81 protein-coding genes, 3 rRNA genes and 6 pseudogenes (2 of these 90 running past the window's edge) are annotated in these 115,343 nt (G+C 31.7%); 81 read left to right on the top strand and 9 right to left on the bottom strand.

All coding sequences use genetic code 11. The annotated features are described in order from the left end of the window. From C1I91_RS19185 to C1I91_RS19090, 21 genes and pseudogenes are all read left to right on the top strand, one after another. Positions 1–96 carry the 3' portion of a hypothetical protein gene (locus tag C1I91_RS19185; protein WP_128214318.1) on the top strand. Its footprint begins 192 nt before the window's first position, so 96 of the gene's 288 nt are visible here — the last part of the coding sequence; its start codon lies beyond the left edge, outside the window; it ends in the stop codon at positions 94–96. 305 nt (positions 97–401) lie between these two features. Beyond that, the gene (locus C1I91_RS29455; protein WP_275051629.1) at positions 402–536 is read left to right on the top strand and encodes a hypothetical protein; all 135 of its coding nucleotides are present in this window, start codon (positions 402–404) and stop codon (positions 534–536) included. Further along, positions 529–1,425 carry an Rpn family recombination-promoting nuclease/putative transposase gene (locus tag C1I91_RS19180; RefSeq protein ID WP_128214317.1) on the top strand — a complete coding sequence of 299 codons (897 nt, stop codon included), beginning with the start codon at positions 529–531 and terminating at the stop codon, positions 1,423–1,425. Before C1I91_RS29455 ends, C1I91_RS19180 begins: the two co-directional genes overlap by 8 nt. A gap of 333 nt (positions 1,426–1,758) precedes the next feature. Further along, the gene (locus C1I91_RS19175; protein WP_164880591.1) at positions 1,759–3,135 is read left to right on the top strand and encodes a Wadjet anti-phage system protein JetA family protein; all 1,377 of its coding nucleotides are present in this window, start codon (positions 1,759–1,761) and stop codon (positions 3,133–3,135) included. 196 nt (positions 3,136–3,331) lie between these two features. Then, positions 3,332–3,946, top strand: coding sequence for a DUF4194 domain-containing protein (locus C1I91_RS19170; protein ID WP_338032562.1), 615 nt, complete (start codon positions 3,332–3,334; stop codon positions 3,944–3,946). After that, entirely contained in the window at positions 3,915–7,151 is a 3,237-nt protein-coding gene (locus C1I91_RS19165) for an ATP-binding protein (protein WP_128214314.1), read from the top strand. Before C1I91_RS19170 ends, C1I91_RS19165 begins: the two co-directional genes overlap by 32 nt. Beyond that, positions 7,138–8,355, top strand: coding sequence for a Wadjet anti-phage system protein JetD domain-containing protein (locus C1I91_RS19160; protein WP_128214313.1), 1,218 nt, complete (start codon positions 7,138–7,140; stop codon positions 8,353–8,355). The genes C1I91_RS19165 and C1I91_RS19160 overlap by 14 nt, the downstream gene beginning before the upstream one ends. A gap of 326 nt (positions 8,356–8,681) precedes the next feature. After that, a complete protein-coding gene (locus tag C1I91_RS19155) occupies positions 8,682–11,948 on the top strand; it encodes an SNF2 helicase associated domain-containing protein (protein WP_238475840.1) in 3,267 nt (1,088 codons plus the stop codon). Between the two features lie 321 nt (positions 11,949–12,269). Continuing rightward, complete coding sequence (locus tag C1I91_RS19150) at positions 12,270–12,833, top strand: hypothetical protein (protein ID WP_128214311.1); 564 nt, start codon at positions 12,270–12,272, stop codon at positions 12,831–12,833. 65 nt (positions 12,834–12,898) lie between these two features. Continuing rightward, a complete protein-coding gene (locus C1I91_RS19145) occupies positions 12,899–13,426 on the top strand; it encodes a metallophosphoesterase (protein ID WP_128214310.1) in 528 nt (175 codons plus the stop codon). 298 nt (positions 13,427–13,724) lie between these two features. Beyond that, positions 13,725–13,895: a hypothetical protein gene (locus C1I91_RS28325; RefSeq protein WP_164880590.1), complete on the top strand. Its 171-nt coding sequence runs from the start codon at positions 13,725–13,727 to the stop codon at positions 13,893–13,895. A 698-nt stretch (positions 13,896–14,593) separates the two neighbouring features. Continuing rightward, on the top strand, positions 14,594–15,484 hold the full coding sequence (locus C1I91_RS19140; RefSeq protein WP_128214309.1) for an HNH endonuclease: 891 nt from the start codon (positions 14,594–14,596) through the stop codon (positions 15,482–15,484). Between the two features lie 172 nt (positions 15,485–15,656). Beyond that, the gene (locus C1I91_RS19135; RefSeq protein WP_128214308.1) at positions 15,657–16,409 is read left to right on the top strand and encodes an NERD domain-containing protein; all 753 of its coding nucleotides are present in this window, start codon (positions 15,657–15,659) and stop codon (positions 16,407–16,409) included. A 471-nt stretch (positions 16,410–16,880) separates the two neighbouring features. Next, on the top strand, positions 16,881–17,594 hold the full coding sequence (locus C1I91_RS19130) for a PadR family transcriptional regulator (protein ID WP_128214307.1): 714 nt from the start codon (positions 16,881–16,883) through the stop codon (positions 17,592–17,594). Positions 17,595–17,699: 105 nt separating this feature from the next. Continuing rightward, positions 17,700–18,446 (top strand): ABC transporter ATP-binding protein, encoded by a 747-nt coding sequence (locus tag C1I91_RS19125; RefSeq protein ID WP_128214306.1) that lies wholly within the window; start codon positions 17,700–17,702, stop codon positions 18,444–18,446. 11 nt (positions 18,447–18,457) lie between these two features. Continuing rightward, on the top strand, positions 18,458–19,204 hold the full coding sequence (locus C1I91_RS19120; RefSeq protein WP_128214305.1) for an ABC transporter permease: 747 nt from the start codon (positions 18,458–18,460) through the stop codon (positions 19,202–19,204). Next, positions 19,204–20,223, top strand: a complete 1,020-nt coding sequence (locus tag C1I91_RS19115; protein WP_128214304.1) for an ABC transporter permease — start codon at positions 19,204–19,206, stop codon at positions 20,221–20,223. Before C1I91_RS19120 ends, C1I91_RS19115 begins: the two co-directional genes overlap by 1 nt. Before the next feature lie 703 nt (positions 20,224–20,926). After that, on the top strand, positions 20,927–21,808 hold the full coding sequence (locus C1I91_RS19110) for an Rpn family recombination-promoting nuclease/putative transposase (RefSeq protein ID WP_128214303.1): 882 nt from the start codon (positions 20,927–20,929) through the stop codon (positions 21,806–21,808). 545 nt (positions 21,809–22,353) lie between these two features. Continuing rightward, positions 22,354–23,764, top strand: a pseudogene (ltrA, locus tag C1I91_RS19100) (group II intron reverse transcriptase/maturase). Positions 23,765–23,938: 174 nt separating this feature from the next. After that, positions 23,939–24,361: a YhfM domain-containing protein gene (locus C1I91_RS19095; protein WP_128214302.1), complete on the top strand. Its 423-nt coding sequence runs from the start codon at positions 23,939–23,941 to the stop codon at positions 24,359–24,361. 225 nt (positions 24,362–24,586) lie between these two features. Beyond that, positions 24,587–25,156: a non-canonical purine NTP pyrophosphatase gene (locus C1I91_RS19090; RefSeq protein ID WP_128214301.1), complete on the top strand. Its 570-nt coding sequence runs from the start codon at positions 24,587–24,589 to the stop codon at positions 25,154–25,156. A 28-nt stretch (positions 25,157–25,184) separates the two neighbouring features. Here C1I91_RS19090 and C1I91_RS19085 read toward each other — a convergent pair. Further along, positions 25,185–26,233, bottom strand: a protein-coding gene (locus tag C1I91_RS19085) for an IS630 family transposase (RefSeq protein ID WP_128216045.1) whose coding sequence is annotated in 2 segments (ribosomal slippage) — positions 25,185–25,909 and positions 25,909–26,233 — 1,050 coding nt in all. Because the reading frame shifts where the segments join, the coding sequence is not laid out codon by codon here. Positions 26,234–26,618: 385 nt separating this feature from the next. Here C1I91_RS19085 and C1I91_RS19080 point away from each other — a divergent pair. From C1I91_RS19080 to C1I91_RS19020, 12 genes and pseudogenes are all read left to right on the top strand, one after another. Continuing rightward, a complete protein-coding gene (locus C1I91_RS19080) occupies positions 26,619–26,906 on the top strand; it encodes a hypothetical protein (RefSeq protein WP_128214300.1) in 288 nt (95 codons plus the stop codon). Between the two features lie 916 nt (positions 26,907–27,822). Continuing rightward, the gene (locus C1I91_RS19075) at positions 27,823–29,649 is read left to right on the top strand and encodes an SNF2 helicase associated domain-containing protein (RefSeq protein ID WP_128214299.1); all 1,827 of its coding nucleotides are present in this window, start codon (positions 27,823–27,825) and stop codon (positions 29,647–29,649) included. A gap of 115 nt (positions 29,650–29,764) precedes the next feature. Further along, positions 29,765–30,967: an IS701 family transposase gene (locus C1I91_RS19070; protein ID WP_128214298.1), complete on the top strand. Its 1,203-nt coding sequence runs from the start codon at positions 29,765–29,767 to the stop codon at positions 30,965–30,967. 57 nt (positions 30,968–31,024) lie between these two features. Then, positions 31,025–32,473 (top strand): annotated as a pseudogene (locus C1I91_RS19065) (DEAD/DEAH box helicase); the annotation flags it as partial. Positions 32,474–32,638: 165 nt separating this feature from the next. Continuing rightward, a complete protein-coding gene (gene fliB, locus C1I91_RS19060; RefSeq protein ID WP_128214296.1) occupies positions 32,639–33,796 on the top strand; it encodes a flagellin lysine-N-methylase in 1,158 nt (385 codons plus the stop codon). Positions 33,797–33,918: 122 nt separating this feature from the next. Beyond that, positions 33,919–34,767 (top strand): Rpn family recombination-promoting nuclease/putative transposase, encoded by an 849-nt coding sequence (locus C1I91_RS19055; protein WP_128214295.1) that lies wholly within the window; start codon positions 33,919–33,921, stop codon positions 34,765–34,767. Positions 34,768–35,232: 465 nt separating this feature from the next. After that, the gene (locus tag C1I91_RS19050) at positions 35,233–36,720 is read left to right on the top strand and encodes a TIGR02677 family protein (RefSeq protein ID WP_128214294.1); all 1,488 of its coding nucleotides are present in this window, start codon (positions 35,233–35,235) and stop codon (positions 36,718–36,720) included. Further along, complete coding sequence (locus tag C1I91_RS19045; protein WP_128214293.1) at positions 36,720–37,874, top strand: TIGR02678 family protein; 1,155 nt, start codon at positions 36,720–36,722, stop codon at positions 37,872–37,874. Before C1I91_RS19050 ends, C1I91_RS19045 begins: the two co-directional genes overlap by 1 nt. Further along, complete coding sequence (locus C1I91_RS19040; protein WP_128214292.1) at positions 37,874–41,959, top strand: TIGR02680 family protein; 4,086 nt, start codon at positions 37,874–37,876, stop codon at positions 41,957–41,959. The genes C1I91_RS19045 and C1I91_RS19040 overlap by 1 nt, the downstream gene beginning before the upstream one ends. Positions 41,960–41,964: 5 nt before the next feature. Continuing rightward, the gene (locus tag C1I91_RS19035; protein ID WP_164880589.1) at positions 41,965–43,257 is read left to right on the top strand and encodes a TIGR02679 family protein; all 1,293 of its coding nucleotides are present in this window, start codon (positions 41,965–41,967) and stop codon (positions 43,255–43,257) included. 195 nt (positions 43,258–43,452) lie between these two features. Beyond that, positions 43,453–44,400: a hypothetical protein gene (locus C1I91_RS19030; protein WP_128214290.1), complete on the top strand. Its 948-nt coding sequence runs from the start codon at positions 43,453–43,455 to the stop codon at positions 44,398–44,400. Between the two features lie 696 nt (positions 44,401–45,096). Continuing rightward, positions 45,097–46,029, top strand: coding sequence for an Rpn family recombination-promoting nuclease/putative transposase (locus tag C1I91_RS19020; RefSeq protein ID WP_128214288.1), 933 nt, complete (start codon positions 45,097–45,099; stop codon positions 46,027–46,029). A 284-nt stretch (positions 46,030–46,313) separates the two neighbouring features. Here C1I91_RS19020 and C1I91_RS29145 read toward each other — a convergent pair whose 3' ends face one another. The 4 genes and pseudogenes from C1I91_RS29145 to C1I91_RS29125 all read right to left on the bottom strand — a co-directional run bounded on the left by C1I91_RS29145 (position 46,314) and on the right by C1I91_RS29125 (position 48,910). Next, positions 46,314–46,472, bottom strand: a complete 159-nt coding sequence (locus C1I91_RS29145) for a hypothetical protein (RefSeq protein ID WP_238475839.1) — start codon at positions 46,470–46,472, stop codon at positions 46,314–46,316. Positions 46,473–46,579: 107 nt separating this feature from the next. Next, positions 46,580–48,195, bottom strand: a pseudogene (gene tnpC / locus C1I91_RS29840) (IS66 family transposase). A gap of 80 nt (positions 48,196–48,275) precedes the next feature. Beyond that, positions 48,276–48,647 (bottom strand): IS66 family insertion sequence element accessory protein TnpB, encoded by a 372-nt coding sequence (gene tnpB / locus C1I91_RS19005; protein ID WP_128212954.1) that lies wholly within the window; start codon positions 48,645–48,647, stop codon positions 48,276–48,278. Then, complete coding sequence (locus C1I91_RS29125; protein ID WP_420808469.1) at positions 48,644–48,910, bottom strand: hypothetical protein; 267 nt, start codon at positions 48,908–48,910, stop codon at positions 48,644–48,646. Before C1I91_RS29125 ends, tnpB begins: the two co-directional genes overlap by 4 nt. A 183-nt stretch (positions 48,911–49,093) precedes the next feature. On the opposite strand from C1I91_RS29125, the gene C1I91_RS18995 reads away from it, so the two are divergent. The 38 genes and pseudogenes from C1I91_RS18995 to C1I91_RS18825 all read left to right on the top strand — a co-directional run bounded on the left by C1I91_RS18995 (position 49,094) and on the right by C1I91_RS18825 (position 97,231). Continuing rightward, positions 49,094–49,246 carry a DUF1016 N-terminal domain-containing protein gene (locus C1I91_RS18995; protein ID WP_128214287.1) on the top strand — a complete coding sequence of 51 codons (153 nt, stop codon included), beginning with the start codon at positions 49,094–49,096 and terminating at the stop codon, positions 49,244–49,246. 425 nt (positions 49,247–49,671) lie between these two features. Beyond that, the gene (locus C1I91_RS18990; protein ID WP_128214286.1) at positions 49,672–50,727 is read left to right on the top strand and encodes an IS1096 element passenger TnpR family protein; all 1,056 of its coding nucleotides are present in this window, start codon (positions 49,672–49,674) and stop codon (positions 50,725–50,727) included. Between the two features lie 659 nt (positions 50,728–51,386). Continuing rightward, a pseudogene (locus tag C1I91_RS18980) lies at positions 51,387–52,688 on the top strand (IS110 family RNA-guided transposase). Between the two features lie 431 nt (positions 52,689–53,119). Next, positions 53,120–53,992: an Rpn family recombination-promoting nuclease/putative transposase gene (locus C1I91_RS18975; RefSeq protein ID WP_128214284.1), complete on the top strand. Its 873-nt coding sequence runs from the start codon at positions 53,120–53,122 to the stop codon at positions 53,990–53,992. A gap of 200 nt (positions 53,993–54,192) precedes the next feature. Beyond that, on the top strand, positions 54,193–54,318 hold the full coding sequence (locus tag C1I91_RS29440; RefSeq protein WP_275051627.1) for a hypothetical protein: 126 nt from the start codon (positions 54,193–54,195) through the stop codon (positions 54,316–54,318). 286 nt (positions 54,319–54,604) lie between these two features. Next, complete coding sequence (locus tag C1I91_RS18970; protein WP_128214283.1) at positions 54,605–55,657, top strand: IS1096 element passenger TnpR family protein; 1,053 nt, start codon at positions 54,605–54,607, stop codon at positions 55,655–55,657. Between the two features lie 283 nt (positions 55,658–55,940). Beyond that, positions 55,941–56,369 (top strand): type VII toxin-antitoxin system MntA family adenylyltransferase antitoxin, encoded by a 429-nt coding sequence (mntA, locus tag C1I91_RS18965; protein WP_128214282.1) that lies wholly within the window; start codon positions 55,941–55,943, stop codon positions 56,367–56,369. Beyond that, on the top strand, positions 56,359–56,553 hold the full coding sequence (locus C1I91_RS29120) for a hypothetical protein (RefSeq protein WP_238475837.1): 195 nt from the start codon (positions 56,359–56,361) through the stop codon (positions 56,551–56,553). The genes mntA and C1I91_RS29120 overlap by 11 nt, the downstream gene beginning before the upstream one ends. Continuing rightward, the gene (gene hepT / locus C1I91_RS29115) at positions 56,516–56,794 is read left to right on the top strand and encodes a type VII toxin-antitoxin system HepT family RNase toxin (protein ID WP_238475836.1); all 279 of its coding nucleotides are present in this window, start codon (positions 56,516–56,518) and stop codon (positions 56,792–56,794) included. Before C1I91_RS29120 ends, hepT begins: the two co-directional genes overlap by 38 nt. A gap of 511 nt (positions 56,795–57,305) precedes the next feature. Beyond that, complete coding sequence (locus C1I91_RS18955; RefSeq protein ID WP_205694236.1) at positions 57,306–57,449, top strand: hypothetical protein; 144 nt, start codon at positions 57,306–57,308, stop codon at positions 57,447–57,449. A 131-nt stretch (positions 57,450–57,580) separates the two neighbouring features. Beyond that, complete coding sequence (locus C1I91_RS18950) at positions 57,581–58,717, top strand: IS4 family transposase (RefSeq protein ID WP_128214281.1); 1,137 nt, start codon at positions 57,581–57,583, stop codon at positions 58,715–58,717. A 146-nt stretch (positions 58,718–58,863) separates the two neighbouring features. Beyond that, entirely contained in the window at positions 58,864–59,775 is a 912-nt protein-coding gene (locus C1I91_RS28320; RefSeq protein ID WP_164880588.1) for a DnaD domain protein, read from the top strand. A 91-nt stretch (positions 59,776–59,866) separates the two neighbouring features. Beyond that, positions 59,867–60,571: an N-acetylmuramoyl-L-alanine amidase gene (locus tag C1I91_RS18935; protein ID WP_128214278.1), complete on the top strand. Its 705-nt coding sequence runs from the start codon at positions 59,867–59,869 to the stop codon at positions 60,569–60,571. 270 nt (positions 60,572–60,841) lie between these two features. Beyond that, a complete protein-coding gene (gene tnpC, locus C1I91_RS18930; protein ID WP_128214277.1) occupies positions 60,842–62,314 on the top strand; it encodes an IS66 family transposase in 1,473 nt (490 codons plus the stop codon). Positions 62,315–62,822: 508 nt separating this feature from the next. After that, positions 62,823–65,069 (top strand): DEAD/DEAH box helicase, encoded by a 2,247-nt coding sequence (locus C1I91_RS18925; protein ID WP_238475835.1) that lies wholly within the window; start codon positions 62,823–62,825, stop codon positions 65,067–65,069. A 546-nt stretch (positions 65,070–65,615) separates the two neighbouring features. Then, positions 65,616–70,106 (top strand): AAA domain-containing protein, encoded by a 4,491-nt coding sequence (locus C1I91_RS18920; RefSeq protein ID WP_128214275.1) that lies wholly within the window; start codon positions 65,616–65,618, stop codon positions 70,104–70,106. A gap of 232 nt (positions 70,107–70,338) precedes the next feature. Continuing rightward, positions 70,339–70,722, top strand: a complete 384-nt coding sequence (locus C1I91_RS18915) for a helix-turn-helix domain-containing protein (protein ID WP_128214274.1) — start codon at positions 70,339–70,341, stop codon at positions 70,720–70,722. A gap of 5 nt (positions 70,723–70,727) precedes the next feature. Beyond that, the gene (locus C1I91_RS18910; protein ID WP_238475834.1) at positions 70,728–71,528 is read left to right on the top strand and encodes an ImmA/IrrE family metallo-endopeptidase; all 801 of its coding nucleotides are present in this window, start codon (positions 70,728–70,730) and stop codon (positions 71,526–71,528) included. Position 71,529: 1 nt separating this feature from the next. Continuing rightward, complete coding sequence (locus C1I91_RS18905; protein WP_128214273.1) at positions 71,530–72,102, top strand: PIN domain-containing protein; 573 nt, start codon at positions 71,530–71,532, stop codon at positions 72,100–72,102. 20 nt (positions 72,103–72,122) lie between these two features. Further along, positions 72,123–75,437 carry a type I restriction endonuclease subunit R gene (locus tag C1I91_RS18900; protein WP_128214272.1) on the top strand — a complete coding sequence of 1,105 codons (3,315 nt, stop codon included), beginning with the start codon at positions 72,123–72,125 and terminating at the stop codon, positions 75,435–75,437. 21 nt (positions 75,438–75,458) lie between these two features. Further along, entirely contained in the window at positions 75,459–76,970 is a 1,512-nt protein-coding gene (locus C1I91_RS18895; RefSeq protein ID WP_128214271.1) for a type I restriction-modification system subunit M, read from the top strand. Next, positions 76,963–78,117 carry a restriction endonuclease subunit S gene (locus tag C1I91_RS18890; protein ID WP_128214270.1) on the top strand — a complete coding sequence of 385 codons (1,155 nt, stop codon included), beginning with the start codon at positions 76,963–76,965 and terminating at the stop codon, positions 78,115–78,117. Before C1I91_RS18895 ends, C1I91_RS18890 begins: the two co-directional genes overlap by 8 nt. Positions 78,118–78,208: 91 nt before the next feature. Continuing rightward, positions 78,209–79,195, top strand: a complete 987-nt coding sequence (xerA, locus tag C1I91_RS18885) for a site-specific tyrosine recombinase/integron integrase (RefSeq protein ID WP_128214269.1) — start codon at positions 78,209–78,211, stop codon at positions 79,193–79,195. A gap of 42 nt (positions 79,196–79,237) precedes the next feature. Next, complete coding sequence (locus C1I91_RS18880; protein ID WP_128214268.1) at positions 79,238–79,813, top strand: restriction endonuclease subunit S; 576 nt, start codon at positions 79,238–79,240, stop codon at positions 79,811–79,813. 297 nt (positions 79,814–80,110) lie between these two features. Beyond that, positions 80,111–80,767: a hypothetical protein gene (locus tag C1I91_RS18875; protein WP_128214267.1), complete on the top strand. Its 657-nt coding sequence runs from the start codon at positions 80,111–80,113 to the stop codon at positions 80,765–80,767. 160 nt (positions 80,768–80,927) lie between these two features. After that, positions 80,928–81,941 carry a sigma-70 family RNA polymerase sigma factor gene (locus tag C1I91_RS18870; RefSeq protein ID WP_164880587.1) on the top strand — a complete coding sequence of 338 codons (1,014 nt, stop codon included), beginning with the start codon at positions 80,928–80,930 and terminating at the stop codon, positions 81,939–81,941. A gap of 6 nt (positions 81,942–81,947) precedes the next feature. Then, positions 81,948–85,169: a DEAD/DEAH box helicase gene (locus C1I91_RS18865; protein WP_128214265.1), complete on the top strand. Its 3,222-nt coding sequence runs from the start codon at positions 81,948–81,950 to the stop codon at positions 85,167–85,169. 212 nt (positions 85,170–85,381) lie between these two features. Then, a complete protein-coding gene (locus C1I91_RS18860) occupies positions 85,382–86,449 on the top strand; it encodes an HRDC domain-containing protein (protein ID WP_128214264.1) in 1,068 nt (355 codons plus the stop codon). Positions 86,450–86,464: 15 nt separating this feature from the next. Then, on the top strand, positions 86,465–88,900 hold the full coding sequence (gene lexA / locus C1I91_RS18855) for a transcriptional repressor LexA (protein ID WP_128214263.1): 2,436 nt from the start codon (positions 86,465–86,467) through the stop codon (positions 88,898–88,900). 125 nt (positions 88,901–89,025) lie between these two features. Beyond that, a complete protein-coding gene (locus tag C1I91_RS28610) occupies positions 89,026–89,202 on the top strand; it encodes a hypothetical protein (protein ID WP_205694235.1) in 177 nt (58 codons plus the stop codon). Positions 89,203–89,252: 50 nt separating this feature from the next. After that, positions 89,253–89,516: pseudogene (locus C1I91_RS29835) on the top strand (restriction endonuclease PLD domain-containing protein); the annotation flags it as partial. 21 nt (positions 89,517–89,537) lie between these two features. Further along, positions 89,538–90,152: a hypothetical protein gene (locus tag C1I91_RS18850; RefSeq protein WP_338032561.1), complete on the top strand. Its 615-nt coding sequence runs from the start codon at positions 89,538–89,540 to the stop codon at positions 90,150–90,152. A gap of 62 nt (positions 90,153–90,214) precedes the next feature. Continuing rightward, entirely contained in the window at positions 90,215–91,129 is a 915-nt protein-coding gene (locus tag C1I91_RS18845; RefSeq protein WP_128214262.1) for a hypothetical protein, read from the top strand. A gap of 66 nt (positions 91,130–91,195) precedes the next feature. Beyond that, positions 91,196–92,566: an SIR2 family NAD-dependent protein deacylase gene (locus C1I91_RS18840; protein ID WP_128214261.1), complete on the top strand. Its 1,371-nt coding sequence runs from the start codon at positions 91,196–91,198 to the stop codon at positions 92,564–92,566. A gap of 253 nt (positions 92,567–92,819) precedes the next feature. Next, entirely contained in the window at positions 92,820–93,014 is a 195-nt protein-coding gene (locus tag C1I91_RS18835) for a DUF4351 domain-containing protein (protein ID WP_128214260.1), read from the top strand. Between the two features lie 259 nt (positions 93,015–93,273). Beyond that, positions 93,274–95,988 carry an AAA domain-containing protein gene (locus tag C1I91_RS18830; RefSeq protein ID WP_128214259.1) on the top strand — a complete coding sequence of 905 codons (2,715 nt, stop codon included), beginning with the start codon at positions 93,274–93,276 and terminating at the stop codon, positions 95,986–95,988. A 45-nt stretch (positions 95,989–96,033) separates the two neighbouring features. Further along, positions 96,034–96,174: a hypothetical protein gene (locus C1I91_RS28315; protein ID WP_164880586.1), complete on the top strand. Its 141-nt coding sequence runs from the start codon at positions 96,034–96,036 to the stop codon at positions 96,172–96,174. A gap of 220 nt (positions 96,175–96,394) precedes the next feature. After that, a complete protein-coding gene (locus tag C1I91_RS18825; RefSeq protein WP_128214258.1) occupies positions 96,395–97,231 on the top strand; it encodes a DUF4351 domain-containing protein in 837 nt (278 codons plus the stop codon). An 888-nt stretch (positions 97,232–98,119) separates the two neighbouring features. On the opposite strand, the gene C1I91_RS29435 is transcribed toward C1I91_RS18825, so the two are convergent. Beyond that, entirely contained in the window at positions 98,120–98,251 is a 132-nt protein-coding gene (locus C1I91_RS29435) for a hypothetical protein (RefSeq protein ID WP_275051626.1), read from the bottom strand. A gap of 617 nt (positions 98,252–98,868) precedes the next feature. On the opposite strand from C1I91_RS29435, the gene C1I91_RS18820 reads away from it, so the two are divergent. Beyond that, the gene (locus C1I91_RS18820; protein WP_128214257.1) at positions 98,869–99,123 is read left to right on the top strand and encodes a DUF4351 domain-containing protein; all 255 of its coding nucleotides are present in this window, start codon (positions 98,869–98,871) and stop codon (positions 99,121–99,123) included. Between the two features lie 78 nt (positions 99,124–99,201). Here the strand turns inward: C1I91_RS18820 and C1I91_RS29110 are convergent, their stop codons facing one another. Both C1I91_RS29110 and C1I91_RS29105 read right to left on the bottom strand, forming a co-directional pair. Then, positions 99,202–99,813 carry an IS3 family transposase gene (locus C1I91_RS29110; RefSeq protein WP_338032624.1) on the bottom strand — a complete coding sequence of 204 codons (612 nt, stop codon included), beginning with the start codon at positions 99,811–99,813 and terminating at the stop codon, positions 99,202–99,204. 194 nt (positions 99,814–100,007) lie between these two features. Then, on the bottom strand, positions 100,008–100,346 hold the full coding sequence (locus C1I91_RS29105; RefSeq protein WP_238475822.1) for a transposase: 339 nt from the start codon (positions 100,344–100,346) through the stop codon (positions 100,008–100,010). 326 nt (positions 100,347–100,672) lie between these two features. Here C1I91_RS29105 and C1I91_RS18810 point away from each other — a divergent pair, with 326 nt between their 5' ends. The 5 genes from C1I91_RS18810 to C1I91_RS18795 all read left to right on the top strand — a co-directional run bounded on the left by C1I91_RS18810 (position 100,673) and on the right by C1I91_RS18795 (position 107,129). After that, entirely contained in the window at positions 100,673–102,103 is a 1,431-nt protein-coding gene (locus C1I91_RS18810) for a GH39 family glycosyl hydrolase (RefSeq protein WP_128214256.1), read from the top strand. 354 nt (positions 102,104–102,457) lie between these two features. Beyond that, positions 102,458–103,738 (top strand): tetratricopeptide repeat protein, encoded by a 1,281-nt coding sequence (locus C1I91_RS18805; RefSeq protein ID WP_128214255.1) that lies wholly within the window; start codon positions 102,458–102,460, stop codon positions 103,736–103,738. Positions 103,739–103,826: 88 nt separating this feature from the next. Continuing rightward, entirely contained in the window at positions 103,827–103,973 is a 147-nt protein-coding gene (locus C1I91_RS28310; RefSeq protein WP_164880585.1) for a hypothetical protein, read from the top strand. A gap of 521 nt (positions 103,974–104,494) precedes the next feature. Beyond that, positions 104,495–105,355 carry an SDR family oxidoreductase gene (locus tag C1I91_RS18800; protein ID WP_128214254.1) on the top strand — a complete coding sequence of 287 codons (861 nt, stop codon included), beginning with the start codon at positions 104,495–104,497 and terminating at the stop codon, positions 105,353–105,355. A 595-nt stretch (positions 105,356–105,950) separates the two neighbouring features. Then, positions 105,951–107,129, top strand: coding sequence for a 3'-5' exonuclease (locus tag C1I91_RS18795; protein ID WP_128214253.1), 1,179 nt, complete (start codon positions 105,951–105,953; stop codon positions 107,127–107,129). Between the two features lie 609 nt (positions 107,130–107,738). Here the strand turns inward: C1I91_RS18795 and C1I91_RS18790 are convergent. Further along, positions 107,739–108,800: an IS630 family transposase gene (locus tag C1I91_RS18790; RefSeq protein ID WP_128214252.1), complete on the bottom strand. Its 1,062-nt coding sequence runs from the start codon at positions 108,798–108,800 to the stop codon at positions 107,739–107,741. Positions 108,801–109,216: 416 nt separating this feature from the next. Between C1I91_RS18790 and C1I91_RS18785 the strand changes: the two genes are divergently transcribed. From C1I91_RS18785 to C1I91_RS29830, 4 genes and pseudogenes are all read left to right on the top strand, one after another. Then, positions 109,217–110,736, top strand: a 16S ribosomal RNA gene (locus tag C1I91_RS18785). A gap of 480 nt (positions 110,737–111,216) precedes the next feature. Then, a 23S ribosomal RNA gene (locus C1I91_RS18780) occupies positions 111,217–114,129 on the top strand. 55 nt (positions 114,130–114,184) lie between these two features. Beyond that, a 5S ribosomal RNA gene (gene rrf / locus C1I91_RS18775) occupies positions 114,185–114,302 on the top strand. The 16S, 23S and 5S rRNA genes sit together here, the layout of an rRNA operon. A 218-nt stretch (positions 114,303–114,520) precedes the next feature. Next, positions 114,521–115,343, top strand: a pseudogene (locus C1I91_RS29830) (IS1182 family transposase); it runs 705 nt beyond the window's last position.

The following is a 115,343-nucleotide window of genomic DNA, read 5'->3' as shown; positions in this document are numbered from 1 at the left end:
TTACTTTCAAAGATAACACTTATTGTAAGCGTACTATCTATATTTTTATTGATCTTAACAGGGCTTATCTATTCCATTGTATCTTCAATGTCATAAAGTACATTAATATAATATTATTTTGGATTAAGTCGGTTTTGAGTTCTTTAAAAAATAGTATATTGTCAGTACTATTTTTCAACATAGCCAATAGTTTAATATATAATATAGGATAATACATGACAATACAGGATAATACACTATGATTCATACTAAACAAGCTATCTTTAAGTATGGCTTTCATTACTGAAGTTATAAAGAACAAAGTCACCCACATTTTTTAAATACATTCGTGTATACTAGTTTCAATTAATATAGGCATAATTGATTAATGCAGTTCGCTGTAAAAGGAAGGTTTATAGCATATGGATCATGGTGCAAAAGAAAATATAACTAAAGAAGATCAAAACATATGGTTTAAGAAGAGTAGGTTTATTAAATGGCATACGTGGTATATAGTTAAAGTAAAAGGATTTATGGAGGTGCAATCTTATGCTTAAAGGGCTATTAGACCCAAAGGTAGATTTCGTATTCAAAAACATATTTGGTTCAGATAAAAACCCAGAGCTACTTATATCCTTCTTAAATGCGATCTTAAAGCCCAAGGATAAGATTACAGCAGTTGAGATAAAAGGAAATGATATAGAAAAGCAATTTATCGAAGATAAGTACTCTAGATTAGATATTAAAGCAACTACTAGCAACAATGAAATAGTTAACATAGAAATACACCTTAAGAATGAATATAATATGGTAAAAAGGAGTCTCTATTATCTAAGTAAGATGCAGGAAGAGCAACTTACTGAAGGGGAAGACTACTCTAAGCTATGCAGGACCATATGTATAAATATTTTAAACTTCAAATATCTAAATACAGAAAGCTTTCACACTGGCTATAGGCTAAAGGAAATAGAAACTAACGAAGAGCTGACAGATATAATCGAAATGCACTTTATAGAGATTCCAAAGCTCAAAGATAATACCGATGAGAAGGATATGTTAGTAGCATGGACGGAATTCTTAAAAAATCCTGAAAGTGAAAAGGTAAGAAGCTTAGAACTCACAGTGGAAGAGATAAGGCAGGCAAAAGATAAGCTGATAAAGATGAGTAACGACTCAGTGCAAAGAGAAATATATGAGATGAGAGCAAAAATACTAAAAGATAAGGTTAGTGCCCTTAATAAAGCTAAAGAGGAAGGTATACAGCAAGGGCTAGAGCAAGGTATACAGCAAGGAATACAGAAAGGCTTAGAGCAAGGACTTGAGCAAGGTGAGAAAAATAAAGCTATAGCAATCGCTAAAAATCTGTTAGATGTTTTGGATGATGAAACCATTTCATTAAAAACTGGCTTGTTAATAGAAGAGGTTAAAAAGCTTAGAAAAAAATAAATTAGATTAAATTAGATTAAATTAGATTTAAAACCTAAAGTAAAATTGTTGACGCACTGCGTCACATATATTCTGAATCACTGGTAAATTGAAACTAGTGATTTTTTTATTGTCTAGGAATCCTACATGATGGTAAAAGCCCACACAAGGTGCAATGAAAAACAGCTTGTCTTTTTCGCAGGACAGTATAAAACTTTTGCTAGCTAAACCTAGTAATTTCAAGGAATTATGAGTTGTTAAATAAAATATTTAAATTAAAGTTGAAAAATTGTATAATTATAAAGATTAAATACTTGAATTTCAGTAATGAATAAATATCTATAGGAGAAAAAGATGCTATTTAAAAACATACCAGAAAACTTTTTTACGCCCTTATCCAGTAAAAACAAAAGTGTATATTGGGATTGTATTTACATATTGTATTCTATCATGAATAGCCGGCTATCTTTTGGGATAGAAAGAGAACTGGTGATAGATGAGCTTCAGGACTATTTTGATGACTATGGCTCTGATATTGTGGAGGACGACATAACTGTGGCGGGCAGCAGAGATAAGGCAAATCTGTTTGTAAGAAAGCTGATTGAATATGGGTGGCTCACTAGTGAGACTACTTATAGTCATGTGCAGCTTATTCATTTTAATGATTATGCTGTAGAAATAGTAAAAACATTGGATAGAATAGTAAATAATACTAAGTTGGAGTATCAAGGGTATATTTACACAATTTATACGCTTATACGTTCTAATAGTGAGAGTAAGGGGATTTTACTCAATCAAATATTTGAAAATACCGATAAACTAATAACAGGACTTAAGTCTTTAAATTCCAATATTAAAAAGTATATTGACGAGCTTACTAAGTATTCTACGGTAGCTGAGATTATGGATATTCTCTTTAATGATTATCGGGCAAATATTATTGATAAAGCTTATCACAGACTAAAAACTTCAGATAATGTATCTAAGTTCCGACCAGAAATAGTGGAGGCCTTGGAAGCTTATATGAAGGATGAGGAATTTATTAAAAGTGCAGCAAAGGAAATCAGCGAAATAAAAGAGTTGTCAAGTGAAGATAGCATGGAAAGAGTGAGAGATATTCTAAGAGAACTGGTTGATGCTTTTCATAATATGGATTTTATTATAGAGGAAATTGATAACAAGAACTCTCAGTATCAGAGATCGGCCATAAACAGAGCTAAGTTTTTGCTTTCAAACAGCGAGGACCTGTCTGGTCAGATAAAAGATATACTTCTTTATATGTCTGAGGAGATGGCAGGTTCTGAGATAAGTCTTAACACCATTTACTCCTTAGATTATGTAGAAAATTTGTTTAAAATCTACAGTCAGGGCTTCCTAGATGATGCTTCTTTTTATGCACCTATTGAAGGAAAGAAAGACTTCAAGCCTGAGGCACTTATTGATATAACTGTTGACGCTAGCAGGAGAAAACAGAAATTAGATAGCATGAAAAATAAATTAGAGGACTCCATGAATCCTAATAATATTGAAAAATATGTGAGAGAAATTCTTGGGGAAAAAGAAGTGATGTTAGCATCGGCTATGCCCCTTAATACTATTGAAGATTTCATTAGGATTATTTATGTAAGGCTTTATGGACAGAGAAAACGGGTGTCCTACAGAATCGTTAACAAAGATGAGGTTAATATAAAAGGATATAAATTCAAAGACTTTGAAATTTGGAGAAAATAATACAGGAGTCTGAAGGATTGATAATCTTTCAGTGCTTATAAGGAATACAGGGGGCTAAAAGATTGATAATCCTTTAGTGCTTATAAGGAATACAGGAGGCTAAAAGATTAATAATCTTTTAGTGCTTATAAGGAATACAGGAGGCTAAAAGATTAATAATCTTTTAGTGCTTATAAGGAATACAGGAGGGATGACTTTGGAGTTTTTAAGTAAATTATCGGCTAGGGAAATGGAAGAATTTAAAAAGATAAGCAATAAGCTGCTTAGTATTTGTTTTCTTTGCAAAAAGAATGAGGCAAATAAAAATGACTATTATTTTATACTTAGACATAAGGAAGAGTTTAATAGCTATTTTAAAATATTAGGCTTTCAGATAGAAATCAATGAGGAATATGGTGTAGCTCAGTTAGTAAATACTTTGAATTTTAATAGAATCCAGCTAAAGCTTTTTGATTCCATAATTCTTTTACTACTAAGAGTGCTTTTTGATGAGAAAATTAGAGAGTTATCTCTGACAAATGATGTAGTAGTGACCGTTGGGGAAATACAGGAGAAGTTTATGGCACTAAAAATAAGGGATAAACTTATTGATAAGACTACATTGAATAACTCCCTTAAGCTTTTTAAAAGGTTTAACATAATAAATAATTTGGATAGGGACCTTACCAATGAAGATTCAAGGATTATTATATATCATTCCATATTAATGGCTTTGAGAGTAGATGATATTAAGGCGGTTTACGACAAGATAAATATTTATAAGAAAGGTGGTGAAGCTGTTGAAGAAGTTGAAGAGGATGAGACTTATTAATTGGCATCGTTTTTTAAATGAAACTATTGAAATAAACAATTCTGTACTTTTGTCAGGTGAAAATGGAGCAGGTAAGTCAACTATTCTTGATGCTATTCAACTTGTTCTTACTTGCTCAAAGAACAATTTTAACAAGGCAGCCAACGAAAACGGAAAAAGAACCTTAGCAGGTTATGTAAGATGTAAAACAGGTAAGGAGAGTAAGCCCTATGAGAGAGAGGGGCAAGTTACAGCGCATATTGCTTTGGAGTTTTACGAGGCGGAAAAAAATAGAACCTTCCTTGTAGGTGCAGTAATAGACTCTGCATCAGAAACCAAAGAGAAGACTGTGTGGTATAGAATAGAAAATCAAGGTATAAAGGACGAGTTGTTTTTACAAGGAAATAAACCTAAGAATATAGATTTATTTAGAAATACAAACAAGAAGGTGCAGACCTTTAATCAAACTGATGCGAAGAAGGATTTCAAAAACCGTTTTGGACGTCTTGAAGATAAGTTCTTTGAACTTGTACCTAAAGCACTGGCCTTTAAACCTATCGATGATATTAAGGACTTTGTATATTCCTACGTATTAGATAAAAAAGAAGTTAATATTGAAGTATTGAAGGAAAATGTTAGAAGCTACCAAGAACTAGAGAAGATGCTGAGTATCATAAAAATTAAGATACAAAAGCTAGAGGCTATTAGTGAATGTTATGATAAGATAGTTAATTACGAAGAAAGAGAAAAGGTTTATGACTATATTATTAAAAGATCTGATGTAGATATATCTAAAGAAAACATAGCAAGGTTTGAATTTAGTATCAAGAAGCTTAGTGATGAAATAGATGCACTAGAAGCTCAAAGAAACCAGATAAATAATGAAATTTCAGGAAAAAATGATACTAAAGATAAACTTGAGTATGAACTTCTGCATAATGAAGAGTATCTGGCTATAAAAGATTTGGAAAGTAAGATATATTCACTTGAACCTCAGATTAGGGAACTTGAAAAAAAGAAAGTCAGTCTTATGGCAGCGCTAAAGGAGTCTATTAAAAATACAGAATCTCTAGTAGCTATTGAGAAAGACTTCCCATCAGCCATTAGTTATCTCAACTCTGCAAGGCAGGTTATGCAGAATTTTGAAACTTCTACTGTCAGCAGTATAATGGAAACCTTTGTGAAAGATAAGCGTTATAGAAGTGAAGAAGTTTCAAAGAAGGTTTATAAGCATGAAGCTGAAAAAGAAGATTTTGATGTAAGACTTTCACAGGTAAATAAGAAAATAACGGAGCTTGAAAAGAAAAAACTTCAGTATAAACCTGAAATAACAATGCTGTTAGAGGAAATCAAGAAAGCCTTTAATAAGGCAGGAAAAGCTAGCGAACCAAGGATTTTATGTGAGCTTTTGAGGATAACAGATGAACGCTGGAAAAATGCTGTAGAAGGCTATTTAAATACTCAAAGGTTTTATATTATAGTGGAGCCAGAAGATTTTGATCTAGCTTTAAATGTATATGAGAACCTTAGAAAAAATAGAGGTCTGCATTCGGCAGGTTTAATAAATACTAGTAAGTTAGAAGGATACGATAAAAGCAGTAATGATACTTTAGCTTCAGTTGTAACCTCTCAGAGTATATGGGCAAAGAGGTTTGCAAATATGATACTTGGAAAGGTTATGCTTTGCGAAAAGGTGGAAGAATTAAAGCTTTATAAATGCTCTATTACCCCAGGTTGTATGCTTTATCAAAACCATGTGGCAAGAGTAATAGATCCAAAGGTATATAAAACGCCATACATTGGAGAAGATGCTTATAAAATTCAGCTGGAGCAGGCACTAGAGGAAAAAAGTGCTTTGGAACAGCAGAAAAGATCTGTAATAGATAGCTTGAAGGAGCTTAACAAATACAAAGAACTTTTAGGAAGAGATAGAGAAACAGAAATAAAATACAACCTAGAAGTTTTACCAAGACTTAAGACTAATAAGGAACAGCTTGAAAGTCTAAAAGTCAAAAAAACTGAACTTGAAAAAAACAATAACTTTTTTCAAAAGCAAATGGTCATTGAGGGATTAAAAAAAGAAATAGAAAAGCTTGATAAGGAAAAAGAAAATATATTAAGTAAGAAAGGCTCCAACGATAACCAAATAAAAAATGAGGTTAAGGCAAAGGCATTTGAAGAAGAAAGCCTTAAAAGACAAGAGGAAGAACTTAATAATGCGGAGAAGGCTCTTTTAGAAAAGCTTGAAAAAGCACAGAAGGAGTATGAGGGAATTTTTGTTTCCAAAAAGACTGCAAAAAAGATAAAGGAAGATTATGAAGGAACTAAAAAGAGAACAGAGACATTGCGTGGGGATCAAGAGAAAGCCTTGAGAGATATGCAGTATAGATACAAGTCAGAGCATGACTTTGGTGCTGAGGCAACCTATGAAGGTGCAAGACTATTCCTTGAGGAATTAAATAAGCTAAAGAGCTCAGAGCTTTTATCATATGAAGAAAAGGTATATGAGGCAAAAAAGGGAGCAGAACTTGAATTTAAGGAACAATTTTTGTCAAAGCTACAGGAGAATATCAAAAAGGCTCAAGGAGAATTTAAACAGCTAAACAAAGCACTTAAAGATATCAAATTTGGAAGTGAGTCATATGAGTTTAAATACTCAGAAAGCAAGCGCTTCAGTAAATACTACAAAATGATTATGGATGATTTTAATATTGTAGACGGCTATTCCCTTTTGAGTGGGCAGTTTAATGATAGACATAAGGAAGTAATAGATGAGCTTTTTGAAAAACTTACTCTTGATGAAGAGAACAGTTCAAAAACCCTAGAGGAGTTCACGGATTACAGGACCTATATGGATTATGATATACATATTAATCATGGAGATGGTACAGAATCCTATTACTCAAAAGTTGCTAGAGAGAAAAGCGGAGGGGAGACTCAGACACCTTTCTATGTAACTATAGCTGCTTCTTTTGTTCAGCTTTACAGCCAAGGTATTGGCAATGAAAGCATAGGACTGATTCTTTTTGATGAAGCCTTTGACAAGATGGACGATGAGAGAACTACTGGTGTGCTTGAATTTTTAAATAATCTTCCACTTCAGATGATAATAGCTGCGCCGCCAGAGAAAATTCAATACATAGGGCCACAGGTTGATAGCACTCTTCTTGCACTGAAAGAAGATAATATAAGTTATGTAGAGGTTTATTCTTATGAAAAGGTATGATGAACTTCTGATTAACAGACTTCTAGACTCTTATGAAGGCAGCGCTCTATACAGTGAAAGTAATAAAAATAATCAGAGGATTTTCTGTGTTTTTAACAAGAAGAATATGCCGGATTATTTTGATGAAGAGTCTACTATTTACGATGATATAAATCAGATAGCAATGAATCTTCAATATAAAGAATTGATAGAGATTTTTTGGAAAAACCGACGAGAAGGACATATTATTGAAAAAGTTGCACTAAATACCAATAACCTTGATGAAGCATATAACTACGTTAAGAGAAAGAAAAAGAAAGCCTTGGAGGACAAGGTAATTGAGCTACTTTCTAATTTCCCATACCAAGGAGAAACCTTAGCTGAATTTATACAAGCAATGACAGAACGAGTATTGGACAATAAATCTGTAAAGAAGTATTTCCCTCTAAATGACTTGAAATATTTAGAAGAGCTTCTTTTGGCGGTTCAAGCTGTTACCTGCAATGAGGAAGAAATATATTTAAGGGAACTATCTATGAAGGTTTATAAGAATTCCAAAACCTTAGAGGCTATGGAAGGCAAGGTGAAAAATATTATCCTAGAGTTTCATCCTAATAAGGATTACCTATTAGAAGTTGAAGATTTACTTGGTGAGTTCAATATACTTAAGAACCCATCCTATGTAATGTTCAAGGGAAGCGGAAAAATAAGATTTAAGAGTAGTACGATTGATTTAAACGAGCTCGAAAACGGAATAGGAATAAACAGCAGGGATTTGGACGCTTTACACTTTGAAAGCGTCCGCCAGGTTAAAAGGCTCATTACCATAGAAAATCTAACCACTTTCAATAGATTCAAGGACATAGAAGCCATAATCATATATCTAGGTGGTTATCACAATGAAAGTAGAAGAAAACTTCTGATGAAGCTTTATGCTATATATCCAGATATTGAATACTATCATTGGGGGGATATAGACTGTGGAGGGTTTAGGATTTATAAGCATCTTGTTGAAAGAACCGCAGTTCCATTTAAGCCAATGAACATGGGAGCAGATATACTTAAGAAATACAAAAGTTATACTAAACCACTAACCGAAGTAGATAGAAATATCTTATTAAATATGGCAGAAGACATTAATTTTAATATCTTTGGGGACTCCATTGAAATGATGCTTAAGAATGGAAGAAAGCTGGAGCAGGAAATTGTGGGATATGATTTATAGATTTGAACAGATTAAAGAATTAGGGAAAAGAATGCTATCTCTAGTTTTGAAAGTTTAGATATATAAGTTTTTAGGCTATAATAAAATAGATAAATATGCTCTGGAATATAAAGGATAGAATAATGTATGAAAGGCTTACCTTATGGCAATATAAACTTTAAAGAATGCGTAGATTCATACATCTAAATAAGTATATAAAATTAATAAAATAAAAAATAAATTCAAAATATTAAATTAGGTACTTTTATTGTAGGACATTTTAAAGTATCCTCTTTTAGGTACATTTATATAGGAGTAACTTGAAAAAACTGGTGGAGGATTGAATTGTGAGAATAACAGAAGCATTACTAAAAAAATGGACAGATGATATTACCTTTAAAAGAGCAACACAATATTATGAAGGTGATTTTATTGAACCTTTACAAATAAAGCAAACTGAGCTAAAAGGTATTAAAAACTGTAGACAATTAGATATTGTAGGCAATGTGATTTCCTTTAATGGGTTTACTACCAACACCGTTAATATAAGATATGACAGTATATCAAATCAGGTACAGGGAAAATGCAATTGTCAGGAATATGAAGAGTCTGTTGATCGAGGAGATGAAACACTTTGTAAGCATATTGCAGCAGTGCTTTTAAAGTATAGTAAAGAGTACCAATATAATTTAAATGGTGCTCCAAAAAAATCTGATATAGACTCTTTAATTGAAGCTTTCAATGAAGTTTCTGAAATCAGTGAGGATTATAAAAGAGAACTGAATATGGAAATAAAGTTCTTTGAAGCTTTAGATCATGAGAGACCTTATGTTGAACTTAAATTAGGGCTGGAAAAGAATTATGTTGTAAAAAACATGAAGAAGTTCTTAAGTTCCTTAATAAGTGGCGAAGTTGTAGAGTTTGGAAAGGGATTTACCTACGAGCCTAATTTACATAAATTTAATGTAGTAGACGAAAAAATAATGGAATTGTTCATGGAAATAAGAGATATAGAAGGAGATCGTACTAGCTACTATGATTATTACAATTCTTATAACAATCCAATATTTAGTGGAAAGAAGCTTACATTAACAGATAGAATATTATATAAATTTTTTAAATTAGCCAAGGAAAGAACCATTGATATTACGGTAAATGGAACAGAGTACAAGGATGCAAAGATAATAGAAGGCACCATGCCTTTAAAGTTTAGAATGGGTATGAAAAGCGAGATTATAGAGTTAGAGCAGGAAGGTAGTATACCAAAACCTCTAGATAAGGAATGTAGGGTGTTCTGGTATGAAGGAAGCATCTATCTTCCACCGAAGAGTCAGTGTTCCTTATATGTGCCTATCTATAAGCTAATATCAAGTAAAAATAATAAAAAGGCGATTTTTAGTAAGAAGGAAGGAGAAAAGATAGCTTCTTATCTTTTACCTAAGCTAAAAACTGTGGCTAAGGAAGTTGCGTTTGACAAAAATATTAAAGAGAATTTTTATGAAGCACCACTTGTTAGTAAGATTTATCTAGATAAAAAAGATGACATAGTGACTGCATCATTAAAGTTTAACTATGATGAAATAGATATTAATCCATTAGACAAAAGTGGGTCTAAAAACACTGATAAGATATTGATTCGTGATATTAAAAAGGAAGAAAATTGTGAAGGTATACTGAAAAGCTTTGGCTTTGAGGAAGAGCAAAGCAATTATGTGATGAAAAATGAAAATAATATTGTAAGCTTTATTACAGATGGAATATATAAGCTTCAAGAGCTAGGTGAAGTATATTATTCAGAAAGCTTTAAGAACACCAAGGTTTATGGCAAATCAAGCTTAAAAGGTGGAATTAAGCTTAATGAGGATAATATGTTGGAATTTTCCTTTGAGCTTGAAGGGGTTAGTAGAGCAGAGCTTAAAAACATATTCAGTGCCTTGAGAGAAAAGAAAAAGTATTACAAGCTTAAAGAAGGAGGTTTTGTAGCCCTTGAGGATAAATCAATTGAAGCTCTTGGTGAGATGATTAGCTTTTTAGATATAAAAGATAAGGATTTAAGCAAGGAAAAGATACTGCTTTCAAAATATAACGCCTTGTATCTTGATGAAAAAATCAAAGATAAGGAAATGGATTACGTAAAAAGAAGTAAGAACTTTAGAGAACTTACCAATAATATACGAGACGTAAGAGATATGGAATATAATTTGCCTGAGTCACTAGACAGCATTATGCGTAACTACCAGAAAACAGGCTTTAAATGGTTTAAGACCTTAGCAGAATATGGCTTCGGAGGAATACTTGCAGACGAAATGGGGCTTGGAAAAACCCTTCAAACTATAGCGTTTTTGCTATCTGAAAAGGGAAATAAGCAATCTATGGTCATAGCGCCAACTTCCTTAGTATACAATTGGCAAAGTGAGATAGAGAAGTTTGCTCCGGAACTGAAGGTACTAGTAGTAGCTGGCTCTAAGAAGCAGCGTGAAGAGATGATAAGCGATATAAATAATTGTGATGTTGTGATTACTTCCTACCCACTGATACGAAGAGATATAGAAGAGTATAAAGAGATTACTTTTAATTACTGTATTCTAGATGAAGCACAACAAATAAAAAATCCATTTTCTGTGAATGCCACTGCGGTAAAAGAGCTTAAGGCAAAGGGTTATTTTGCACTTACGGGGACACCAATAGAAAATTCTTTAACGGAGCTTTGGTCTATTTTTGATTTTATTATGCCAGGATATTTACTTACCCATGATAAATTCACAAAAAGATATGAAACACCTATAGTGAAAAATGGTGATGTAACTGCTTTAAAGGAATTAAATAAACACATAAATCCCTTTATTTTAAGAAGGTTGAAAAAGGATGTTGTTAAAGAATTACCTCCTAAGATAGAACATAAATTGGTAGTAGAAATGACAGAAGATCAGAAAAAGCTTTATGCTGCATATCTTGATGAAGCTAAAAATGAGATTGATGAAGAAATAAGAGAAAATGGTTTTAATAAGAGTAAGATAAAGATCCTTTCCATATTAACAAGACTTAGACAAATATGCTGTGACCCTTCTGTATTTATAGAAGAATATGAAGGGGATAATGGAAAGATGGAAGCTTTACAAGGAATTTTAGAAGACAGCATTGGCCAAGGGCACAGGATACTTTTATTTTCACAATTTACTTCTGTACTTAAAAATATCAGAACTAGACTAGACAAAAATAATATGAAATACATGTATTTAGACGGAAACACTAAAAGTAAGCTTAGAATGGATATGGTTAAGGAGTTCAATGAAGGAGACGCAGAAGTATTTTTGATCTCTTTAAAAGCTGGAGGGGCAGGGCTTAATTTAACTGGTGCAGATATTGTAATACACTTTGATCCATGGTGGAATCCAGCGGTAGAAGAACAGGCTACAGATAGAGCCCATAGAATTGGCCAGCAAAAAACTGTAGAAGTTATAAAGCTTCTTACAAAGGGCACAATTGAAGAAAAAATATATAATCTACAGGAAAAGAAGAAAGAAATGATTAAAAACGTAATGGATGAGGATATGAATGAAGATAACATCATAACTCAAATGACACAAGAGGATTTGGAGAGTTTGTTTGCATAAATAAACATAAGGTGATAGAAGTAGTAAAAACAGCTGAAAACCGCATGTTTCCTATATATTTATATATTTTTTAATTTTATAATTAAATAGATATTTGATTAAACCCTAAAAACTTCTATAAACGGTTCAAAATAAATTGTGAGGCTACTAGACTTTCATTATTTGTACCACGGAGAAACCGGAGTGCAAATAATTCTCGAAGATATTAATGTGGGTTTATGATAGAAAAGTTACTTCTGGAATTATAGATTGGAATAATCTAAGGAATGATTTTAACAAAGGATATATAATAAAGGATATATAATAAAGGGGATAATGACTATGGGATTGGAAATATTGAAGTTACCTACAACTAAGAAAAATCGAATATATATTGGAATTGAGAGTGAAAGTAAGCTTATACCGGATATTGATATTTTTCCTTTGTACTGTACATGTTGTAATACGGCTCAATCAAAACTATATGAACATTTGGGTTCGAGATACGGGCAGGTTGGTACAGCTATATGCGAAAAGTGTGGTAGAGAGATATATATTACAGATCATGATAATCTTGTGACGTCAATATATATAAATGGTTCACCAAGTAATGAGATTTTCTTTAATGAGTTATACCTATTAGATTGGAAGTTTGTTGATGAGTTTGATAGATTGTCAATAATTAATGTTGTTAAAAAAGTTACAGATGAGCTTAAACAATATGATAGAGAATTCATCACCGTTGATGAGCTTAGAGAGATGATAGAGAATATTACAGATATAAAAACAGATGGGAAAATGAAATTTATTACTGATGAAAGATTTTCAATATTACCAGATGATATAAATAGATGGATTGAGTTGCTATATAGAGCAAAGATAAATATACCGGCAAAAATTGTATGATTAATATATAATAGACCTAGTTTATAGCAGAATATATTCATTTATTTTGAGATGAGGTGTACAATATGTCAGAAGTTTTTATAACAGCAGATACACATTTTGGTGATGGGAATATCATAGCATACGAAAAACGACCATTTTTAAACATTGAGGATATGGATAAGCAAATGATTGCTTCATGGAATAGCATAGTTAAGGAAGATGACATAGTATTTCATCTTGGCGATGTGAGCTCCTATTCATTATCAAAAAATAAAGAGATTATTAATAAGCTAAACGGAAAAAAGATACTGATTATGGGCAATCATGATAATCATCTGACAATAAGTCAGTGGATGGAATGTGGTTTTGATGAAGTATACAAATATCCAATTGTATATAACGAGTTTATTGTAATGCAACATCAGCCCCCACAATATATTAATTCTGCCACCCCATTTTTCTATCTATATGGACATGTCCATGGAACTGAAATGTATCCAACTGTGGCTAAACAATCAGCCTGTGTTAGTGTGGAACGATGGAATTACGCTCCTGTTAAATTTCAGCATATAAAAAAGTGTGTGGAAGAATTAATTAAACAGAATTTCTAAAGAATTTAGAGTACTATTCTTCTTACCATATATATTTGGAATTTTATTAGCAAGCTTCTATAGCTACTCATTGCCGGTTCAGCAAGGTAAAGGTGGAGCATCTGCTATGTACTCCTTAATTATAGGAATAGTTTATCTTATCTTTCAGATCTTGTACTACTTCTTCTATAAGGTTATATATATTAGAAAATTATTTAAGGACTTGAATAGATAAACTGGCTAAGTGTTAATGTTTATTATTTTTAGGCATTGATATATAATAATATATAAATAATCTTTCTTAAAGGAGAAATTTTATATGGAGAATAAAGAGAAGAGTTTATATGATATTTTTTTGAATTATTCATATAGCCAATTAAAAGCCTTATTTAAAGAAGCTAAAACAAAAGAGGAACAAGATTTCTATATGACTTTATGTAATATGGTTCTACAAAAAGAACAGGCAAAGATAATAGGTAAATTTCAATAAAATTAATATATATGGAAATACAGATATGTTTATGGAAAATGGTTACTTGAAAAAATGTAAGATTATGTGGATAGATAATAAAACTCCATTATGGGTAAAAGAAATATTAGAGAAATAGCTAGTAAAAGGCAGTAGGACTTACTAGCTATTTTTAATTTTTAAACGGAAAACTTACAGTCCCATAACTGTAACATATTATATCTAATTTTGAAAAATTGAATTAGTAACAAATATTTAAGTCTATTGAATAAGGTTGAGATAGTAGATTTAGTTACTGTTACCAGAAGCATAAATATAAATATAGATTTTATTAATAACTAATACGTTTTATAGTAAAGCTTTAAGAGTCACTTATGTTTAATCATCGGTGATTATTTTTTGTATGAAGTTACAGAGTTTAGCTAACAAAAATTATAGTATTGCGACAAATGCCGACAAATAAAATAGCGGTGGTATGATAAGATTTTATATTGAAGAACAAAAGCAAAGGTGGGAGTCTAATGGATATAAAGATTTTACAAGTCAAAGATCTTTTATCTATTGATAATTTAATATGTTTATTAAGACACTAAATGGGTGTATATAGACAATGCTAAGTTAAAAAGAATGATTTTTAAAGAGCTGTAGTTAATTTTAAAAGAAAATCTTTATGAATAATTAGTAAGTGGAAAGCTTAAGGATGAGTGGAGGAGACAAGCGTGGTTGAAAAAATATGCGAAATTATTGATGATGAATATTGCTGCGATATTGATATAACAGTAGAGGAATGGAAAGAGCTTTTAGTTAATCCTAAGGTATTTGATGATAAAAGCAAAGAAGCTTTGAAAAAATGGTACATAGAACCTAGGCATTCTGCTACCTGTAGTGCCATTGGAAAAAAGTATAATGAGCATAGTATGAGTGCTAACGGAATAATTAATGGCTTAGCTGGTAGAGTGCAAAAAGAACTGGAGAGATTTGTTGTTAAAGGTGTAGGCGGTATAGCTAAAGGAACAAGATTTATCGTTGTGATGAAAAGCAAACTAATTGAAACAAAACCAAAGGCCTGGGAATGGACGATTAGGGATGAACTTGTACAGGCTATTGAAGAACTCGATATATTTTCTGAGAATTGTTACTCAGACGATGATCTTGTTTCGGATATAGCAAATAGTGATATTATAGAGGGGACTCCATACTTTGAGTACAGTGGTAAGCCGAAAGATAAGAAGCAGCCCGTTTATGTGAAAAATAAATACTCATATCCTAGAAGTCACAGGGTATCACTTAATGCTTTACGACATGCAAATTATAAGTGTGAATTTGATAATAATCATTTGACCTTTACAAGGAGAAATTCAGATTTACAGTATACTGAACCTCATCATTTAATACCGATTAATTATCATAATGATTTTGATGTATCTCTTGATGTTGAAGAGAATATTGTTTCACTATGTTGTAATTGTCATAAACAAATACATTTAGGACAAGACTTTGAAGTTATGCTTGAAAAACTTTATAATGAGAGAAAAGATTTGTTGAAGAAAATTGGCATTGAGATTACATTGGAAGAGTTGATTAAGTTATATAAAAATGATAAATATTAAGACTAAGCAATATAATTTAAGCTTCCATAATGTGATTGAATAAGTAAAAGCATTAAGGGCTGTGTAGACTAAAGATAATTTTTATTTTAGGTGATCACAATGGAAACTATAACAATAAATTGGCATGGACCATTTAACTTTGAATATATAGAAGTGAGAGGATAATTTACATATGATTGACTTAATATTTGAACTATGGTATTTGTGGGCTTTAATGATTTTAGCAGGAATATTGAGCCTATTTGGACCTAAAATTAAAGGCTTTTTTGGTGAAAAATCTGTAGCATTTCTCTTGTCAAGCTTAGATGAGAGTAAATATAAAGTTATTAATAATATAATGCTGAAGGTAGGAAACAAAACAACTCAAATAGATCATCTTATAATATCAAATTACGGTGTTTTTGTTATAGAAACAAAGAACTATAAGGGATGGATTACTGGAAATGAGTTTGATGATAAATGGAGACAAACAATATATAAACGAAAAGAATTCTTACATAACCCAATAAAACAGAATTATGGGCATGTGCAAGCTTTAAAGGAGACTTTAACTGAATTTAAGGAGGTTAATTACATTCCAATTGTAACATTTACTACAAAAGCAGATTTAAAAGTAAAGACAAAAACGCCAGTTGTATATACCATTAACTTACCTAAAACTATAAAAGCATATAAAGATGAAACTATAACAAATGCAATGAAAGAGCAAATATACAATAAACTTATTGGCTTAAACGTGGACAGTCAAGAAAACAGAAAAGCGCATGTACAGGCCATTCATAAAAATGTAAGCGAAAATAAAAGTAAAGTCAATAAAGATATATGCCCAAAATGTGGCTCGCAGTTAGTGGTTAGAAACGGAAAGTATGGCAAGTTTAAGGGGTGCAGTAGTTACCCTAAATGTAGATTTACTTCAGAAGTTTAAATAAACTGTCGGTTACATAATATAAATGAGATATAGGGTTTTTAAGTAGGTATATTTTATAGCATAAATAAAATTGTTTGTTCTTCAAGAAATTTTGATATAATATAATTAATAAAAGCTTAGTGCGTCAACACTAAGCCAATCCATAGAACACTTATTTTGTTTAAGGGCTATTGGATGAATTTAATTTAACACTTAATTCTAGAGAAAAGCACTAATCTTTGGCGGATGGGTGCTTTTTCTCTTTGCTATCAATTTCTATGTGTAAACCAAGAAATTTTATCTTGAGTATAAGCTTAGAGATAAAAAGATTATTCTTAGATATTAGAAAATGAGCTGTAACAGCATAAAATAAAGAGGTCAATCACTTGTAAATAAATAGTATTGACATAATACAATATATGGTATATCATCATACTAAAGGTTGAATATACAATGTTTAGTATGGATAGATTGGAGCTAAAGTAAAACATGGTTAAAATACTGATTTTATATTATTTAAATATTAAAGCTACTCACGGTTATGAAATCCAAAAATTTATACAGGCTAGTGGTTTTGATACCTGGGCAAATATTAAAGCAGGCTCAATTTACTATGCTTTAAGTAAAATGGAGAAAGATGGCGAGATTGAGCTGGTAAGAGAAGAAACAAGAGGGTCAAGAGTAAGAAGAATTTACAAAGTTACTGAATTAGGAATAGTTGAACTTAAGAAATCTATAGAAAAAGAGTTAGATAAGTCATTAATTCCTTTGAATAGTGATAAGTTCATTCTTCCTATCACCTTTAATAAACTTGATAAGGAAGTTGCTATCAGGATAATTGAAGAACGTATAAAAGAGTTGAATAAAACCCTAGAATATTGGAATTTTTGGAGAAATAGAAAAATCGATTCTAAAAGTCCTCAGGTTGAAATGATCTCTTTTGATATGACAATATCTAATTATCAGTATGAGCTAAAATGGTATAAAGCTCTAATTGAAGAATTTGATATGTATTGTGAACTTAGTGAAAAGAATGAAGAGATGATTAGAAACTTTGATTTTAGTGAGATTGATGAAAAAGAGATGAATGATATCGATATAGAGAAAGCTAGTGTAAATCAATTAAAGGAAATGATATTAAACAACTCAGATTTATCTAAGGCTGCTTTGGAGAAGCTGATATCAGTGCTTGGAAATAAATAATATATAATCAATAGTACTTAAATTTAGCAATGATAGATCATTGCTAAATTTAAAGGTTGAATACTCAATGTTGTATATAAAATGTTTATTATAGGAGGGCTAATAATGGAAAGTGTATTACAGGTAAAAGAGATAAGAAAGAATTATGGAGGGAAAGAGGTGGTAAAAGGGATAACCTTTAATATTGAATATAAGCAAATCATTGGCTTTTTAGGACCTAATGGAGCTGGTAAAAGTACTACCATAAATATGATTTCTACAATACTTGATATGGATAAAGGTTCTGTTTTATTTCGAAACAAGGATATAAAAGAAAATGAGGAAGTTTTTAAAAAAGAATTAGGCTTAGTGCCACAAGATATAGCACTTTTTTCAGATCTTTCAGCTTATGATAATGTCAAATTCTTTGGCTCTTTGTATGGTTTGAAAGGAAATGAATTAAAAGAGCGAGTTAAGGAGGCTTTGGAATGCGTAAGTCTTTGGGATAAAAGAAAAGACTACCCAGATTCATTCTCAGGAGGGATGAAAAGAAGACTTAATATAGCATGCTCAATAGTGCATAGACCTAAATTACTAATTATGGATGAACCTACCGTAGGAATAGATCCTCAATCCAGAAATAATATACTGGAAGTAACTAAAAAGCTTAAAGATGAAGGAACGACTATAATATATATTTCTCACTATATGGAGGAAGTAGAAGCTATTTGTACGAGGTTAATATTCGTTGATGAAGGTAAAATCATAGAGCAAGGAGATAAAGAAGTAATAAAGGAAAAATATAAGAAACAAGGATTTAACAATCTGGAAGAAATCTTCTTGTACCTAACTGGTAAAGAATTAAGGGATTAAGAGGTGAAAAGATGAATGGATTTAGCGTATTATTTAGTATAGGAATGAGAAAAAGGATAAAGGACTCTTTTTTAATTGGCTATGGAACTATATTTCCTTTAGTTTTAATAGCAATACTAGGATATATGGCCTCCAATTATTTTTCTGGAGATAAAGGAATAACCTCATATTATTATTACAGCATGGTAACAATTCCATTTTGTACTTTTCTAGGATCAGTTACTCTTGTGTATGTTACACGTGAGGAAAGCATGCAAAAATGTGGAGAAAGGTTTATAATAGCGCCAATTAGTAAGGCAGCTATTGTATTATCTAAGATTGTATCATCAACACTTGTTATAATGGTATACAATTTCATATTAATGCTTATATGCAAATTTGCTTTTGGAGTAAATTATGATGGTAGGTTTTTGGAAGTTTTTATTCTGTTTTCTCTATTAGGTTTAATGTCATGTGCTATTGGGACTTTCATAGGTGTAAGCACAAAAGATTTTATGCAGGTAAAAAACTTCATTAGTACTCCCATATTGATTATGGCAGTTTTAGGGGGAACTTTCTTCCCAATAGGGTCCCTAGGCAGGGGCATAGAAATCATAAGTTATATTTCACCATTAACATGGATTAATAAAGGAATATTTCTTATGATTAATGATAATACTATGAAAGTTTATTTTATAGCATTAATAATAACGCTAGCTTCAGGGATTATCTTCTCCTTTGGAGCTATAAAAAGATTTAGAAAGGAGGCATTTCTATAATGGGTATATTTTTAGTGACAAGAAATGAGCTAATTAGGAGTTTCAAGTATAAGAAGAAATTAGTCCTAACATTCTTAGTACCAGTATTTGCTGTTATTGTTGCTATTGGGGTTAATAGTCTAATGAATCCCTCAATTAATATTGGAATTATTGATAACGGATCAGGACAGGTCTATCAGCAGTTTAAAGATAAGACGAATTCTATAAGTGGTCTTAATATAAAATATGCAAATAAAGGTAGTATTAATACGGACATGATACTGGGTAAATATGCTGTTGTAATTGAACTTAACAAAGATCAATCTTTTGTGGTAACTTGCTTGGATAGTAAGTTTCAAGAAAATGTTAATGAAATCATGAAGAACTATTTTACTACAGGAGAGGTAAAGGGCTTTGAGGATATCTTAACAAAAATGGAGAGTGACAGTATGACTGCAGCCCAAAGAGGAGGAGGGTTCATACTATTAACCTTAATAATAACTTGTACCTTAGCGGCATGTAATATAATAAGGGATCAACAAGAGGGAACGTTGAGAAGATTTTTAATATCTCCAAACAAACCAGTTATTTATATACTTGGAACATTTCTATATAACTTTTTAAGTACAATCGTACAGATAGTAGTTTCTGTAGGGGTACTAAGCATGTTACCTATAGACATTGGAGTTAATTCAATGCAGTTGCTTCTAATTGGATTGATAATAGCTGTTGTTGCTTCAAGCTTAAGTTGTTTGATTGTCAATCTGTGTAAGACAGAATTGCAAGCAAGTATTATTGCATCTGTTGTTGCTTTAATAATGTCATTGTTAGGAGGATCATTCCTACCATTAAATAAAATGCCAACAGTATTGAAGTATATTAGTAATTCAACAATAACAAAGTGGGTTATTATGTTTATTGGAAAAATACAGGAGGGAGTAGTTAGTACTGCTACAATTGCACCAATTTGGATCATCTTAGGTTTATCAATATTAATGGTGATAGTAGCCTGTAAGCTAGGAGAAAGAAAATTTGCTTAGTTAAATGGAAGACATAAGAAAGATATAAATAATGAAAGAAAGTCCTGTGTATAACATTTCTTAATTAAATGCAAAACTTGAGATGATAAAAGACCTTCAAACCCGCATTTTATCAATAAATTCTTAACAAGTTAAAAATATTTATTTTTAACAATATAACTTCTTTACTTTTTAAGAAGTTAAAATGCATTGAATTTAAAGTAATCAAATCTTTAAACTTTGTTGTAGGTAGTAGGACAACAGTGATGCGTAGGAAATGCCTTAGAATTGAAGCTTCTCTCTATATATAGTTTTACGATAAACGTCTCTAACTACCTTGTATATATATTTTTAACTCCCTATTGCTATGTATTAAATAAATGTTGTTATACTTTTGATATACAAGTTCTATAGGGAACATGTACAAAACTTAATTTATACATGTTCTATAATAGTGCTTTTTGACGATTATCGGTTATGTATAAATTAATATTTGAAGTTGGTACTCTAGATATATAAAACTACTGAAATTATTAAGAGAGAAGTCACCCACATTTATTTAATACATTGGTATATGCTACTTTCAACTAATATGAGTATTATGGTATATAAATGGAAGATATGTCTAAATAAAATCAAACCCTATAGTTCAAGAAAAGTAGGTTTATTAAATATCATACGTGGTATATAATTAAAGTAAAAGAATTTACGGAGGTGCAATCTTATGCTTAAAGGACTATTAGACCCAAAGGTAGATTTTGTATTCAAAAACATATTTGGTTCAGACAAAAATCCAGAGATACTTATATCCTTCTTAAATGCGATTTTAAAGCCCAAAGATAAGATTACAGCAGTAGAGATAAAGGGAAATGATATAGAAAAGCAATTTATCGAAGATAAGTACTCTAGATTAGATGTTAAAGCAACTACTAGCAACAATGAAATAGTTAACATAGAAATACAGCTTAAGAATGAATATAATATGGTAAAAAGGAGTCTATATTATCTAAGTAAGATGCAGGAAGCGCAACTGGCTGAAGGAGAAGCCTACTCTAACTTATGCAGGACAATATGTATAAATATATTAAACTTCAAGTATTTAAATACAGAAAGCTTTCACACTGGCTATAGGCTAAAGGAAATAGAAACTAACGAAGAACTTACAGATATAATCGAGATGCATTTTATAGAGATTCCAAAGCTCAAAGATAATACCGATGAGAAGGATATGTTAGTAGCATGGACGGAATTCTTAAAAAATCCTGAAAGTGAAAAGGTAAGAAGCTTAGAACTCACAGTGGAAGAGATAAGGCAGGCAAAAGATAAGCTGATAAAGATGAGCAATGACTCAGTGCAAAGAGAAATATATGAGATGAGAGCAAAAATACTAAAAGATAAGGTTAGTGCCCTTAATAAAGCTAAAGAGGAAGGTATACAGCAAGGGCTAGAGCAAGGTATACAGCAAGGAATAAAGAAAGGCCTTGAGCAAGGTGAGAAAAACAAAGCTATAGCAATCGCTAAAAATCTATTAGATGTTTTGGATGATGAAACCATTTCATTAAAAACCGGTTTGCTAATAGAAGAGGTTGAAAAGCTCAGAAAATAATAAATAGCACAATAGTTTAATTGAGTCTGTTTTATGTAGAATAGCAAATAGTTATCGTAGAAGAATGGGGAAATATACACTGTAAAGAAATTGCATTAGATTTATTCTAGTGTAATTTTTTATTGTGTGCCCAGCATGGGCAACAACTTGGCGGTGAAAGTCCGCTGTGGGCTTGATAGTGGGAACCACTAGCTAAGGGCAAGGGTGTCCATCGTGAGGTGGAATCTGAAGGAAGCTTAAGGCAAAGTCTCGGTCTGAGGGATACGAACTACATACAAGGCTTACTAGGAACGGACGAGTTTGCAATACAAAACGAAGTCCTACACTATCCCAATTCCTAGGAGTAAATGTAGCAGATATATGAGATGAAGGTTGTTGTTCTTACCTGGGGAGGTCTGATAGATACATCGCTAACAAAGATGAATTTCTAAGCGGTAACCTACATAGCGATATGTAACTGAACTATCAGAAGTCAGCAGAAGTCATAGTAACTCCGCTAATCGCGATAGCGGATGAAGGACTGAACTTTAAGGAGGTTTTCAAGTTTGAAAGTTTCGCAGAATACTCAAAGATTGCAGAAAACTAAATATTTAGGCTCTAGTGCCCAAGATAGAGTGGAACTCGAAGATAAGCAAAGAGTGCATAGAGAATTCTCGGCAACTCCAAAGGAGAAAATCAGTGGATTTGAATATGGCTCACTAGAAAGGATATTATCCAAGGATAATATGAACTTGGCTCTTAAAAGAGTAATTTCTAATAAAGGTAGCCACGGCGTGGACGGAATGACAGTTTATGAACTTAAACAATTTTTGAAAACAAACTGGATATCTATTAGAGAAAGTATTCTTAATGGTGAGTATAGACCAATGCCAGTTAGAAGAGTAGAAATTCCAAAACCTAATGGTGGAACTAGGCTCTTAGGGTATACCTACAGTTTTGGATAGACTTATCCAACAAGCTATTGCTCAAGAATTAAATAGTATTTATGATAGAAGATTCTCTGAAAGTAGCTTTGGCTTCCGCCCTCAAAGAGGAGCTAAAGATGCAATTAAGAAAGCAGAACAGTATATCAATGATGGCTATAGGTGGGTTGTTGATATGGACTTAGAGAAATTCTTTGATAAGGTTAACCATGATATCTTAATGCATAAATTATCAAGAAGCATTAAGGATAAGAGAGTATTATCCCTAATAAGGAAATATCTTCAGTCAGGAATAATGATAAATGGTGTAGTGGTCAGAAATGAAGAAGGAACTCCACAAGGAGGACCGTTGAGTCCACTATTATCTAACATAATGCTAGATGAACTAGATAAAGAGTTAGAAATGAGAGGTCATAAATTTTGTCGCTACGCGGACGACTGTAATATCTATGTTAAAAGTGAGAGAGCTGGGAAAAGAGTAATGGCAAATATAACAAATTTCATTGAAGGCAAACTCAAATTGAAGGTGAACAGAGATAAAAGTGCAGTAGATAGACCTTGGAAGAGAAAGTTTCTAGGATTCACGCTAAACCTAATGTTTGGTAAAGCATACTCATCTATATCAAAGCAATCGTTAAAGAGATACAAAGATAAAATCAGAGAAGTCCTATCTAGATCAAAACCGATAACTTTGGAACAAAGAATAGAAAAATTGAACCAAATTAATATTGGTTGGATTAACTATTATGGAATAGCCAAATGCAAAGGAATAGTGGAGCATTTAGATATTTGGATAAGGAAAAGATTAAGAATGTGTATATGGAAACAGTGGAAGAAAGTTAGAACTAGATATAAAAACCTTAAGAAGCTGGGACTTGAACACTACCAAGCTATAAAGTTTGCCAATACCCGCAAAGGATACTGGCGAGTAGCAAATAGTGCAATATTAAACACAACTCTTACAAATAAATTCTTCTCGGACTTAGGCTTAAAAAGCCTAACGCGTCAATATATTAAAATTCATTCAACTTAAAGAACCGCCGTGTACCAGACCGGTATGCACGGTGGTGTGAGAGGACGCTGAATAAAATAATTATTCAGCTCCTACTCGATTCTGAACTAATAGTTTACTAAGTAAAAATTGATCCTAAGTTAATCTTAAATGTAGGTTAAAAGCGTGGTACATCTTTAATAGAAAGGAGTTTATATGAAACTTTTATTGAAAAATAAAATCTTTATAACAATAATTTCAATTGGTATAGTTCTAGCGGTTTGTATAATATTTTATCAATACAAGGATAATGAAAGTTATAGAAGTAGTGAAGTTTCAAACCTAATAATAAATAAATTAGCACAAAATTCACCTAAAACTATAATCAATACTTGGAACTTTAAGGATAAGAAACACATAGCTAGATTTATAAATGCATTTAACTCTAAGAAAAGGTTAAATGTGAAAATTGATATTAGAACGCCAGACTACTCAGTAACTATAGTGCTTACTAACAATCATAAAGAAAACTATAATCTATGGCTCGATGATACTAGTGAAGGTATTATTATGAATGATAATAAGGTGTGGAAGCTATCGAAAAGTTCAACTGAATCAATACGAAAGCTATTAAAGTAGTATTAGATAGATTAGAGAAATATATGGGGAATTATTTTCATATAAAGGCTATGTTTAATTTCAACACAGTACTTTAACAGAACCTATATAAATTATTTTGATTCATAATTACTGGGATTATAATCCATATATTATGTATAATAAGAAGATAAAGTAGTGAATAACTTTAAATTATGAAGAGCTAAACTAAAGGTTATATTAAGAAAAACAGAAAGGAGCATATAATTGGATAATACATTAATTTACGTTACAGGTAACAGTGTTAAATTTGAGGTTGCTTTAAATGCTTTTAATAATACTGGTGTAAATATCATTCAAATGAAATTGGATACACCTGAAATTCAGAGCAAAAGTGTACAAGAAGTAGCAATGTATTCTGCTCGTTGGGCCAGTAGGCAAACAAGTAAATCTGTTATTGTAACAGATGCTGGATTTTATATAGAGGCACTAAAGGGTTTTCCAGGTCCTTTCATCAAGTACGTAAATGAATGGCTCTCTGCTGATGATTTTATAAACTTAGTAAAAGGTAAAAGTGATCGTTCTATCTTCATTCAGGATTGTTTAGCATACTGCCATCCAGATTCAGAACCTATTACTTTCACTGGAACATATAGGGGAAGATTGGCTACTCAACCAAGTCGTAATCAGGGGACTTCAATAGAAAAAGTTTTTATTCCAGAAGGGTTTGATCTACCTATTTCTGATATACCACCTGAAGAAATGATTTCTTACTGGAGTAATGGTGAGATAATGAGCAAATTTAAGGACTACATTATTAAAAATCAAATAATATAAATTTAATATATAAGTTCTAATAAGGTTTCTACATTCTAACGCATAGCCTGTCTATTGTTGCTGTAGGAACCTTATTTATTGTTCTAATGAAATTTTGTATTGAATCCTTAACACGATTCACACTCTTAAAGAACACATTATTCACTACAGATGATTTTAACCATCCCCATAACCCCTCAATTAGATTTAGTTCTGGACTATATGGTGGTAAAAACATTAATTCAAGTCTATCCTTCATTTCTTCCAAAAACGGTTGTATCAACTTAGCATGATGAATCCTAGCATTGTCAAGAACAATCACTATTTTACCCTTCGGGTATTGCGAAAGCACCTTCTTTAAAAACTCAAGAAATACTACAGCATCATATTTATCATGTTCTTCACAATAGACATGACCGGTTTCATAATCTAATATTCCTATTAATTTTACGCCTGCATTCTTTCCATAAGTAGGTATCTTTCGTTGTTGACCTTTTACAAACCATGTCTTTTGAATAGCCTGATAATCTCTTATCATTGATTCATCTTGAAATAATATAGTATCAACTAAGCCATCAAGGTGTTTTTTTAGAGTTTCAAAATCTGTTTTAAAAACTTCTTGTTTTTCCTTATCAGCCTTTTTAAGTACGTATGTTGGTCTTGTATAACTCAAATTTAGCCTATGAAGTATAACTGCCATGCTGCTATGTTTTATAATAATTTTAAAGTTAAGCATAACCCATTGACATATTAACTTAATTGTCCAGTTTTTATTGCTTCAAAGCCTACTTCGTCAGGCGTGTTATTTGTTATTACATAAATAAGTTCTTGTTCTTGCTCAGGGCTTAATTTTCTAGGGGCACCAGATGGTTTCTTCATAGCAAGACCTTCTAACCCATTGACTTTATACTTTTTAATATAGCTACCAACAGCATGCTCTTCTAACCCTTCCATTTCTGCAATTACTTTATTCTGAAAGCCTTGAAAATGCTTTAAAACTACAGAGTATCGTTTATACATTCTTATATTTTTAGTTTTTTTCATTGCCGCTTGTAATTCCAATATTGCTTTATTATTATATTCAACTGTATTCTTCATCACATTATTCATTTGAATCACCTCACAAAATAAATATATATTTATTTTGTGTATTCTTAGCAAATAGTATAAACGGAAATTAAATGGTAATGAATTTTATTAAATAGAACTTATATAATATAAATTAAATGACTAATATAAATTGGCATATCTAGTAGAACTAATCATAAAAGTAGACAACTCGTATTGTCTACTTTTATTTATCAAATTTATCAATATCGGTTTAGAATAGACTTTTATTTAAAAGAATCCACACAGTAAATAAGCACCTGAATTGCAATGTACATTGTGTTTTGATATATATTTATTGCAAAACGATAAACGATGTTGTATGCTTTAATTATATACAATAAAAATATTAGCTTAAATTAAGGTGGGAGTGGAGATGAAAGCTTTGTTAAAACTATTTGGTCAAATCGTATCAATCATTTCTATATGTATATTTTTCTTTTTTGCAAACCTGTGGGTTGCTAACGACCGATTATTGCATGAAACAAAAGGATTCATAATATGGGGACTATCTATAATTATTGGTGGCTCTGTTGCGCTGATTATGAAGAAACATAATATTTCTAATTTACTTTCAAAGATAACACTTATTGTAAGTGTACTATCTATATTTTTATTGATTTTAACAGGGCTTATCTATTCCATTGTATCTTCAATGATATAAAATAAATTAATATAATATTATTTTAAATCGAGTCGGTTTTGAGTTCCTTAAAAATAGTAGATTATCAATACTATTCTTAAACATAGCCAATATCTTAGATCTATAATCTAGGATAATACAGTATAATTCATACTAAACAAGCTATCTTTAAGTATGGTTTTCATTTCTACAGTTATAAAGAAAATAGCCACCCACATTTATTAAATACATTCGTGTATACTAGTTTCAATCAATATAGGCATTATTGATTAATGCAGTTAGCGGTAAAAGGAAGGATTATAGTATATGGAGCATAGGGCAAAAGAGAATATAACTAAAGAAAAATAAATATATGGTTTAAGAAAAGTAGGTTTGTTAGATGTTTTGGATGATGAAACCATTTCATTAAAAACCGGTTTGCTAATAGAAGAGGTTGAAAAGCTCAGAAAATAATAAATAGCACAATAGTTTAATTGAGTCTGTTTTATGTAGAATAGCAAATAGTTATCCTAGAAGAATCGGAGAATATAAACTGTTAAGAAATTGCATTGAATTTATTTTAATGCAATTTTTTATTTATAAAACAATACTCTACTAATTTGAAATAGGCGCTAAATTAACTTTGAGATTGAGAAAACGAATATTATTGTGGTAGAAACGCAAGTTTAAATCTATAGATTTTTAGGATATAATAGAAAAGATAAATCTGTATTGGAATATAAAGGATAGAATAATATATGTATGGATTACCTTATGGCATTAGAAACTTTAAAGAAGGTATAGATTCACATATCTAAATAAGTATATAAAATTAATAAAATAAAAAATAAATTCAAAATATTAAATTAGGTACTTTTATTGTAGGACATTTTAAAGTATCCTCTTTTAGGTACATTTAGATAGGAGTAAATTGAAAAAACTGGTGGAGGATTGAATTGTGAGAATAACAGAAGCATTACTAAAACAATGGACAGATGATATTACCTTTAAAAGAGCAACACAATATTATGAAGGTGATTTTATTGAACCTTTACAAATAAAGCAAACTGAGATAAGAGGTTCTAAAAAGTGTAAGCAATTGGATATTTATGCAAAGGTAAATGCTTTTAATGGGTTTAATACCAATGAAGTAAATATACAATGGGATAGCCTATCAAATCAGATAGAGGTAAAGTGTAATTGTCAGGAATATGAAGAGAATGATTACGAAGATGATGTACTTTGTAAACATATTGCAGCAGTGCTTTTAAAGTATAGTAAAGACTACCAACATAATTTAAATGGTGCTCCAAAAAAATCTGATATAGACTCTTTAATTGAAGCTTTCAATGAAGTTTCTGAAATCAGTGAGGATTATAAAAGAGAACTGAATATGGAAATAAAGTTCTTTGAAGCTTTAGCTCATGAGAGACCTTATATCGAACTTAAATTAGGGCTGGAAAAGAATTATGTTGTAAAAAACATGAAGAAGTTCTTAAGTTCATTAATAAGTGGCGAAGTTGTAGAGTTTGGAAAGGGCTTTACCTACGAGCCTAATTTACATAAATTTAATGTAGTAGACGAAAAAATAATGGAATTGTTCATGGAAATAAGAGATATAGAAGGAGATCGTACTAGCTACTATGATTATTATAATTCCTATAACAATCCAATATTTAGCGGAAAGAAGCTTGCATTAACAGATAGAATATTATATAAATTTTTTAAATTAGCAAAGGAAAGAACCATTGATATTACGGTAAATGGAACAGAGTACAAGGATGCAAAGATAATAGAAGGCACCATGCCATTAAAGTTTAGAATGGGTATGAAAAGCGAGATTATAGAGTTAGAGCAGGAAGGTAGTATACCAAAACCTCTAGATAAGGAATGTAGAGTGTTCTGGTATGAAGGAAGCATCTATCTTCCACCGAAGAGTCAGTGTTCCTTGTATGTGCCTATCTATAAGTTAATATCAAGTAAAAATAATAAAAAGGCGGTTTTTAGTAAGAAGGAAGGAGAAAAGATAGCTTCTTATCTTTTACCTAAGCTAAAAACTGTGGCTAAGGAAGTTGCCTTTGACAAAAATATTAAAGAGAACTTTTATGAAGCACCTCTTGTTAGTAAAATTTATCTGGATAAAAAAGATGATATAGTTACGGCGACCTTAAAGTTTAACTATGATGAAATAGATATTAATCCACTAGACAAAAGTGGCTCTAAAAACACTGATAAGATATTGATTCGTGATATTAAAAAAGAAGAAAATTGTGAAGGTATATTGAAAAGCTTTGGCTTTGAGGAAGAGCAAAGTAATTATGTGATGAAAAATGAAAATAATATAGTAAGCTTTATTACAGATGGAATATATAAGCTTCAAGAGCTAGGTGAAGTGTATTATTCAGAAATCTTTAAGAATACCAAGGTTTATGGCAAATCAAGCTTAAAAGGTGGAATTAAGCTTAATGAGGATAATATGTTGGAATTTTCCTTTGAGCTTGAAGGGGTTAGTAGAGAAGAGCTTAAAAACATATTCAGTGCCTTGAGAGAAAAGAAAAAGTATTACAAGCTTAAAGAGGGTGGCTTTGTAGCCCTTGAGGATAAATCAATTGAAGCGCTTGGTGAGATGATTAGCTTTTTGGATATAAAAGATAAGGATTTAAGCAAGGAAAAGATACTGCTTTCAAAATATAACGCCTTGTATCTTGATGAAAAAATCAAAGATAAGGAAATGGATTATGTAAAGAGAAGCAAAAACTTTAGAGAACTTACCAATAATCTATAATAGTGCAAAAACACTTGAATAATTTTACAACTAAATAAAATAAAAAAACATTTATGCTAAATCTTTGTTATAATTGAGTTCCCACACAACAACTACAGCAAGGAGATTTGCATAAATGTTTCAGAACACAATTATATCAGATGAGTTATCAATACACAAATTCTTTAAACAACTAAATTTTGATTTATACCTAACAAAACCACAACTAAAGCATCTAGAGAGCATTGTAAATGCTATGCTATCAAAAGGCTATAAAGGGAAAATGTCCGATATAGCGGAGCTTGCTTCGCAAAGGCATCGAACCAGTATTACTAGATTTCTAGCAAGCAGTTCATGGAATGAAGATTTTTTAATTAAAGCCTTAAAAAAATTAGTTGTAGAATTAATTTGGAGCAAATCTAAAGAAACTAACAAACCAATATACTTTATCATAGATGATACTATTTCTGAAAAAACTAAGCCCTCGTCAAAGGCTAAAAATATTATTGAAAAATGTTCTTTTCATAATTCTCATCTCAAAGGTAAAACAGTGTACGGTCATCAAATTTTAGTTTCATTGCTTTCTTGTGATGGTTTGGTACTTCCTTATTCAATAGACATTTACGATAAGGATTTTATGAGTAAAATAGAACTAACTCAAAAGTTAGTTGAATCACTACCTAAACCTGAAAATAAAGGCTATGTGTTGTGTGATAGTTGGTATAGTTGTAAAGCTATTTTTAATAGTTCCGAAAAAGCTGGTTACAGCTACATAGGAGCTATAAAAACTAATAGAGTAATTTATCCTAAAGGACATGAAAGGCTCGGAGTAAAACTTCATAAATTTGCAACAACACTCGATATAGATGACTTTGACCTTGTCACAGTTAAAGATCAAGAATACTATATTTATAGCTATATTGGAGATTTGAAGGATAGAAAAAATGTTACCATTATTTTAAGCTATCCTAAAGATTCCTTCCATAAAGACGGTTCACTAAAAACATTTATAGCATTGGATAACTCTTTAGTTCCCTTAGATATTTTAACTCAATATACTGACCGATGGGCGATTGAGCCATTTTTTAGAGATTGTAAAACTTACTTAGGACTAGACGGATATCAAGTAAGAAGTGAAAAGAGTATCAATAGATATCTTGCAATAATGACTATAAATTATACTTACTGCAAATTATACTCTAATGAATCATATCACTTTAATACTGGATATAAATCAGCCAAGAAAGCTCTAATAAAATCTAAAATAACATATATCTACGAAGCTGCCGCTACCGGAAAGTCACTAGAAGAAATTTTTAAAACATTAAAAATAGCTTAGTTAATCTTTTGGTTATTTAACTGTAAAATTATTCAAGTAAAAACGCACTATTATAGCAATAATATACGAGATGTAAGAGATATGGAATATAACCTGCCTGAGTCACTAGACAGCATTATGCGTAACTATCAGAAAACAGGCTTTAAATGGTTTAAGACCTTAGCGGAATATGGATTTGGAGGTATACTTGCAGACGAAATGGGACTTGGAAAAACCCTTCAAACCATAGCTTTTTTGCTATCTGAAAAAGGAAATAAGCAATCTATGGTCATAGCACCAACTTCCCTAGTATACAATTGGCAAAGTGAGATAGAGAAGTTTGCTCCTGAATTGAAGGTGTTAGTAGTAGCTGGTTCTAAGAAGCAGCGTGAAGAGATGATAAGCGACATAAATAATTGCGATGTTGTGATTACTTCCTATCCACTGATACGAAGAGATATAGAAGAGTACAAAGAGATTACTTTTAATTACTGTATTCTAGATGAAGCGCAACAAATAAAAAATCCATTTTCTGTGAACGCCACTGCTGTAAAAGAGCTTAAGGCAAAGGGTTATTTTGCGCTTACGGGAACACCAATAGAAAACTCTTTAACGGAGCTTTGGTCGATTTTTGATTTTATTATGCCAGGATATTTACTTACCCATGATAAATTCACAAAGCGATATGAAACCCCTATAGTAAAAAATGGCGATGTAACTGCATTAAAGGAATTAAATAAGCACATAAATCCATTTATTTTAAGAAGATTGAAAAAGGATGTTGTTAAAGAATTACCGCCTAAGATAGAGCATAAGCTGGTGGTAGAAATGACAGAAGCTCAGAAAAAGCTTTATGCTGCATATCTTGATGAAGCTAAAAATGAGATTGATGAAGAAATAAGAGAAAATGGTTTTAATAAGAGTAAGATAAAGATCCTTTCTATCTTAACAAGACTTAGGCAAATATGCTGTGACCCTTCTGTATTCATAGAAGAATATGAAGGGGACAATGGAAAGATGGAAGCTTTACAAGGAATTTTAGAAGACAGCATAGGCCAAGGGCACAGGATACTTTTATTTTCACAATTTACTTCTGTACTTAAAAATATCAGAACTAGACTTGATAAAAATAACATGAAATATATGTATTTAGACGGAAACACTAAAAGTAAGGTTAGAATGGATATGGTTACGGAATTCAATGAAGGAGATGCAGAAGTATTTTTAATCTCTTTAAAAGCTGGAGGAGCAGGGCTTAATTTAACAGGAGCAGATATAGTAATACACTTTGATCCATGGTGGAATCCAGCAGTAGAAGAACAAGCTACAGATAGAGCCCATAGAATCGGCCAGCAAAAAACTGTAGAAGTTATAAAGCTTCTTACAAAGGGCACAATTGAAGAAAAAATATATAATCTGCAGGAAAAGAAGAAAGAAATGATTAAAAACGTAATGGATGAGGATATGAATGAAGATAACATCATAACTCAAATGACCCAAGAGGATTTGGAGAGTTTGTTTGTATAAGCAGACAGCAGCTGATAAAGGAAACTATATATGCCTTAAATAATGAGAGCAAAGGATAGTGAAAAGAGCAGCCTTAAGGGTTGGCAGTAATTTAAAGCACACTATAAAAATCAGTTATATAAAAATATGGCTGATTTTTTAAATATATATAGGATGAGGGGAAAAATGAAGATTCGAGTACCAAGTTATTTTAAAGAGTTCAAATGCATAGCTGCAGATTGTGAAGATACATGCTGCGCTGGGTGGGAAATAGTAATTGATGATGAAAGCTATAATAGATATAAAAAGGTAACTGGAGAATTTGGGAAAACACTAAGGAATAACATAATTAATTGCGATGGAGAAAATATCTTTGTGCTAAAAGGTGATAACTGTGCTTTTCTAAATGAAAATAAAATGTGCGATATATATTCCGAACTTGGCGGGGATAGTCTATGTCATACTTGCAAGCAGTATCCTAGATATACTGAAGAGTTTGGAGGTTTACGTGAAATAGGGTTATCACTGTCCTGCCCAGAAGCAGCTAGAATAATATTAAGAGACAGTAAAAAGGCAGTGTTTGAATTAAGTGAAATCCAAGAGGAAATCACATCGTACAATGATATCAATGCTATGCTTTTTATTAATCTTTTGCAAAGCAGAAAGATAGTTTTTGCTATACTACAAAATCGTGATATTACTATAGAATATAGAGCTTCTTTAATCTTAAAATTTGCTAGTGAAATTCAAGCCTTAATAGATGAAAATGATATAACTGCAATAAAAGCTGTTAACGAAAAATACTTAAACAAGGACAATAAAGATGAAATCATCAACAGTCTAGTGCAGTATGAAGCTAAAGGAAATATTAAATATAACAACATAAAGGAATTCTTCCAAGTGTTTAAAGAGTTAAAGCATATAAACTCTAAGGACCCACTAGAGCTACATAAGGTATCAAGTTATTTCTGGAAAAGCAATAGTGATTCTGAGCTTTATTTGGATAAGCATAGACAATTTGATGACTTCTATAAAGACAAGCTTTATAAATTTGAACATCTTTTGGTTTACTTTATATTTAGATATTTTATGAAAGCTGTTTTCGATTATGATGTAGTTGCAAAAGTTAAAACAGCAGTGGTTAGTTATTTAATGATTAAAGAACTGTTTGTGTTTAGATGGATAGAAAGTGGAGAATTTACTGATAAAGATTCTGTAGATATAATCCACATGTATTCAAAAGATGTGGAACATTTAGAAGAAAATATAGAAAAGTTAGCAGAGCTATTTGAAACTAATGAGGTATTTAGTTTAGATGGATTTTTAACTACATTGATGAATTAATTTTAAAATAAATTTTTAGCAACAGTTGGGTAACTATATTTTAAGAAATCTGGATATAGGGTATAATTAATGTAAGTAAGCCATTTCTAACACAAAAAAGGAATCTATGGAGGTGAAATCTTATGCTTAAAGGACTTTTAGACCCAAAGGTAGACTTTGTATTTAAGAACATATTTGGTTCAGAAAAAAATCCAGAGATACTCATATCTTTTTTAAACGCGATTTTAAAGCCGAAGGATAAGATTACAGCGGTTGAGATAAAAGGAAATGATATAGAAAAGCAATTTGTTGAAGATAAGTACTCAAGGCTCGATGTTAAAGCCACAACTAGCAACAATGAAATAGTTAACATAGAAATACAGTTAAAGAATGAATACAATATGGTAAAGAGAAGTCTTTATTATCTAAGTAAGATGTATGAAGAGCAACTAGGAGAAGGAGAAGACTACTCTAAGTTATGTAGGACTATATGTATAAACATATTAAATTTCAAGTATTTAAAAACTGAAAGATTTCACACTGGCTATAGGCTAAAGGAAATAGAGACTAACGAAGAACTTACAGACATTATGGAGATGCACTTTATTGAAATTCCTAAGTTAGACAATGATACAGATGAAAAGGATATGCTTGTAGCATGGACAGAATTTTTGAAAAATCCTGAAAGTGAAAAGGTAAGAAGCTTAGAGCTTACTGTAGAAGAGATAAGGCATGCGAAGGATAAATTAATAAAAATGAGCAATGACTCAGTGCAAAGAGAGATTTATGAGATGAGAGCAAAAATATTAAAGGATAAGGTTAGTGCTCTTAATAAAGCTAAAGAGGAAGGTATGCAGCAAGGTATAGAGCAAGGTGAGAAAAATAAAGCCATAGCAATAGCTAAAAATATATTAGACGTTTTGGATGATGAAACTATATCATTAAAAACTGGTTTGTCTTTAGAAGAAGTTAAGAAGATTAGGAAGCAATAAATAGAACGATATCTTAATTATTCATGTTAAATAATATTGATAGTTAAAGTTTTTTATAGGATATCATAAATTCGCAGTCCTATAAAAATTGAGACAGATAATTATTATTGTAGAATAATGAGAATATATACAATATAATGAAGTTGCATTGGATTAATCCTAGTGCAACTTTTTCTATAGTAATGTAGAAAATTTTTATGCCGATTAAACTTAGTTGTTTCAATGATTATATAAAAAATTTTATGGAGCTATAGTGAAAAATGCTTCCTGTAGGATCACATATATATTTAGAAAATTAGATTCAAAAAAATCTCGTTGAAGCGAAATATATTAATCAGATTGATTTGCCATGGTAGCCTAATATATCATTAGTATACTGTTAAATTATAGAAATGGAATATCTATATATTAAATTTTATGATCATAAGTAAATTAGCAGTACAAAACGAATTAAGAGGTGAAGTAATGAAAATAACCAATAAGCTCACGAAGCAAATAGATGAAATGAGATATGTTACAGCTGAAAATGCATGGAGATATAGATCAATTTTGAGATTTTTTTATCTTCAGTATGAGAAGATGAAGTATTGGATGTATAAAGACGAAGTATTTGAAGAATTAAAAAAGCATGAAGAGTTTAGGGAATATACCATAGATAACTGTAAGCAGGACTTAGATGTACTTATTGGCTGGAAGAACCTTTTAGCTATCCAAGATACTTCAAAGGTTTCTACAGTGGAGGAGTTTAAAAACAAACAATTTAGGTATCAGCTTTCTGAGTATAGTGTTGAGATTGAAAGACTTACCATAAGGCTTGAAAACATATTTGTCGAGAGTGCTTCCTTAGAGCCATCTCTACTTGAAAGAATAAAGGAAGAGCTTAAAAAACTTCCACAAATGGTAGAAGAGGAGGAGCGAGAGGTTGGAAGCTGGTGGAGCTCCTTAAACAGTGATTTTAAGAGACTTAACCAAAACTATCAGGATTACATAAGAGATTTGTATAGTTTAAAGGCTGAAGAGCTTATGAAGACTAGAGAATTCTTGATTTTTAAGGATAAGTTCATAGATTACTTAAGAGATTTTATTAAGAGTCTTCAATATAATTCTAATGCGATAGAATATATCTTAAAGAATCTAGCTGAAGCTGATATTGGTAAGGTTTTAGAAAAAGCCTTTGAATATGAAAAATCCATACCAAGGATTGATTTAGAAGTTTCAGAGGTTTTAATAAGAGAAAATATTTATGGTAGATGGGAGAGCTTAAAAAGTTGGTTTTTAGGTTCAGAAGGAGCTGAAAGCGAGGTTTCAAAGCTGTTAAATATAACTAATGAAATCATAAGAAAGATAACTAGGTATGCAGCTCAAATTGCTGAAAGCAGAAATAGCGCGGCTAACAGAAAAGAGGAATATAAAAAGCTCTGTGAAATGTTCTTAAAATGTGAGGATATAAATGAAGCACATAAGCTTTCCAGCGTAGCCTTTGGAATTTTTAACATGAAGCATATTAAAGGAGAAGTGGAGAGAAACACAGAGAGTATAAACAGTGGAATATTTGAAGAAGAGCCTTGTATGCTAAGTGTAAAGCCTAGAATTAGAGCTTATAGAGAAAAGGCTTCAAGAAGTCCTATAAACAGCAATGAAAAAAGGAAAAGCGAAATGCTAAGCAGGATAATTAAGCAGAGGGAAGAGGAAAAGAAGGTTATGGATAGCTATATAATGGATGATGCCATAGACTTTTCAAAACTTCCAAGGATTGAGCCTCATGTAAGACTTACTCTCCTAAGATGGCTTAGTAAAGGGATTAATGCCTCTGACAGAAGGGGCAAGACTGAGGATGGAAGAGTGTTTAAGGTGGAGAGTCCAAAGAATAAAGAAGATAGATGTACTCTTCTTAGTGAAGATGGTGCCTTTGAGATGCCGGCCTATGTTATAAGATTTGAGAGGGAAATTTGATGAAAGAACTAGAAATTCTATTAGAAAACTACTGGATAGACAAAAATAAAGATAAGGAGCTTTATTATAAAATTAAAGATAGTGTACCAAGCTACAAGAGCTTTATTTCAGACAAATTAGGATATTCCTTAATTGTGAACCCATATTTAATAAAGCTTGAGAAGCTTCCAGGAAGAGCAGAAGGCTGGATGGGGATAAAAGATTTTGATAACACCATGGAGTATGCTTTTTTATGTCTTTTATTAATGTTCTTAGAGGATAAGGGGAGAGAGGAACAGTTTGTTTTATCAGGAATTACTGAATACATACAAGGGAATTTTATTGGAGAGGAAAAAGTTGACTGGACACTTTATAGACATAGGAGATATCTTATAAAAGTTTTAAGATTTGCTGTAAATATAGGTATGATAAAGGTTGATGATGGTGACGAACAAAACTTTGCAAGCTCTCTTGAAACCGAGGTCTTATATGAAAGCACAGGACTTTCTAGGTATTTTGTTAGAAACTTTACCTCTAGTATTTTAAACTACAACAGTTATAAAGACATTGAAAATGAAGAATGGGGAGATATCGAAATAGATAGAGGTATTGCCAGAAGGCATAGAGTATATAGAAAGATTGTCATGTGTCCTATAGTATATAATGAAGGAACAGAAGATGTAGACTATGATTACATAAAAAAGCAGAGAGGACTTATAGCAAGCGATCTTGAAAACTTTTTAGAATATGACTTTCACGTACATAGAAACGGAGCCTTGGTGGTTCTAAATAATGAAAAAAATCTAAAAGATTGCTTTCCAGGGGGGAGAGCTATCAGTGATGTGGTACTGTTTTTTAACAGAATGATTTTAGAAGAAATTAAAGAAAAAACTATACAGTTAAAGGCAAACGATACTGCAATTATTTCAAGAAGTCATTTTGATGATATGGTGGAGAAACTTAAAAGGTATTATAGCTATGGCTGGAGTAAGGAATATCGAGAGATGAGCATAGCTGCTTTAAGTGGAGAAATTCTCAGCTTTATGACGGATTTTAATATGCTTAGAGTTTTAAGAATGGGAAAAGAGATAGAGTTACTTCCTTTGATAGGAAAGGTAGCTGGAAGTTATCCAAGGGAATTTGAAGAAGCAGCAGTAGAAAAGGAGGATAATTAATGCAAGAAAATAGGTGGATTATAAATAGAACAGGATTAGTTAACTTTTGGTATTATGACGAAGAAGAATTTAACTTTTCAGATGGAAGATTGCTTTTAAGAGGGTCAAATGGTTCAGGAAAATCAGTTACCATGCAAAGTTTTATTCCACTTTTGCTTGATGGTAACAAAAGTCCTGAAAGATTAGACCCCTTTGGATCAAAGGCAAGAAAGATAGAAAACTATCTTTTAGGAGATGAAGATAGCGGCAAGGATGAATCATTAGGTTACTTATATATGGAGTTTAAAAAAAGGGAAACGGAAAATTATCTTACAATAGGCATGGGTTTTAAAGCGGTTAGAGGAAAGTCTATAAAGTCATGGGGCTTTGCTATAACTGACGGAAGAAGAATAGGAAAAGATTTTTTCTTATATAAAAATGCAGGGGAAAAGCTTCCTTTAACCATGAAGGAGCTTGAGAACAGGCTTGGTGCTGGAGGGCAGATAAAAGAAGGGCAGAAGGATTATATGAAGCTGGTAAATGACCTTGTCTTTGGTTTCTCAGATGTTGAGGAGTATGATGAGATGATAAAACTTTTGGTGCAGCTTAGAACTCCAAAGCTCTCTAAGGACTTTAAACCTACGGTAGTATATGAGATAATGGAAAACTCTCTTCAGCAGCTTTCAGAAGATGACCTAAGACCTATGTCAGAGGCTATTGAGAACATGGATGGTATTAAAAGCAGATTAGAGGAGCTTAAGGAAGGTAAAAAGGCAGCAGACAAGATAAGAACGGCCTTTGACAAGTACAATACCTTCATCATAAATAACAAGGCAAAGCTCTATATTGATAATAAAAGTGAAGCAGAGAAGCTTGAAAAGGAAGAAGACACTTTTGAAAAGGAAAAAAGCAGAGCAGAGCTTGCCAGAATTGAGGCAGAAGAGGAAATAGATAATATAGATATAAGGCTTAAGACTACTGAAGAAAAAAGAAGAGAGTTAGATAAACATGACAGCGTTAAAATAAGAGAAAAGATAGAAATTCTTGAAGATGACATAAAGAGCTATAACAAGGAAAGAAGTGAAAAAGACAGTCACCTACAAAGAAAAAAGACTAGCGAGAAGGAAACTTACGATAATATAAGAAGTCTAGAAGGAAAAAAAGAAGGTGCTGCTTCAAGATTTCAAGATAAGATTAACATAATGGATGACATAGCTTATGAGTTTTCCTTCGATGAACAGCAATTTTTAAAGGATGAAATAGGTAAAGAAATAGATAAGGAATATAGTTTTTCTTACATAAAAGATAGATTAAACAAGTATACCAACAGTATTGATAAAGCTTTAAAGGTCATAGAAGAGGAAAGTAAAAAGAACCTAGAGTATGACAAGGTGCTTCACAGTCTTGAAAAAAGTAAAAAAGAAAAAGAAGAAAAGAATAGAGTTTTAGATGAAACCCTACTGCTTTTATCAGAAACAAAGGAAGAATATATAGAAAAGCTTTATGGCTGGAGAAAGGATAACCTAGAACTTAAACTCAGCGACAAAGCCATGATTGATATTTCTAGAGAAGTCAATGGTTTTGAGGCTTCAAAAAGCTTTGATGGAGTGCTTGCGCATATAAGAGAAGAATATAACGGGTTTCAAGAAAATTTAAATAAAGAACTTTATGAAGAAAAAGGTAAAAGGGCAGAGCTTCAAAAGAAAGCTACTGTTAAAAAAGAAGAGATAAAGCAGTGGAGAGACAAGAAGGATCCTGAACCTCCTAGAGAAGATAAGGTTACTGAAAATAGAGAAAAACTCACTGAGGAAGGTATTCCATATATACCTTTTTATAAGGCAATAGATTTTTTACAGGATATCTCAGAAGAAACTAAGGGGAAAATCGAAGAAGCCTTACTAGATATGGGAATCTTGGATGCCCTAATAGTGCCAGAAGGCTTTAGAGCTAAGGTTATGGCAAAAGATAGAGAAGGGGCAGATAAATACTTGTTTTCAGAACCCAAATTCTTAGTTCATGAGCTTTCAGAGTTGTTAAAATCAGAAGCAATAACTGTAAGTGGACTTAAAAGAGAAGAGGTTGAAGATGTACTTAAAACCATACTTATTGACGAAAGCAAGGATTCTACTTATATAAATGAAAACGGTGATTACAGCATAGGGCTACTAAAAGGAAGGGTAAGTAAAAGCTATATTCCCAAATATATAGGGGTTGCAGCAAGAAAAAAATATAGAGAAGAGCAGATAGAAAAATTATCTCAGGAATTAATACTTTTAGAAGAGGAGTTAAGTTTAATAGATAAAAAGCTTGCAGAAATAAATAACAGGTTAGAAAAACTAAAGCTTGAATATAACAGCCTGCCACAGCAAAAGGATCTTATAGTTGCTGTAGAAGAAGTTAAAAAAGCACAATTTGAGTATGATATGAGTGTAAGCCAAGTATTAAAAATCACTGAAGAAGAAAGAAAAGTATATGGAGAACTTAAGGAGCTTAAGGAAAAGGTGTATGAACTTACGCACAGTATCCCGATTAAGCCTAATCTAGAGGAGTATAAAAATGCTTTAGAAGCCTCAAGGGATTATAAGGATGAGCTTTACGAACTAGAGAAGCTTCATAGAGAAATACTTCAAATGTCTGAGAAAATAAAGCTTTTAGAAGATCAAAGAGAGACCTTGTTAGAGGATATAGATAACCTTCTTTATGACATAAATCTATTAGAAAGAAGGAGTGATGAAGCAAAAATTAATTTAAATAACCTAAAACAGCAGCTTCAGCTTTCTGATTATGAGACTATAAAGCTTGAACTAGAAGCCTGCCTAAAAGTTTTGAAAGAATTGCCAAAACAAAGGGAAGAAGCGGTAGTAAAAAAAACCGATGAGAAGAACAAGTTTGAAAGAAGTGTTGAAAGATTAGAGCAGCTAGAGGAAAGGCTTGCCTACTATAAGAAACTTTCAAACTATTATGAGCAGGTATTTAAGGAAGAATGTAGCCTTGGTTATTATATCGTAGTAGAAGAGAATGAAGACTATTTTAAGTTGGCAAAGAAAATAGTAAGAGAAAGTCTTTCAGAAGAGAAGAATGCTAAAGAAAGAGAAGATTATATAAGTACACTTCACCAAAGATTTCACGAAAACAATCAGTACCTTAGGGAATATAATGTACGAGTAGAAAATCTTTTTGATTTCCTAGAGTATGAGGATGAAGTTATAAATAAAGCAGCAGCTCAAAGAAAAAGACTAAACCTCGTTGGAAAAGTAAGAGGAAAGGATGTTAACTTCTATAAGCTTCTTGAGTTTATCAACGAAGGTATAGAAGAAAACGAAAAGCTTTTACGAGAAAGTGATAGACAGCTCTTCGAAGATATCTTAGTTAAAAATATAAGTAAAAAGATAAGAGCTAAAATCTTCCACAGTGAACAGTGGGTTGACAAGATGAATGAACTTATGGAATCCATGAATACCTCCAGCGGACTATCCTTTAGCTTAAAATGGACTAGTAAAAAAGCTGAGACAGAAGAACAGCTTGATACTAAAGAACTGGTAGAACTTCTAAAACAAGATGGAAATCTTATGAAGGAAGAGGATTTAAATAAACTTTCAGAGCACTTTAGATCAAAAATAGCAGTGGCAAGAAGAGAACTTGAGGATAAAGGGCAAAATCAAACCTTCCACGTCATTATGAAGGAAATCTTAGATTATAGAAGATGGTTTGAATTTAAGCTGTTCTTCGTAAAAACCGGTCAAAATAGAAAAGAGCTTACTAACAATGCCTTTTACCAATTTTCCGGCGGAGAAAAAGCTATGGCTATGTATGTACCACTGTTTTCCGCAGTATATGCAAGATATAAAGGCGCAAGGAAAGATTGCCCAAGAATTATCGGCTTAGATGAAGCCTTTGCAGGCGTAGATGAAAAAAATATTTCTGATATGTTCAGGCTTCTTGACGAACTTGGTCTAGACTATGTTTTAAACTCTCAAATACTATGGGGAGACTATGAAACGGTACCTTCCTTAGCTATATGCGAGCTTATAAGACCAGACAACGCAGATTTTGTTACGGTTATAAGATATAATTGGAACGGAAAAGTAAAAGAACTGGTGGTGTAGACTATATGCAGGGAGAAGAAACCTTAACACAACAGTGTATTAGTTATTTCAAAAGCAATGCAGGCTATAAAAGAATATTTCAAAGAATAAGAGAAAAGTATGAATCCTTAGGAAGCCTCGGAGGAACAGTAGTATTAACCAATCTAAAGGAAGAGGAAAAGGAAGTTTTAACAGGACTCTTTAGAAAAGACTACAATAAAAAGAACTGTTCTTTTAAGGTAGAAAATTTTATTAAGGCCTTAGATAACACAAGGTTTGAAGGAGTAAACTTTCAGATGGTTTTTGAAGGCTACTTCGGAGAGAAGATACTCTATAAAAAAGAAGAAAAGACAATTTATGAGAAAGAAAAAACTGCTTTCTTAAAAGATATTATTAATAGTCTTAGAGGTACAAGAGGAGAGGGGTGGCTTGAATATATAGTACAGACAAAAGAAAATCCTTATAGGATCATAAGTCAGAGGTATGATGAGAATAAGGAAAGGCTAAGAGCAAATTTATTATTGGTATGCCACGGTTTTAACAATTTGTCATTTGAAGAAAACAAATTAGTTAGACTTGCAGTATTCTCTTCTGCTATCAATAGAGACCCCCATGGATTTGATATTAATACAGACATTGGAACCCTTTTGATCTACGCAATAATTTACAAGTTAAAGATGTCCTATCCTGAAAATGCAGAAGAGTTAAATGAAGTATTATATAAGGCTGGAATCATAAGAGATGAAGTTTCAAACTTTACTCTATGCAGTGGTCTTACAGCTTATAAAGGGGATAAAGAGCATATGGGCTGGAGAGGTTTTTACGAAGACTGTGAACCTCTCCAGGTTTCTCTTTGGAACCTAAGCAAACTAGACAAAATCAAGAGTCCACTAGGAAAGGTTTATGTATTTGAAAATCCCACAGTTTTTAGTGAAGTACTTTATTATACTAGTGAAATTAGACCTTCACTAGTATGTACCTTTGGTCAATTCAAACTAGCATCATTAATATTACTTGATAAACTAGTAGATAGCGGTGCAACCATATATTATTCTGGGGACTTCGACCCAGAAGGTCTTTCAATGGCTGATAAGCTAAAGCAAAGATATGCACATAAAGCTATATTATGGCGATATGAAGCAGAAGACTATCTGAAGATACAGTCTGATGTAGCTCTTTCACCGGCAAGACTAAAAAAGCTAGATAAACTAAAAAGTAAAGAGCTTCAAGCTATTTCTACCATAATTAAAGAAAAGAAAAATGGAGCATATCAGGAACTTTTGATTGATGAGTATATAAGGGATATAAAAAGTCACTGAGTTTTTAAAAATTATATTAATGATTTTGAGGAAGAGGATTGATAAATATTTAACTAAACCCTTTGATTATTATATTGAGAGGGGAGGGGAAAACTATTTCAGGAAGAGTTGGTAGAAGCCTAATAATGGGAAAATCCTTATTGTAAAAATAAGTTACATGTGAAGGTCGATAGATGCTTTTTGGAGGGTATGGTTATGATATTTGAAGATAAGTTGGTTAAAATAGTGGAAAACAAAATAGATTTGGATTTGGCAACAACTGAATATAAAGTAAGTGTTTACGATGAAATAGAAACATATTTATCTGAAAATAATTGTAGTGAAGGCATATATTTAGTTAATAAGCGTAAATTGGAAATGTCAGCATATGTTGAAGGGATAAAAAATGATTTAGCTGAACTGGAGGAAATTTGCAATAATATAGAAGTTGCATTAAAGAATTTAAATAAGGAAAATGATAGATATCAAAGTATAATAAATATCAATAGCAAAAAAGTTTATATAAGTAAAATTAATGATAACTATAGCTTTATTTATTTAATTGGATATGACTATTATACCAAATTGTATAAGTATGGAATTATTGAAGCAGAAGTATATAAAGATAAGCTTAGGAAAATTAAAAAGAAGATAGGATTTGCACACGAAGATAATTTGGTAGATTATACGGATTTTAAGGTGTATTTTAATGAATCTTTAAGGAAATTTAATGAGGCTGGCAATCTTGGTGACTTAGATTTTATAAGGGATAAAATCAATAAAGATTTAGCAGAGTTGTTTAATACTGAAAGTTTAGAAAAGTATTTAGTAGTTAATAGTGAACATATAAAAAAGTTGACTGATATTTCAGGGTATGAAATATTTAGCAAACTTTATGAAAATTATGATTTAAATAGAGTAAAAATCAGGTTGATTTTAGCAGGATATTCGACTGATAATGTTAAATTTATAGATTTAGTTAGAACCAAGATACATTGTAATAATGTATTAGACTACTTGAAAGATCAGAAAGAAAACAATGATTTTTATCGGATAACATTTGAAAAAGATAATGAGAAGATTAATTTTTTATTAAAAGAGCTTAATATGAGTTTAGCAGAATTGGAAATAGCAGTTGATAAATTGAATTGTAAAAATGAGTAAGATTATTTTATGTATTATTTATTTTCTAAGAAATTTTGATATAATATAATTAAGAAAAGTTTAGTGCATCAACACTAAGCCAATACTTAGAACATTTATTTTGTTTTAGGGCTATTGGATTAAATCAGTTTATTTAAGAGATGAAAGCACTAATCTTTGCGGGATGTGTGCTTTTTCTCTTTGCTATCAATTTCTATATGCAAACCGGGAAAATTAATCTTGATTATTAACTTTGAGATAAAAAGATTATTCTTTAAGGCTAGTCTAATAATATAAAGAGCAGTAACACTTTTTATAATCAATTCTAGTATATCCAATACCACCCCACTAGCTATGATGAAATAATTCACCAATAGTCCGGGAGCGTAAAGATTAATAATCTTTACGTGCAGTATTAGGAATGCATAAGGGAGAAAATGTTCAAAATCTCCGCAGCCATCCTACCTTCTGTATATATTTGACTCCCTATTGCTATGTATTAAATAAATGTTGTTATAGATTTCGGTAGATAAGTTTTATTTATGAAACTATTAAAGTTATGGCTGTTTATAGGGTTATTATATTGAAAGTTGATCTGAAAATTCTATATCCAATTAAACAGAACTTATAGATTTATTTGGTTCAAGAAAAGTAGGTTTATTAAATGTCATACGTGGTATATAATTAAAGTAAAAGGATTTACGGAGGTGCAATCTTATGTTTAAAGGACTATTAGACCCAAAGGTAGATTTTGTATTCAAAAACATATTTGGTTCGGACAAAAATCCAGAGATACTTATATCCTTCTTAAATGCGATCTTAAAGCCCAAGGATAAGATTACAGTAGTTGAGATAAAGGGAAATGACATAGAAAAGCAATTTATAGAAGATAAGTATTCTAGACTAGATATTAAAGCAACTACTAGCAACAATGAAATAGTTAACATAGAAATACAGCTTAAAAATGAATATAATATGGTAAAAAGAAGTCTCTATTATCTAAGTAAGATGTATGAAGAGCAACTTACTGAAGGAGAAGACTACTCTAAGCTATGCAGGACCATATGTATAAATATTTTAAATTTCAAATATCTAAAAACAGAAAGCTTTCACACTGGCTATAGGCTAAAGGAAATAGAAACTAACGAAGAACTTACAGATATAATCGAGATGCATTTTATAGAGATTCCAAAGCTCAAAGATAATACCGATGAGAAGGATATGTTAGTAGCATGGACGGAATTCTTAAAAAACCCTGAGAGTGAAAAGGTAAGAAGCTTAGAACTCACAGTGGAAGAGATAAGGCAGGCAAAAGATAAGCTCATAAAGATGAGTAACGACTCAGTGCAAAGAGAAATATATGAGATGAGAGCAAAAATACTAAAAGATAAGGTTAGTGCCCTTAATAAAGCTAAAGAGGAAGGTATACAGCAAGGGCTAGAACAAGGTATACAGCAAGGGCTAGAACAAGGTATACAGCAAGGAATACAGAAAGGCCTAGAGAAAGGCCTGGAGCAAGGACTAGAGCAAGGTGAGAAAAATAAAGCCATAGCAATCGCTAAGAATCTATTAGATGTTTTGGATGATGAAACTATATCATTAAAAACGGGCTTGCTAATAGAAGAGGTTGAAAAGCTTAGAAAAAATTAAATTTAAAATCTAAAGTAAAATTGTTGATTCACTGCGTCATATTTATTTAGCGATTAAATCTCCTAATGGTGAGAGCGAGAAGATATGTGGAAAGGTAGATAAATGAAATTAGCTGAGAATAGCTATAGAGGTAGTGGAGAAATCCACTACCTTTCATTTTGCAGTTTAAATAGTAAGCTATTTTGTCTATAATAAATAATAATTAGGTATAAAAAATAGTAAGCGATGGAACATATACCGTATTGAAAAATATAAGCTTCACAAAAACTTGTGAAGCTTATATTTTAATAAAATCCTTCTTTTGCAATTTGCTTTATATAGTTATATTGTTTTCGAATAAGTTTCTTAAATTCCGAATCTGATAGGTCATCGAACAAGCATATGCCTTCTTCATAAAGGCATTCATAAATCAATTCTGCATAATCATCATCTTCTTTGTGCATTTTCTTGTATCTTTTTTCAAGTTCATATGGAAAATCAAGCGTATAAGCTATTTCATCAATTTTTTTCGTTTAGAAAATCCTTGGTCATAGTCATCATGAAATCTATATTAGGCTGACTCACTAGTTTTTTCCTCCTTTGGAGTAGTTTCTGTTGTAGTTGCTTTGCATTGAACTTGTACTTTCTCCGCCCATGGTAAATACTCTTCAAGTAAACATGGATTCGATGCAAAATTAATATTTGGTAACTGGCAAAAAATATAATGCAGATATTTATATGGATCTAAATTATTAGCTGCAGCTGTATTTATAATGCTAAATACAATTGCGGATGCTTCCGCCCCGGCTACCGAATCGGAAAACAATGAGTTTTTCCTTGTAATTGCTACAGGCTTTACAGCGATTTCTGATAAATTATTAGATAGGGGTATTCTTCCATCTAGCAAGAAGTTAGTAAAATATTTTTTTGTGATTCAGTGTATAATTTAAAGCCTTTCTCAACATATCTTGTGTTGTAAATGTTTTTTCTGCCCATGCAAAAAAGGCATCCAGTATAGGGACACTATAGATAAGTCTATTCTGTTTTCTTTCATCTGGAGATAGCTGTTTCCACTTTCTTTCTAGTTTAAAGAGTTTATCACAATAAGCCCTGCCGACCGCTCCGCCAGAGCTCGGAATCTCTTTTTCTAGAATCTAAAGGAATAGCTTCCAGATAGTATCTTCGTAGGTGACTAAAGCATAAGCATCTAGTAATTCCTTCAACCTTTTCATATCCAGCATATGCATCGGAGACATGATACCCTTTAAACTGCTCAAGAAATTTTTTGCATGTTCACCTGAACGACTTCTGGTATATTGGTATAAAATTACCGGTAAGCTTTCGCAGTTGCCACTTCTATGTATCCATATATATGAATTGCTAGATGCCTTCTTACCTTTCTCTTTGTTTACCTGCCAAGTAGTTTCATCACTCATAATAATACTGCACTTTAATAATTGTTCATGCATCTTTTCATATAGAGGTTTTAGCCAATATTCAGTGCTTCGTATTATCCAGTTTGCCATCATATCTCTTTTAAGCTCTGCACCCATTCTTCTAAAAGTCTTTTTCTTGGCGGTATAAAGGTACTGACATCATATACTTTTGATACATTATCCACGCTGTAATCGAAGGCGATGCTACGGAATGCGTAAGCACTGGAGCTGGCACAGGTGCACAATATATAGAATCATATGGATTAACGTCATTTTTTCCACATTCAGTACATTTATAAACGTATTGAACATAGTCTTTGATTATAAGCTTTGCTGGAATATATTCCATTTCGGATCTTACTTTTTTCTTACCAATAACTTTAAGATAACTTCCGCATATTTTGCACACTGCTTCTTCTTCATTAATAACGCATTCAACTATTTCATGTGGTAATGATTTAATCAATTTTTCTCTGTCGCCTTTTTTTCTCACAGGTCGTTTATGTTCTTTTATATTAATAACTTTGGCCTCATCTATAATAGGATCAATTATTTCATCCAGAAAAGAATATTGTCCTTCTATTTGAGGAGTTTTTTCACTTGATGCTCCAAAACGTTGTTTTGATGCATGTAAAACTGCTTGAGTGAGAAGTTCAACATCATGCTCTAGCATAGTTACCTTTTCCTGCAGCTTTCTATTTTCATTTTCAAGTTCTTTAATTCGTAACTCTTTGCTATCTAAAAACTGCATGATTCAAGGCTCCTTTCTGGTTAATTAACTACTTATATTATACCAGAAAAACGGCTATTTTACTAGCTTTTTAGCCATTTTTAGAAAATCATTCCTGCAGTATCAATACTTTCTCGATGTGCTTTTTTTTGATCAATTTGTAAACCATCTAGAAGCCATTCCATTTGTCGTTTTGTTATATCACGTACTTCTCCTTCTGTTTTAGGCCATTGAAATTTCATGTCATCACAAAGAAACTTTGTAACCAATATAAAGCCGTTTTTATCCCATCGAAGTGCCCTAAGACAGCTATGTCTTTTATTGCAAAATAAGAAAACACTTGTGCCAGAGTAAGGATTAAGATTAAATTTTAATGAAACCAATGCGGCAAGTCCGTTTTGTTGCTTGCGGAAGTCGGTGGCACCGAGTGCAAGATAGATGTGCTCCGCCCCATCGGCTATATGATTCATCATAAGTCTTGCAGAACCTTCATCAGTCCTGCTAAAGAATCTTGATTAAAGTTACTAGGAACAGTAACTTGTATATTTTTATAAAGTATCTGAAAATCATCAGATTTACTTGGGTTTGAATTTGTATTATCAGGTTTTGAAAGAATTGTTGTAACTTCAGTAAAGGTCGTCTCTTCAACAGGTTTTTCATTTCTCTTTATCAATAGGTGATTCCAGTAATTGTACTTATGTCTACTGATTCCATTCTTTTCGCACCACTCTTTGATTGTTAGACCGCTTTTATTTTTTTCATTTATTCTCTGCTCCCAGAGAGTATAATTTTCATTCTTAGATATAATATTAAAACCTCCAATCTGATTGCTTTAATAAAGCATATCAAATTAGAGGTCTATTTACATGACGGTATTTGTTCCATCGCTTACTAAAAAATAGGTGGATTTCAAATCAAAATGGAGAATCAAAAGTGGGAAAGTTCATATATTTATGAACTGGCTAAGTTTATAGCAGTAAACTATCCAGAAATTAAAGGGTTTAATAGACTCGGCATTTATAGAATGAAGCAAATTTACGAAGCTTATAAGAACAATATGAACAGTATCTAGCAGATGTATATGGTATGGAGTAATTGTAGGATTTACTGAAGGCGGTGTACCTTACGGAGCATTTATAAAAGATTTAGAGGTATATGGTGAAAATAAATTTAATGATACAAGAGAATTTGATGATGAAATACCATTCTAGAAAGAGAGCATTTAAGGAGGAATTTGAAGCTTCAAAATAGAGCGGAACGACCCGTGCATTTTTAGAGTAGTAAGAAGTACAAATCATGTTTTTGATGACTTCAGCAAAATTGATAAAAATGTGAAAAAGAAAGGATATGATTTAAATATTTATACTTGATGATAAAATCAAAGACTTTATTGATGATTTTGATAAGTTTACAGAATACCTAATCAGTAACGAAGTTACAGTAAGTAAAAAAAACAATTTTATTTCACCAAAATTTTTATTTGAAGTAAACGAACTAATGAGTGTAAAACGGGAGAATGTAACTGCTAAAAAAACTCAGCTTGCATATCCGTTCCTTCATTTACTTTATAATCTTATTATTAGTGGTAAACTTTTTAGAAGAGAGTTTATAAAAGGTGGAAAAGAAGTTTTAAAACCCACCGATAGATTTGAAGCATATAAAAGTTTTAATTCTGTTGAAAAGTACATAACTTTAATAGAAATTTTATGGGTGGATTGTGATTTTGAGAAGCTTAGATTTCAAAGCTATGATCATTTAAATCCATATTCTGTGGCAATGATGTTAAAATATATATTCAGTGATAAAGGAAAACAAGGCACGATTCCAACTCACTTAATGGAAATGTGTAGCAGTATATTACTATATTTTTCTTACCTTGGACTATTAGAGGTGGAAGTAGAAGAAGAAATGAAAAAAGGATATGAAAGTGAAAGAATGCTTTATCCAAGTGGAATCAAAATTAGTGACATTGGACTAAATATACTAAATATCTTAAATAAAAGCAGAGCATTAGATCAATGGAATATTTCATATAAAAAGGAAAATGGACAGTGGAAAATAGAGTTTAAGGAAGAGTTTTCAGAAGCTTTTAAAGGTATGTTTGAGGAGGCAGAACTAAAGAAAAGTTTACCTAGAAAAGGAAGTGAAGTTAAGCAAGGGATATATACCTTCAAGGTTTACATTGCTAAAAATATATGGGTAAAGATGCAACTTGATGGAAAGCATACATTGGATGATTTGCACGATTGCATACAGGATGCTTTTGATTTTGATAATGACCATATGTACTCCTTTTTTATGGATGGAAGACCTTGGTCTCATGATAAATTTACATGCCCTCAAGAAGATGAAGGGCCACATGCTGATGAAGTCAAGATAGAGGAACTAAGTTTAACTGATAAACAGACTTTTGTATATCTCTTTGATTATGGAGATGAATGGACTTTTCTCGTAGAGGTTTATAGCATTGAAGAAGCCGATTCAAGACTTCTTATACCACAAGTTATAGAAACTAAGGGAAAACCACCTAAGCAGTATGCTGATTTTGATTAAGAGGAAATGCCATTATTTTGTTTTAGGACTATTGGATTAAATCAAATATACGGATTTAAGAGAGCGAAAGCACTAATCTTGGGAGGATCAGTGCTTTTTCTCTTTGCTATCAATCTCTATATGTAAACCAAGAAATTTAATCTTGATTAGAAGCTTAGAAACAAAAAGATTATTCTTTAAAATTAATCTAATAATATAAAGAATATTAACACTTTTTATAATTAATCCTAGCATATCCAATACCACCCCCCTTGTATAATCTAGTTGTAACATTTGATAGAAAACTATTTATCTTTCTAACGAACATTACACTTCTTATTATTTTTAATATTCTTATTTATTACTTTGCCTACGCCCCGATAGGGATTATGCATTTCATATCTTAAATAGTTTTTTATTTAAATTCCAAAAGGAATCTAACCAAATTTAATATAGTTTAGTATAATACTCCTGAATAGAAGATAGATGTACCCCTCCTGGGAGGTCTTTTAGAACCTATACCCGTAAATTAGCGTATCGTTCCATCAGGTAGAATTCTATGTTTAGCTGGTTGGGTTTCCATTCTGGAATTACCCGTGTCACAAACAAGGTTATAAGCTATCTGATAGAGTGGAAGTTCTATTCTATCTCTAAAATTTAATTAAAAGGAGATATATACAATGTCTAAATTTTTTTATAGTCCTGTAGTAGGAATTGATGTTTCAGCTGATTTTTCATATGTTGCGATACTCGCTCCGAATGGTGATATCCATAAGAAACCCTTTAAGATAAAACATGACCTCAATGGTTTCGACCACTTAGTTAATGAAATAAAAAAAGTGGAAGAAGAGTTTAACATGAAAACGGCAATTTTCATGGAGTCCACTGGTGTGTACCACTTATCTCTTTTCCACTATCTTAATAATAATTTTGATAACACATTTGTTATCAATCCACTCGTTACTAAGTCTAACAAAATGGAGACATAAGAAAAGTGAAAAATGATAAAAAAGACTCTTTATCTATTGCAACAATAGGAAAATTTCAAAATATTAAGCTATCTCAAAAGCTTGATCTTGATGTTTTCCTTCTGAAAAATCTTGTAAGAGAATATTATAAACTTACAGATACTTGCTCTACTTTTAAGAAAAAATTATCTGCTGATTTAAGAGTTATTTTTCCCGGATATAATACTATATTTTCAAATTCTAACTCTAAAAGTTCACTTGAGCTTTTAAGTCAATATCCAACGCCACAATCAATTTTAGATGCACCTAAGGAAGATATAATTACAATTTTCCTTACCAACTCTAAAAAAAGGCATTGCATGGGCCGAAAATATATATTCTAAATTGACTAATGCTGCTAAAGAAGCTAAAATCATTGGCTTACCGTTAGACGGTTTAGCCGTCAAAATAGATAGTACTATAACTTTAATAAAGACTATTGAATCAGAAATAAATACTATATTAGAGCAAATTAATACGTTTATAAATTCTGAAACATTTCCTAATTCAATTAGAGATAATATTAACTTAATTGATTCAATTCCAGGTATAGGACGCTTAACAGCTATTACCTTAATAGCTGAAATAGGTGATATTGATGGCTTTCTTAAACCAAAACACCTTGTTGCTTTCTTTGGTATTGATAGTTCAGTTAATGAGTCAGGTAACTTTAAGGGCGATAATAAAAAAATTTCAAAAAGAGGAACTCGTTTCGGTCGAAGAGCATTATATGCTGTTGCATTAGCATCTATTCGTAACAATCGTAATGGAATTCCTATAAACAAAGTTCTATTAGACTATTATCAAATAAATATGAAAGGTAAAAAGCCTAAAATCGCCTTAATAGCTATAATGCATAAGATTATAAATTATATTTTTGCTGTTCTCCGAAATCAAACTCCGTTTGAGCAAAGAGATCCTAAAATACATAAACAAATGTTTTTAGAAAATAATTCTTTAAACAAGGTCGCTTAACTATATTCCAATTTTTGTAACCGTTCGTGTTTTAAAACGGTTTGTTTGCTATACCCTTTTTTTCGAAAAATATTTTTTTATAAATTTACTTGACTATTATTAGCTGGTCTAGCTATGATGAAATAATCCACCAATAGTCTAGGAGGAGAAAATGTTCAAAATCTCCGCAGCCATCCTACCTTCTGTATATATTTGACTCCCTATTGCTATGTATTAAATAAATGTTGTTATAGATTTCGGTAGATAAGTTTTATTTATGAAACTATTAAAGTTATGGCTGTTTATATGGTTATTATATTGAAAGTTGATCTAAAAATTCTATAGCCAATTAAACAGAACTTATAGATTTATTTGGTTCAAGAAAAGTAGGTTTATTAAATGTCATACGTGGTATATAATTAAAGTAAAAGGATTTACGGAGGTGCAATCTTATGCTTAAAGGACTATTAGACCCAAAGGTAGATTTTGTATTCAAAAACATATTTGGTTCAGACAAAAATCCAGAGATACTTATATCCTTCTTAAATGCGATCTTAAAGCCCAAGGATAAGATTACAGTAGTTGAGATAAAGGGAAATGACATAGAAAAGCAATTTATAGAAGATAAGTATTCTAGACTAGATATTAAAGCAACTACTAGCAATAAGGAAATAGTTAACATAGAAATACAGCTTAAAAATGAATATAATATGGTAAAAAGAAGTCTCTATTATCTAAGTAAGATGTATGAAGAGCAACTTACTGAAGGAGAAGACTACTCTAAGCTATGCAGGACCATATGTATAAATATTTTAAACTTCAAATATCTAAAAACAGAAAGCTTTCACACTGGCTATAGGCTAAAGGAAATAGAAACTAACGAAGAACTTACAGATATAATCGAAATGCATTTTATAGAGATTCCAAAGCTAAAAGATAATACCGATGAGAAGGATATGCTAGTAGCATGGACGGAATTCTTAAAAAATCCTGAGAGTGAAAAGGTAAGAACATTAGAACTCACAGTGGAAGAGATAAGGCATGCTAAAGATAAGCTCATAAAGATGAGTAACGACTCAGTGCAAAGAGAAATATATGAGATGAGAGCAAAAATACTAAAAGATAAGGTTAGTGCCCTTAATAAAGCTAAAGAGGAAGGTATACAGCAAGGGCTACAGCAAGGGCTACAGAAAGGCCTGGAGCAAGGTGAGAAAAATAAAGCTATATCAATCGCTAAAAATCTATTAGACGTTTTGGATGATGAAACTATATCATTAAAAACTGGCTTGCTAATAGAAGAGGTTGAAAAGCTTAGAAAAAATTAAATTAAAAGCCTAAAGTAAAATTGTTGATTCACTGCGTCATATTTATTTAGCGATTAAACCCTAATGGTGAGATCTAGAAGATATGTACAAAGGTAGATAATAGCCCTAGAGGTAGTGGAGAAATCCACTACCTCTCATTTTGCAGTTTAAATAGTAAGCTATTTTGTCTATAATAAATAATAACTAGGTATAAAAAATAGATGGTATGGAGTGCAGGATTTACTAAAGGCGGTGTACCTTACGGAGTATTTATAAAAGATTTAGAGGTATATGGTGAAAATAAATTTAATGATACAAGAGAATTCGATGATGAAATGCCATTCTAGAAAGAGAGCATTTAAGGAGGAATTTTAAGCTTCAAAATAGAGCGGAACAATCAGTGCATTGTTAAAGTAGTAAGAAGTACAAATCATGTTTTTGATGACTTCAGCAAAATTGATAAAAGTGTGAAAAAGAAGGGATATGATTTAAATATTTATACTTGATGATAAAATTAAAGACTTTATTGATGATTTTGATAAGTTTACAGAATACCTAATCAGTAACGAAGTTACAGTAAGTAAAAAAAATAATTTTATTTCACCGAAATTTTTATTTGAAGTAAACGAACTAATGAGTGTAAAACGCGAGAATGTAACTGCTAAAAAAGCTCAGCTGGCATACCCGTTCCTTCATTTACTTTATAACCTAATTATTAGTGGTAAACTTTTTAGAAGGGAGCTTATAAAAGGTGGAAAAGAAGTTTTAAAACCTACTGATAGATTTGAAGCATATAAAAGTTTTAATTCTGTTGAAAAGTACATAACCTTAATAGAAATTTTATGGGTGGATTGTGATTTTGAGAAGCTTAAATTTCAAAGATATGATTGTATGAGCGTGGACTCTGTGGTTATATTGTTAAAAAGCATTCTTACCCCGAAAAAAAAGCAACCTACTTTTCTAATTAATTTAATGGAAATTAATAGCACCATGTTATTATATTTTTCTTATTTTGGTTTGTTAGTTATGGAAGAAAAAGAAATGAAAAAAGAGTATGAGTATGAAACAATGCTGTATCCATTTGACATTAATATTAGACCTATTGGGTTAAAGATACTAAAAATCTTAAATACAAGTAGAGCGTTAGATCAATGGAATATTTCATATAAAAAGGAAAATGGACAGTGGGAAATAGAGTTTAAGGAAGAGTTTTCGGAGGCTTTTAAAGGTATGTTTGAGGAGGCAGAACTAAAGAAAAGTTTACCTAGAAAAGGAAGTGAAGTTAAGCAAGGGATATATACTTTCAAGGTTTACATTGCTAAAAATATATGGGTAAAGATGCAACTTGATGGAAAGCATACATTGGATGATTTGCACGATTGCATACAGGATGCTTTTGATTTTGATAATGACCATATGTACTCCTTTTTTATGGATGGAAGACCTTGGTCTCATGATAAATTTACATGCCCTCAAGAAGATGAAGGGCCACATGCTGATGAAGTCAAGATAGAGGAACTAAGTTTAACTGATAAACAGACTTTTGTATATCTCTTTGATTATGGAGATGAATGGACTTTTCTCGTAGAGGTTTATAGCATTGAAGAAGCCGATTCAAGACTTCTTAGACCACAAGTTATAGAAACTAAGGGAAAACCACCTAAGCAGTATGCTGATTTTGATTAAGAGGAAATGCCATTATTTTGTTTTAGGACTATTGGATTAAATCAAATATACGGATTTAAGAGAGTGAAGCACTAATCTTGGGAGGATGGGTGCTTTTTCTCTTTGCTATCAATTTCTATGTGCAAACCGAGAAATTTAATCTTGATGATTAATTTTAAAATAAAATTTTTAGCAACAATTGGGTAACTATATTTTAAGAAGTCTGGATATAGGGTATAATTAATGTAAGTAAAACATTTTTAGAATAAAAAACGCTATTATCCTTAGAAAGGAGTAGAATTTTATGATTAATATCGATGCAAAACTAGATGATTTAAAAGATTACTTTAAAAATAACGAGAATATTATAGCTGCATGGTTTATAGGATCTTATGGAACAGAAAAACAAACTGAAGACAGTGATATTTATATAGCATTGTTATTTGATAAGCAAATTGGAATCATGGATGAGATGGACATTTCCTCTAGAATCAGTGAAATCGTGGAGTTTGATAATATCGATACTATTAACCTACTTTCTGCGCCTATAACATTACAATTTAAAGTAATAGATGAAGGAAGAAGCCTTTATGAAAAAGATTATTATAAAGTCTGTGATTTTATGGAGGATATTTTTAATAGATATAGAGATGAGAAATATTATTTAGATAGATTTATGCAAGATTTTTATGAAAGTTATGGGGTTAGGAGTAAAAAAGTCAATGGAATTTGATAAGAATAAGATAGATCAAAAATTAGTGTTTATGAATACATGTTTAAATAAATTGAAAAAATTGAAATCATTTGATAAAGATGGATTTATAGATGATTTCACAAAAGTAGAGTGCAAAATATCTATTACAAGTAAGCATAGAAGCTATGCTAGACGTATCCAGTCATTTAATAGCAAGAAATAGATGGGGAAAGCCAAAGGATAATAAAGAACATTTTCAAATACTAGCTGACAATGGAATAATAGATGATAATGATGTATTAGTGTATTTTAATATGGCGAAATTTAGAAATAGAATAGTACATATGTATTTTAATATAAGTGATGAAATGATATATGATATTGTTCAGAATAACATTGTAGATTTTGAAAGATTTATATCAAGTATAGTAAATACATTGGGAAAGAGCACTGATGACTTATAAAAAATTAGATTAACTAATCTTAAGATTGCAAAATCAATCACTGGTTAAAAAAGCCAGTGATTTTTTTATGGGCAAAAAACTTACATCACCTAACTATGGTATATTATGTCTAATTTTGCTAAAATTGAATTAGCTATAGATAACAATTTTCAGATAAAGGCAGTGTATATAATTAAGTGTGTATTGATAACAATATTTTCAAAGCTCCAATAGAATTTTGATGGAGTGTAAAATAGTTGCTTTTGGAACAAGGGTTTAAGCAGTTATATGTTGTGGCAAATAGATATCTAAGTTATATTTAGTAATATATAGATAGTAAGTTTGTTAACTATCATCGTTAATTTAGATATAAATATAGATTTTATAAGAAGGTAATTCAGTTATTTAAACCTAGATGAGGAGGTTTTTGTTAAGAATATAAAACATCTGCAAAACTATATAAAATTTTGTAAAGAGAAGGGACTAAAACCAACTTTTCAGGGACTTGAGGATTTATATGGTCACAAAATAGATGAGAAAGAGAGGAATAGTTATGAAGTTTAGAGTTGTTTACACAGATTTTTGGAGAGATCCAGTGATAATGGAGGAGATGACGCCTGAGGATAGATATTTTTATTTATATCTTTTAACTCACTACCGTTTAATCTTTGATTAAACTTTCCATTGACAATTTTAATATGGTTATAAGTTGTCTAATTACCATAAATTTAGACGTGAAATAGCCAGTAACCTTTGATTTAATGTAATCACCAAAAAACAATAAACCCAAAGGAGGTTACTGGCTACGTGGTTGATTATATCAAATTATTCGATAAAATTATAGAGTTTATCAATTGGGATACACTGAAATATTCAGTATTTAAACTAAATACTGACAATAAAGTTTCTAAGTTTTTCACAAAAGAACATTTAAAATCAATGATTTACTATCATATACTCCAAAAAGATAATTTAAGGGATCTAAGTTCTGGTATTTGTATGTCTAAGAAATTGAAAACAATCATCGTAAGTGTTAGTTTGGGTACCTTATCACATCACAATAACAAAAGAAATTTTGAAGTGTTTTTACCAATTTTAACTGAACTTATTAATAAAGCTGTAAATATAGGCTCAGTAAACGAATCGTTAAAACGTTTCGGACCTGTCAAGCTAATAGATTCAACCACCATAAGCATGAGTTTAAATCTTTATCACTGGGCACTATTTAGATCTACTAAAGCAGGTGTAAAAATTCATACAAGGTTTGATTTAAATAATGGGCTTCCGGATGCATTTGTTGTAACAAATGCTGTCGAACACGACAAGACTACAATGGATTCCTTGATGGATACGAAGCACTGTATCTATGTATTTGACAAAGCATATAGTGATTATAAAAAATTTGACCAATATACAAGAGATGAAAAATACTTTGTAACTAGATTAAAGGATAATGCAGTAGTAACTGAAGTCAAAGACTTAAGGATAAGCCGTAGTGATAACAGACTTTTGGATTTAGGAACTCAAATATTATGCGACAAGGTAGTAAAGTTAGGATCTCTATACACTTATCAGACCAAAGAGACTTATCGCCTTATAAAAATCTTAGACAAAACTGGTAAAGAGTTAACATTCATAACAAACATTGATGAACTCTTTAGTGAAGAAATAGCCTGGCTTTATAAAAAACGCTGGGAAATAGAAATTTTCTTCAAGTGGATAAAGCAAAATCTAAAATTTAAAACCTTTATAGGTCGCTCACTTAATGCAATAATGATTCAGATAATTACTGGAATTATGACTTTTGCTATATTTAAGATTATAGAGAAATTAGTTGAAATAAAAATTTCACTAATTAATATTAAGAGAGCTATAAAAAAAAATTTCTTTGAAATTTACGAAGCAAGCAAATTTAAATGGTCTGATATTTTTAATAGCTCCTAAATATGAAACTAAAATATAGTTTTTTTTAAAATTTACATTGAAAAATTCTGAGCCTACGTATGTTTTTACTGGAATTATATTCCTGACTATCGAATAAGACCTTTTTTAAAAAGTCAATGGAAATATTACTTAATGATTAAACAAAAGTGCTTTTAACTAATCCGAGCACCACAAGTACAGGAATTTACACCATAAGTAGAAAGCAGATTGCCTTAGATCTTGGATATAGTGTTGAGACCGTAGATGTTTTTATGGATAGATATATAAATCATCACAAAATTATAAAATATAATACTGAAACCAGGGAGTTAGCACTAAAGAACTGGGGAAAATACAATTTGGGAAGAGGGGGCAAGCCTGTAATGGATTGCCTAACCAAAGAACTAAGTATGGTAAAGGATAAAAGTCTTATTCAGTATATAGCTGAGAATATTAAAAGCGAACCAATACAAAAGCTTTATAAGAGTTTTTTTGAGGACAATACTGCCTCTGAACGAATCGTACCACCAGAAGGGGACAATAAGAATAAAGATAAAGAAAAAGAAATAGATAAACAAGAAGAAATAAAGAGAGATATAAATAAAGATATAAATAAAGATATAAATACAGACATAGAAGATAGCACAAAAGTTAATATTAATAAATCTAACAAAAAGTCTTTTGATAAAGAAGGAGAAACTCTATCTGCTAGCGATAACAATAATTTTTCAGAATACCTTGATGAAGCTGCATTAACTCTCTCAAACTACTATAAGACAGTTACTGGTAGCATGGAAGGTCTTGACTTTAACCAGTTAAAGCTTTTGATTAATAAACATAAAGCTATCAACGTAAAGCATGCTATAGAAAAGTCCTTAGCTTCGAAAAAGTGTTCACTAAGCTACATTAGCGGCATATTAAGAAACTGGGAGAAAGAAGGCTATCCAAGTGATGAAGAAAAATTAAAGGAACCAAAGGTGCCAAATCAAGCTGGAAAGCTTTTAAAGTTTGGAGACTATCCTCAAAGACAATATGACTATGATGAACTTGAAGAAAAGCTACTGGGCTGGTACTCATAAAATTAAATTTTGATAATTTTTTTAAAAATTTCTTCGGAGAAACTGTTTTGGTGATTCTTCAAGCATATATACAAGTTGGAGGTGGTAATAAATGAGTAAAATAAACACAATAGCAATCGACATTGGTCACAATGTAAGCTTTGACGGAGGAGCAGTAGGTTTAAGGACGGAGGATTCACTAAACCTTGAGGTAGGAAGGCAGCTCACTTACAAACTAAGAGCTACTGGACTTAAGGTTATAGAATGTTTGCCACAAAGTGCAAATAGCCTTATTGATTCACTAAGCAAAAGGGTACAAGCAGCTAATGATGGACATGCCGACTTTTTTGTATCAATTCACCATAACTATTTTGAAGGGGCTCATGGAACGGAGATTTTATGTTTAACTGGAGGGAGAGCAGAGGAAGTTGCAAAGATAATATTGCCTGAGATAACTAGCCTTGGCTTTACTAATCGCGGAGTTAAGGATCGGAGAGAACTTTATGTTCTAAAGAACACCAATATGTCAGCAATACTGATAGAATGCGCTTTTTGTGACAGCCCTATTGACATGAATAACTATAGTCCAGAGAAGATGGCAGAGGCCATATTTAAAGGGATCAGTAAAGCCTTTGAGATTAATGGACCAGTGAATAATACATCAAGTGATCAGACTAACTATTACACTGTGGTAAAGGGAGACACTTTGTACTCTATAGCTAAGAGATATGGGACTACAGTTCAGAGATTGGTTGAGGTTAATAATATTAGTGATGCGGATGTTATTAGGGTTGGGGAGAGGATGGTGGTTAGATAGCAATTTGTCAAAGAAATTATGATGAAAATATGCACATTTGTGTAGTACTTCTAGCAGCACATTGTTCATGAAACTAGTATTTTAACACAATGAAAATTATGGATAAGGAGTAAAATAAGGTATATAATTAAATTGCAGTAACTATTCAGCTATTCAAATAATTTGATAAATATTATAAAATTAATTTTCGTAAAACCATTTCTATTATCTTTAGTTTTTGATATTATATAGCATGTCTTGAAAAAAACTAATGATAAGGCGGTGATGTCCATGAGCGAAGGAAAAATAATTGAAATATATAATCAAGGATTAACTCAAGTCATGAGTGTTATTAGAGAACTTACTAACGAAATCAAAAGTTTGAATTCTCAAATAGAGACACTATCAAAAGATAATAAATCTCTTTCAAATCGTGTTAAGTCACTAGAAAACCAGACTAATAAAAATAGTAATAACAGCAGTAAGCCACCATCATCTGATGGTTTTAAAAAGAAAACTAAAAGCTTAAGAGTAAAGACCGATAAAAATCCTGGTGGTCAAGAAGGTCATGAAGGAAAGACTCTTGAACTTAGTGATAATCCTGACGAAATAATCACACACAGTGTAGATACGTGTGATATATGCGGAACATCCTTACAGGATGTAAAAGCGGAAAGAAATATTATTCGTCAAGTAGTTGATATCCCAGATATAAAAGTTAAAGTTGTTGAACATAGAGCAGAAATTAAAAAGTGCCCAAGATGTAGAAGAAAAAACACCGGTAAATTCCCAGAGGGAATAACAAATACAGTACAATATGGAGAAAAGATAAAGGCTGTATCTGTTTATTTAACTCAATACCAATTGATTCCGTATAAACGTGGTGCAGAGTTAATCTCAGATTTATTTGATATAAATTTAAGTCAAGGATCAATGGTTAATTTTAATGATTATTGCCATGAAAATTTGAAATCTATTGAAGAAAATATAAAAGCATCATTAATTAATTCTAAAGGTGCTGTACATTTTGATGAAACAGGAGTGGCTATAGATAAAAAGCGCAAATGGCTACATGTTGCTTCAAATGATAAGTACACATATTATGAAGCTCATGAAAAGCGTGGTAAAGAAGCTGTTGACTCTATAGGCATTTTACCCAATTTCATCGGAACAGCAGTCCATGACTGCTGGAAAACATATCTTCAATACACAGATTGCGATCACTCTCTGTGTAACGCCCATATTCTCAGAGAACTAAATGGTATCTCTGAGCTAGAAAAACAATCATGGGCTGAACCAATGAAAAATCTACTAACTGAGATAAAGAAAGAAGTAGATTTAAATTGGAACATTGCTAATGCTTTAACCTTAGATAAAATAGAAGCCTTCGAAGAAAGATATACTCAAATCTTAAATGATGGCTTCAAAGAAGATTATATTGCTAATAGTGAGTCTTACGCTAAAAAGAAAGCAAAGAAAAGTACTAGCCTTAACTTATTAAATAGATTAAGTACTTATAGAGAACAGATACTTGCTTTCATGTATGACTTTGATATACCTTTTGACAATAATCTAGCAGAACGAGATCTGCGAATGGCTAAGGTTAAACAAAAAATCTCTGGAACCTTTAGAAGTGGTAGTGGCGCTAAATCATTTGCTTGTATTCGTGGATATGTATCCACGGTGCGAAAGCAAGGGATGAATGCACTTAAGTGTATAAAATCTACATTTACAGAAAATCCAGTTGATCCGACCTTAGCTTAGCTAAGATTATTTAAGGGGTATTAAGAATTTTGATACCCCTATTTGTCATATCTAAAATTTTATCAAAAATAAAATTATATACTATAGCTGAATAGTTACAAATTGCATTGGTTATTACTGATGCAATTTTTATATAATACGCTATTAAAGTACTGTGTTGAAAATAAATGGTTAGTCATCCAACGCTTTAATGAGCTTACGCAAAGAATTAATATGATTTTGTCATATTCCATGGCTAAAACTGTAAACTCACTACGTTCGGACATTACAGTTTATTAACGCCATTTCATCTGAAAAAATCATTTAATTCTAATAGCTCGCTCATAGAGCGTCTCCTGTATAACCATTTATTTTCAACAATATTCTTAATCATAGTCTTATATAAAAGCTTATAGATATTATACAATCAATTAGATGATAGAGATTAGGTACAATTTTGCAATCCAGAGAATTTAGCAATAAAAACATATAGTTATTAAGAAATGCAAAGGATCTTATGGTGGATGAGATGAGTATAGAAAGCAAAGGAATAAAACTAGCCAGTGGAGCTGAAGATAAATTTATAGAACTTTTCTCAGAGGTCTTTGGACCTGAAAAGACTAATAATCTCGCAATACAGTATGGGATAGAGGATATCTATGGAAGAAGTAGATATATTGATTTTGCCATAGTTACTGATAATGAAAAAGTGGCAATAGAAATTGATGGGGAAGGTGTTCATGAGCCAGGGAAAATAAGTCATGAGAAGTATTATGATGATTTATTAAAGCAAAACAGCATTATATATAAGAACTGGAAGCTTTATAGGTGGACTGATGGGCAGATGAAGAAATATCCTGATAAAGTTAAGGATGAGATGGTTACTTTTCTAGGTGATCTGATGGAGCAAAATATTTCAGAATATTTGCCTAGTCAGAAAGGAAGCACATTAGAGCTTAGAGAGCATCAAGAAGAAGCTCTTGAAAGTCTCAAAAATCTAAGAGCAGCTGGGGATACCATTGCTTTACTTTATCATGCCACTGGAACAGGTAAAACTGTAACTGCTGTTGAGGATGCAAAATCTATTGGTAAGAGAACTTTATTTATTGCCCATACAAAAGAGCTTATTACACAGGCAAATGAAAAGTTTAAAGAGCTTTGGAGTGATGCTAGCTGTGGTATTTACATGGGAGACATAAAAGAAAAGGAAGCTCATGTGGTTTGTGCATCTATTCAGAGTATCAGTCAGAACTTAAAGGATTTTAACGCTGAAGATTTTGACTATATTATTATAGATGAAGCACATCATGGTACAGCTGCAAGCTATAAAGATATATTATCTTACTTTAAGCCAAGCTTTACCTTAGGTCTTACTGCAACTCCAGAGCGAACTGATGGAGAGGACTTACTTGAAATATTTAAAAATGTAGCTCATAAGCTTGATATAAAGACCGCAGTTGAAAAAGGAATACTTGCGGAAATCAGATGTATAAGAATAAAAACAAATATAGATATTTCTGATGTTAGAATAAGAGGAATTAAGTACGATTCTAAGGATTTAGAAAGTAAACTATTTGTTCCAGAAAGAAATAATGTAATTGTAGATACTTATATAAATTATGTTAAGGACAAGAGAACAGTGGTATTTTGTGCATCAGTAAATAATGCAGAAGATATTGCAGAACTTTTTAGAAAAAAAGGCATTAGAGCAGAGGCAGTTTCTGGTGGAATGAAGCAATCCAAAAGAGAGAAAGTTTTGAAAGATTATGAAGCTGGAGAAGTTAAAGTGCTTTGTGCTTGTGATCTATTAAATGAAGGTTGGGACAGTCCAAGAACAGAAGTACTTTTCATGGCTAGGCCAACTATGTCAAAAGTAATATATATGCAGCAGCTTGGAAGAGGTACAAGAAAGGCTGAAGGCAAGGATTACCTATTAGTATTTGACTTTATAGATAACGCTAACCTCTTTAATATGCCATTATCAGCCCATAGAATGTTTAACTTAGCTGACTATATTCCTGGAGGATTAGTTCTAGGTAATGGCAACAAGAAAAGAATAGAAGATGATGTACTTAGAAGAGGTGAAAAGCCAGTAGAGCTTATTGATCTTCCTGTAGATGTGTTAGATTATGAACATATAGATTTATTTAATTGGAATATAGAAGCACAAAACATGATATCTCAGATGGAGTTTGTTAGAAGAGTTGATGTACAGTCTGAAACTATAGCAAGGTACATAAGAGAAGGAAAAATAGTTGCTGATCTTGAAGTCCCATGTGGAAATACAAGCTTCAAATACTTTAAAGAAGAAACATTGATAAAGTATGCCCAAGAGTTTAACTGGGATATAATCAATGACTCAAACATAAAGGAAAAATTCATAGACTTTGTTGAAAAGATGGATATGTCTTACTCATATAAACCAGTATTACTTATGGCTATGTTAGAACAATGTGATGATAATGGAAAAGTTCTAGTAGAAGATGTAGTTGATTACTTTATAGATTATTATGAAGATAGAAAATGTAGAGGTCTTCAAGCTGAAAAGAAGAAATCACTATATAACGATGAAGTTATAGATAGGAAAAAAGCAAAGGCAAATATATTTTCAAATCCTTTTAAACGATTTGAGGATATGAGATTTTTAGAAAAGTGCAAGGATATTGAGTATATTCAGTTTAATAAGAAGATATGGAAGAAGCTTAGTGGGGAAGAAAAGAAGTGGATTTATAGGAGATGTGAAGAGAGGATTGGGGAGTATTTTGGGGAGATATAGAATGTAGAAATAGACTCAGAAATGAAATGTGTAAAATAAATGATTTTTGGCATATTGCTTTAAGCTAATATAGTCCAAATGTATAAGTAATTATAAATTTATAACGATAATAAGCGTCTGATGAGCATGAAATAATTTAATTCATGTGCATCAGATATTTTTTCGCCATTAACATCAAAATTTATACTAACTTTAAATATAGAATTAAACAAAATTCTTTACAAAGTGGTACCTAATTATATATATGTTTGAATGTAATAATCCATAAAATTAAACAACTGAAAATAAAACCAGAATGGAATACAAAGCGGTTTCCAGGCTATTGTTAATATTTACTATAATTTCAAAGTGAATCATTTATTGTAATATTAAAATTTAGATGTTAAATTTAATAGTGGAATAAAAAAGAAATTCGATATACAGGGGAATTTAATAATATAGAAACTATATATCAATAATAAATTTGTTCTAAAATGAATATTTTTATTATAAGTTTACTTATTAATAAGAAAATAACAACTATTAAAAAGGCTTGGTGATACTAGAATGGATCAAAATTCAAGAGAGAAAGCTATAAGGCTATTTAATTTTTTAAAGCAATACAATAATATTAAAAATCCAATAATTACTGATATATCAAATCAAGTTTGGAAAAAGTGGATGGATGATTTGCCTAAACATGAAACTTTAGTAAATAATATTCATTCTATACAAGATGAAGAAGATAGCGAAATATTAAGAGTAAGAAGACCAGTGTTAAAGGAATGTCCTAGTTTACCAAATGAACTTGAGTCGTGGGTAGAAACAGGTTGGGAGAATATCGATAATGATGTTAAAGTTAAAGCAGAAATAGAAGTTGAAAATGAATCTATTGCAGAAGATGGAAGTACGGAAACTACATATACAATTGAAAAATTTGAAGAAGATAATGATAGAGTAAACATATTAGGTCAATGGAAGAAAAAAAGAGATAATTGGATTCAAGAAGAAAAGCCAGCAAGGGCTGTAGATGAATTGTTTAATGTATTTTATGAGCTGTATTCTAGAATTAAAAAGGAATCAGAATCTATAGAGCTAATTTTAGGTGATGGTATGCTACTGTATAAAAATAGTGGGATTATAGATCACCCAGTACTATTACAATCAGTGAATTTAGAGTTTGATGCTAACATTCCTGAATTTACATTGACTCAGTCTGACAAAGGAATTGAAATTTACAGAAGTTTATTTTATATGATAGATGGTTTAAATGATGAATTACTAAAAGGAATATATAATGATTTTGAAGAAAATATTTATTCACCAATTGAAGTTGAGAATACTACATCATTTTTAAACAGATTAGCTAATGCACTATCATCGAAGGGGAAGTTTGTAAAATCAAAGGATGAAATTACTAGAGTTTCGGATAATCCTCAGGTTTATAGAAGACCAGTATTGTTTTTGAGAAAGAGAAATTTAGGATTTGGTGTTGCTATTGATAGCATAATCGAAGACATAAATAGTGTAGAAAATATTCCTTCATTTTTAAAAGAGGTAGTGGGATGCACTGAAGAGAATGTTTTAACAGAAAAAAGTTCAAACAATGTATTGAATTTAAATCCTAATGGAATAGATGATGAGGTTCTATTAACTAAGCCAGCAAACTCTGAACAATTAGCAGTAGCAAAATATCTTGAAAGCAAAGGCGCAGTACTTGTACAGGGGCCTCCTGGTACTGGAAAAACACATACAATAGCCAATATGATCGGTCATTTATTATCTCAAGGAAAGAGTATACTAGTTACAAGTTACAGTGAAAAAGCTCTTTCTGTATTAAAGGAAAAGGTGGTTAGCGATTTAAGATCACTATGCTTGAGTTTATTGTCAACAACAGAGAGCAGAGCTGAAATGGAAAAAACATTAGATAAGATAAATGAGAATAGATCCAGATTAAATCCTGTTACTTTAGATGAACAAGTTAAATCTTTGGAAAGCGCAAGAAAAGAACAGATAAAAAAGTTAAATGAATTGAAGATGAAGTTAAAGAATGCAAGATTAAATGAATATAGGTCAATAGTCATTGATGGAAATGAATACAAACCATTAGAAGCTTCTAAGTTTATTAGTAAAAATAAAGATGAATATTCGTGGATTCCGGTTCCTATAAAATTAGGAGTAAATCCTTCATTAACTGAAGCTGAAATAATAGAATTATATCAGACAAATAAAGCTATATCTTTAGATGAAGAAAAAGAATATTCATATAGACTTCCCGAATTAGATGAATTGGTAACACCTATTGACTTCCATAATCTAATTGTTAATAAAAATAAGTTTTCAGAGAAAGAGTTAGAAAAATATAAAGAGTATTGGAACAATAACAATACTAAATATACAATCGAGGATTTAAGGACCATAATATCCGATATCAAGAAATCTTTAGAACTTTTAAATATAGATAACGAATGGACTTTAGCTACTATTGAGGCGTCTAGAGAAGAAGTTACTAAACAAAATTGGATTAATCTTGTGAGTGAGATAAATAGAGTTTATATGATGAGCCTTAACTTATCAGAAGAAATTCTAAAGTATAATCCACAGTTTGATAATGTTGATGGAAAAGTAGACGTGAAAAATCAATTAGAAGCTATAATTGAAAAATTAGAAGCTGGGGGGAAGATAACTAGGCTGAATTTAATACTGAACTCAGATATGAAAGCAGTAATTAATTCTTGCAAAGTTAATGGAAATACTCCAAAGCATGTTAATGAATATAAAGCATTATTAAAATATTATGAGCTATCCCAAGAAAAGAATAAATTGGCAAATAGGTGGGATAGACAAATAGCACCTTTAGGCGCGGATGACACTAATAAAATGGGTGAAGCCTTTGAAATGGTTTGTAAAAAATATTGTGCTAGAATTGAAGAAAATCTGCTGTGGTATGAAAAGTACTGGGATCCTACAATTAAAAAATTGAACTCATTGGGGATAAGATTAGATTTAATTGATAATAATGTAGACTTATCTAGTGATAGATATAGTACATTAAAAAATATTAAGAGCAAACTTGGAGTGAAACTTTTAGATGTAATTGAGTCTGAGATATTAAGACAGGAATATAGTAAGTTCCTTAAGCAAAAAGAATCAATTTCAAACGTAATAAATAACTATACAGCTTCACAGAATAGTGGAATTATTGGTGGATTAAGAGATGCATTGCTTGAAGAGAATGTGGACATGTATAAAGAATATTATGAAGCTTTAGTAAATCTAAAGAGCTTATCAAAGCAAATGGATAGAAGAAGATATTTACTTGATAAACTAAGCGAAAATGCTCTAGCTTGGGCTAAAGAAATTGAAATGAGAAATGACATACACGGAGAAGGTAAGCCACCAACAAGAATAAAAGATGCATGGTTATTTGCTCAATTTAGTGAAGAATTAAAAGAACGAAATTCACAATCCATTGAAGCTATTCAAAATGAAATAATTCAAATTGAAGAAGTTTTAAAGGAAAATACTTTGGATTTGGCTTTTAAAAAAGCATGGAGTGCTAAACTTAAGGAGTTTGAAAATAATAACGGCCAAGTTAGAGCTATTGAAGGCTGGAGGCAGTTAATTAGAAAAATAGGAAGCGGTAAGGGAAAAAGAGCAGAGATGTATAAAGCAGAGGCTAGAAAATTAATGCCAAGTTGCAAAAGTGCAGTTCCAGTTTGGATAATGCCACTAAGTAAAGTAGTGGAGAACTTTAATCCAAGTGAAAACAAATTTGATGTAGTAATTGTTGATGAAGCTAGCCAAGCAGATGTTATGGGGTTAGTGGCACTTTATTTAGGAAAACAAATAATAGTTGTTGGAGATAATGAACAAGTCAGTCCATTATCAATTGGAGAAAAAACTGAGGACGTTGATAGATTAATTAGAGAATATTTATATGACATTCCTAATGATAAATTATATTCAGGCAAATTTTCTATCTATGACTTGGCACAAGCGTCAGGATATCAGCCAGTAAGACTAAAGGAACATTTTAGATGTGTACCTGAAATAATCCAGTATTCAAATATTTTATCATATAATAGTCAAATTAAACCATTAAGAGATGCCAGTGAGGTAACTACTAAACCTCCTACAGTAATTTATAGAGTTGAAGGTGCTAAAAGTGTAAGTAAAACAAATGAAAATGAAGTAGAGGCTATTGTATCCTTGATATTAGCTTGCTGTGAAAATGAAGAATATAAAGGGAAGACCTTTGGTGTTATTACTTTAAGAGGAGATAAACAAGCCGTTTTAATAGATAGGTTGTTACAAAAGAAGATGGATCCAATGGAATACAGAAAGAGGGAAATCCTATGTGGAAATCCTGCTAATTTCCAAGGAGATGAAAGGGATATTATTTTTCTAAGTATGGTAGATACAAATGAAGGAGAAGGTCCACTTAGATTGAATGGGTATGGAAATGATGACTTATACAAGAAGAGATACAATGTTGCAGTAAGTCGTGCCAGAGACCAGATATGGTTAGTACACTCACTTGATTCTGAAAATGATCTTAAACCAGGTGATATAAGAAAAGAATTGCTTGATTATTTCAAAAATCCTTATTCAAAGGATATTGAGTATAGTAACTTAGTGAAAGAGGCTGAATCCGAATTCGAAAAAGAAGTGATGAGATGCTTAATAGATAAAGGATATAAGATTGTGCCACAATGGAAAGTAGGTTCTTACAGGATTGACATGGTTGCAGTTTATAATGATAAGAAAATTGCAATAGAATGTGATGGAGAAAAGTGGCATGGAGAAGATAAGTTAGAAGAAGATATGATTAGACAATCTATTCTTGAAAGATTAGGATGGAGATTTATTAGGATAAGAGGAAGCGAATTTTATTCAGATAAATCAAAAGCAATAAATGTTGTCTATGATAAGCTTGAAAACATGGGGATTTATCCAAACAATTCTGAGGTAGCATTAGAGGATGAAAGACAAGATACATTATTAGATAGAATTAAAGCTTCTGCACAGTTAATAAGAAGTGATTGGCAAAATTAGTTATGTTCAATAAGAGATAAGGAGTCTGCTTTTTTGTAGGCTCCTTTTGCTATAAATGTAGTCATTAATAAAGTTTAGTTTAAAATACATGAATTATTATTTAAATCTTATAAATATATATTAATATGTATAATTAATGTGTGAAATGATTACAATTATAGATAGTGAGTTGAGTTTTTTATGAATTTGGTGTAATATAATATTACAATGCCAGGTTAGAGGAGGGAATATTATGTTAACTAGTGAGATTATTGGAGGAAGAATTAAAGATTCTAGAGAAGAAAAGAAGATAAGCCAACAGTTAATGGTAGATAAACTAAAAGATATAGGTATATCAATGAGTAGAGAAACTTTAAGTAAAATAGAAAATGGCAATAGAACCGTTTCAGCTGTTGAACTTAAAGCTATTTGTCTAGTATTAAGTGTAGATATAGATATTTTATTAGAAGATAATGAAGATGATAGTTTGGTTACTTTATTTAGGCAGAGAAATAGCAATGAAGATACAATTAAAGGTGTTGAAACAATACAAGATATGATTATGAGTTTCATGAACCAAAAGAAAATTATGAATGCTAATAATGAGACTAAGGTAGAGCCTTTATGGAGGAGTTAAAATAAATGAGTTTGAGTAAAAAAGACTTGAGATTACCAGAAGAATCACTAAGGCTAAAAGTTAAAGAATTAGCAGAAGAAGTAAGATTTAAGTTCTCTAAAAAAGGAATTGTAGATGTTTTTGATATATTAGAAGATATAGCTTTCTTTATAAGGAAGCCTTTAGATACCTATGAAATATCAGGTTTTACTACATTTTTCAATAATGAATTTGTAGTTTTTTTAAATAGTTGTTTTACTTTAGGACATGAGAGGTTTACCGCAGCTCATGAACTTTATCATATACTTTACAACGGTGATTTATTAAGAAAAGAAAAACTTCTTATGAATAACAGTGTATATGCTCATGAAGACGAAAAAGCAAATACTTTTGCATCAGAGTTTCTAATGCCAGAAGATTATGTAAAAGAATTGTTTTATAAGCTAGTTAATGCTCCTAAAGATAAGATAGAAGCAAGACATATAGTAAGATTGAATAGCACACTTAAAGTAAGCTATAAAGCGATGTTAAAAAGATTAGTACAATTGGATTTATGTGATATTGACCTTTATGAAAACTTAGCTGAGTATGGAACTTTAGAGAAGAAGGAAGAGTTAAGAGAAATAACTAAAACAGAAGGATATGATATTTCACTAATAGTGTCAACCAATATATCATATGTATCGAAAGAATATCTAGAAATAGCAAAACAAAATTATGAAAAAGGAAAGATATCATATGGCAAAATAGGACAGCTTTTAGAGTTTATAAATGAAACTCCAGAAAAGTACGGTTATTCTGAGCCAGATGATGATGAGATAGTATAAAATGAAAAAATACACAGCAGCTATTTCTGATACAGACATTCTTATAAATTTAGCGAAGGTTAATAGATTAGATCTACTTAGCTTACTGTTCTCAAAGATAATAATACCTTTTTTTGTCTATGATTATGAATTAAGAAAAAAGACTGGAATTTATTTTCCTTTAATTGAAGCTGAAATCAAAAAAGAAGGTAGTATATTTGAAATAGTAAATAGAGAAGATGATGCAATTGTAAATAAACTTGCTATTCCAGTTATATTGAAAAAGAAAGATAAAATAGGACCTGGAGAAAGTGAATGTGCTGGATATGCATCAGCTCTTGGAGTACCTATAATAATTTCTGATAATAAAAATGAGTTCTTTGAGTTGTTAGAATATATAACATTAACTCATAACAACATAATAAGTTTATGTATATACTTTGAACTTATAAGTGCGATAGAAGGTGAAGAAGTATTTAACAGTATAAATTCTCTACTTTCTAGGCCGACTAGATTAACTTTTGACCAAGTATATACAAAATCATTTGAACGGTTTAGAAAAAGTGGATGGAATGAGTATTTGGGAATTGAGTAAGTTTAAATGGGGGGATTATAATGTCTAATTTTGAGTTTTTAAATAAGAAGTGGACAACGTTAGCTAGACTAGGAATACAGGCAGAGAACTATCTACATACAGACAATAACGCATCAATGCTTAAGATGCGTATGTTTGGGGAGCAGATAATAGATCATATATTAACTGCTTTTAAAGTTGAAGTGCCAAAGTTTGCAACTCAAGATGATAAAATTAAACTTTTAAGAGCTACAGGAATGAATGGAGCTATTCCAGACTTATTTGATATAGTAAGGCGTTATGGTAATAAGGCGAATCATCAAGGATATGAAAATAAAAAAGATGCCTTAGAGTGCTTAATTTCTATGTATAAAGTGGCTGCATGGTTTTATATAAAAGTAACAAAGGATACATCAATAAAACCACTTAGTTATAAGATTCCAAAACCAGTTGTAGTTCAGACTAAGGCAGAAGTATATAATATCGAAGACTACGCTAAGGAAAAAGAAGAAATAAATGAAGAGCATACTAAGGAAGTAATTTCAGTTAAAGAAGAAATAAAAACAGTTGTTGAAACTGAAATGGATAAGACTGTAGAGAAGGAAGTCGAAGAGACTTTAGATCTTAATGAAGCTGAAACTAGAAAAAAACTTATAGATATAATGCTAAAGGATGCTGGATGGGATGTTAACAATACAGAACTAGTAAAACTAGAGCTTGTATTACAGAATCATAAAGAAGATGGAAAAATAGGAAAAGTTGATTATGTTCTATTCAATAAAAAAGGCAAACCAATTGCAGTAGTAGAGGCTAAAAAATCCTCAGTTGATCCTATTTTAGGGCGTCAACAAGCTGTAGAGTATGCTAATACTATTGAAAGAGATTACGGAACTCGCCCAATAGTATTCTATACTAACGGGTATGAAATATATATGTGGGATGATATGTATAGTACACCAAGGCAAATTTGGGGATTTTATACATTAGAAGATTTAGAGGAACTTTTCTTTAAACATAAATATAAAAAAGATTTAAACAAAGTTGAGATAGATAAACATATTGCGGGGAGACCGTATCAAATAGAAGGAATCAAAAGAGTATATGAGAGATATTCTAATGGTTATAGAAAATCTCTTTTAGTAATGGCTACAGGAACTGGAAAAACAAGAACGGTTATAGCATTAACTAAGGGTATGATGGAAGCAAATTGGGCTAAAAGAGTTTTATTTTTAGCTGATAGAGATGAACTTGTTAGGCAAGCGAAAGAGGACAAGAATAGTTTTAAAACCTTTATGCCTGAGCAAATATCTTGTAGATTCAGTGGTAAAAATTCAGAAAATAGAGAAGCTACATTATATTTCTCAACATACCAAACTATGATTAATTATTATAGTAAGTTTAGTGTTGGATTCTTTGACCTAATTATTTGTGATGAATCTCATAGAAGTATCTATAAGACATATAGAGATATATTAGAGTATTTTGATGCACATATTATAGGTCTTACAGCCACTCCAGTGGATTTTATAGAAAGAAATACTTTTGATTTGTTTAATTGTGAAACAGAAGATCCTACTTTTAATTTTTCAGTAGATCAAGCTTGGAGTCATATACCACCGTATCTAATTGAGCCAAGAGTTATTGATGCTACCACTGATTTCTTAAGAAAAGGTATTAAGTATAGCCAGATGACAGATGAGCAAAAAAGCAAGGTAGATGAAGAAGGTTATGATGGGGAAGTATTTGAGTTTGATAAAGATGCTTTAGAAAAGAAAATAACTAATAAAGATACAAATAGATATATATTAAAAACCTTAATGGAAAATGGAATTAAGGTAGGAGACCATCTAGGTAAGACAATCATATTTGCAAAAAATAAGGGACATGCAAATCTATTAGATTCCTTATTCAATGAGTTGTATCCACAATATAAGGGTAAAATGACTGCTGTCATTTATTCAGGTATTAAGGATAAAGAGATACTTATAGAGAATTTCAAAAACGAAGAGTTTCCTAGAATAGCTATATCTGTAGATTTATTAGATACAGGCATAGATGTACCAGAAATAGTTAACTTGGTATTTGCTAAGCCTATATACTCGAAAGTTAAGTTCTGGCAAATGATAGGTAGAGGAACAAGAAGGTGCGATAACTTATTTGGGGATGGAGTAGATAAAGTAGAATTTGCTATCTTTGATTGTTATAAGAACTTTGAATTCTTTGAGATGAATCCAAAGGGATTTGTACCAAAGCCACAGAAAACTTCTATGCAGGTTAGATTTGAACTTATGTGCAAGCTTTTAGAAACATATAAGTCAAAAAGTAAAGGTGAAATATGCGATGATTTTGCAGAAAAACTAAAAGCGGATATAGAAGAGCTGCCATCAGAAAGCATTGAAATAAAGAAGAATAGAAAGAAAATAGAGCAAGTTAAAAAAGAAGAATACTGGAGTCATTTAAGTGAAGATTTCATTAAAAAGCTGAAGTTAGATATAGCTCCATTAATACAGTGGATTGAAGCAAAGGATAACCATGATGCTATTTTATTTGATAATTCCATCTATAGAATACTTCAATGCTTTGAAACTGATGATAAAGATGCAATGATTAGAGAAATCAATGCTACAATGGAAAAGCTAGCAAGACTTAAAACCAACATAAATCAATTTGATGGTAAGAGAGAGCTTGTAAAATCCTTATTAGATCCATCTGGTTGGGACAATCTGAGTTATGAAAAGCTAGAGAAAATAAGGATAGAATTAAGAGACCTAATGAAGCATAAGGGATCGACAGTAGGACCTTTTGTAGTAATTGATATAAAAGATACTGGTGCAGTTATAAAGGAAATAAGTGCAGGAACAGTACTTTATGGAGCAAATATGGAGCCTTATGAAAAGAGAGTAAGGACTGCTATTGAAGATAGATTAAATGATCAGTTAGTGATCCATAAAATCAGAAAAGGTGAAAAGCTTTCTTCTGAGGAAGTTGATGGTATATATTCAATTTTTGGTGAAGATTTTGTTTATAGCATAGATGAGCTTTCAAGTAAAACTGATATAGACAAAGAGGACATCGTAGGAATTATAAGAAAGTTTGTTGGCATAGATGAAGTTGAGTTAAATAAAAGATTTGAAGAATTCATTCAAAATCATCATAACAAAATGAATGCAACACAGATAAAAACTTTGGAAATAATTAAGAATGACATTGCTAAGAATAAAGGTATATCCTTTGCAGCATTGTTCACAGCACCATACACTTCATTTAATCCAAATGGAGTTGACGGTATATTCGGCAGAATGGCTGATGATGTGTTTGATTTGATAGCACCATTTAAAGTAAGTGTTATATCTTAAATTAAGAGAGGAACTAAAGAAATGTTAAATGCAGAAATTAAGAGTAAAATTGATAAACTATGGAATAACTTTTGGTCAGGGGGGATATCTAACCCTCTGACTGTAATAGAGCAAATATCTTACCTTTTATTCATAAAGAGATTAGATGATATAGATAATGCTAATGAAAAGAGAGCTAATAGAATAGGTAGACCTCATACTTCTATTTTCCCAGATGAGTTAATGAAGTGGAGTCAGTTTAAGCACCTAGAAGTAGAAAAGATGTTTGATGTTGTAGCTCAAAAGGTATTCCCTTTCATAAAATCAATGGGAGGAGAAGAATCAAGCTTTACAGCTGAAATGAAGGATGCTGTATTTATGATACCTAAACCATCCTTGCTTCAAGAATCAGTTAGACTTATAGATGGAATAAACATGGATGATTCAGATACTAAGGGAGATCTATATGAGTATCTATTATCAAAGCTTGCGACATCAGGAGTAAATGGTCAGTTTAGAACTCCAAGACACATAATAAGAATGATGGTAGAGCTTATGGATCCAACTGCTGAAGATAAGATATGCGATCCAGCATGTGGTACTGCAGGTTTCTTAATAAATTCATTAGAATATATACTTGAAAAGTATACAAGACCAGAGAGTGTATTTACTGATGAAGATAGTAACCTTCATAACAGAATCGGAGATATGATGAGCAACGAGGAATGGGAGCATTTTAGAACCGAAATGTTCTATGGATATGACTTTGATCCATCAATGGTTAGAATTGCTTCAATGAACTTAATGCTACACAGCTTAGATAATCCTAATGTTAGACAGATGGATGCTCTATCAAAGAGATATGAAGAAGAAAATAAATATACTTTGATATTAGCAAACCCTCCTTTTAAGGGAAGCATCGATGAAGGTGATATAAATCCAACTCTTGCAAAAGGAGCTAAAACTACCAAAACTGAATTATTATTTATGAAGCTTATAAATAGAATACTAGATTTAGGTGGAAGAGGTGCTGTCATAGTACCGGATGGAGTATTATTTGGTTCATCTAAAGCACATAAAGATATAAGAAAAACTCTAGTTGAAGAAAACGCACTAGAAGGTGTAATCTCAATGCCTTCAGGAGTGTTTAAACCATATGCAGGAGTATCAACAGCTATACTTTTATTCACAAAGGGTGGAGAAACAAACAAAGTATGGTTCTATGATATGCAAAGTGATGGATTCTCACTAGATGATAAGAGAAATAAGCTTGATAACGGTGGAGATATTCCAGATATAATTGAGAAATGGAGAGCTATAAAGAAAGATAATACACTAGAGCCTAGTGAAGAAGATAAGTGGTTCTGGGTCGAGAAAGATGAGATAGCTGGAAATGAGTATGATCTTTCTATAAATAAGTATAAGGAAATTGAGTATGAGGAAGTAGTATATGATGCTTCAAGTGTTATTTTGAGTAGAATTGAGACTTTAGAAGAAGAGATAACTAAGTCTATCAATGAATTGAAAGGACTACTTGGAGGGCAACATGATTAAATTAGGAGATTATATAGAGCTAATATCAGGTAGGGATTTGATAAAATCTCAATATAATGATAAGAAAAAAGGTATTCCATATATTATGGGTGCAAGTAATATGACTAATGGGGAATTGAATATTGAAAGATGGACACAAGAGCCGACTGTAATTGGGAAAAACGGCGATTTAATAATTTCAGTAAAGGGGACTGTTGGAGAATTATTAATTCTGAAGGAAAAAGAAGTTCATTTGAGTAGACAGGTTATGGCAATAAGACCTAAAAGAGATTATGAAGTTAAGTTTGTATTTTACTATTTAAAATATTATTTAGATAGATTGAAAGAAAAAGCAAAAGGAATGATTCCAGGAATAACAAGAGATGATATTTTAGATGCTGAGTTTGTTGAGATGGGTAAGGACGAACAACGGCAAGTGATAAAGATATTAGATTGTGCACAAGCATTAATCGATAAGAGAAAAGAACAAATACAGAGTTTAGATGAGTTAGTCAAATCGAGATTTATCGAGATGTTTGGTGATCCAGTTTTAAATCCTAAAGAATGGGAAAAATCAACATGTAAGGATATCAGTTCAAAGATTGGTTCTGGTGCAACCCCTAAAGGTGGGAATTCAAGTTATAAAGAAGAAGGTATTTCTTTAATAAGGAGTATGAATGTTCATAACAATAAGTTTATAAAGAAAGATTTAGCATTTATTGATGAAGAGCAAGCGCAGAAATTAAATAATGTAACAGTTGAAGAAGAGGATATCCTTCTAAATATTACAGGAGCATCAGTTGCAAGATGTTGTATTGTTCCTGATGAATTAATTCCAGCAAGAGTAAATCAACACGTTGCTATAATACGTAGTAAAAACGAAAGAGCATTACCAACATTTTTGTTATATCAATTTACTAATGAGAGTTATCAAAGATTATTATGGGATATAGCGACAAGTGGCGGAGCAACAAGGGAGGCAGTTACAAAGCAACAAATAGAGAATTTAGAATTAATAGTTCCGCCAATGGAACTTCAAAGCGAATTCGCAGACTTTGCCAACCAAGTAGACAAATTGAAATTTGAAATGCAGAAGAGTTTAGAAGAATTAGAAAATAACTTTAATTCACTGATACAAAAGGCCTTTAATGGAGAACTATTCAAATAAGGCTAAAGTTTTATCTTGTTTATTTGGTGAATATTATCAATTGTTGGCAAGAATATTACAATCTAAAACTTTTTTAAAAAAGGAGATTGTAATGGAGAAACTAATTGTTGAAATTGAACAAGAGATGATTAAAATACTTAATAATATGCAGATGGAAGAGCTACATAAGATATTATTGGTAAAGTTCCAAGGATTAGAGCTAGTAAATGAAGTTAATCATAGTAGTCTAAGGGCTGAAGAAATAGATTATTGTAGAATATTTGTTAGTGCAAAGCGAGTAGAGGGATGTTCGGAGAAAACTATTAAGTATTATAAATCAACAATAGAAAATATGTTAAACACACTAGCTAAACCAGTAAAGCATATAACAACAGAAGATTTAAGAGGATACTTAGCAGAGTATTATAAAAAAAGTAATTGTAGCAAGGTGAACGTTGATAATATCAGAAGAATTTTATCAACGTTCTTTTCATGGCTTGAAGATGAAAATCATGTTTTAAAAAGTCCTGTAAGACGGATTCATAAAATTAGAACTGGCAAGATTGTAAAAGAAACATATACAGATGAGCATTTGGAAATAATGAGAGATAATTGTAAAGAAATACGTGACCTTGCAATTATAGACCTTTTAAACTCAACTGGAATACGTGTTGGTGAGTTGGTAAAGTTAAATATTAATGATATAGACTTTAATGAGAGAGAATGTATTGTTCAAGGAAAAGGTGATAAGCAAAGAAGAGTCTACTTTGATGCAAGGACTAAAATACATTTACAAAATTATATTGATAGTAGGATTGATAATAATAAAGCTTTATTTGTATCGCTAATAGAACCATTTAACAGATTAAATATTAGTGGAGTAGAGATTAGAATGAGATCATTGGGAAAAAAACTCAATATAAATAAAGTTCATCCACATAAATTTAGAAGGACTCTTGCAACAAGAGCTATTGATAAGGGAATGCCTGTTGAGCAAGTGCAACATCTTTTAGGTCATCAGAAGATTGATACAACTCTACAGTATGCAATGATTAATCAAAATAATGTTAAGATTTCTCATAGGAAGTATATTGGGTAGTGATTTCTATTAAACTAAAAAGTCAAATCGAGATTTATCGAGATGTTTGGGAATCCATTTGATACAACTAAATGGGTACTTAAGAGATTTAAGGAAGTTTCTATATCCATTTCGGATGGTAGCAATGTTGATAAAAAGTATTATCAAGAGCGTGGAGAAGTGCTATTTTTAAGAATTCAGAATGTATGGTGTAATGAATTAAGATTAGAGGATTCAGTATATATTTCAGAAAATGTTAACAAAGATTATATAGATACTTCTTTACGTACGGGGGATTTGTTAATAACAAAAATTGGAAGGTTTTATACAAAAGATAGTAGTTTAGGTCGAATTTCACTTTATTTAGGAGAAAATTATAAAGCAAACTATAGTAATAATATTATGAGGGTTCGATTAAAAGATGAAGTTCTTAGCGAATATGTTAACGCTTTACTGAATTTGGATGATTATAACCAATATATAAGAAGCGTTAGTGTAGGAGGAACTGATAAAAGAGCATTAAGCAAAACACTAATTGGAGATTTTCCTATAATAGTTCCACCGATGGAATTACAAAAAAACTTCATAGGCTTTGTTAAACAAGTAGACAAATTGAAATTTAAAATGGAAAAATGGTAATCATATTGTAGATAGTGTTAATCCAACAATTCAAAAATAAAATTAAATTATAGATAATGGCTTAATAAGAAACTCATGGATAATCATTTTGATTTGTTATCCATGAATTCGTTACTATCCACCATAGCAAAGAATAAGTATGTATAACAGATTTTGACACTAGGAATAACAACGCCTAGTGTTTTATTTTGTCTAAAAATCTTTAAAATAGTAAAATAATGGAGTATAATCTAAGTATTGTTAAGGGTGAAAATGTAACACATCTAATATAAATAAATATCAATAGGGAGATTTAAGATGTTCGAATTAATAAATCAAGATGAAGCCGATAGAATCAAGGAAATTTTAGAATTGGAATGTTTATATAAGCCCATTGAAATAGAAGTAGATGAATATAAATTAAATGTTGATAATGTGAGCGAAACAAATGAAACTACACATCATCAGCCATATAAAATGAAAGAGTTTTTTTTACTAAATAACGATTGTAATGATGGAGTATTGAAATATAAGCATAGATTATACGAAATGTTTGTAAATGTAGGTGAATGGGGGTATGAAACCAGGCTGAAGAATACCCATATAACTTTAGGATCAGATAGATTTCATGATTTTTGTTTCCAGATTGAGCTATCTCAAGCAATCAAGGATGAAAATTCTATCTACATAACTAAAAATGTGACAAGCATGGCTGGACCAGGTGCGATTTGTAGACTCTATAGGGGATTGAAGAATAATAAAATAAAAAAAGTGATGAGACAAAAACAGTTTATAGAGAGCTTTGGTAACGAGATAATAAAATACAAAAATAAAGACTGGATAGTCATTTCTAAGATTGGGTTAAATGATCTGCATGAAAAAGAAAAAGCCCCTGAAATTTTCTATAATTTAATAAAGAATATGTTTTTTGCTATGCTTTTGGTAGAGACTATAGGAGAAAATGATGCTACTTAGCATGTTGATAGAATACATTTGGTAGATCCTTTAGTATATAAAGAGATATAAGAAATTTAAAGATAAAGAATGTTAGAGTTATGTAACTAAACAGGGAAGAGTTATTTAAATAAATTGCTTTAAAACAAAGAAATGGTATATGGTTTTGAGAGGAAATATAATGAATAAAGAGTATGTTTTGAGTAGGATTAAGCCCTACTTAAATAAAAAAAGTATGTTAGGTGAAGAGGATTTTAATAAATTATTTGCTTCACTTAGCATGAAACAACAATATGAGATTATTAATATTTTAATAGAAGAAAATATAGAAATAGACTATGAAAATTTAAGTATAAAAAATCAGAACGATAAGTTAACGTCAAATAAAAATTTATATACTGCAAATCTAGACAAGCTTACTAATGAGCAGCTTTGTGTACTATATCAGCAAGGAACTAAAGAAGCTTTAGCAGCATTAGTAAATAAGAATATAAATCTTGTTAGAAGTAGAGCTATTAGATGCAGTAAAATATATAAGCATAAACTAGAAGAAGAAGATCTAATCCAATATGGAAATATGGGCCTAATTAAAGCTGTATCACGCTTTGATTCAAAAAGAGAATCAAAGTTCACAACTTATTGCGTGTGGTGGATAGATCAAAGTATTTATAGAAATATAGCTGATTACGGTTTTACTGTAAGAATACCAGTACATTGCTTCCAAGATATAAGCAAACTTATGAGAATTTTCAAAGAATACCCTGACTACTCAAAAGATCAGATTTTTGAGAAAGCTAAAGAAGTAGGATTTGGCAGGGGAAAATTTGATGAGCTCATAATGATTACAGAAAATATACTTTCCATTTCGTCGTTAAATGCTTTTGTTGGGAATATGGGTGAAAGTGAATTAGGGGAGTTTGTAATTGATGAAATCACACCTACAGTTGAAGAAGAGGTTGAGCATGATTTTTTGAAAGATGCAATATGTTCAGTGTTAGATACACTGAAAGAAAGAGAAAAGAAAATTATAGAATTACGGTTTGGTTTAAAAGATGGGAAAGAAAGAACATTGGAGCAAGTTGGAATAGAATTTGGAGTTACTAGAGAAAGAATAAGACAAATAGAAGCGAAGGTTCTTAGAAAATTGAGGCATCCTAGTAGGTCAAAAAAAATCAAAAACTTTTTAGAGAGGTAACTTGTTATGGTTAATATAAAGAATTATATAAAAAATAAAATTGATAAGTATTTAGATGAAGCAGGTACAATTGTAGTTTTAAAAGGTATAGATGTTAATATCGTTGAAAATATTACTGTAAACTTAGATGATATATTAAACAATAAACTTAATTATTTTTTTAAAATAGCTCAAAGTGGCAGAAAAATAATTACTTACGATGAATACCTAGTATTGAATGAGCTGGTTTTAATGCAATACAAGAAAATAATTATATTCGAAAACAATATATACTTTAACTACTATCCTCTTCAGATTAAAATAGAATCTTCAAAGTTGAATTCTTTAATAATTCATTATGACGAGGATATAGAAGGCGATAAGTATGAAATTGGTTCAATATCTGATTTAACTTCCATATATTCAAATATCAAGTGCATTAACAATAACTATTATGTAACCTATAATAATATAATTACTGATGAAAAAGAGCAAGTAGTTCAATTATTTGAAAAAGATAGTAATATAATTGAGATAGAAAATATTGATGATTCTAGCATATGCTATGAAATAATTGATGAGGAAGATTTTATATTATTTATAGACGATATATTGAATGAGAGGTTTAGTTCAATATATATATTAGAAAAGAATGCTGGGCTAAGTAAGAACATATTAGAAGAAAAAATAAAAGTTATAAGATCTATTTGTAGACAAGATATATCAATTAAATTTGGATTGCAAGTAGATAGTAAAAAAAGAACTGAAGTTAAACCTGAATTTTTAGATATATTAAAGATTCATTGGGGGGACAAGAATACCTTTAAACCAATAAAGGTTTATAATATAAATTCATTAAGTCGTAATGAGAAGATTGTAGAGAAAATTTCTCAAAGTGATATTATAAATGACATAGTAGAACAGACAGAAAAATGTATACAAAAGGAAGATTTTAGAGATATATTCGTAACTGCACCAACTGGAGCTGGTAAGTCAGCTATGTTCCAGATACCAGCTATTTATCTTGCAAATAAATATGAACTTTTTACAATAGTCATATCTCCTTTGATTGGACTTATGAAGGATCAGGTTCTTAATCTTGAACTCAAAAATTACAAGTACGCCCGTACTATAAACTCTGATATATCTCCAATCCAAAAGCAAGAGATAATCAATGATATTGCAGATAAAAAATGCAACATTCTATATATTTCTCCTGAATCTTTACTTAGCAAGAGTGACTTAGAACAAATAATAGGAGAGAGAACGCTAGGATTACTAGTTATTGATGAAGCTCATATAGTGACAACCTGGGGAAAACAATTTAGACCTGACTATTGGTACCTTGGTGATCATCTAAATAAGATAAAAAAATCACAGTTTAAGAAAAAAGGTATGGGCTTCGTGATAGCTACATTTACAGCCACTGCCATCTATGGTGGAATAGAAAACATGTATGAAGAAACAGTACAAAGCCTTAAGTTAGTAGATCCAATAACGTATTTAGGTTTTATAAAAAGAGATGATATTAATATTAAAATTGAACATGCTGATTTAATAAATGGAAAAACAGAATATGAATTAAATAAATTTGATCACCTAATTGAAAAAATAGACTATGCAATGTTTGAGAACAAAAAAATGTTAATATATTTCCCAACTGTAGCTTTAATTAATAGGTTTTGGGAATATTGTGTATTTAAAAATATAAATAAATATGTTTCAAGATATCATGGCAAATTGGCAAGCTATGAAAAAGAAGAAAATTACTTAAAGTTTTTAAATAATGATACACCTATTATGCTTGCAACTAAAGCTTTCGGTATGGGAATTGATATTGATGATGTTGATATTGTAGCTCATTTTTCGCCTACAGGTAACGTATGCGATTATGTACAAGAGATAGGAAGAGCTGCAAGGAGGCCAGGTCTTATAGGAGAAGCTTACTATAAATTTATGAAAAGTGATTTTAAGCATATTAATAGATTGCATGGGTTATCTACCGTAAAGGACTACCAACTAATAGAAGTTATTAGAAAAGTATACGAACTTCATCAAGAAAATATAAAGAATTATAAGGGGAACCGAATTACTAAAAAACGTAATGAAATGCTAGTAGATGCAGAAAACTTTGCCCATATTTTTGAAAATCCATTTTTTAGTGAAGATGATGGAATAAATAAGGTTAAAACGGCTATGCTACTAATTCAAAAAGATTTTGAGAGAAGATACTCATTTTCACCTTTTCATGTAAGACCAATACCTCTTTTTGAAATTGGATTTTTTATGATAGATAATATAACCCAAAAGAATATAAGAAGTCAATATGGCAAAGTGTTAGAGGAAGTTGATAAATCAAAGCATATTTGTTCAGTAAACTTAAAAAAGATATGGGAACATAATTTTAATGCTAAGTACTCATTTCCAAAGTTTAAATATATGATATATTCAAAAGATCCTGAACTTGAGTTTGATTACAAATTTAACTTAAAGCCTGCTCTTAGTATTACTATAGATTTCCAAAATAACTATTTACAAAACTACGAAATGTATTTTAAAGCCATTAGAACTATAGTTAATAGATCAATGAGAGAAGAAGTATATTATGCTGTAGATGGCGAAGGTGGATTAGTAGATGAACTGATGAAGTCTCTTCCTATTAATATATATAAGGCAAAAAGTATAATAGAAACTATACTTGCATCGATGTCAGTTTATCAAAGAGATTATAGCAAGAATATGCATGGAAAAGTTTTTAAAGTAAAAGTCTTAAAATCAGGTGATTATAAATATAATTTTATGTCTGGAACTGCAGGGTTTTTTAGATGGATAGATAATAGCTTTAAAGAAATTTGCAGCAATATAAATGAGGATACTATATATTTGATAGATGAAAATGGAAATAATGGTTTTAGAGAAAAGTTGCTTATATTGGGTGTTTTAGAAACTCTTGATCTATTAGTGTTTAAAGCGCTAGGGGGGAAAAACAGTCAAATATATATTTATGTCAATCAAACAAAGACTATGAAAGAGATATTAGACAAGCCATGGCGATATAAAAATAGGTTAGTGGAATTAGTTGGTGAAAGGCATAAGATTTCTGTGGAGATGCTTGCTTATATATTTGAAAGTAAGTTCACAAATTCAGAAATTTGGGATCTCATTGAAGATTATTTTTTAGGAATTATACCAGACCATGTTGTGAAGAGGTACGAAAAAAACACTGGAAAGAAATTGGAATTGGTATAAACTAATTTTAAATAGTAGCTATGGATGGATGTATATATAGATTTTATGGTAAATAATAAAGAAGTTAATAAGAATCTACAGAGTAGTAACATTATGTGAGACACTGGCGAAAAAGCCAGTGTTTTTTATATGCCACACCTCACATACACTAATTGTAAAATTGTATATAAATATGTTATAATTTAATAAAATTTCTAAATTTGGAGGGCATAATGGGGATTCTTGATTCACTTAAAAAAGGGTTATTTGGTGAAACATCAGAAGATAAGCTTATGAAAAGCATAAATTCGCCAATATTTCTTAAGGATTTTGATATAGAAAGTAATGAAATTAAAGAGCTTAAGAGGCTTTTAGATAAAACAAATAACGAAAATACTAGAAAGAAGCTTGAAAATGAGCTTAATCTTCAAAAGTATGTTCATGATGGTTTAAGCAAGGTTTATTATGAACTTAAAAATTCATCAGTGCCTTTTTATGGATTATATGATTTAAAGCTTAAAGTGCAAGATCAAGGAACCAATATAGATTTTTTATGTTTAACAAATAGATTTTTATGTGTAGTTAAAGTTAAGAGTATGCAAGGTAATATTGAGATAGATAAACAAGGAAGCTTCTCAAGGTGGATGAAAAAAGGGGACAAGTGGCAGAAGGAAGGCATTTATAGTCCTTTAGAGCAGAATAGAAAATCTGAGACCTTTATAAAAAGTGTTCTGAAAGACGAATTTAATATAGTTAATATGCCTATATACTCAATGGTTGTATTTACAAATCCTAAGGCTACGTTGAATTTTAAAGAGTGTAGTGAGGACATATTAGATAAGGTATTTAAGTTTGATCTAATAAATACAAAGCTTAAGGATATCATTGAAAAGACAACTTATCAGGGAATAGATGAAAAATTAACTTTAGTTATAGGTGAAAGATTTAAGCAGCTTCATATTTCCCAAGAAATTGATTATGTTTCAAAGTTTAATATAACTGAAGCAGAAAAAATAGAAGAAGTTAAAAGTGAAGTAGCAGCTAGTTTAAAAACAGTGGTAGCTAAAGAAACTTCAAGTAAGGTTGATATAGAATATATTTCAAATGCATTAAAGACTTATAGAACTGCAATTGCGACCAGCAGCAAGATTCCTCCGTATTATGTGTTTAACAATGAGGAGTTAGATAGGATATTAAAAGCAATGCCGAGAACTAAAGAAGAGCTTTTAAAGGTTAAAGGTTTTGGTCCAGTGAAGGTGGACAAGTACGGAGAAGATATATTAAAGATAATTAATGATTAGTGAGGAGTATTAATTATGCAGCTTAATGTTGAACAAAAGAAGCTTGTGCAAAGTAAGCCAGCAGGACATTCTTTGATAAGAGGTGTAGCTGGTTCTGGAAAGACTACAGTGGCAGTTAATAGAATACCTTTTTTGATGGAGCATTATTGTATAGATGATAATGATAAGGTTCTTATGGTTACTTACAATAAGAGTCTTATAAGCTATATAAAATACGTATATGAAAAGGTTCAAAAGGATAGGGAAGAAGAGCAGCTGTCTCTTTTTCAGTCGGATAATAAAAAGGTTGATATAAAGAATATCGACTCTTTGATGTATGCTTATTTTAAGGAGTATTGTAAGACAAATAAGTTAAACTTAGAAGTTGAAGGTAAAAGAAACAACCTAGTTAATCATATAATTAAAGCCATGGCAGAAGTGAAAAAAGAAGCTGTGGAGGTTAAGTTTTTAGAGCCTAATTATCTTCCTTTTATAATGGAGGAGATTGGCTGGATTAAGGCTTGCAAGTATTTACATATAGAAGAATATCAAGAAGCAGATAGGCTTGGAAGAATGTCTAGTCAAAAGGCAGATGGTCCTCAGAAACTTCAGAAAAATTCTAAATTAAGAGCTGCTATATTTAAGGTAATGGAAGCCTACAACAAATCTTTAAGAGCAGAGAATAAAGTTGATTTTCATGACATGTCTCTTTTTGCTTTAGAGCAATCTAAGAAATCCTTTTATAAAAAATATGCCCATATAATAGTAGATGAAAGTCAGGATCTTACTAGAGTTCAGTTAGAATTTTTAAATAATATAATAAGCAATAAGGAATATTCCTCAATTACCTTTGTGGCAGATACAGCACAGAGTATATATCCTCAGTCTTGGCTAGTAAAGGGAAGAAGTTTTGCATCTGTTGGCTTTGATGTGAAAGGAAGAAGTAATTCTCTATCAAAGAATTATAGAACCACGACACAAATAGCTGAAGCAGCTTATTCGTTATTAGAAAAGGATACTCAGATAATTGAAGATGAGAATTTTGTTAAACCCTCACTACTTGATAAACAGGGGCATTACCCAGTGTTTAGAGTTTTTGAAGATAAAAAACAGGAAGAAAACTATGTAGTAAAATTACTCACTGAGCTTAAGGCTAAATATAATTATGGTGATATTGCTATAGTAGCAAGGACAAATGAACAGATAAGTGAGTTTAAGAATTTCTTAGAAGATAAGAAAATACCTAATAAGCTCATGGCTAAATCCGATGGATATGAATTTGGAGATGACAAAATAAAACTATTAACCATGCATTCTATTAAGGGGTTAGAGTTTAAGGTTGTTATTATAATCGGGCTTAATTCAAAGTATATGCCACTAAGAAGTGTAACTATAGATGACGAAGATCTTCTTGAATCCAGGGAAAGAAAGCTCATGTATGTTGGGATGACTAGAGCCACAGAAAGACTATATTTAACTTGTGATGGCACTCCTTCAAAGTTCATATTAGATATAGACCCAAGGTTTTTAAAGTATTCAGATAACACCTTGATGAGAAGCTTTTATCATATAAGACAGGAAAACTACAACTTTAAGGAAAAGGTTAAAGATCTTTATTCCTATGAAGAGAAGATAAGACAATGGGTTATAAATGAGCTAAAAGAAAGCTATAAATACCCTCTAAACCTAATAAACATAGAGCAGCAAGTAAATGTATTTTCTAAGGTTGGTTTTGTTGATGTAGCGGTAAATATTTATAGAAATAACGTGAAGGCTCCTTACATATTTATTGAAGTTAAAAGAAAAGGTTTTGGACTGTTAAACTGCCTAGAGCAGCTTAAGAGTTACATAGCTGCGTCACCAACATGTCAGTATGGTATAGCTACTGATGGAGTTGATTTAATTATCATCAATAGAAATCTTGAGATAGTAGATGATATAGAAGTTTTCCAAACCTCAATGCTTCCATCATCTTTAGAGGAATATACTTATGTGGATCTAAAGAGTAATCAGGTTTCAAAGTTTACAAGAGACTGCAACAGTATCAAAGAAATTATAATAGATAACTCCTATATATTCCCTGAAAATGAGATAAAAAGAATGAATGTTTTCAGCTCCATAGCAGCAGGTAATCCAATACTTATTAACTCCTCTGTAGAAGAAGAATTCTACCTTCCACAAAAGTGGGTTGGAAGTTCTAATAATACCTATATGGTGAAGGTAAAGGGTGACAGCATGATAAATGCTAATATATGTAATGGTGATATAGTGGTTATAAGGCAGCAAAACACTGCAAATAATTATGAGATTGCTGCAGTGGATTTAGATGGAAACACTACTTTGAAAAGATTTGTTAAGATGGGTGACACCATACTTCTAATGCCGGAAAATCCTAGTTATGAGCCTATACAGGTTAGTGAGGGGCAGATGAGTGTATTGGGAGTGGCTGTGGGGGTGCTTAAGAAGCTTTAGATGAAGCAAATGATTTTTTTAGCCCTATATACACGTTTATTAAAGATGATAAGAGTCAAAATCGTATTTCAAATTAAAATATAATATTTATTGATAAAAGTTAAAGCAATTGGAGGATGAAAATAATGGAAGTATTAAGTAATTTAGAATCCAATCATTACAATCATATTAAAGATATTATAAGAGATAGTAGTGAATTTCATATTATTAGTCCATTTTTAATGGAATCTTTTGATATATTCTTTCATGAAATAAATAAAACTAAAGTGAAATATATACGTTCTAATAAGTTTTATTCATAAACGTATCTACCTAAGAACACTCTAATCAGCTGTTTAATGAAGTAAATTAAATAGAACTTATATATATTAGCCTTACAACAACTTTAAAAGATAATAGTTTAGACTTATTAAAAAAAGCAAACTCCTTACATTCATTTTGCGTAAATTGTACCCAAAATGGCATTGATTATAAAATTTATATAGATAATAAGCTACATGGAAAAATTTATATTGCATCTCAAAATGGAGAGCCAAAATCAGCTATAATAACATCAGCAAATTTTACAGACTCTGGGTTAGCAGCTAATCATGAATGGGGTGTAAAAATAGATAACATTGAATCAATAAAAAATCTTATGAATGAAGTAGAAAGATCTAGAAGCAAAAATCTTTCAAAGGAACAAATAACTAGCATTATTAAAAAAATTGATGATTATTCTAACTTATTAGAGTGGGAGACAGAAGCTAAGGTTGATTTGAAGGTAAGTGAATTTATAGAATATAAGAATAATATATCATATTCGAATAAACGTTTTTTCTTAAAGCCTTTAGGATCAGCACAAGAGCCATTTTCAACTTCTAGAAGTTTATCTAGTGATGTTGAAAATATTCATTTTTCTAAAAGAAGGCCTGCATCAGTTAGAGTCGGCGACATATTAATATGTTATGCTGTTGGAAGTGGAAAATTGTTGGGGCTTTTTGAAGTTATAGAAGAGCCAATGAATTCCAGAATAGAAAATGATAGATGGCCATGGTTTGTTAAAGCTAAGAACCTTTGTGTTACGTATAGTGAAAGTTGGTATCACTATGAAAATACCGTTTCAAGTGTACAAAGTTCCTTCAAAATGGATACTGCAATTACATATGTAGGAGGAAAGACGCTTGGAGCATTAAAACGTGGTGCTGATAAAATTCAACTTACAGAAGAATTTGCAAATCATATTATAAATATTATTAAAGAAAAACAATAAGTATATAAGTAAAAAAATGAGCCTGATATTAAATTTTAGATACGGTAAAAGGAGAGAGGACTATGAGCTTCGAAAAAGCATTTTGCGAAAACTTAGGTAGAGCAGTTACACCGTATGAAATTCGAGAAATGTACTTAGATGAGGATAGTGAACACTACATGAAGAAAGATTTATCTTTTAAATGTCTTGATAAAGACTGTAGAGCTGAATTAGTACCAGTAGGAGTATACAAACAAAGAAGATCGAAGAGAGCTATTCATTTTAGAGCAAAGTCTGTTAAAGAGCACACATGTTTAGCTCATAAAGGGGAAGAAGTAGGAAAAAGTGGGACAAAAACTGGTGACGATGATCCTTTTAAGATGACAAGATATCCTTCTGAACTTATACTAACTGATTATAAAGGTAAGTCTAAAAATAAAATTACTATACCTTGGACAGATGAAGAAATAGATGAAGACATGAAAAATCCTTCAACACATGGAGATGGAAGTACAAGTGAATGGACTAAATTTGGATCTAAGTCTTTTGAACATATAGTCGATTGTTACGAAAATGGAGATAAAGAAATATTGAACAATATGGATTTTACATTGGGTGATAAAACTAAAAAATTCTACAAAATATTTAAAAATATAAAATATTTCTATGATGAGAAAGGGCTTATATACTATGGACAAGTAGGCTCTGTAAAAAAATATGGTGATAATTATAAAATCTTTTTCAAAGACAAGGCTTGGGTTGAAAAATATATGCCAGTTTCAATATATATAAGCAGTGAGCTTATTAATAGATATGGGAAAAGAAAAGTATTTAGAGATGATATGGAATACATAATAAATAACAAGGATAAAGAGGTATTCTGCTATTTTGTAGGAGCTTACCCTGAACCAAGTACATACGAGCATAATGGAAAAAAGGTAGAATCATATCAAGTGAATATTGAGAATTTAAGATATTTAGAATTAAGGTTTGAGTAGAGAGAGTTGTTTTATTAAAGATTAACTACATTGGTTTATATTATGGTAAAAGAGAGGAATGTCAGAATGAGTGAAAGCTTAACTAAAGAAATGGTGTTTGAAAAACTTTTTAATTCATATAATTATGGTAATTTAGGATTGTTTGTTGGAGCTGGTTTTTCTAAAGCAGCTATAGGTAATGTGACTCAGCCTGCATTGAATTGGTTTGAATTAATTAGGGAAACTAGTAAAAAATTAAATCTTGAGCTGCCTGAGAATGATAAGTTAATAGGAATTTCATTGCCTGAATTGTCAACAATATTATGTAAGCAGTTGTCCGAAAGAGAAGAGGTTAGTTATGATGAAGCTAAGCGCAAATTTAAGAGTACAATCTGTGACTTGAGTAGCTGGCTTCCTGATGAAGAAAATATAAAATTTTTCAGAGACATATTTGATAATATAAAACCTGATTGGATCGTTACAACAAACTACGATTTGGTTTTAGAATCAATTCTTACTGGAATAAGCAAGAGTTTAGGTCCATCAAATTATTTATCGGCTCCAAGGAATGTAATACCTATATACCATATTCATGGTACAAGGTTAGATTGTGATTCTATTATAATTACTCAAGATGATTATATACCACTTTTTAGACCAAATGAATACAGACAATCAAAGCTGGCGATGACTATTAGAGAGTCTACTACTTTAGTTCTTGGTTATAGCCTAGGTGATATGAATGTGCTATCTGCATTAGATTGGTCGAAAAATATCTATACAATAGAAAATGAATATCCATATGAGATTATACAAGCTATTTGGACCTCTAATCCTAAAGATGATCCATACATAGATGAGAATGGAAACATAATAATTGAAATTAGCGATTTAAAAAACTTTCTGGAGGAATTAAATACAAATTTATTAGAAAGGAAAAAAGAATATGATATTAAGGTAAATGATCTAAATGAACTTATTGGGAAATTAGAAATCGATGATCCAGAATTAGTGGATAGGTTTATGAATGAGCAAGAATTCAGAATAGATTTACTTAAGCAAGCATCAGACTTTGAGTATCACATGATTTATTCATATATTGAATTTCTTACAAGATGTATAAATAAAGTTAGACAGACGACTACATATATTGATTTTGATAAATGCCATGATTGCTTAACAATTCTACTAGATGTTGTTATCAATTATGAATATAAAAAAATGTCTCCAAGATTATTTAGAATGATAGCAAAAATATTAAATGAAGTTCTCTATCATGTGAGTAAAGAAGATAATTTGCGTTATTTTGGAGATAGTTGGAAGGCTACCAGAAGTTGGCACTCTAGAAAAAGAGAAATACCTCAAGAGATAATTAATCAGCTGTATAACTACTCTGAACAAAATTCATTGTTTATGTTGAATGGATTTATGGAGTCTATTTATGATATAAAAAGATAGGATTTAGGATAACTACTTTATAATATAAGATATTTAAAAACTTAAAAGGTGATGAAAATGAACAATATAAATTACACAAGAATCCATCCTAGTCAAAGAAATATAAAACAGCCTACCATTAAGTAACACTGTAGATTTAAGAACCTTTTCAAGATTATTAAATATTGAAGAAAACTATACAGATTTATTATATGATCTATTTGATAAGTTCGGTGATAGTATTTCAAAAAATAGGTTTAAGGAGGTATTCACTATGACAGAGATAGGAAAGATGATAAGAGATGAGGGGAAGGCTGAAATTCTCATAAAACAATTAAACAAAAAATTTAATATACTTCCTCAAGAATATGAAGAAAAGATAAAGAATCTACCTTCAGAAAAAATAGAATTAATAGCTACTGACATATTTGATTTAGAAAAAGTTGAGGATTTAGAAAAGTATTTTTAATAACATAGAGTTGATTTTAATAAGAGTATAAGATTAAGCAATTTTCAAATCTTATACTCTTATTAAAACTAGGTCATATATATGTAATAAAGTTAAAACTAAAGTAGAAATACAATTAATTACATATATTAGTATATTAAGTAGTTAAAGAACTTTCTTTAGCTACTTTTTTATATACAGAACTGTATAGACAGCATTATATCGTATAATATGGTAAAATATTATCATATTCCAAATTATAAGAGGAGACTCAAAAAAGTTGAACATAGAAAGAAATCTAATCTTCATAAAGGGTGAAGACAAAACTGAAAAGATTACATATTGCAAATATAATAACGGTAAGTATGATGTCACCTTTAGTGGGAACGCAAGGACATACAGCTATAATTACGACAATTTAAGATGGCTTTCAAAGCCTGAGGAACTGAATCCAAAAGATGTATTAATATATGAAAATAAACAGTGTATAACTGGAATTATTAAGATATTTAAATTCGAAGATTATTATAGATTGATCTTTAAGAGTGGATTCAATAAGCTTTATCATAAATCTCAGATAGTTATAGAAGAAAACTGCTTAAATAATGATTTATCAAATGATTGCTTTAAATATTTAAAAATGCTGGCAAGCTATATCAATGTTTCTTTAGATGAAGACAGTACCTTTTTAAGTAAGCAGTATGAAAAGCTTACTACTGTTAGCCCAAGTAGTGTTCTTGCTAATTATTTAAATCCTAAGAAAATGACTAAATTAGAAGAACATCAGCAAGTGATATTTCCTTTTGGTTTTAATATCAGTCAAAAGTCTGCCACTGAAAATGCTCTTTCTAGTCAGATAAGTGTAATAGAGGGTCCTCCAGGAACAGGTAAGACTCAGACTATATTAAACATTATTGCTAATGCTATTATAAATGATAAAACTGTTGCTGTTGTTTCTAATAACAATTCTGCTACTGCAAATGTTTTAGAAAAGCTTGAAAAGTATGATGTGGATTTTATTGCAGCTTATTTAGGTAAAAGTGATAATAGAAAGAAGTTTTTTGAAACTCAGCAGAGACATTATCCAGAGTTTAGTCAGTGGAAAATAGAAGCTGAAGAGTATGAAACTATTCAAAAAGAGCTGTTAGCTTCTCAAAAGACTTTGGAAGATATGCTAGAGAAACAAAGTACTGTTGCGAGGCTAAAGCAGGAACTTGCAAGTCTAAACACAGAGCTAGAATATTTTAATAGCTATAGTAACACTAACAAAAGCACAATAAGGTCTTATAAAACCTTATTTAACAATAATTCTGATCTAGTAATGTCTTTACTAGTGGACTTCCACATTAGATTGAATAAATACATTAAATTCGATCTTAAGTATAAGCTCAAAAATCTATTAAAATATGGAATAATCAGTTTCAAGTTTTATAAAAACAGCCCAGAGGATATAGTTGAGCATCTCAGAAAGCTTTATTACGAGCTTAGGTTTAAAGAAATAACAAATGAGATTAGCGCTATAGAAGCTGAGCTTAATCGCTATAGTTTTAAAGACCAAATGAAGGCTTATAGCGAAAAATCTATGAGATTACTAAAAGCTAAATTAGCTAAGAAATATGGTGAAAAGCACAGTAGAGTTAACTTTTCTGAAGAGGCATTATGGAAAAACTTTGATTCCTTTATATATGAATATCCAGTAATACTAAGTACCACCCATTCCTTAAGAAACTCTGCAGCTAAGAATTATTTATTTGATTATGTGATTATAGATGAAGCTTCTCAGGTTGATGTAGTAACTGGAGCACTAGCTTTTTCTTCTGCAAAAAATGCAGTGATAGTTGGAGATTTAAAGCAGCTACCTAATATAGTATCATCTGAAATCGAGAATATAACTAATAATATTTTCAATCGCTATCATCTGAATGAAGCTTATAATTACTCAAAGCATAGCCTGCTTTCTTCTATTATAAGTCTATATGATGATGTTCCGAAAACACTACTTAAAGAACATTATAGATGGCATCCTAAGATAATAGATTTTTGTAATAAGAAGTTTTACGATGATGAATTAATAATATTGACTAGTGGAGAAGAAAACCACTCTCCCTTAGCTGTCTATAAAACAGTTAAAGGTAATCATGCAAGGGGTAACTATAACCAAAGACAGATTGATGTAATTCTTGAGGAAATACTACCAGGCCTAAAATCAAAGAAATCCATAGGAATAATATCACCCTACAGAGATCAAATATCAGCATTACAAAGAGTAATAAAAGATGAAAATGTTGAAATTGATACTGTACATAAATATCAAGGTAGAGAAAAGAAGACTATTATACTAAGTACCGTGGCAAATGAATCCAATGATTTTATTGAAGATCCTAATCTTATAAATGTTGCGATCTCCCGTGCAGAGGATAAATTAATTCTTATAGTATCTGATAGCGATATAGTAAATGGAAATAACAATATCAGCGATTTAATAAGGTACATAGATTACAATAACTTTGAAATTATTAATAGCAATATATATTCTGTCTTTGACCTGCTTTATAGCAGCTATTCTGAGAAATTGCTTGAAGTGTTAAATAGAAATAAAAAGGTTTCAGAACATATCTCTGAAAATCTAATGAATGCAGTAATAGAAAAGGTATTATCAGACCATAAGTTTAAGTCCTTAGATAAAGTTATGCATCAGCCACTTAAAATGCTTCTTCGTGATACCTCTAAACTAAATGAAGCAGAATATAAATTTGCAATGAATATATTAACCCACACGGATTTCTTAATCTACAGAAAGATAGACAAAATGCCAGTGCTTGTGGTTGAAGTAGATGGATACTATTATCATGCCAATAATCCTAAGCAACTTGAAAGAGACAGGATGAAGGATGAAATTTTAGAAAAATACAATATTCCTATATTGAGGATAAGAACAAACGAAAGTGGTGAAGAGAAGAGGATTTATGGTAAGCTTTTGGAAGTGTTGAATTAGAAAAATTATATAATCATATAGTTTGTTAAAAGGGGATATATGATTATGGACTATTATTTAGATATAGATTTTCTTAAATACTATTTAGCTAAAAATTATTTAAAGAATGGAAAGAGGTGTATATTTGATCCAATAAGGAAAATGCTTGTTATAGAAACACCTGAGGAAATAGTAAGACAAAAATGAAGATCATATACCTCAAGCGATTATTGAATATAAAGCACCTAATTTTCCTATAGTTTTAATAAATAGGATAAACTTTGAATGAAGTTTATTGCTAATGATATATAATATAAAATTAATTATAAATAAATTGATGAATAGCGATATACGAACTTTTGTTCGTATATTTTTCTTTCTACTGGAAATAATATCATATATAAAGCAGTGGAAAGGAAGGCATAGTATGGATTATAATAAAATAGAAGATGCTGTGTTCAAAAAGGCTATGGAGTTTTTTAAAGATAATGCAGTAGAATTCTTTGGTATTGATACAAAAATAGTTGCTCCAGCAGAAACTGAGATAAAAAATGTTGATATTAAAACTAATTACACTGATTACCTGTTTTACACAGAAGATAATAATTATCTTCATTTTGAGTTTCAGACTACAGACAAAAAAGAAGACATTAAGCGGTTTTTATATTATGATGCTTCATTATTTTATAAGGATAGGCGCAAGATAAGGACAGTGGTTATATATTCAGCAGACATTGATGATGCTGAAATATGTATTGATGCAGGAAGTATTAATTATAAAATTGAAGCTTTTTACATGAAAAATTTAAATGGTGATGAAAAGCTTGAAATGTTAAAAAATAAAATTAGAAATAATGAAAAGTTAACAAGTGATGATATATTAACATTGAGTTTTATTCCGTTAATGAGTAGCAAACTTAGTAAAAGTGAAAGAACTCTAGAAGGAATAGAACTAGCAAACTCAATTGAAGATAGTGAAGTTAAACTGAAATGCTTAACTTTGCTGTATGCGTTGTTTGATAAATTTGGAGATCAAATATCTAAAAAAAGATTTAAGGAGGTATTTAGTGTGACAGAAATAGGAAAGATGATAAGAGATGAAGGAAAAGCTGAAATTCTCATAAAGTTATTAAATAAGAAGTTTAAGAAACTTTCTCAAGAATATGAGGAAAGGATAAAGAATCTACCTTCAGAAAAGATAGAGTTAATGGCGAATGATATATTTGATTTAGAAAAGGTTGAGGATCTAGAAAAGTATTTTTAATAACATAGATTTGATTTTAATAAGAGTATAAGATTAAGCAATTTTCAAATCTTATACTTTTATTATTTAGTCCTGGTTGATTACCATCTTAGATTAGAAATTTTTATTATGAGCTTAGGTCTAAAGAATTAACAAATGAGATTAGCGCCATAGAAGCTCTGCTAAATAGCTATAAATTTAAAGTTCAAATGAAGGCTTATATCGAAAAATATATGTTATAACTAAAAACTAAATTATATAAGAAAAAAGATAGGATGGAGAATGAAATCTTGAGTAAGTACAATATTTCTATATTGAGGATAAGACCAAATGAAAGTGGAGAAGAGAAGAAGGTCTATGATAAGCTTTTGGAAATATTAGAAGAGAAATAGTTTTAAAGTTAATAATAAATAAAATATTACAATGATTCAATTAGTCTAATGAAAAGTGATTAACAAAGTGGTCTATCAATATTTTGAGCTAAGCTATTTATAAATTTTTATAAGCTTTAGCCGTACAAAATTAATTCAAATAATAAGTTTGAAATAATCCAAAATAGCTCAAACCAGCATGTTTCCTATATATTTATATAATTTTTTAATTTTATAATCATATGATTTTATAGTTATATGATTATATGAATTTTTAATCTTATAATTTTATAATTTTATTAAAACCAAAAGCATACATAGAGGTGTGCAAATCAAATCCATAGGAGGATGTTGAAAATGTAGCTATTCTTTTCCGGGGGCCGCTCGTGGCACTCTACCGGTGGTGTAGTGAAACATAGAGAATAACTTTTTTACACCTCCTATGTATGCTCACTTTAAGTTATGGATGCACCACTTCGTAATAAAATTTATTATTTTTAAATTTTCTCACCAGAAGCCACTTGTTCTGATGTCTTCACTAAAGCTTAGTTTTTATTGGTATCTTGTTAAGTAGATGTATAACCACGAATACAACTACCATTATAAGAAAAAGCCCAGCTTCCCAGGTAATTGAGCGTAGATCTTTTGTTATTTCAAATTTAACTAACATCTCAACTAAAAAAATTATTACTCCTATGATAAGTGTTATAAGTGAAGAACTTCCTACTACGTCTATAGTTCTTTCATCACTACCATTTGAATAATTCTTTAACTTCTACTTAAAATTCATAATAACCTCCTAATTATCTAGATTATCATTCCATTTGTTGTACTTTTTAATTTTTCGCTATTTCATGAAAGTATCAAGAATAAAAATAAGAATGAAATATATAATAATTTTTAATAATGGTTAATTGAAAGGCGAGAGGCCACTTTGTAAATTGAAAAGCAATATTTGAAAATTATGATTCAATATTTGTAAGTAAAAACCCACTTTTGTACTCTAAATTAAGATTTTGTATATTAAGAACAGTATTTTGATGATTAAAAAGAGTGAAGTCTTTAGTGATACGGTTTTAAGACTGATGTGTTATAGGCCAGCGTAAAATAATCTATTAAGAAATATGGATAAGCTTTTGAGATAGATTTTAATTACATAACATATAAAATAATGGAAGATATACAGAATTAAAAGTATAATTAAAGTGTTAGTTTTGAAATTAAATTAGTAGTTTAATGATAACAGTACAAATAAGGATTTTAATAATAACTTAGGAGAAATTTATAATGACTGAAATAGGTAGAATGATTTGGAAAGATGGTTTTAGTGAAGGAAAAGAGTCGTATTTAAATGAGTTAAGAGAAGAAGGAAGAAGGCTAGGCAAGCTTGAAGTTCTTAATATCCAATTAATGAAAAAATTTAAAAAGATTCCAGCTCATTATGAAGAAAAGATAAATAATTTATCAGAAATCGCAATAGAAGTAATTGCACTAGAAATATTCGATATTGAAACTTTACAAGATTTAGAAGAGTATTTATAAAAAGTTATAGTGGCTCGATTGTCAAGACAAAAATATTTAAGTTTACAATGAACCATATTTTACCATTATGTAGTTGCACTATGCAGTAATACCAAGTAGCACAGGATAGTAGTTTTCTGCCGGAGTTTGATAGCCAAGTGCAGAGTGGAGCTTTTCAAAATTGTAGCTGTGGATAAAATCACCAATCTGCTTACGGGCATCTCTTATGTTAACATAGTCCTTCAGGTAGACTTCGTCATATTTGAGCGTGCGGAACCAGCGTTCAATCATGATATTGTCTGCCCATCTGCTCTTACCATCCATGCTAATTTTGACTCTATGGTTTTCCACAAAGCTAATATACTCATGACCTGTGAATTGGTCGCCTTGATCAGAGTTCAATGTTTCAGGTTTAGCAACAGAAAAGGCTTTTTCAAGAGCGCTTTTAACCATATTTGTGGATAACGTATCGTCCAGCTCCCAGCCTACGATGAGACGACTGTGCCAGTCGATAATGGCTGTCAGATAGACAAAACCATGTTTGAGGCGGATGTAGGTTATATCGATAGACCATGCTTGATTCGGCCTTACAATATCCACATTCCTAAGAAGATAAGGGTATATCTTGTGTCCTTTAGCAGGCTTGGACAGGTTGGGTTTAGGGTAGATCGCATGTATGTCCATATCCTGCATGTACCTGCGAGTCTTCAATCTACCTATATCGAATCCTTTATGCCGCAACTTTTGAAATCTGCCCGGAGCCCCGGGATGGGTTGTCAGTGTGCATTCTATCTATGGAGTCTTTTATAGCTAATTCTGTTTCAGACGGACTTTTACTCTTGTAGTATGCACTGGTACGGTTTACGTCCAGTAATTCAGCTACTGTGGATAAAGGGAGTTCCTTGCTATCTTTTTGGGCGCGGAGTAAATTTACTCTCCCAATCAGGTCCAAAGAGTTCTTCAGATTTTTTTTTGAGCCAATCAACCTGCGTAGTTAACTGACCAACTTTCTTATATAGATCATCCTTCTCCGCTTCGCTTGATTTAAGGCTTTCTTTAAGCTTTTCATCCTTTTTATTATCAAAGGCATTGGCGGCGTTTTCGAGGAATTCGCTCTTCCAGTTACGCAACTGGTTTGGAGCAATCTCGTGTTCACTTGCCAGCTGGCTCAACTCCTTTTCGCCTTTTAGTAGCTCTATTATTACTTTAGCTTTGAATTCTGGTGTGAATGTTCTTTTTCTCATAATGAAAACCTGCTTTCTTTTGATACTTTTATTATATCAGGTTCATTATATTTAACTCATATTTTTGTTGAGTTTTCTTAGACCATTATAAGTTATAGCTAATTTTTATAAGTTTACGATAATAAATTGAAACTGTTGTAAAATGAAATTGAGCTAATAAAAATAATTTTATTTAACTAATTCGGGTGAAAACGTTATGAAAGATTGGTGAGGATTAATGAGGAGGAGAGGTAACTGTGAGAAATATTAACTTGAATTATAATAAAATAAAAGGTAAGCACAACAAGTATTTTTCTTTATGAGTAGGAGCAGGACGAGCAGGAGAAGTGCTTAGAAAAGATTTTCAAGAGCAGCTGGATGTTGTGAAGAAAGCGTGTAAGTTTAAGTATTTAAGATTTCATGGGATTTTCCATGATGAAATGGGGGTATATAAAGAGAATTCTGATGGGTCTGCAAATTACAACTGGCAGTATGTGGATGCTGTGTATGACAGTCTTATTGATAAAGGAATTAAGCCTTTTGTAGAGTTAAGTTTCATGCCGAAGGCTTTGGCAAGTGGCGAGCAAACTGTTTTTTGGTGGAATGCTAATATTACTCCTCCGAAGGATTATGATAAGTGGTACTCACTGGTTAATAATTTTGTAAGACATCTTGAGGAGAGATATGGAAGAGAGGAGGTCCTGACTTGGTATTTTGAGGTGTGGAATGAGCCTAATCACCCTGTTTTTTTCTCGCCAACAAAGCAGTTTAATGATTTAGAAAATATTGATGAATACTTCAAGCTATATGAGGTTACTGTAAAGGCTGTAAAAGACGTCTGCAAAGGGTATCGGGTTGGAGGACCAGCAACAGCGGGTAATGGATGGATAAAAGAGATGATTAATTACTGTGCTGAGAAGGAGGTTCCAATAGATTTTGTTTCTACTCATACTTATGGTATAGAGACTATTTCGGAAAATGGTGAAGACTTACTATATTTGGGTAGAAACAAGGATTTTATTATAGACGATGTTAAGAGAATATGTGAACAAGTAAGAACCTCTTCTAAACCAAATCTTGAAATACATTATTCAGAATGGAATACGTCTTGGTATAACAAAGATTATATACATGAAACTTATATACAGGCACCATGTATACTATATAATCTAAAAAACTTGGAGGGAACTGTTGACTCCATGTGTTACTGGACCTTTACAGATATATTTGAAGAATCTGGACCACCTGATACTCCATTTGGTGGTAGCTTTGGTCTTATAAATCTACAAGGAATCAAGAAGCCAGCGTTTTATTCGTATAAATTTCTTGCTGAACTTGGAGAGGTCGAACTTGAGAATAATGATGCTGACAGTTGGGCATGTATGGATGAGACAGGAATACAGCTGCTCTTATGGGATTACACAAAACCTCTGCAGGATTCTTGCGATGAGATCTATTTTTCTAAAGATTTGCCTTCAAATAAAGGTGAGTGTGTCCATATTGGTATTGATGGAATACCAGAAGGAAAATACAAAGTTCAAGTTTTTAGGGTAGGATATTCCTGCAATGATGCTTATACAGAATATATTAAGATGGGTTCACCTAAATACTTAAGTAAGTGTCAAGTAGAAGAATTGAAGCTAAAAGCTTCTGGGCAGCCAGTTTTTGAAGAAGAATTTTATATAGAAAAAAATAAAAGCTTTGAAAAAGAGTTGCAAGTGAAGGAAAATGATGTTTACTTTATTAAGATGATAAGATCTATCATAAATATCAGATAGTTATAGAAGAAAACTACGCTCCTTTAGCTGTTTAAAAAGCTGTTAAAGGTAATCGGGGCACTATAACCAAAGACAGATGGATGTAAAGGTTGCTGTTTCCAGTGTAGAAGATAAAATGATCCTTATAGTATCTGATAGCGATATAATAAAAGGAAATTAATACTATTTTAAGAGCTTTTATTAAGGCTTTAATGAGAAAAAATCTGTGTAAACCCAAAGGATAATAGTTCCTGTGGGACCTAACTCAAAAATTTACAGTTTTGTATAAAAAGAGTGTATTAATGATAAAAAAAGAGTTATAATTAGTATTAATATAGCTTTTATTAAGTATATTGGTAAAAAGGGGGGAGTAGTTTGGAATTTTATCTTCCAAGTCAAAAGATAAAGTTGATGAGAAAAAAGTTCAGAGTGAATCAATCTGAACTAGAAGGGGAAAACATGACTAGGGCCTTAATTAGTATGATGGAGAGTGGGAAAAGATCTGTAAGTAAAGCCAGCTCTAGAAAGTTAGTTGAAAAGTTTAAGAATATTGCCAGTAGGATTCACGTTAACCTCGAAATTGATGAGGAATACTTTTCTAGATCTCCTGAAGAAGACGCTAGGTATTATTGTGAAAATAAAATAAAAAAAGAACAATCAAGTAAACACAAGGATTTAGATCAGTTAATAGAAATAGAAAGAGCCTTCGGGTTTAATGAACTCCTTGCAGAGACATATAAGAAAAAAGGAATTCTCTATTTTAATGAGAATGAGTATGTCAAATCTTTCATTAATTTTCACAATGCATTGGGGAAGTATAAAGAAATACGAGCTTATGTTCCTCAAATTGAGGTTCTTTGCTATCTAGGTAATTGCAAGCTTAGGTGTAATCAGTTTGATGACTCTATATTATTTTATAAAGAAGCGATTGAATATGCTGAAGAACACGAAAGAGAAAGAGATTACTTCATAGCTAGCCATTCATTAGCTACAGTTTATGGACAGATAAAAAAGTATGATAAATGTCTAGAGGTAATAGAGAATAATATATTAAAAAATGAAGATAAAGTTGATAAGGTAATCTTAGTGAATGCTAAGCTTATGAAAGCAAACGTATTTCTAGCTACAGAAAGAAATCACGAAGCAGCTAAGGGATGTTTTGACATGGTGGAAGAGGCTAAAGTTTTCGATCCATCATTGTTAGGTCTTATTTATAATAATATAGCTGAGTACTATTACAAAATGAAAAATTATGAAAAAGCTCTAGTATATGTAACTGAGGCGCAAAAACATAAACTTGCAACAAAAAAAGAATTCTTATCTAGCACATTAGGACTAAAGGGTAAGATACTGCTTGGTCAAGGGATGAGGGAAGAAAGTATTTTACTTTATGAATTAGCAATTGATATGGCTGAGCAGTATAGGCGCTTTGATATGTTAGTGGATAACTATAAAGAACTAATGGAAATTCTTGAGGATAATAATGACACTGATAAAATGGAGACGAAGTTGAATTCTATGATCGAGACTCTTGAAATGAATAAAATTGAGGATGGAATTCAGTATGCTCTGGTTAAACTCATGGAATTAGCTACTTCAAAAAATCAAAATAAAAAAGCTATGCAATTGTTGCACAGATTGGAGTACTTTGTATAATTTTTTTGTTTTAATTATCAATATATGAACTAAAATGATTAATTTTGTAATATAATAGCAATATAGACATAAAAAGGGGTGAGTGAGATTGAAAAAGAGAGTGACTAAAATTATACTAAGTGCTTTACTTTTAGCTGTAGTTGCTGTACCATTGATTAATTCTGGTACAAGCTTTAACAACATTGGAGGAGCATATAAAACTTATATCGATTGGCCTAATCCAATCAATCCTTAATAAAAGCGTGAGCAACCAGAGTTGCTCACGCTTTTATGTTTTAAGGGTACGGAGCTTTTGTCGCCGAATACAAATCATATCTTCAATATTCATATCAAACATTTTAAGGATTATCTTAATTTATCTATTAATGGGACATATCATAGTATTGTTGAAACCATTGATTATTATGGATTAAATGTGAATATGAAATTTTCCATAGAAATGGATTTTAATCAAACTGATTTAATAGAAAGGTAATGTTCTTTTCCGTGATTTTTGATATTATTAATGATGAAGAAAAATATAAAAAAGGCTATGGCTCTGGTTTGGAAAATATTGAAGATAGAGAACAGTTTTTTAGTTTAGTATGAACGGAATAAAGAAGTAGGAAAGAAGTGTTGATTAACATACAAATTAATAGCAGCACAAACTGATAGAAATATAATGAAATTATGTTTAATTATAAAGAATGATATTTTTAACATACATGTTTGAAACTTAATTTGTTTGACTAAAGAAAGATAAAGTGAGGATTATAAATGGATACAATAGTAATTACTGGGGCAGAGGGCTTTTTTGCATCCAGATTTGTTCAATATTATAGAGATAAATATAACATAATTGCTCTAAACCATAGGGATTTAGATATATGTGACCAAGAGAAAACTATAGAAAAAATTATAGATATTAGTCCCAAATACCTTATTCATTCTGCAGCTATATCTGATACAGGCAAATGCGAGAATGATCCTGAGTTATCTTATGCTGTAAATGTTAATGGTACAATTAATATTACTAAAGGCTGTGCTGCAGCAGGGGCAAAGTTAATATATTTAAGTTCTGATCAGATATACAATGGTAATGTTGAAGCTGGTCCATATAAGGAAGACTGTGTAGTATTGCCCAATACGGTTTATGGTAGACACAAGCTTGAAGCTGAAAATGCCCTTTGTGGTATTGCGGATGACCCAGTTATATTAAGGCTTACCTGGTTATTTAGTTTACCAGAAAGAAATGTTAAGATAAATTCTAATATAATTTGGAACCTAGTAAAAGCTACACTAAAGGGCGAGAAAATGACTCTACCAGCCAATGAATATAGAGGGATAACCTATGTTTATGATCTAATAAGTAATTTTCATAAGCTTCTTAACCTGCCAAAGGGAATATACAATACAGGAAGCGAAAATAACTTAAGTACATATGAAGTTGGTAAGGTAATTCTGGAGAATATGGGGCTAGGTCATAGGGTAGAAGAACTTTTAATAAAGGATACAGAAAGATATAAAGAAAATAATAGAGACCTGAGGATATGTAATAAGAAGCTTAGAGATCAGAAAATATGCTTCACAGATACTGAGGAAGCAGTTAGCAGATGCATAGGTGATTTTATTCTGTAAATAAAAGGACAAAAATTTTAACCTATATAGAAAGCATATATAAATTTGTAAAGAACTTCAGATATTAAAAAATAGAATTAATAGCCACTGATATATTTGACTTAGAAAAAGTAGAGGATTTAGAAAAGTATTTTTAAAAGAGTATATGCATTTTTTAAGAGTCTGAAATATAAGCTCTTATTTTTACTATAGGTATCCAATTTTAACTATTAATTTATACATGCCACAAAATTGCCAGAAGCCGCAATTATATAACAAGTATAAATTAAGTTTTCGTAAAGGTTCCCTATATATTAATCGACAAATCGGGCAAAGTCATAAAATGAAGCTAATCTTTTTGCTAGAAATAACCAAGTCAGTGAAAAGGGAACTTCGGTGATACTAGGTAAGAATAGAAACAATATTAATTTGATATGTAGATGTTTGTACAATATAATAACTATATTAACAATAATATCGAAAATTATATATTCTTAAGAGTAAAAGAGGTTCATTACTTAAACTTAAGTTATGCATGCTCCAAAATAATGAACCTATGAATTTAAGTAGGCATAACTTAGCAGTTGAAATTGAAAGCTTATAAGGGAGAAAATATATGATAGAACCTAAAAGAGAATGGAAGACCTTTGAGTCAATAGAGGAAGAACTTGAGAAACTGAGAGAATGGCATTTGATATCTCCTAAAGCTACAGAAGTAAAAGCCTTTTATTATAAAGGTGGGTATACAGACAAGCATGCCCAGTGCAAGGTGGCTGGATATGTGGATGATAATGAAATAGTGCTTTATGTTGATGGGAAGCTTCATAGCATTCATCCAGATTATTTCTTAGATATGCAGAAAAAAGATTTTTCGCTGTATGCTTCAAGCGAAGAATTACAATTGGATGAAAACAAAAAAGAAATAAAACCAGATAAAAGCAAAAATAATAAAAAAGTTGAGAAAAAAGAGAGGCTTATACTTGTTGATATAGAAACACCTTATAGTTTCTCTCCAAAAGACGGAATAAGGGAAGTAGCAGCTACAGTTATAGAAGATTATGAAATCATAGACAATCTACATTTAGCTATTATCAATGATGAAGAAGAATATAAAAAAGGTTATGGTTCTGGACTAGAGAATATTGAAGAGAATGAAGCTTTAAGAGAAGAATTTAAGAAGTTTATTCTTAAGTATAAGTGTCCTCTAGTAGCTCATAATGCTAGCTTTGATAAAAGCTTTTTAGCTTACTGGAATTGGGTAGATAAAGATCAAGTATTTTATTGTAGCATGAATACAATAAAAAAACTGGAAAAGTTAGATAGTTATAAATTAAAAGATTTATTAAAGCATTATAATATAAAAGATACTCAAGAGCATACTGCGATGCAAGACGTACTAGATTTATTAGAGTTATTAAAGGCAGTGAAACCTAAGAAATGGAGTAAACTAGGTAGCAGTGCTGAAATCAAAGAAAAAAGAAGCTATATTTTTAATAAGGAAGAAAGAGAAGAAAATAAGGCAAGGCTGGAATTAGCTAAAGAAAACATAATAGAAGATATATTAAATGGCAAAAATATTGTATTTACTGGAGAGACTGTGAAAAGCAGAGTGGAACTCTCTGAACTTGCTATTAGGTATGGTGGAAATGTTAAAAGCGGCGTCAGTAAAAAGACAAATATTCTAGTTGTAGGGGATAACCCAGGAAGCAAACTAAGCAAAGCTAAAGAACTTGGAATCGAAGTACTAACTGAAGATGAGTTTTTAGCGTTACTAGAAAAAAGAACTGAATTATAACATGTTTTATAACTTAAGTCACTAAAATAAAGCTTTTTTGCTTCTATAGAAATTATTTTAATATATTATTTAAAAATCATTTATAAATCTTTTTCATTAATTAATGAACTATTTGATATAAGGTATACAAACTTTTGTTTGTATACCTTTCTTTCTTCAGGAAATAATATCATATAAAGTAGAGGAAAATAAGCCATGTTATGTGGATTACAATAAAATTGAAAATCTAATCTTCAAAAGTACTTTGTAATCTTTAAAGACAATGTAGTGAAAATCTTTGGTACTTATGTAAAAATAATTGCTTTTATTGCTTTTATTGAAATAGAAAATAATGTTCATATTAAAACTAATTATGCCTTATTATCTGTTTTACACAGACTATGGAAATAAGATGGTGGTTCTTTGATTTAATGATCGAAGTGAATGTCTAACAATATAAATGTTACTCTAGTTCTATAACTTTTAATCATATTATACACAAATTAATGAATTGTTAGATGATAACAGTGCCTAGTGTATCAATTAGTAAAATATGTCGAAATACAGAGAATAAGCAATCAATGAATAATTATTTGCTTTTCTTGATATATATATATTGCAAATTGGTTTCTACAATCTAACACATAGCCTGTCTATTGTTTGAGTAGGAACCTTATTTATGTTACTTATAAACTTTTGAATTGCAGTTCTAACTTGTGGCAGAGATTTATAAAAGACATTGTTAATAACAGATGCCTTTAGCCATCCCCATAACCCCTCTATAAGATTCATTTCTGGACTATACGGTGGTAAAAACATCAATTCAAGCCTATCTTTAACTCTATTAAGAAATGGCTGAATCAGCTTTGCATGATGAATCTTAGCATTGTCTAATACCACAACAATTTTTCCTTTTGGATACTGCTTAAGTACGTTTTCTAAAAAGTCATTAAATATCTTAGCGTCATATCTTTCATGTTCCTCGCAATATACGTTACCAGTCTCGTAATCCAATATTCCCATAAGTTTAACACCTGCATTTTTACCGAACGTAGGAATTTTCCTTTGTTGTCCTCTTATAAACCAGCTCTTTTGAATTGCTTGATAATCTCTAATCATTGATTCATCTTCAAATAAGATGGTATCAACTAAGCCATTGAGGCATTTTTTTAAAGCTTTAAAGTCACTTTTAAAAATTTCTTGCTTTTCTTTATCAGCTTTCGCTAAGACGTAAGTAGGTCTAGTATAACTTAAATTTAATCTATGAAGTACATATGCTATTCCTCTATGTGACATATTTATATTAAATTCTTTAATAACCCATTGCCTCACTAATTCAATAGTCCAATTCATTTTAGATTCGAAGCCTACATCTTCTGGAGTTTTTGTAGTTATAGTTTCTACAATGAGCTTCTCTTGAAGTGAATTGATTTTCTTTATAGCTCCGCCGCCGTGGCCAATATTTAATCCATCTATTCCTTTTGATTTATAATTTTTTATATATGTAGAAACAGTATGTTCTTCTAGATTCTCCATTTCAGCTATTTTTCTATTTGTAAATCCATCAAAATGCTTAAGTAAAACAGAATATCTTTTATATAACCTTGTGTTTTTAGTCTTTTTTAAAGCTGATTTTAACTCGTTTATATCATCTTCATGCCCAGCAATCTTATTAAGAATCAAAATATCCATATTTAAAACCTCGCTATAATTTTTATTTTATATTCTAGTTTGGATATTTTAGTTATCTTATATTAATGGATGTTCTTACCTAAATATCATATCGAAATTTTCATCTTGCAACATATATATTATATTTAGATTGAACAATAACTATATGATATTATTAGTCATGTCGCTGGAACACAAAGCGACAAAGCACAGAAATTTAAATTTAAGTTTTAAACTAAGATTTAAAAATAAATTTAAAAAGTATGTTGACAAAGAAATCTTACGGTGGTAAGATAAATGAGCTGTCAGAAATGCAGCAAAATAAACTTGGTCTTTGAAAATTAAACAGAGTAAAATAAACAAAGTCTAAAACTAGACTTAAACCAGCAATTCTTTTGAAAAAAGACTTACTAAGTAAGTAAGCTATGATTAAACTTTAAATTGAGAGTTTGATCCTGGCTCAGGACGAACGCTGGCGGCGTGCCTAACACATGCAAGTCGAGCGGAGAAAGTTCTTCGGAACTTTCTTAGCGGCGGACGGGTGAGTAACACGTGGGTAACCTGCCTTATAGAGGGGGATAGCCTTCCGAAAGGAAGATTAATACCGCATAACATTTTTGTTTCGCATGAAATGAAAATCAAAGGAGCAATCCGCTATAAGATGGACCCGCGGCGCATTAGCTAGTTGGTGAGGTAATGGCTCACCAAGGCGACGATGCGTAGCCGACCTGAGAGGGTGATCGGCCACATTGGAACTGAGATACGGTCCAGACTCCTACGGGAGGCGACAGTGGGGAATATTGCACAATGGGGAAACCCTGATGCGAGCAACGCCGCGTGAGTGATGAAGGCCTTCGGGTTGTAAAGCTCTGTCTTTGGGGACGATAATGACGGTACCCAAAGGAGGAAGCCACGGCTAACTACGTGCCAGCGACCGCGGTAATACGTAGGTGGCAAGCGTTGTCCGGATTTACTGGGCGTAAAGGGAGCGTAGGTGGATGTTTAAGTGGGATGTGAAATACCCGGGCTTAACTTGGGTGCCGCATTCCAAACTGGATATCTAGAGTGCAGGAGAGGAAAGTGGAATTCCTAGTGTAGCGGTGAAATGCGTAGAGATTAGGAAGAACACCAGTGGCGAAGGCGACTTTCTGGACTGTAACTGACACTGAGGCTCGAAAGCGTGGGGAGCAAACAGGATTAGATACCCGGTAGTCCACGCCGTAAACGATGGATACTAGGTGTGGGGTTTCAACACCTCCGTGCCGCCGTTAACACAATAAGTATCCCGCCTGGGGAGTACGGTCGCAAGATTAAAACTCAAAGGAATTGACGGGGGGCCCGCACAAGCGGCCGGAGCATGTGGTTTAATTCGAAGCAACGCGAAGAACCTTACCTAGACTTGACATCTCCTGAATTACCCTTAACCGGGGAAGTCGGTACCTTTGGTATCGACAGGAAGACAGGTGGTGCATGGTTGTCGTCAGCTCGTGTCGTGAGATGTTGGGTTAAGTCCCGCAACGAGCGCAACCCTTATTGTTAGTTGCTACCATTTAGTTGAGCACTCTAGCGAGACTGCCCGGGTTAACTGGAGGAAGGTGGGGATGACGTCAAATCATCATGCCCCTTATGTCTAGGGCTACACACGTGCTACAATGGCAAGTACAAAGAGACGCAAGACCGTGAGGTGGAGCAAATCTCAAAAACTTGTCCCAGTTCGGATTGTAGGCTGAAACTCGCCTACATGAAGCCGGAGTTGCTAGTAATCGCGAATCAGCATGTCGCGGTGAATACGTTCCCGGGCCTTGTACACACCGCCCGTCACACCATGAGAGTTGGCAATACCCGAAGTCTGTGAGCTAACCCGTAAGGGAGGCAGCAGCCGAAGGTAGGGTCAGCGATTGGGGTGAAGTCGTAACAAGGTAGCCGTAGGAGAACCTGCGGCTGGATCACCTCCTTTCTATGGAGAAATTATTAAGTACTGATGCATTTCAGACTTAATATACACGAATTCTGGTTGTTATTTACTCTGTTTAATTTTGAGATACCAAGTATCTCAGATTGTTCTTTGAAAATTGCACATAAGTTAAAGTAAAGATATTTACTAATTCTTTGTAATATAACTACTGACAAACAATGCACGCTAGTATTGAAGTCAGTAATGAATTTGCGAACTATTACTTTTTAAAACTAACCATTTTACTAAGTAGTTCTACTAGTTCAACGCAAAATGCAATGAATTATACCTAGTACAAACGCACACCAGTGTGAACAGTACATCTATAAGTCATACGCAGAATTTGCGAAGCAAATTCGGAGTATCATTAGAATCAAGCAATACGAGGAACCGACGAATGAGCCGCGGAGCTTACTTCAGGTAAGTGAGCAGCGTAGTGAGGAAGGTGACGAAGTAATGCGCCGGTTATAATGACACGACATAGGTTAAGTTAGAAAGGGCGCATGGTGAATGCCTTGGCATCAAGAGCCGAAGAAGGACGTGACAAGCTGCGATAAGCTTTGGGTAGGCGCAAATAGCCTGTGATCCAAAGATCTCCGAATGAGGAAACTCACGTAGGTAACCCTACGTATCTTATAGTGAATACATAGCTATAGGAAGGTAAACCTAGGGAACTGAAACATCTAAGTACCTAGAGGAAGAGAAAGAAAAATCGATTCCGTCAGTAGCGGCGAGCGAAATCGGAAGAGCCCAAACCAAAGATTTATCTTTGGGGTTGCGGACAGAACATAAATGTGGTGGCTATTGTAATTGAAGATATCTGGAAAGATACACCGTAGAAGGTAATAGTCCTGTAAGTGAAACAAGAAGACCATAGTTCTGCTCCAGAGTACCACGAGACACGTGAAACCTTGTGGGAAGCAGGGAGGACCACCTCCCAAGGCTAAATACTACTTGATGACCGATAGTGAAGAAGTACCGTGAGGGAAAGGTGAAAAGAACCCCGGGAGGGGGAGTGAAATAGAACCTGAAACCGTGTGCCTACAACCGATCAGAGCACCATATGTGTGTGATGATGTGCTTTTTGTAGAACGAGCCAACGAGTTACGGTATGTAGCGAGGTTAAGTACTTAAGGTACGGAGCCGAAGGGAAACCGAGTCTGAATAGGGCGAATAGTTGCATGCCGTAGACCCGAAACCGGGTGACCTATCCATGGCCAGGTTGAAGCGAAGGTAAAACTTCGTGGAGGACCGAACCACGTTGGTGTTGAAAAACCATGGGATGAGCTGTGGATAGCGGAGAAATTCCAATCGAACTCGGAGATAGCTGGTTCTCCCCGAAATAGCTTTAGGGCTAGCGTCGGATATGACTAATGGAGGTAGAGCACTGAATGGGCTAGGGGGCATATCGCTTACTGAACCTTATCAAACTCCGAATGCCATATAGTATTAGTCCGGCAGTCAGACTGCGAATGATAAGATCCGTAGTCAAAAGGGAAACAGCCCAGATCGTCAGCTAAGGTCCCAAAGTATAAGTTAAGTGGAAAAGGATGTGGGATTTCTAAGACAACTAGGATGTTGGCTTAGAAGCAGCCACTCATTAAAAGAGTGCGTAATAGCTCACTAGTCGAGAGATCCTGCGCCGAAGATGTTCGGGGCTCAAACTTATCACCGAAGCTACGGCAGGCAGAAGTAAACTTCTGCTTGGGTAGGGGAGCGTCGTAATCGGGCTGAAGTCGTACCGTAAGGAGCGGTGGACTGATTACGAGTGAGTATGTTGGCATTAGTAGCGAGAACTAGGTGAGAATCCTAGTGGCCGAAAACCTAAGGTTTCCTCAGGAAGGCTCGTCCGCTGAGGGTTAGTCGGGACCTAAGCCGAGGCCGAAAGGCGTAGGTGATGGACAATCGGTTGATATTCCGATACCACTGCAAATCGTTATTACCGATGGAGTGACGCAGGAAGATAGAGTGTGCTAGCTATTGGATGCTAGTCTAAGCACTTAGGTATACAGTTAGGCAAATCCGGCTGTATTAGCTGAGGTGTGATGGGGAAGGCCTTTTAGGCTGAAGTACTTGATTCTACAGTCGCCAAGAAAAGCTTCTAGGGAGAAATGTAGTGCCCGTACCGCAAACCGACACAGGTAGGTGAGGAGAGAATCCTAAGGCCGGCGGAAGAATTACAGTTAAGGAACTCGGCAAATTGACCCCGTAACTTCGGGAGAAGGGGTGCCTACGAGAGTAGGTCGCAGAGAATAGGCCCAAGCAACTGTTTAGCAAAAACACAGGTCTCTGCTAAAGCGAAAGCTGATGTATAGGGGCTGACGCCTGCCCGGTGCTGGAAGGTTAAGGGGAATCGTTAGCGGTAACGCGAAGCGGTGAACTTAAGCCCCAGTAAACGGCGGCCGTAACTATAACGGTCCTAAGGTAGCGAAATTCCTTGTCAGGTAAGTTCTGACCCGCACGAATGGCGTAATGACTTGGGCACTGTCTCAACTGTAAATCCGGCGAAGTTGTAGTGCAAGTGAAGATGCTTGCTACCCGCGATTGGACGGAAAGACCCCGTAGAGCTTTACTGTAGCTTAGCATTGAGTTTCGGTATTGTCTGTACAGGATAGGTGGGAGACTGGGAAACATCCTCGTTAGGGGATGTGGAGTCGACCTTGGGATACCACCCCTGACAGTACTGGGATTCTAACCGGGCACCATGAAGCTGGTGACGGGACATTGTTAGGTGGGCAGTTTGACTGGGGCGGTCGCCTCCAAAAAAGTAACGGAGGCGCCCAAAGGTTCCCCTCAGAACGGTCGGAAATCGTTCGTAGAGTGCAAAGGCAGAAGGGAGCCTGACTGCGACACATACAAGTGGAGCAGGGACGAAAGTCGGGCTTAGTGATCCGGTGGTACCTCGTGGAGGGCCATCGCTCAACGGATAAAAAGCTACCTCGGGGATAACAGGCTGATCTCCCCAAGAGTCCACATCGACGGGGAGGTTTGGCACCTCGATGTCGGCTCGTCGCATCCTGGGGCTGAAGTAGGTCCCAAGGGTTGGGCTGTTCGCCCATTAAAGCGGCACGCGAGCTGGGTTCAGAACGTCGTGAGACAGTTCGGTCCCTATCCGTCGCGGGCGTAGGAAATTTGAGAGGAGCTGTCCTTAGTACGAGAGGACCGGGATGGACTGACCTCTGGTGCACCAGTTGTTCCGCCAGGAGCATAGCTGGGTAGCTACGTCGGGAAGGGATAAACGCTGAAGGCATCTAAGCGTGAAGCCCACCTCAAGATTAGATTTCCCATAGCGTAAGCTAGTAAGATCCCTCGAAGAACACGAGGTTGATAGGTCGGAGGTGTAAGCATGGTAACATGTTCAGCTGACCGATACTAATAGATCGAGGGCTTAACCAAAATAAATATTACAAAGTTAACTTAAGTGCAATTTTGAAAGAATAATCTTTCAATATCTAGTGGTGATGCGTTCATGGGTTACACCCGTACCCATACCGAACACGAAGGTTAAGACATGAACGGCTGATGGTACTGCATGGGCGACTGTGTGGGAGAGTAAGTGGTCGCTAGGTAATATAATATGTTACGAAGAAGGACTTCACAATTATGTGAGGTCTTTTTTTCTGTCTAGTGGGACACGGGGACGGAGCGAAACCACTGAAAAACATATTATAAATATTTGAAAATATGTAAAATAAATCAGAATAAAGTAGAATAAAATACAAAAAACCCCCTTAAAATGGTATAATGGAATTGCGACAACCATAACCAAAAAGGGGGTTTCAACCATATGTTAAGAAATCAATCAAAACAATACAGTCTATATTCTATATTATACCACAAAATTCCCGATAATCATATATTGAAACTAATTGATCAAGCTGTGGATTTTAGTTTTGTTAATAAACTTCTTGAAAGTTCTTATTGCAAATATTATGGCCGTCCCGCAAAGGAACCGGAAATGATGATAAGATTGTTGATTTTACAATATTTATATAATCTATCGGATGAAAAAATAATAGAAGAAACTTCTTTAAATCTTGCATCCATGTGGTTTGTTGGCTTAAACCCAGAAGAGGAACTTCCGCATCCAAGTCTTCTTGCTAAATTTAGAGTTCATAGACTACAAGAAGTTACAATGGATGAGATCATAAAAGAAGTTGTAAAACAATGCGTTGAAAAAGGAATTATAAAAGGACATAGTATAAGCATTGATGCTACTCATACACATGCTAATACAGGTAAGTTAGTTCCTGAGAGAGTATTAAAACACTTAGCTAAAAAAGTCCTAAAGAACCTAGAAGAAGAAAGAGGGTCAATACCTGAGGATGTTGATGCAAACATTCCTGATTATAAAGCAATCGACGATCACAAAGTAGCCAAAGAAACAATGAAAGCATACTTGGAAGATCTTATGGAGAAAGCAGAAAATCATATAGAAAATCCTGATACTTCTGCTACCGCGCTGGTTATTAAGAATGCTCGTGAAATCATATCCGATGAGAAATTTATTCAACAAAAGGAGTACGTTCATTAGTAGACCAAGATGCAAGAGTGGGAAACAAAAGTAAAACTGATAGTTTTTTGGATACAAGACAGAATTTATAATGACT

The organism is Clostridium manihotivorum (assembly GCF_004015185.1).
Lineage (GTDB): Bacteria > Bacillota > Clostridia > Clostridiales > Clostridiaceae > Clostridium_AR > Clostridium_AR manihotivorum.
This window is presented reverse-complemented; position numbering and strand designations above follow the sequence as displayed.

What these genes read in the sequence shown, in the direction of transcription:
- C1I91_RS19045 (WP_128214293.1), top strand. Translation starts at nt 36,720, where the DNA reads ATGAAAGAACTAGAAATTCTATTAGAAAACTACTGGATAGACAAAAAT.
- C1I91_RS29455 (WP_275051629.1), top strand. Translation starts at nt 402, where the DNA reads ATGGATCATGGTGCAAAAGAAAATATAACTAAAGAAGATCAAAACATA.
- C1I91_RS19095 (WP_128214302.1), top strand. Translation starts at nt 23,939, where the DNA reads ATGAAACTTTTATTGAAAAATAAAATCTTTATAACAATAATTTCAATT.
- C1I91_RS19070 (WP_128214298.1), top strand. Translation starts at nt 29,765, where the DNA reads ATGTTTCAGAACACAATTATATCAGATGAGTTATCAATACACAAATTC.
- C1I91_RS18890 (WP_128214270.1), top strand. Translation starts at nt 76,963, where the DNA reads ATGATTAAATTAGGAGATTATATAGAGCTAATATCAGGTAGGGATTTG.
- C1I91_RS19110 (WP_128214303.1), top strand. Translation starts at nt 20,927, where the DNA reads ATGCTTAAAGGACTATTAGACCCAAAGGTAGATTTTGTATTCAAAAAC.
- C1I91_RS19180 (WP_128214317.1), top strand. Translation starts at nt 529, where the DNA reads ATGCTTAAAGGGCTATTAGACCCAAAGGTAGATTTCGTATTCAAAAAC.
- C1I91_RS18800 (WP_128214254.1), top strand. Translation starts at nt 104,495, where the DNA reads ATGGATACAATAGTAATTACTGGGGCAGAGGGCTTTTTTGCATCCAGA.
- hepT (WP_238475836.1), top strand. Translation starts at nt 56,516, where the DNA reads ATGCTAGACGTATCCAGTCATTTAATAGCAAGAAATAGATGGGGAAAG.
- C1I91_RS18860 (WP_128214264.1), top strand. Translation starts at nt 85,382, where the DNA reads ATGGGGATTCTTGATTCACTTAAAAAAGGGTTATTTGGTGAAACATCA.
- C1I91_RS19130 (WP_128214307.1), top strand. Translation starts at nt 16,881, where the DNA reads ATGGTTAAAATACTGATTTTATATTATTTAAATATTAAAGCTACTCAC.
- C1I91_RS19145 (WP_128214310.1), top strand. Translation starts at nt 12,899, where the DNA reads ATGTCAGAAGTTTTTATAACAGCAGATACACATTTTGGTGATGGGAAT.
- xerA (WP_128214269.1), top strand. Translation starts at nt 78,209, where the DNA reads ATGGAGAAACTAATTGTTGAAATTGAACAAGAGATGATTAAAATACTT.
- fliB (WP_128214296.1), top strand. Translation starts at nt 32,639, where the DNA reads ATGAAGATTCGAGTACCAAGTTATTTTAAAGAGTTCAAATGCATAGCT.
- C1I91_RS19175 (WP_164880591.1), top strand. Translation starts at nt 1,759, where the DNA reads ATGCTATTTAAAAACATACCAGAAAACTTTTTTACGCCCTTATCCAGT.
- C1I91_RS18795 (WP_128214253.1), top strand. Translation starts at nt 105,951, where the DNA reads ATGATAGAACCTAAAAGAGAATGGAAGACCTTTGAGTCAATAGAGGAA.
- mntA (WP_128214282.1), top strand. Translation starts at nt 55,941, where the DNA reads ATGATTAATATCGATGCAAAACTAGATGATTTAAAAGATTACTTTAAA.
- C1I91_RS19120 (WP_128214305.1), top strand. Translation starts at nt 18,458, where the DNA reads ATGAATGGATTTAGCGTATTATTTAGTATAGGAATGAGAAAAAGGATA.
- C1I91_RS19115 (WP_128214304.1), top strand. Translation starts at nt 19,204, where the DNA reads ATGGGTATATTTTTAGTGACAAGAAATGAGCTAATTAGGAGTTTCAAG.
- lexA (WP_128214263.1), top strand. Translation starts at nt 86,465, where the DNA reads ATGCAGCTTAATGTTGAACAAAAGAAGCTTGTGCAAAGTAAGCCAGCA.
- C1I91_RS18995 (WP_128214287.1), top strand. Translation starts at nt 49,094, where the DNA reads ATGGAGAATCAAAAGTGGGAAAGTTCATATATTTATGAACTGGCTAAG.
- C1I91_RS18790 (WP_128214252.1), bottom strand. Translation starts at nt 108,800, where the DNA reads ATGGATATTTTGATTCTTAATAAGATTGCTGGGCATGAAGATGATATA.
- tnpC (WP_128214277.1), top strand. Translation starts at nt 60,842, where the DNA reads ATGAGCGAAGGAAAAATAATTGAAATATATAATCAAGGATTAACTCAA.
- C1I91_RS19125 (WP_128214306.1), top strand. Translation starts at nt 17,700, where the DNA reads ATGGAAAGTGTATTACAGGTAAAAGAGATAAGAAAGAATTATGGAGGG.
- C1I91_RS19160 (WP_128214313.1), top strand. Translation starts at nt 7,138, where the DNA reads ATGAAAAGGTATGATGAACTTCTGATTAACAGACTTCTAGACTCTTAT.
- C1I91_RS19055 (WP_128214295.1), top strand. Translation starts at nt 33,919, where the DNA reads ATGCTTAAAGGACTTTTAGACCCAAAGGTAGACTTTGTATTTAAGAAC.
- C1I91_RS29145 (WP_238475839.1), bottom strand. Translation starts at nt 46,472, where the DNA reads ATGCACAAAGAAGATGATGATTATGCAGAATTGATTTATGAATGCCTT.
- C1I91_RS18990 (WP_128214286.1), top strand. Translation starts at nt 49,672, where the DNA reads ATGAGTGTAAAACGGGAGAATGTAACTGCTAAAAAAACTCAGCTTGCA.
- C1I91_RS18955 (WP_205694236.1), top strand. Translation starts at nt 57,306, where the DNA reads ATGAGAAAGAGAGGAATAGTTATGAAGTTTAGAGTTGTTTACACAGAT.
- C1I91_RS18875 (WP_128214267.1), top strand. Translation starts at nt 80,111, where the DNA reads ATGTTCGAATTAATAAATCAAGATGAAGCCGATAGAATCAAGGAAATT.
- C1I91_RS18910 (WP_238475834.1), top strand. Translation starts at nt 70,728, where the DNA reads ATGAGTTTGAGTAAAAAAGACTTGAGATTACCAGAAGAATCACTAAGG.
- C1I91_RS18870 (WP_164880587.1), top strand. Translation starts at nt 80,928, where the DNA reads ATGAATAAAGAGTATGTTTTGAGTAGGATTAAGCCCTACTTAAATAAA.
- tnpB (WP_128212954.1), bottom strand. Translation starts at nt 48,647, where the DNA reads ATGATGAATCATATAGCCGATGGGGCGGAGCACATCTATCTTGCACTC.
- C1I91_RS18865 (WP_128214265.1), top strand. Translation starts at nt 81,948, where the DNA reads ATGGTTAATATAAAGAATTATATAAAAAATAAAATTGATAAGTATTTA.
- C1I91_RS29435 (WP_275051626.1), bottom strand. Translation starts at nt 98,251, where the DNA reads ATGTTAGTTAAATTTGAAATAACAAAAGATCTACGCTCAATTACCTGG.
- C1I91_RS18880 (WP_128214268.1), top strand. Translation starts at nt 79,238, where the DNA reads ATGTTTGGGAATCCATTTGATACAACTAAATGGGTACTTAAGAGATTT.
- C1I91_RS29440 (WP_275051627.1), top strand. Translation starts at nt 54,193, where the DNA reads ATGGTATGGAGTGCAGGATTTACTAAAGGCGGTGTACCTTACGGAGTA.
- C1I91_RS18835 (WP_128214260.1), top strand. Translation starts at nt 92,820, where the DNA reads ATGACAGAGATAGGAAAGATGATAAGAGATGAGGGGAAGGCTGAAATT.
- C1I91_RS29105 (WP_238475822.1), bottom strand. Translation starts at nt 100,346, where the DNA reads ATGAGAAAAAGAACATTCACACCAGAATTCAAAGCTAAAGTAATAATA.
- C1I91_RS28325 (WP_164880590.1), top strand. Translation starts at nt 13,725, where the DNA reads ATGGAGAATAAAGAGAAGAGTTTATATGATATTTTTTTGAATTATTCA.
- C1I91_RS28610 (WP_205694235.1), top strand. Translation starts at nt 89,026, where the DNA reads ATGGAAGTATTAAGTAATTTAGAATCCAATCATTACAATCATATTAAA.
- C1I91_RS18850 (WP_338032561.1), top strand. Translation starts at nt 89,538, where the DNA reads ATGAATGAAGTAGAAAGATCTAGAAGCAAAAATCTTTCAAAGGAACAA.
- C1I91_RS19020 (WP_128214288.1), top strand. Translation starts at nt 45,097, where the DNA reads ATGTTTAAAGGACTATTAGACCCAAAGGTAGATTTTGTATTCAAAAAC.
- C1I91_RS18915 (WP_128214274.1), top strand. Translation starts at nt 70,339, where the DNA reads ATGTTAACTAGTGAGATTATTGGAGGAAGAATTAAAGATTCTAGAGAA.
- C1I91_RS19040 (WP_128214292.1), top strand. Translation starts at nt 37,874, where the DNA reads ATGCAAGAAAATAGGTGGATTATAAATAGAACAGGATTAGTTAACTTT.
- C1I91_RS18975 (WP_128214284.1), top strand. Translation starts at nt 53,120, where the DNA reads ATGCTTAAAGGACTATTAGACCCAAAGGTAGATTTTGTATTCAAAAAC.
- C1I91_RS28315 (WP_164880586.1), top strand. Translation starts at nt 96,034, where the DNA reads ATGGACTATTATTTAGATATAGATTTTCTTAAATACTATTTAGCTAAA.
- C1I91_RS18840 (WP_128214261.1), top strand. Translation starts at nt 91,196, where the DNA reads ATGAGTGAAAGCTTAACTAAAGAAATGGTGTTTGAAAAACTTTTTAAT.
- C1I91_RS18900 (WP_128214272.1), top strand. Translation starts at nt 72,123, where the DNA reads ATGTCTAATTTTGAGTTTTTAAATAAGAAGTGGACAACGTTAGCTAGA.
- C1I91_RS18895 (WP_128214271.1), top strand. Translation starts at nt 75,459, where the DNA reads ATGTTAAATGCAGAAATTAAGAGTAAAATTGATAAACTATGGAATAAC.
- C1I91_RS18925 (WP_238475835.1), top strand. Translation starts at nt 62,823, where the DNA reads ATGAGTATAGAAAGCAAAGGAATAAAACTAGCCAGTGGAGCTGAAGAT.
- C1I91_RS18970 (WP_128214283.1), top strand. Translation starts at nt 54,605, where the DNA reads ATGAGTGTAAAACGCGAGAATGTAACTGCTAAAAAAGCTCAGCTGGCA.
- C1I91_RS19050 (WP_128214294.1), top strand. Translation starts at nt 35,233, where the DNA reads ATGAAAATAACCAATAAGCTCACGAAGCAAATAGATGAAATGAGATAT.
- C1I91_RS18825 (WP_128214258.1), top strand. Translation starts at nt 96,395, where the DNA reads ATGGATTATAATAAAATAGAAGATGCTGTGTTCAAAAAGGCTATGGAG.
- C1I91_RS29120 (WP_238475837.1), top strand. Translation starts at nt 56,359, where the DNA reads ATGGAATTTGATAAGAATAAGATAGATCAAAAATTAGTGTTTATGAAT.
- C1I91_RS19030 (WP_128214290.1), top strand. Translation starts at nt 43,453, where the DNA reads ATGATATTTGAAGATAAGTTGGTTAAAATAGTGGAAAACAAAATAGAT.
- C1I91_RS18845 (WP_128214262.1), top strand. Translation starts at nt 90,215, where the DNA reads ATGAGCTTCGAAAAAGCATTTTGCGAAAACTTAGGTAGAGCAGTTACA.
- C1I91_RS18905 (WP_128214273.1), top strand. Translation starts at nt 71,530, where the DNA reads ATGAAAAAATACACAGCAGCTATTTCTGATACAGACATTCTTATAAAT.
- C1I91_RS19080 (WP_128214300.1), top strand. Translation starts at nt 26,619, where the DNA reads ATGAAAGCTTTGTTAAAACTATTTGGTCAAATCGTATCAATCATTTCT.
- C1I91_RS19135 (WP_128214308.1), top strand. Translation starts at nt 15,657, where the DNA reads ATGATTGACTTAATATTTGAACTATGGTATTTGTGGGCTTTAATGATT.
- C1I91_RS19150 (WP_128214311.1), top strand. Translation starts at nt 12,270, where the DNA reads ATGGGATTGGAAATATTGAAGTTACCTACAACTAAGAAAAATCGAATA.
- C1I91_RS18820 (WP_128214257.1), top strand. Translation starts at nt 98,869, where the DNA reads ATGACTGAAATAGGTAGAATGATTTGGAAAGATGGTTTTAGTGAAGGA.
- C1I91_RS19035 (WP_164880589.1), top strand. Translation starts at nt 41,965, where the DNA reads ATGCAGGGAGAAGAAACCTTAACACAACAGTGTATTAGTTATTTCAAA.
- C1I91_RS18920 (WP_128214275.1), top strand. Translation starts at nt 65,616, where the DNA reads ATGGATCAAAATTCAAGAGAGAAAGCTATAAGGCTATTTAATTTTTTA.
- C1I91_RS18935 (WP_128214278.1), top strand. Translation starts at nt 59,867, where the DNA reads ATGAGTAAAATAAACACAATAGCAATCGACATTGGTCACAATGTAAGC.